The sequence below is a fragment of the Dolichospermum sp. UHCC 0260 genome (genome assembly GCF_009711985.1).
Lineage (GTDB): Bacteria > Cyanobacteriota > Cyanobacteriia > Cyanobacteriales > Nostocaceae > Dolichospermum > Dolichospermum lemmermannii.
On the sequence record NZ_VIKZ01000010.1, the window covers coordinates 1 to 95,708 of the forward strand.

89 protein-coding genes are annotated in these 95,708 nt (G+C 38.0%); 30 read left to right on the forward strand and 59 right to left on the reverse strand.

Annotation, left to right across the window (positions count from 1 at the left end):
* The first annotated feature begins 314 nt into the window (after positions 1-314).
* From dnaJ to rsgA, 3 genes are read left to right on the forward strand one after another with little or no spacing between them, the layout of a single operon-like run.
* Entirely contained in the window at positions 315-1,454 is a 1,140-nt protein-coding gene (dnaJ, locus tag FJR08_RS06125) for a molecular chaperone DnaJ (RefSeq protein ID WP_168632551.1), read from the forward strand.
* Complete coding sequence (locus FJR08_RS06130; protein ID WP_168632552.1) at positions 1,451-1,708, forward strand: sulfurtransferase TusA family protein; 258 nt, start codon at positions 1,451-1,453, stop codon at positions 1,706-1,708. The genes dnaJ and FJR08_RS06130 overlap by 4 nt, the downstream gene beginning before the upstream one ends.
* A complete protein-coding gene (gene rsgA, locus FJR08_RS06135; protein ID WP_168632553.1) occupies positions 1,705-2,862 on the forward strand; it encodes a small ribosomal subunit biogenesis GTPase RsgA in 1,158 nt (385 codons plus the stop codon). The genes FJR08_RS06130 and rsgA overlap by 4 nt, the downstream gene beginning before the upstream one ends.
* Here the strand turns inward: rsgA and FJR08_RS06140 are convergent.
* From FJR08_RS06140 to FJR08_RS06155, 4 genes are all read right to left on the reverse strand, one after another.
* Positions 2,859-3,881 carry a D-alanine--D-alanine ligase gene (locus tag FJR08_RS06140; protein WP_168632554.1) on the reverse strand — a complete coding sequence of 341 codons (1,023 nt, stop codon included), beginning with the start codon at positions 3,879-3,881 and terminating at the stop codon, positions 2,859-2,861. The genes rsgA and FJR08_RS06140 overlap by 4 nt on opposite strands.
* A gap of 60 nt (positions 3,882-3,941) precedes the next feature.
* Entirely contained in the window at positions 3,942-5,264 is a 1,323-nt protein-coding gene (locus FJR08_RS06145) for an ATP-grasp enzyme (protein WP_174782999.1), read from the reverse strand.
* 115 nt (positions 5,265-5,379) lie between these two features.
* Positions 5,380-6,213 (reverse strand): O-methyltransferase, encoded by an 834-nt coding sequence (locus tag FJR08_RS06150; protein ID WP_168632555.1) that lies wholly within the window; start codon positions 6,211-6,213, stop codon positions 5,380-5,382.
* 18 nt (positions 6,214-6,231) lie between these two features.
* Positions 6,232-7,596, reverse strand: a complete 1,365-nt coding sequence (locus FJR08_RS06155) for a sedoheptulose 7-phosphate cyclase (RefSeq protein WP_174783000.1) — start codon at positions 7,594-7,596, stop codon at positions 6,232-6,234.
* 614 nt (positions 7,597-8,210) lie between these two features.
* Here FJR08_RS06155 and FJR08_RS06160 point away from each other — a divergent pair.
* Entirely contained in the window at positions 8,211-9,803 is a 1,593-nt protein-coding gene (locus FJR08_RS06160) for a glycoside hydrolase family 57 protein (protein ID WP_168632556.1), read from the forward strand.
* Positions 9,804-9,923: 120 nt separating this feature from the next.
* Here FJR08_RS06160 and FJR08_RS06165 read toward each other — a convergent pair whose 3' ends face one another.
* Together FJR08_RS06165 and FJR08_RS06170 are read right to left on the reverse strand one after the other, a co-directional pair.
* Entirely contained in the window at positions 9,924-10,151 is a 228-nt protein-coding gene (locus FJR08_RS06165) for a photosystem II protein, Psb35-related (RefSeq protein WP_015081014.1), read from the reverse strand.
* Positions 10,152-10,414: 263 nt separating this feature from the next.
* Positions 10,415-11,353 carry a heme o synthase gene (locus FJR08_RS06170; RefSeq protein WP_015081013.1) on the reverse strand — a complete coding sequence of 313 codons (939 nt, stop codon included), beginning with the start codon at positions 11,351-11,353 and terminating at the stop codon, positions 10,415-10,417.
* On the opposite strand from FJR08_RS06170, the gene FJR08_RS23945 reads away from it, so the two are divergent.
* The gene (locus FJR08_RS23945) at positions 11,352-11,483 is read left to right on the forward strand and encodes a hypothetical protein (RefSeq protein ID WP_256369709.1); all 132 of its coding nucleotides are present in this window, start codon (positions 11,352-11,354) and stop codon (positions 11,481-11,483) included. The two genes, FJR08_RS06170 and FJR08_RS23945, sit on opposite strands and share 2 nt — an antisense overlap.
* On the opposite strand, the gene FJR08_RS06175 is transcribed toward FJR08_RS23945, so the two are convergent.
* Positions 11,469-12,395, reverse strand: a complete 927-nt coding sequence (locus tag FJR08_RS06175) for a heme A synthase (protein ID WP_168632557.1) — start codon at positions 12,393-12,395, stop codon at positions 11,469-11,471. The two genes, FJR08_RS23945 and FJR08_RS06175, sit on opposite strands and share 15 nt — an antisense overlap.
* Positions 12,396-12,821: 426 nt before the next feature.
* Here FJR08_RS06175 and FJR08_RS06180 point away from each other — a divergent pair, with 426 nt between their 5' ends.
* The 9 genes from FJR08_RS06180 (at position 12,822) to rfbB (ending at position 21,500) form a co-directional block, all read left to right on the forward strand.
* Positions 12,822-13,787, forward strand: a complete 966-nt coding sequence (locus FJR08_RS06180) for a cytochrome c oxidase subunit II (protein ID WP_168632558.1) — start codon at positions 12,822-12,824, stop codon at positions 13,785-13,787.
* A 218-nt stretch (positions 13,788-14,005) separates the two neighbouring features.
* The gene (ctaD, locus tag FJR08_RS06185; protein WP_148765061.1) at positions 14,006-15,679 is read left to right on the forward strand and encodes a cytochrome c oxidase subunit I; all 1,674 of its coding nucleotides are present in this window, start codon (positions 14,006-14,008) and stop codon (positions 15,677-15,679) included.
* 363 nt (positions 15,680-16,042) lie between these two features.
* Entirely contained in the window at positions 16,043-16,657 is a 615-nt protein-coding gene (locus FJR08_RS06190) for a heme-copper oxidase subunit III (RefSeq protein ID WP_015081009.1), read from the forward strand.
* 228 nt (positions 16,658-16,885) lie between these two features.
* Positions 16,886-17,440, forward strand: coding sequence for a methylmalonic aciduria and homocystinuria type D protein (locus FJR08_RS06195; RefSeq protein WP_015081008.1), 555 nt, complete (start codon positions 16,886-16,888; stop codon positions 17,438-17,440).
* A gap of 214 nt (positions 17,441-17,654) precedes the next feature.
* The gene (locus FJR08_RS06200; protein ID WP_015081007.1) at positions 17,655-17,978 is read left to right on the forward strand and encodes a phasin family protein; all 324 of its coding nucleotides are present in this window, start codon (positions 17,655-17,657) and stop codon (positions 17,976-17,978) included.
* 78 nt (positions 17,979-18,056) lie between these two features.
* Entirely contained in the window at positions 18,057-18,584 is a 528-nt protein-coding gene (locus FJR08_RS06205; RefSeq protein WP_371415544.1) for an FKBP-type peptidyl-prolyl cis-trans isomerase, read from the forward strand.
* A gap of 140 nt (positions 18,585-18,724) precedes the next feature.
* A complete protein-coding gene (locus tag FJR08_RS06210) occupies positions 18,725-19,363 on the forward strand; it encodes a DUF6391 domain-containing protein (RefSeq protein ID WP_148765059.1) in 639 nt (212 codons plus the stop codon).
* 104 nt (positions 19,364-19,467) lie between these two features.
* On the forward strand, positions 19,468-20,469 hold the full coding sequence (locus FJR08_RS06215; RefSeq protein ID WP_148767089.1) for a glycosyltransferase: 1,002 nt from the start codon (positions 19,468-19,470) through the stop codon (positions 20,467-20,469).
* An 8-nt stretch (positions 20,470-20,477) separates the two neighbouring features.
* Positions 20,478-21,500 (forward strand): dTDP-glucose 4,6-dehydratase, encoded by a 1,023-nt coding sequence (rfbB, locus tag FJR08_RS06220; protein ID WP_148765058.1) that lies wholly within the window; start codon positions 20,478-20,480, stop codon positions 21,498-21,500.
* A 36-nt stretch (positions 21,501-21,536) separates the two neighbouring features.
* Here rfbB and FJR08_RS06225 read toward each other — a convergent pair whose 3' ends face one another.
* The 25 genes from FJR08_RS06225 to FJR08_RS06345 form a co-directional block, all read right to left on the reverse strand.
* A complete protein-coding gene (locus tag FJR08_RS06225) occupies positions 21,537-22,448 on the reverse strand; it encodes an indole-3-glycerol phosphate synthase TrpC (RefSeq protein WP_323294487.1) in 912 nt (303 codons plus the stop codon).
* A gap of 86 nt (positions 22,449-22,534) precedes the next feature.
* A complete protein-coding gene (locus FJR08_RS06230) occupies positions 22,535-22,756 on the reverse strand; it encodes a HetP family heterocyst commitment protein (RefSeq protein ID WP_015081001.1) in 222 nt (73 codons plus the stop codon).
* Between the two features lie 495 nt (positions 22,757-23,251).
* Entirely contained in the window at positions 23,252-24,457 is a 1,206-nt protein-coding gene (locus FJR08_RS06235; protein WP_168632560.1) for a glycosyltransferase family 4 protein, read from the reverse strand.
* A 41-nt stretch (positions 24,458-24,498) separates the two neighbouring features.
* A complete protein-coding gene (locus FJR08_RS06240) occupies positions 24,499-25,755 on the reverse strand; it encodes a glycosyltransferase family 4 protein (RefSeq protein ID WP_168632561.1) in 1,257 nt (418 codons plus the stop codon).
* A 21-nt stretch (positions 25,756-25,776) separates the two neighbouring features.
* Positions 25,777-27,189 (reverse strand): hypothetical protein, encoded by a 1,413-nt coding sequence (locus FJR08_RS06245; RefSeq protein WP_168632562.1) that lies wholly within the window; start codon positions 27,187-27,189, stop codon positions 25,777-25,779.
* Between the two features lie 226 nt (positions 27,190-27,415).
* On the reverse strand, positions 27,416-28,300 hold the full coding sequence (locus FJR08_RS06250; protein ID WP_168632563.1) for an FkbM family methyltransferase: 885 nt from the start codon (positions 28,298-28,300) through the stop codon (positions 27,416-27,418).
* 168 nt (positions 28,301-28,468) lie between these two features.
* On the reverse strand, positions 28,469-29,617 hold the full coding sequence (locus FJR08_RS06255) for a glycosyltransferase family 1 protein (protein ID WP_168632564.1): 1,149 nt from the start codon (positions 29,615-29,617) through the stop codon (positions 28,469-28,471).
* Positions 29,608-30,354, reverse strand: a complete 747-nt coding sequence (locus FJR08_RS06260) for a hypothetical protein (RefSeq protein ID WP_210422232.1) — start codon at positions 30,352-30,354, stop codon at positions 29,608-29,610. Before FJR08_RS06260 ends, FJR08_RS06255 begins: the two co-directional genes overlap by 10 nt.
* 143 nt (positions 30,355-30,497) lie before the next feature.
* Positions 30,498-32,168 carry a GMC oxidoreductase gene (locus FJR08_RS06265; protein WP_168632565.1) on the reverse strand — a complete coding sequence of 557 codons (1,671 nt, stop codon included), beginning with the start codon at positions 32,166-32,168 and terminating at the stop codon, positions 30,498-30,500.
* A 107-nt stretch (positions 32,169-32,275) separates the two neighbouring features.
* The gene (locus FJR08_RS06270; RefSeq protein ID WP_168632566.1) at positions 32,276-32,434 is read right to left on the reverse strand and encodes a hypothetical protein; all 159 of its coding nucleotides are present in this window, start codon (positions 32,432-32,434) and stop codon (positions 32,276-32,278) included.
* Between the two features lie 69 nt (positions 32,435-32,503).
* On the reverse strand, positions 32,504-33,838 hold the full coding sequence (locus FJR08_RS06275) for a DegT/DnrJ/EryC1/StrS aminotransferase family protein (protein WP_168632567.1): 1,335 nt from the start codon (positions 33,836-33,838) through the stop codon (positions 32,504-32,506).
* Between the two features lie 13 nt (positions 33,839-33,851).
* A complete protein-coding gene (locus FJR08_RS06280) occupies positions 33,852-35,051 on the reverse strand; it encodes a glycosyltransferase (RefSeq protein WP_168632568.1) in 1,200 nt (399 codons plus the stop codon).
* 90 nt (positions 35,052-35,141) lie between these two features.
* Complete coding sequence (locus FJR08_RS06285; RefSeq protein ID WP_254435697.1) at positions 35,142-36,200, reverse strand: glycosyltransferase family 2 protein; 1,059 nt, start codon at positions 36,198-36,200, stop codon at positions 35,142-35,144.
* 18 nt (positions 36,201-36,218) lie between these two features.
* Positions 36,219-37,136, reverse strand: coding sequence for a glycosyltransferase (locus FJR08_RS06290; protein WP_168632569.1), 918 nt, complete (start codon positions 37,134-37,136; stop codon positions 36,219-36,221).
* A gap of 87 nt (positions 37,137-37,223) precedes the next feature.
* Positions 37,224-38,117: a glycosyltransferase family 2 protein gene (locus FJR08_RS06295; protein ID WP_217357485.1), complete on the reverse strand. Its 894-nt coding sequence runs from the start codon at positions 38,115-38,117 to the stop codon at positions 37,224-37,226.
* Between the two features lie 12 nt (positions 38,118-38,129).
* The gene (locus FJR08_RS06300; protein ID WP_174783001.1) at positions 38,130-39,863 is read right to left on the reverse strand and encodes an ABC transporter ATP-binding protein; all 1,734 of its coding nucleotides are present in this window, start codon (positions 39,861-39,863) and stop codon (positions 38,130-38,132) included.
* A gap of 309 nt (positions 39,864-40,172) precedes the next feature.
* Positions 40,173-41,804 carry a glycosyltransferase gene (locus FJR08_RS06305; RefSeq protein ID WP_168632571.1) on the reverse strand — a complete coding sequence of 544 codons (1,632 nt, stop codon included), beginning with the start codon at positions 41,802-41,804 and terminating at the stop codon, positions 40,173-40,175.
* 43 nt (positions 41,805-41,847) lie between these two features.
* Positions 41,848-43,038, reverse strand: a complete 1,191-nt coding sequence (locus FJR08_RS06310; RefSeq protein ID WP_254435698.1) for a DegT/DnrJ/EryC1/StrS aminotransferase family protein — start codon at positions 43,036-43,038, stop codon at positions 41,848-41,850.
* Positions 43,031-44,005 carry an SDR family NAD(P)-dependent oxidoreductase gene (locus tag FJR08_RS06315; protein WP_168632572.1) on the reverse strand — a complete coding sequence of 325 codons (975 nt, stop codon included), beginning with the start codon at positions 44,003-44,005 and terminating at the stop codon, positions 43,031-43,033. The genes FJR08_RS06310 and FJR08_RS06315 overlap by 8 nt, the downstream gene beginning before the upstream one ends.
* Before the next feature lie 60 nt (positions 44,006-44,065).
* A complete protein-coding gene (locus FJR08_RS06320; RefSeq protein ID WP_168632573.1) occupies positions 44,066-45,082 on the reverse strand; it encodes a GNAT family N-acetyltransferase in 1,017 nt (338 codons plus the stop codon).
* A 236-nt stretch (positions 45,083-45,318) separates the two neighbouring features.
* Entirely contained in the window at positions 45,319-46,362 is a 1,044-nt protein-coding gene (locus tag FJR08_RS06325) for a hypothetical protein (RefSeq protein WP_254435699.1), read from the reverse strand.
* Positions 46,362-47,942 (reverse strand): MBL fold metallo-hydrolase, encoded by a 1,581-nt coding sequence (locus FJR08_RS06330; protein WP_168632574.1) that lies wholly within the window; start codon positions 47,940-47,942, stop codon positions 46,362-46,364. Before FJR08_RS06330 ends, FJR08_RS06325 begins: the two co-directional genes overlap by 1 nt.
* Positions 47,939-49,033: a DegT/DnrJ/EryC1/StrS aminotransferase family protein gene (locus FJR08_RS06335; protein WP_168632575.1), complete on the reverse strand. Its 1,095-nt coding sequence runs from the start codon at positions 49,031-49,033 to the stop codon at positions 47,939-47,941. Before FJR08_RS06335 ends, FJR08_RS06330 begins: the two co-directional genes overlap by 4 nt.
* A complete protein-coding gene (locus tag FJR08_RS06340) occupies positions 49,030-50,157 on the reverse strand; it encodes a Gfo/Idh/MocA family protein (RefSeq protein WP_168632576.1) in 1,128 nt (375 codons plus the stop codon). Before FJR08_RS06340 ends, FJR08_RS06335 begins: the two co-directional genes overlap by 4 nt.
* 349 nt (positions 50,158-50,506) lie before the next feature.
* Positions 50,507-51,022, reverse strand: coding sequence for an acyltransferase (locus tag FJR08_RS06345; protein WP_168632577.1), 516 nt, complete (start codon positions 51,020-51,022; stop codon positions 50,507-50,509).
* 549 nt (positions 51,023-51,571) lie between these two features.
* On the opposite strand from FJR08_RS06345, the gene FJR08_RS06350 reads away from it, so the two are divergent.
* The 3 genes from FJR08_RS06350 (at position 51,572) to FJR08_RS06360 (ending at position 56,431) form a co-directional block, all read left to right on the forward strand.
* Positions 51,572-53,767, forward strand: a complete 2,196-nt coding sequence (locus tag FJR08_RS06350; RefSeq protein WP_168632578.1) for a tyrosine-protein kinase domain-containing protein — start codon at positions 51,572-51,574, stop codon at positions 53,765-53,767.
* A gap of 296 nt (positions 53,768-54,063) precedes the next feature.
* On the forward strand, positions 54,064-54,888 hold the full coding sequence (locus FJR08_RS06355) for a WecB/TagA/CpsF family glycosyltransferase (protein WP_174782860.1): 825 nt from the start codon (positions 54,064-54,066) through the stop codon (positions 54,886-54,888).
* A 670-nt stretch (positions 54,889-55,558) separates the two neighbouring features.
* Positions 55,559-56,431: a DNA-binding response regulator gene (locus tag FJR08_RS06360; RefSeq protein ID WP_168632579.1), complete on the forward strand. Its 873-nt coding sequence runs from the start codon at positions 55,559-55,561 to the stop codon at positions 56,429-56,431.
* Between the two features lie 62 nt (positions 56,432-56,493).
* On the opposite strand, the gene FJR08_RS06365 is transcribed toward FJR08_RS06360, so the two are convergent.
* Genes FJR08_RS06365 through rsmA form a run of 3 tightly spaced genes read right to left on the reverse strand, consistent with a single transcriptional unit; the run spans position 56,494 to position 58,641 of the window.
* Entirely contained in the window at positions 56,494-56,817 is a 324-nt protein-coding gene (locus FJR08_RS06365; protein ID WP_015080977.1) for a DUF3082 domain-containing protein, read from the reverse strand.
* Between the two features lie 6 nt (positions 56,818-56,823).
* Positions 56,824-57,768, reverse strand: a complete 945-nt coding sequence (gene ispE, locus FJR08_RS06370; RefSeq protein ID WP_168632580.1) for a 4-(cytidine 5'-diphospho)-2-C-methyl-D-erythritol kinase — start codon at positions 57,766-57,768, stop codon at positions 56,824-56,826.
* A gap of 54 nt (positions 57,769-57,822) precedes the next feature.
* Positions 57,823-58,641, reverse strand: coding sequence for a 16S rRNA (adenine(1518)-N(6)/adenine(1519)-N(6))-dimethyltransferase RsmA (rsmA, locus tag FJR08_RS06375; protein ID WP_015080975.1), 819 nt, complete (start codon positions 58,639-58,641; stop codon positions 57,823-57,825).
* Positions 58,642-58,774: 133 nt separating this feature from the next.
* Here rsmA and FJR08_RS06380 point away from each other — a divergent pair, with 133 nt between their 5' ends.
* Entirely contained in the window at positions 58,775-59,392 is a 618-nt protein-coding gene (locus FJR08_RS06380; protein ID WP_168632581.1) for a CAP family protein, read from the forward strand.
* 56 nt (positions 59,393-59,448) lie between these two features.
* Here FJR08_RS06380 and hpnI read toward each other — a convergent pair whose 3' ends face one another.
* A complete protein-coding gene (gene hpnI / locus FJR08_RS06385) occupies positions 59,449-60,645 on the reverse strand; it encodes a bacteriohopanetetrol glucosamine biosynthesis glycosyltransferase HpnI (RefSeq protein ID WP_371415545.1) in 1,197 nt (398 codons plus the stop codon).
* Between the two features lie 8 nt (positions 60,646-60,653).
* Between hpnI and FJR08_RS06390 the strand changes: the two genes are divergently transcribed.
* Entirely contained in the window at positions 60,654-62,282 is a 1,629-nt protein-coding gene (locus FJR08_RS06390) for a cyclic peptide export ABC transporter (RefSeq protein ID WP_168632582.1), read from the forward strand.
* Between the two features lie 105 nt (positions 62,283-62,387).
* Positions 62,388-62,771 carry a DUF2237 family protein gene (locus FJR08_RS06395; protein ID WP_168632583.1) on the forward strand — a complete coding sequence of 128 codons (384 nt, stop codon included), beginning with the start codon at positions 62,388-62,390 and terminating at the stop codon, positions 62,769-62,771.
* 157 nt (positions 62,772-62,928) lie between these two features.
* Here FJR08_RS06395 and FJR08_RS06400 read toward each other — a convergent pair whose 3' ends face one another.
* Positions 62,929-63,240 (reverse strand): hypothetical protein, encoded by a 312-nt coding sequence (locus FJR08_RS06400; RefSeq protein WP_168632584.1) that lies wholly within the window; start codon positions 63,238-63,240, stop codon positions 62,929-62,931.
* Positions 63,241-63,459: 219 nt separating this feature from the next.
* Between FJR08_RS06400 and FJR08_RS06405 the strand changes: the two genes are divergently transcribed.
* From FJR08_RS06405 to FJR08_RS06415, 3 genes are read left to right on the forward strand one after another with little or no spacing between them, the layout of a single operon-like run.
* A complete protein-coding gene (locus tag FJR08_RS06405) occupies positions 63,460-64,098 on the forward strand; it encodes a hypothetical protein (protein ID WP_174783002.1) in 639 nt (212 codons plus the stop codon).
* Positions 64,095-65,336: a WD40 repeat domain-containing protein gene (locus FJR08_RS06410; protein ID WP_168632585.1), complete on the forward strand. Its 1,242-nt coding sequence runs from the start codon at positions 64,095-64,097 to the stop codon at positions 65,334-65,336. The genes FJR08_RS06405 and FJR08_RS06410 overlap by 4 nt, the downstream gene beginning before the upstream one ends.
* The gene (locus tag FJR08_RS06415) at positions 65,329-66,396 is read left to right on the forward strand and encodes an ATP-binding protein (protein ID WP_168632586.1); all 1,068 of its coding nucleotides are present in this window, start codon (positions 65,329-65,331) and stop codon (positions 66,394-66,396) included. The genes FJR08_RS06410 and FJR08_RS06415 overlap by 8 nt, the downstream gene beginning before the upstream one ends.
* Positions 66,397-66,502: 106 nt before the next feature.
* Here FJR08_RS06415 and FJR08_RS06420 read toward each other — a convergent pair whose 3' ends face one another.
* From FJR08_RS06420 to FJR08_RS06485, 12 genes are all read right to left on the reverse strand, one after another.
* Positions 66,503-67,357 (reverse strand): EndoU domain-containing protein, encoded by an 855-nt coding sequence (locus FJR08_RS06420; RefSeq protein WP_168632587.1) that lies wholly within the window; start codon positions 67,355-67,357, stop codon positions 66,503-66,505.
* Positions 67,358-67,461: 104 nt separating this feature from the next.
* Entirely contained in the window at positions 67,462-68,514 is a 1,053-nt protein-coding gene (locus FJR08_RS06425; RefSeq protein ID WP_168632588.1) for a J domain-containing protein, read from the reverse strand.
* A gap of 62 nt (positions 68,515-68,576) precedes the next feature.
* On the reverse strand, positions 68,577-69,644 hold the full coding sequence (locus FJR08_RS06430; protein WP_168632589.1) for a pentapeptide repeat-containing protein: 1,068 nt from the start codon (positions 69,642-69,644) through the stop codon (positions 68,577-68,579).
* A 108-nt stretch (positions 69,645-69,752) separates the two neighbouring features.
* Positions 69,753-70,145, reverse strand: coding sequence for a hypothetical protein (locus FJR08_RS06435; protein WP_168632590.1), 393 nt, complete (start codon positions 70,143-70,145; stop codon positions 69,753-69,755).
* Positions 70,146-70,289: 144 nt separating this feature from the next.
* Entirely contained in the window at positions 70,290-71,138 is an 849-nt protein-coding gene (hpnK, locus tag FJR08_RS06440) for a hopanoid biosynthesis-associated protein HpnK (RefSeq protein ID WP_168632591.1), read from the reverse strand.
* A gap of 51 nt (positions 71,139-71,189) precedes the next feature.
* The gene (locus FJR08_RS23510) at positions 71,190-72,656 is read right to left on the reverse strand and encodes a restriction endonuclease (RefSeq protein ID WP_254435700.1); all 1,467 of its coding nucleotides are present in this window, start codon (positions 72,654-72,656) and stop codon (positions 71,190-71,192) included.
* A 43-nt stretch (positions 72,657-72,699) separates the two neighbouring features.
* Positions 72,700-73,773, reverse strand: a complete 1,074-nt coding sequence (locus FJR08_RS06460) for a site-specific DNA-methyltransferase (RefSeq protein WP_168632592.1) — start codon at positions 73,771-73,773, stop codon at positions 72,700-72,702.
* Positions 73,774-73,871: 98 nt separating this feature from the next.
* Positions 73,872-75,332: a hopanoid biosynthesis associated radical SAM protein HpnJ gene (gene hpnJ / locus FJR08_RS06465; RefSeq protein ID WP_168632593.1), complete on the reverse strand. Its 1,461-nt coding sequence runs from the start codon at positions 75,330-75,332 to the stop codon at positions 73,872-73,874.
* A 230-nt stretch (positions 75,333-75,562) separates the two neighbouring features.
* The gene (locus FJR08_RS06470) at positions 75,563-76,393 is read right to left on the reverse strand and encodes a squalene/phytoene synthase family protein (RefSeq protein ID WP_168632594.1); all 831 of its coding nucleotides are present in this window, start codon (positions 76,391-76,393) and stop codon (positions 75,563-75,565) included.
* Positions 76,394-77,023: 630 nt separating this feature from the next.
* On the reverse strand, positions 77,024-78,406 hold the full coding sequence (locus tag FJR08_RS06475) for a serine/threonine-protein kinase (protein ID WP_168632595.1): 1,383 nt from the start codon (positions 78,404-78,406) through the stop codon (positions 77,024-77,026).
* A gap of 94 nt (positions 78,407-78,500) precedes the next feature.
* Entirely contained in the window at positions 78,501-79,877 is a 1,377-nt protein-coding gene (locus FJR08_RS06480) for a DUF697 domain-containing protein (protein ID WP_174783005.1), read from the reverse strand.
* Between the two features lie 200 nt (positions 79,878-80,077).
* Entirely contained in the window at positions 80,078-80,239 is a 162-nt protein-coding gene (locus FJR08_RS06485) for a hypothetical protein (RefSeq protein WP_168632596.1), read from the reverse strand.
* 64 nt (positions 80,240-80,303) lie between these two features.
* Between FJR08_RS06485 and FJR08_RS06490 the strand changes: the two genes are divergently transcribed.
* From FJR08_RS06490 to FJR08_RS06520, 7 genes are all read left to right on the forward strand, one after another.
* Positions 80,304-81,479: an RNA-guided endonuclease TnpB family protein gene (locus FJR08_RS06490; RefSeq protein WP_168632597.1), complete on the forward strand. Its 1,176-nt coding sequence runs from the start codon at positions 80,304-80,306 to the stop codon at positions 81,477-81,479.
* 304 nt (positions 81,480-81,783) lie between these two features.
* A complete protein-coding gene (locus FJR08_RS06495; RefSeq protein WP_015080960.1) occupies positions 81,784-82,842 on the forward strand; it encodes a PstS family phosphate ABC transporter substrate-binding protein in 1,059 nt (352 codons plus the stop codon).
* A gap of 15 nt (positions 82,843-82,857) precedes the next feature.
* On the forward strand, positions 82,858-83,874 hold the full coding sequence (locus FJR08_RS06500; protein WP_015080959.1) for an ArsJ-associated glyceraldehyde-3-phosphate dehydrogenase: 1,017 nt from the start codon (positions 82,858-82,860) through the stop codon (positions 83,872-83,874).
* A 111-nt stretch (positions 83,875-83,985) separates the two neighbouring features.
* Positions 83,986-85,248, forward strand: coding sequence for an organoarsenical effux MFS transporter ArsJ (gene arsJ / locus FJR08_RS06505; RefSeq protein ID WP_015080958.1), 1,263 nt, complete (start codon positions 83,986-83,988; stop codon positions 85,246-85,248).
* Positions 85,249-85,473: 225 nt separating this feature from the next.
* On the forward strand, positions 85,474-86,550 hold the full coding sequence (gene arsB, locus FJR08_RS06510; protein ID WP_271835583.1) for an ACR3 family arsenite efflux transporter: 1,077 nt from the start codon (positions 85,474-85,476) through the stop codon (positions 86,548-86,550).
* Between the two features lie 39 nt (positions 86,551-86,589).
* Positions 86,590-87,378 (forward strand): Nif3-like dinuclear metal center hexameric protein, encoded by a 789-nt coding sequence (locus FJR08_RS06515; protein WP_168632598.1) that lies wholly within the window; start codon positions 86,590-86,592, stop codon positions 87,376-87,378.
* A 916-nt stretch (positions 87,379-88,294) separates the two neighbouring features.
* Positions 88,295-88,606 (forward strand): DUF6679 family protein, encoded by a 312-nt coding sequence (locus FJR08_RS06520; protein ID WP_015080955.1) that lies wholly within the window; start codon positions 88,295-88,297, stop codon positions 88,604-88,606.
* A gap of 17 nt (positions 88,607-88,623) precedes the next feature.
* Here FJR08_RS06520 and FJR08_RS06525 read toward each other — a convergent pair whose 3' ends face one another.
* From FJR08_RS06525 to FJR08_RS06570, 10 genes are all read right to left on the reverse strand, one after another.
* Entirely contained in the window at positions 88,624-90,273 is a 1,650-nt protein-coding gene (locus FJR08_RS06525) for an MBL fold metallo-hydrolase (protein WP_168632599.1), read from the reverse strand.
* 351 nt (positions 90,274-90,624) lie between these two features.
* On the reverse strand, positions 90,625-91,188 hold the full coding sequence (locus FJR08_RS06530; protein ID WP_168632600.1) for a sporulation/spore germination protein: 564 nt from the start codon (positions 91,186-91,188) through the stop codon (positions 90,625-90,627).
* Positions 91,189-91,375: 187 nt separating this feature from the next.
* Positions 91,376-91,582: a hypothetical protein gene (locus tag FJR08_RS06535; protein ID WP_254435701.1), complete on the reverse strand. Its 207-nt coding sequence runs from the start codon at positions 91,580-91,582 to the stop codon at positions 91,376-91,378.
* A gap of 53 nt (positions 91,583-91,635) precedes the next feature.
* Positions 91,636-92,586, reverse strand: a complete 951-nt coding sequence (locus FJR08_RS24220; protein ID WP_168632601.1) for a PIN domain-containing protein — start codon at positions 92,584-92,586, stop codon at positions 91,636-91,638.
* A gap of 17 nt (positions 92,587-92,603) precedes the next feature.
* On the reverse strand, positions 92,604-92,858 hold the full coding sequence (locus FJR08_RS23515) for a hypothetical protein (protein WP_235081860.1): 255 nt from the start codon (positions 92,856-92,858) through the stop codon (positions 92,604-92,606).
* Positions 92,851-93,432, reverse strand: a complete 582-nt coding sequence (locus tag FJR08_RS06550; RefSeq protein WP_168632602.1) for a hypothetical protein — start codon at positions 93,430-93,432, stop codon at positions 92,851-92,853. Before FJR08_RS06550 ends, FJR08_RS23515 begins: the two co-directional genes overlap by 8 nt.
* 208 nt (positions 93,433-93,640) lie before the next feature.
* Positions 93,641-94,237 (reverse strand): urease accessory protein UreG, encoded by a 597-nt coding sequence (ureG, locus tag FJR08_RS06555; RefSeq protein ID WP_168632603.1) that lies wholly within the window; start codon positions 94,235-94,237, stop codon positions 93,641-93,643.
* A 5-nt stretch (positions 94,238-94,242) separates the two neighbouring features.
* Complete coding sequence (locus FJR08_RS06560; protein WP_168632604.1) at positions 94,243-94,929, reverse strand: urease accessory protein UreF; 687 nt, start codon at positions 94,927-94,929, stop codon at positions 94,243-94,245.
* A complete protein-coding gene (gene ureE / locus FJR08_RS06565; protein WP_168632605.1) occupies positions 94,907-95,347 on the reverse strand; it encodes an urease accessory protein UreE in 441 nt (146 codons plus the stop codon). The genes FJR08_RS06560 and ureE overlap by 23 nt, the downstream gene beginning before the upstream one ends.
* A gap of 114 nt (positions 95,348-95,461) precedes the next feature.
* Positions 95,462-95,689 (reverse strand): hypothetical protein, encoded by a 228-nt coding sequence (locus tag FJR08_RS06570; protein ID WP_015080949.1) that lies wholly within the window; start codon positions 95,687-95,689, stop codon positions 95,462-95,464.
* Positions 95,690-95,708: the final 19 nt, after the last annotated feature.

Here is a 95,708-nt window from a genome sequence, read left to right on the forward strand (position 1 = left end):
GGAACACAAGAGCGCATATCACAGATAGAACTAAAAGTATAGGTCGGGTTTTCCACATTTAATGGTACGGCTAGTTCCTATAATCAAGAGGTGGGTTTTTCGACATCTGAATAGCACAATAATAAAAGATTAATCATCGGTGAGAGCAAACACTAGCAAAAAAATATTGGTAAAATTAATTATTAACAAAAATTAAACTAAAGAGCATGACTTAGCGTGACCCCACGCTATTTGCATTCCTAAATTTCTGTATTCTTGTTAAAGTGTTACCTTAAACCTATTATTTGCTTCCTTCTAATTCTTAACCTTGCTATATGGCCCGAGACTATTATGAAACCCTGGGTGTCTCTCGTGACGCCGACAAAGAAGAGATTAAACAGGCTTATCGCCGCCTAGCCCGAAAATATCACCCAGATGTGAATAAAGAATCTGGGGCAGAGGAACGATTCAAAGAAATTAACCGCGCCTACGAAGTGCTATCAGAGCCGGAGGTTCGCGCTCGTTACGACCGCTTTGGTGAAGCTGGTGTTTCCGGTGCGGCTGCGGCTGGCGCTGGTTTCCAAGATATGGGAGATATGGGTGGTTTTGCCGATATCTTTGAAAGTATTTTCAGCGGCTTTGCTGGTGCTCCAGGTGGACAACCCCAACAAAGACGGCGTGGTGGACCAGTGCGGGGTGATGATCTGCGCCTAGACCTGAAATTAGATTTTCGGGAAGCGGTATTTGGTGGAGAAAAAGAAATTCGTATTTCCCATTTAGAAACCTGTGAAGTTTGTAATGGTTCTGGTGCTAAATCAGGAACTCGTCCCCGGACTTGTAGCACTTGTAGCGGCTCAGGTCAAGTCAGACGGGTAACAAGAACGCCATTTGGTAGTTTTACCCAAGTGTCGACTTGTCCCACCTGTGATGGCTCAGGAACAGTGGTGGAAGATAAATGTGATGCTTGTGATGGTAAGGGCGCAAATCAGGTTACAAAGAAACTCAAAATCAATGTTCCCGCTGGTGTAGACAATGGCACGAGACTACGGATTTCCCAAGAAGGAGATGCGGGTCAACGCAGTGGTCCTCCTGGTGATTTATATGTCTATTTGTTTGTAAATGAAGATGAAGAATTTCATCGAGAGGGCATTAATGTTAACTCGGAAATTAAAATTAGCTACTTACAAGCGATTTTAGGTTGCCGGATAGAGGTAAATACAGTAGATGGTCCAGTGGAGTTGATTATTCCCGCCGGCACTCAACCGAATACAGTGATGAAATTAGAAAATCGTGGTGTTCCCCGTCTGGGTAATCCTGTGAGTCGCGGTGATCATCTGTTGACGGTGTTAATTGATATCCCCACGAAGATCATCCCAGAGGAACGGGAGTTGCTAGAGAAACTAGCTAAAATTAAGGGAGACAGGACAGGTAAAGGTGGTTTCGACGGATTCATAGGAAACTTATTTAAGTCATGAGTGGCTCTTTGATATTAACCCCTGACGCTCAACTGGATTTGCGTGGGACTCCTTGCCCGATTAATTTTGTGCGGACAAAATTATTTCTGGAAAAGATGCCTCCTGGCGATTTGTTGGAAGTCTGGTTAGATCCGGGTGAACCGATAGAACAAGTTCCTGATAGTCTAACAATGGCTGGTTATCAAGTGGAACAAATTACAGATTGTACTGGCTATTTTTCCCTGGTTATCCGTCGTCCGGTTACTGTGGCATGACAGGGGAAAATATTTCTACTAAACAGTTATTGGGTACGGTGTTAGCTGTACAGGCGAATTTTTATCGAGTACAGATGGATGAAGAAGAAGGAGTCAGGAGTCAGGAGTCAGGAGTCAGGAGTTCAGAAATAATAGAAAGTTCTTCTTCCCCTTCTTCGCTGTCACCTGTTCCCTGTCACCTGTCCCCTTCTTCCCCTATCCTTCTCTGTACCCGAAGAACGCGCTTAAAAAAGATTGGTCAACAGGTGATGGTGGGCGATCGCGTCATCGTCGAAGAACCAGATTGGGCGGGGGGACGAGGGGCTGTGGCTGAGGTTTTACCGCGTCATAGTCAATTAAATCGCCCAGCGATCGCTAATGTCAATCAAATTCTCCTGGTTTTTGCGGTTGCAGACCCGCCTTTAGAACCTATTCAATTGAGTAGATTTTTAATTAAGGCTGAGTCTACAGGAGTTGATGTGCTGTTATGTTTGAATAAATGTGATTTAGTCTCTTTAGAAGAAAAACAGCAAATTAGCGATCGCTTACTGGCTTGGGGTTATCAACCTTTATTTATTAGCGTTCAAAACAACATTAATATTAACCAAATAGCCACATATTTGCAGGATAAAATTACTGTGATTGCTGGTCCTTCTGGTGTGGGAAAATCCAGCTTAATTAATAGTTTGATTCCCGATATTAACCTGCGCGTCGGTGAAGTTTCCGGTAAATTAGCCCGTGGTCGTCATACCACCCGTCATGTAGAATTATTTGAAATGCCGAAAGGTGGTTTATTAGCAGATACTCCCGGTTTTAATCAACCAGATTTAGATTGTAGCCCCCAAGAGTTAATTCACTATTTCCCAGAAGCAAGAGAACGCCTAGCTGTTGCCCATTGTCGCTTTAGTGATTGTATCCATAAAGATGAGCCAGACTGTGCTGTTAGTGGTGATTGGGAAAGATATCAGCATTATTTAGAATTTTTAGAAGATGCTTTAGCCCATCAAAGCCATCTTAACCAACAAGCTGACCCGGAATCAAGTCTGAAATTAATATCTAAAGGCAAAGGTCAAAGTCAGTACGAACCCAAACTAGAAAGTAAAAAATACCGCCGAATTTCCCGCAAAACCCAATTACAAGACTTACAAGAGTTATATCGAGAAAGTGAGGATTAACCCAATGTTTCATTAATAGCAGTTATTAATAACTCATTGAGAGGGATTCCCGCGGCTTTGGCCATAGATGAAATGACACTTTTAGGCGCAAAAGAACAATACAAACCAGCTTCTAAAAACCAAGGTTCTCCGTTTGGATCAATGCGAAAATCAAATAAACTATAATGACGACAACCTAAAGCTTGATGACATTTTTTAGCCACTTCCTGAACCTTTTGGGTGATGGGGTCATGAGTATCTACAATCCAAGATTTTATATTATCTTTAGCCGCAAAACGCAAGTTACCATTGTCTGTTTGTTGAAGTTTATCAGCATAGTTGCGGATGGGTTTTTCGTAGGGGTCTACTAAATATTCTTCCAGGGGTAAACCTACTAACTCACCATTTTTAACAATAATACCACATCTGACTTCTCTACCAAGTTCGATGTATTCTTCTACAATCACTTCCTCTGCATATGCAAACGCCGTCTTTAAAGCAGTTTCGTATTCAGTAGCATCTTTAACTAAAGTTACTCCTAAAGAATTATCAGAACTTACAGGTTTAACAACTGCTGGAGGTTTAATTGTAGAAACGTCTCCAGGACGCAGAAGTTCTCCACGAGGAACTTTTACCCCTGCTGCGGCGACAATGGCTTTTGTTCTGGCTTTGTGTGCCGTTATAGCCATAATATCTGGAGTATTACCTATGTAGGGAATTTTGAGCAAATCCAATAGGGAGCGGTAGTGAGTCATTCCCGGAATACAAAACATTTGTGGTAATACCAAATCAATGTTTCGCGCTGTTAGAAACTCTATAGCTTTAAATAGAGACATAGGTTTTGTGATAGCAATATCTTCTGAACTTAGAGAAGGGGGAAATCTCCACAAAAGATCAGGTGTAATGTATGCAATTTCAAAATCATAGAGGGATTGATTTGCTATTCCTGTTAAACAATCTTGAGCGTAAAGACGCGACAAATTACAGTAAAAATCATTGTGTGCTGATCCAACTAAATGAAGAATACGCAGTTTTGACATAATTTATTTTCCTCTCTCATCTCTAATTATGATCTTCAGCCTGAATTTTGTTTAAAATTACTAGTCACCACCAATTTCTACTAACTTACCAATATTAAAATCTATTTTTACCCAACCTTTCAATTTTAATAGATTTTGGAGTAATAATAAAGTAATTTGCCAATGATGAACCATCAAAAATGGTAAAGGATCATCTCCTTGAAAAATAGCATCTGTACCTTCAGTAATTTTATTTATCCATGCTTTGAATTGACTAAAAGAACGAATTTCTGTGAATCTCCAAAGTTCATGATATAACCAATAAGTTGGTTTACTTGTTGCTAAAGGTTCTATATGTAGTTCATTTTCACTTAAATAAGCATTTGCTAACCCTGGATGATTATAAAACATAGTAATTGCGGTGTGAGTGCGGGGGTTACACTCAATTGGGTAAACTTTACCATCTTTTGTTTGGATAAAATCAAAAGAAATTTGTCCAGTTAAGTTTAATGATTTGACGAAATGTTGAACCCATTGGAAAATTTCTGGGTTATCAATTTGTTCATAATTAATTTGAAAAGGAGAAGATTTAGAACAACAATGTAAACGAATTTCTCCATTTCTAACGGTGCTGTGAGTACAATATTCTTGTCCCTTGACAAATTCCTGCATTACCCAAGGTCTTTCTGCACTAATTGGTAAGCTTTTGATATATTCTTCCATTCCTTCAAATGGTAATTTTGTCATATCTAATCGAGTTACAGAATCATATTTAATGCTTTTGAGTAAGTAGCGACTATGATCTTTTGTAAAGTCAAAATTGAGGATTTGTGCTGGGGAAGTAATCAAAAATGCTTTTGGTGCTGTTAAACCTAAATTCCGCGCTTGATCACATAAACTAAATTTATCATCTAATATTTTGGTCATCTCAGAATCAAAATGAAATACTTCACAATGGGGAGATAAAATGGGTTTTGCTAAGGAATCATAATAACTTGCTACGGGACTAGAAACAGGAATAAATACATCTATATTTTCTGCTTTGACAATATTTAATAATCCTTGCAAATAGCCATTTGCATCTTTTTCTGGTGCGGGTACTGTAAAGAATTTTGTCACTGCGTTAGAAAATTGATGTCCTGATAACCAATATTTGTGAGTTTCTACCATAAATACTTTATGTCCAGCGCGATGAAAAGAACGCGCAAGTTGTAAAGATTTTGTCATTTTTCCTCCTGTTAAGAGGATGTTTTGAGGATTTTCACAAATAATCTTTTTCTGAAAAGGAAGGGTGAGGAAATTAATAATTAAGGAAATGAGGACAATAATTAAATTAATCGGTAAAATCAAAGAGAGTAAAAGCAAAGTTCCCAGAGTTTGAAATAGAGAAATAATCGAATTCATAATTTTGTGGTAAATAGAATTATGTAGGTTGGGTTGACGGAAGAAAACCCAACATTTTATGAAATTTGTAGAGTGTTGGGTTGCGCTGTCGCTTAACCCAACCTACAATTTTGTGTTATTTACGTTTGATGATGGTTAAACCATCTCGTAATGGTAAAATGACCTGTTCAACTCTTGGATCTGCGGCTACAATTTGATTGAATTGTGCTATAGCTTCTCCGTTAGCTGTTCTCTTTGCTGGGACTAAATAAGGTTGTCCTTGGAGGAGGGTATTATCTACAAAAATAAAACCATTTTCAGCCAGGAGTCCGGTATTTAAAAGTAAGTTGAAGTAATCAACATACTCTTTTTTATCAGCGTCTATGAAGACTAAATCAAAGGTTTCTCCTGCATTTGCTAATTCTTGTAATGTTTGTAAAGCGGGAGCAATTTTAACTGTGATTTTACGACCGTGGAGAGAAGTTTGAAAACAGTTTTTAGCAAACTCGGCCACATAATCATCCACTTCACAGGCAATAATATCACCATCTGCGGGTAAAGCTTCCGCCATTGCTAAAGCCGAATATCCGGTAAACATTCCTATTTCTAGAATGCGTTTAGCTTTAGTCATGGACACAAACATTTTTAAAGTTTGTCCTTCAATATGTCCAGAAAGCATTTCTTGTTCTAACTGACGGACTGTTTCTCCATCATCAAATCTCTGACTCCAATCTTCAGAAGCTGTTTTTTTTGCTAAAGCTGCTAAAGCTGGAGATTCATTGGTTGTATGTTTATCCAAATAAGGATCAATTCCAGATGCTAAGTCATAGACTTTTTGTAGAGAAGCTGCAAGTTCATCAGAAACATTTTCCTGCTTGGCTATTTTCAAAGTTGTTTCTAGTTCTTCAACTAAAATACCCAAGGGAGTAACCGGTCTAGGAGTAATTGATTTCACTAAAGTTTCAGTCATTTTTATTATTTCTAACTCCTATTCCAAACCCAAATCACTAAGATACATTTCTATTCCTGCACCGTGATTAGGTAATGTGCTACATACGGCTTTATGGGCTGCGACAGCAGTTTCGAGTAATTCGGGTGAGACTTCTTGAATATAGTCACAAGCACCAATACCACCTCTAGGAACAGGCGCCCAAAGTCCACCTTCTCCCCGCTTGCGACGCATATTTTTTTGACCTTCAATCATCAGGTCCATATCTTCGAGAATAGGATGATAAACAGTTAAACCAAGAGACTGACATAATGCAATAATGCGATCGCGGTCCTCTGATTTTAACCAATTCATTTCTACAGCTAAAGTTGCACCAAAAGCCATTCCAGTAGTCACCGCGTGGCCGTGCATCATTTTCACCGCAGGTTCAAATCGGGGACTCCAAGTATGTCCATAACCATGAGGACGATCTTGATAAGTCTCAAACATATTCGTTCCCTCATGCTTCATATAAGAGAATAATGCTCGATAAATAATATCGTCTGCAATTTCTGCTAACTCCTGATTTTCTCCTAAAGTTGCAAAGTGAGTTTCAATTAAACGAGATCCGTATTTTTCCAACAATTCAAACAAAACAGCATCATCGGTAATGGCCATTTTAATAATTTCCGCTATTCCATTACGGATATGACCAGTAGCCAAAGTGCGGAAGAAACTCCGGTCAACTAAAGTGAGTACAGGAGGATGATAAGCACCAATACTGTTCTTGAACTGCTTACCATTGGTGCAGGTGCGAGGTGAAGGACCAGCATCAATAGCTGCAACTACAGTCGTCCCGACCATAACATAAGGAGTCCGTCGGTGTTGTAAAGCACAAGCTAACCCAGCGACATCACTAAGAACACCACCACCAATAATTAGAACAGGTTCGCTGCGGGAAACATCACAACCATCTTTCCCTAAATACCCTAGAATGCGATGGACTGTTTCTGGGGTTTTATCTACTTCCCAAGCCCGAAAAGCCATCATTTCTAAAGGAATTTCATGAGCATCAAAATATTTGCGAACCTGCTCACCATACAACTCATTAACTGTTTGGTCAATTACTGCTACACAACGACCAAGACTGTTATAAATATTAGCTAAAATCTCATTCTCAGGTTTAAAAACTCCTTCTACAACCTTGACTTCTGAGTTGAGAGTGAAATTAGCAGTAACCTCAAAAGAACGCCCATCTTTTTTATGTGCTATTTCCCCTGAACCCGTGTACCACTTGGATGTTAGATACTTTTCCCCATGAGTGAGTTTAATAATATTTGGTTCTGTTTGATTAGCAAATTTTCCTGTATCTACTACTAATTCATCTGTGATTTCTGAAGTTGGTAATATGCTTTGTAAACTCATTTCAAATGCCTTATCCTGATTATTGATATTTGCAAAAATGGAATTGAAAAAATTGCTTTTCTTGGAATAGCTCAACTTGAACAGTTCTTTCTTTTAACAAAATTGCCAAGATGAATTGATACTTGAAACTTCACATGATAATTTTCGCTAACCAGTTAGCTGGATAGCAGATTTACTCTTAACCTTAATCAAAAAAGTAACAAAAAATTAAGTTTTCTCATCTTGGCTAGTAGCTTGTGAGTAAATAATGAAATTTCATGAAAGTTCTTTACAAAGATTAACACATTAGTATCGCTGATTGGTTATATAAACTTTATGTATTAGTTAAATTAATACAAAATCTTTTTGCCTAAAATAATTTGAATAGATTTAGTGATTTAAATACTTGTCAAAAAAAATATATTATGGTACTAGGAATAAGCGAAAAAAAGATATATTAGTGAAAACGAGCGAAAAAAAGTCAAGTAAGTTACTTTGCACCCAGTCATGATCAGTATCTAGCCCTAGATTGGTTGTTCTGATAAAACTTCTTTCATGATCCCGATATCATCTTAAAATATTCTTAATTTCTACCAATTCTCGACCTTCAATTTACAAACCACCCTCAAACTATTATGGCTATAGGCTACGTCGCGCTTGTACTTCATGCACATTTACCCTTCGTTCGTCACCCCGGAAGTGACTACGTGCTAGAGGAAGAATGGCTATATGAAGCGATTACTGAAACTTACATTCCTTTATTAAAAGTATTTGAAGGCTTAAAACGAGATGGTGTTGATTTCAAACTCACCATGAGTATGACTCCGCCTTTGATTTCTATGCTTCGTGATCCTTTACTGCAAGAACGCTATGATGCTCACTTATCACAATTAGAAGAGCTTATAGAACTAGAATCTGAGCGCAATATTCATAATGGTCATCTGCGGTATTTAGCAGAACATTATGCAACTGAATTTAATCAAGCGCGGGAGTTATGGGAACGTTATCAGGGTGATTTAGTTACAGCGTTTAAACAGTTCCAAGATAGTAATAACTTAGAAATTATCACCTGTGGTGCGACTCACGGCTACTTACCATTAATGAAAATGTATCCCCAAGCTGTGTGGGCGCAAATTCAGGTAGCCTGTGAACATTATGAGGAAACCTTTGGCCAAGCCCCTAGAGGGATATGGTTGCCAGAATGCGCCTATTATGAAGGTGTGGAGCGAATGCTGGCGGATGCTGGTTTACGTTATTTCCTCACCGATGGTCATGGCATTTTATACGCTCGTCCCCGTCCGCGCTTCGGTAGTTATGCCCCAATTTTTACAGAACCGGGTGTAGCGGCTTTTGGTCGAGATCATGAATCTTCCCAGCAAGTATGGTCTTCTGAAGTGGGTTATCCTGGTGCAGCCGAATATCGGGAATTTTATAAAGATTTGGGTTGGGAAGCGGAATATGAATATATTAAGCCCTATATTATGCCCAATGGTCAGCGCAAAAATACAGGTATTAAGTATCATAAAATTACCGGACGGGGCTTAGGTCTTTCCGATAAAGCTCTTTATGATCCTTACTGGGCAAAGGAAAAAAGTGCAGAACACGCTGCTAACTTCATGTATAATCGTGAGCAGCAAGCTGGGCATTTACACAATATCATGGGTCGGCCGCCAATTATTGTTTCTCCCTATGATGCGGAGTTATTTGGTCATTGGTGGTATGAGGGTCCTTGGTTTATTGATTATCTGTTCCGTAAGTCATGGTATGACCAGAAAACCTATGAAATGACCCATTTAGCCGATTATTTACGGGCTAATCCTCAGCAACAAGTATGTCGTCCTGCTCAGTCGAGTTGGGGCTTTAAGGGTTTCCATGAATATTGGTTGAATGATACTAATGCTTGGGTTTATCCACATTTGCACAAAGCTGCGGAACGGATGATTGAAATTTCCCAAATTGAAGCTGAAGATGAATTACAGGAAAAAGCACTTAACCAAGCTGCGCGAGAATTGTTATTAGCACAATCTTCTGACTGGGCGTTTATTATGCGGACAGGAACAATGGTTCCCTATGCAGTCAGAAGAACCAGATCCCACTTAATGCGCTTTAATAAACTCTATGAAGATGTGAAAGTGGGTAAGGTTGATAGTGGTTGGTTGGAAAAAGTCGAGTCAATGGATAATATTTTCCCCAATATTAACTATCGCGTTTATCGGCCAGCATTTTAAGTAGTTCCCAGATCCCCGACTTTTTGAAAAAGTCGGGGATCTATATCTAGAAAAGCAAAACCCCCAGTCACAATGCTGGGGGTTATTTTTATACACATCTTGTCAAATTGCCAGTAAATACTATCTGGGTAAGTTGCGGCTGTTGTAAGCATCAATAGCATAGGCGGGTGTGCGTTGGGTATAGTCTATATCTACGCCAGTAATAGATTTAGCCAAAGCTGCAAATTTGTCAGAAGCCCAATTGCGTTCGTGAATGGGCTTGCTTTGTTCACCCATGAAATAAGCTAGAGAACCGATAACGGAAACTGCTACCCAAGCAACAACCAATAGAGAAATTAAAATAGCCATTCGAGAACCTCGTTTTTTACTTTTTGTAACCTTATGTAAATAAATATAACAGATTGTTAACAGAAGTTGCAAATTATTTTCTGGTGTGTATGCCCCTCAAAGAGGTGAGGTATTCCCCACTGTAATAATTTCGTAACAAAACGCACTAATACAAGAAATGATGAGAAAATCGTCTGGGTATATTTTTGTTGGGTTTTTTGTAAAAAAAAATAATCAGATCCCCGACTTCTCAAAGAAATCGGGGATCTATGTCCTGAGCATGATTACAAATGCAGTTGAGCAAGGAAATGATGAGTAATGGGTAAACTATCCACCACCATTGCCAAACACAACAGCATCATGTAGGAAATGGAATACAAAAATAATTCCCGCGCTATGGTTTTATCTTCGGGATTTTGCAATAAGCGCCAAGACTTATGGACAAATACTCCCCCTAAAGTCAAGGCAATAACAGCATAGACAATCCCGCTGGCGTGTAAGGGATAAAACAGCAAGATAGTCGCAGTGACAGTAATCACCGTATAAAACCAAATTTGCCGGACGGTGGCTTTATTACCCGCTACCACAGGTAACATTGGTATCCCCACCTTAGCGTAATCATCACTAATCATTAAAGCCAAAGCCCAAAAATGGGGAGGTGTCCACAAAAAGACAATGGCAAAAATTAGCCACGCAGACCAGCTTAAAGTGTCCGTTACTGCTGCCCAACCGACTAAAGTGGGAATTGCCCCTGCTGCACCACCAATGACGATATTTTGAGTGGTATGGCGTTTGAGCCAGTGAGTATAGACTAAAACATAGAAAATGATGCCAGAAAAGGCTAAAAATGCTGCCAGGAGATTGGCAAAAACGGTGAGGAGGGTAAAAGAAAGTACAGCCAGAGCGATCGCAAAAATTAAAGCATCACGGGATTGGATCTTCCCGGAAGGGATGGGGCGGTTGCGTGTCCGCTCCATATCATAATCTATATCTCGATCATAGATACAGTTAATAGTTTGGGCGCTGGCTGCTGCTAAAGTTCCGCCAATCATTGTAATAATTAACAACCAGGGATCTACCTCACCCTTAGCGGCTATCCACATACTCCCAGCAGTGGTAATTAATAGTAGGGGAATAATCCGGGGTTTGGTTAGCTGGTAGTAACTTTGAACGACTTGGAGAAATGTGTCGTGTTGACGACGAGAGACATTAGTCTCAATCATGTTAGGTCTTTTTCCTTATTTTTCAAGAACTGGTCAGCAAACCGCTGTAAGCAGGAGTCAGGAGTCAGGAGTCAGGAGTCAGGAGGAAGAAGGAGGAAGAAGGAGGAAGAAGGAGTTACTGTGTTGGTGAGGGAGGAAGCAAACCATCCCGCAGTGATAAAACTGTAAATACTACCAAAGTCCCCAGTAAAGTCGCACCGATAGCTTGGTGAGAAACGGTAAGGGGTTCAACTTGTAAATGTAAACGGAAGGTAGCCACACCCAAAAGAAGTTGTAAAATCAACAAGCCACCAGCCAGATTTGCCAGTTTTCGCAAAGCCGGATGTAGGGCTGGTGTGCGCCAAGAAATTAAAACAACTGCTAAAGTAGCGATGGTTGGGGGTACTACGCCAAAAATATGGCTATACATGACATCACAAAGTTGTTCCCCGGACAAACATTGGTGCAAAGCCCAACGAGAACCTACTATTGCACCCAATAAACTTTGTAAGTAGACGCAAACAGCAGCAGTTAAACCCACCCAAGGCAACTTTCCTACTGTTCCCGTGCCTTGATAGGGAATCAAACTTGTACCGATAATTAACAACGTAGTGAAAAATAGTAACGCTGTTCCTAAATGGGCGGTAACGATATCAAACCGCAATAATTCAGTTACAGTCAGTCCTCCCAGAATCCCTTGGAAGACAATTAAAAACAGGGCAAATGTGGAAGCCCAGGGTAGCCACTTGGGTAAATGTTGACGATGCCACCAGGATAAACCACAAAGGGCGATCGCACTAAAGCCAATTAAAGCTGCATCGAGGCGATGAAACCACTCCAAAAACACTTGGAGATTCATTTGCTTGGCTGGAACTAACTCCCCATAGCACAAAGGCCAATCAGGGCAAGCGAGTCCAGCATTCATAACGCGGGTGGCACTGCCTATAGCCATCAAAATTAAGGTGGCTACGCATATTTTCCACACCAAGCGACGAATCATCTCCTGGGGCTGTTGTGCTACTGTGGCCGCTTTATTTTGTTGTTCTAGGACAAATTCGTTCATTAACAATACCTTTGGACCGCTTGTGCTGGAAATTGAAAATTTTCTATTTTGATTTAGTCCCGACTTCTACTTACCCTAACCTATAGGTCAGAATATAGAAATCAGCTTTCCCTTACACTTTGGATCACTTTAGCTAGTTTCCGCTGTAAGATTTCGTGCTGTTTTGCAGATAGAAATAATTAATCAATGGGAATTAATGGGAATTAATGGAAATTTCTGAAAATTTTTTGCCTAATTGTCATCTAACCTGGGCAAGACAACTTATCTCCCTTGTACTCAAAATTGTGTTCTTAATCGAAAAAATTAATAAAGATTTCAGACCAGCGGATACTATATCTCATTGCCTGCACTACCTTAGTATGTAGAGTTACTTTAACAAGTGAAGTAACTTACAGATAAAATAGTCAATTAATCAAGAAATCAGCCGTGAAAATTCCAAATGCAATCTGGACATTACTCATTGGCATTGTCCTCACCCTCGCCAGTCTCTGGTACGGTCAAAATCACGGTCTATTACCTGTAGCGGCCTCAGACGAAGCCCCCTTGGTAGATGGTCTATTCAACACCATGATGACTGTTTCTACAGGCATATTTTTGATTGTTGAAGGTGTTTTAATTTACGCTGTTATTAGATATCGTCGTCGGGCTGGTGACAATGCAGATGGGCCAGCAATTGAAGGTAATGTGCCTCTAGAGATACTCTGGACAGCGATCCCCGCAATTATCGTTATCGGTATTTCTCTCTACAGTTTTGATGTATATAACAACATGGGCGGCTTTGATCCCCATTCGGCTCATGCTGCCCCGATGATGGAAAATGCCATGAATATGCCGGGAACGGCAATGGCTGCCACCCTCATCAGTACAGAAGCATCTGGACAAGTATCACAATTAGATACCGATGCTGATGCCGTTAAAAAACCAGCAGAATTAACCATTAACGTCTCTGGAATGCAATATGCTTGGTTATTTACCTATCCAGATAATGACGTAACAACAGGTGAATTGCATTTACCCATTGGCAAAACAGTGGAAATCAACATGACAGCCAGTGATGTTATCCACGCCTTTTGGATTCCAGAATTTCGGGTGAAACAGGATGCCATTCCTGGTAGACAAACCAATTTGCGTTTTACTCCCAGAAAAGCGGGTGATTATCAACTTATTTGTGCTGAACTGTGTGGACCATATCACGGGGTGATGAAAAGCCAAGTAGTTGTGGAGTCACAGGAAGCTTTTGATAGTTGGATGCAAGAACAGCTAATTGCTGGTAAAGAGATCCCTAATCAAGCCGTAGCTGTGAATTCCATGGCCATGACTGCTGATGAATTTCTCTCTCCTTACACTCACAATATGGGCATTCACTCAGAAATTCTGCATCAAATTAAGTAGTTTAAGAATTACTTGAGTTGCAGTGGTTACAAAAAAAGATTTTGAACCTTTAAGTTATACATTCACGTAGGGGAGGTAGGGGAGGTAGGGGAGGTAGGGGAGGTAGGGGAGGTAGGGGGAGAAATTTCTGTCTTCTTTCTGTCTTCTTTCTTCCTTCCTTCCTTCTGAACTCCTTCCTTCTGACTCCTGACTCCTGACTCCTGACTCCTTTTTAAAATATGACACAAGCACAGTTAGAAGAAATTGCTAATGTCCCTAACCATGCTGAAGAACATGAGGAAAGGCATTGGCGAGACTTTTTCGGTTTTAGTACCGACCATAAGGTGATTGGAATTCAATATCTGGTCACTTCGTTTGTTTTTTACTGCATTGGCGGCGTAATGGCTGATTTAGTGCGGACAGAATTACGGACTCCAGAGGTAGATTTTGTCACGCCAGAAGTCTATAACAGCCTGTTTACCCTCCATGCCACAATCATGATTTTTTTGTGGATTGTGCCAACAGGGGCGGGATTTGCTAACTATTTAATCCCGCTGATGATTGGGGCGAGAGATATGGCATTTCCGCGCCTGAATGCGGTAGCTTTTTGGATGGTTCCCCCAGCAGGTGTATTACTGGTTGCTAGTTTGGCGGTAGGTGATGCCCCGGATGCTGGTTGGACTTCTTACCCGCCGCTGAGTTTGGTGACAGGCCAGGTGGGTGAGGGGATTTGGATTATGAGTATCTTGCTATTGGGAACTTCTTCGATTTTGGGGGCGATGAATTTTCTCGTCACCATTTGGAAGATGCGTGTTCCTAGTATGGGCATCTTTCAAATGCCTTTGTTTTGTTGGGCGATGATAGCAACTTCGGCTTTAGTGTTGGTATCTACACCAGTATTAGCTGCGGCTTTGATTTTGTTGGGTTTTGATTTGTTGGCAGGAACAAACTTTTTTAATCCCTCTGGGGGCGGAGATCCTGTTGTTTATCAGCATATGTTCTGGTTCTATTCTCACCCAGCGGTTTATATTATGATTTTGCCTTTCTTTGGGGCAATTTCGGAAATTCTGCCAATTCATGCCCGCAAACCGATTTTTGGCTATAAAGCGATCGCTTTTTCATCCCTAGCTATCAGTTTCTTAGGCTTAATCGTCTGGGCGCACCATATGTTTACCAGCGGTGTTCCCGGTTGGTTGCGGATGTTTTTCATGATCACTACCATGATCATCGCTGTCCCCACTGGGATTAAAATTTTCGGTTGGTTAGCTACTATTTGGGGTGGCAAAATTCGCCTCAATAGTCCCATGTTGTTCGCTATCGGCTTTTTAGCAACTTTTGTGATTGGTGGCATTAGTGGCGTAATGTTGGCTGCTGTTCCTTTTGATATTCACGTTCACGATACTTACTTTGTGGTGGCACATCTCCACTATGTTTTGTTTGGTGGTAGTGTGTTAGGGATTTTTGCGGCTATTTATCACTGGTTCCCGAAAATGACGGGACGGAAAATGAACGAATTTTGGGGTCAAGTGCATTTTGCCTTAACCATGATTGGTTTAAATATGACTTTCTTACCCATGCACAAACTCGGACTCATGGGGATGAATCGCCGGATTGCTGAATATGATCCTAAGTTCACGGCTTTGAATGAAATCTGTACCTACGGATCTTATATATTGGCGGTTTCGACGTTACCATTTATCATCAATGCCGTTTGGTCTTGGTTCTATGGCGAAAAAGCCGGTAATAATCCTTGGCAAGCGTTAACTTTGGAATGGATGACTTCTTCTCCTCCCAGTATTGAGAATTTTGAAACTCTTCCGGTTTTGACTACTGGCCCCTACGATTATGGGGTGAGTGAGGAACGGGTGGAAACTGAATCTGTGTTAACTCCCCAAACTGAATCAGCACTTTAGGGGATTGACATGACCCGCCCAGAACTGAAGTTCCGGGCTAATAACTAAAGTCCGTTAAAACGGACTAGAAATTTCTTTTAGTCGTCTTTAGACGACTTTCGCTATTAGACTCAGAATTCATTGTGAGGCGGGCTAGTAGTCTGTCAAGATAAAAATGATGGACTGTAGTGTGAGCGTCTCGCTCACGCGGGCAAGACTTGTACTGAGCAAGCGAAGCCCTGAGCCTGCGAAGCCCTGAGCCTGTCGAAGGGTCGAAGGGTCGAAGTATGCCCGCACTACCAAAAACCCGTCAAAATAAATTTGACAGACTACTAGATAAAAATGAAATAGCCCTGCCTTGAACCCATTACCAATTACTAATTTATGCAAGGTCAAATTATTGACACGGGGAAAACTGAATTAAGTCACCACACAACTGTTTCTCATCATGAGGAACATCCAGATCATCGTTTGACTGGTCTATTTATGTTCCTTGTGGCTGAGGGAATGATTTTTATGGGTTTGTTTGGTGCATACCTGACTTACCGTTCTACTATTCCGGTTTGGCCACCAGTAGGGACACCGGATTTAGAATTGTTGTTACCTACTGTGAATACTTCTATTTTGATAGCTAGTAGTTTTGTGATGCACAATGCTGATACTGCTATTAAAAAGAATGATACTAAGGGAATGCGGGTTTGGTTGGCAATTACCGCAGTTATGGGGGCGATTTTTTTGGCGGGTCAGGTTTATGAATATGCTCATTTAGAGTTTAGTCTGACTACCAATTTATTCGCTAGTACGTTTTATGTGTTGACTGGGTTTCACGGCTTGCACGTTACCATCGGTGTTTTAGCGATTTTAGCAGTTTTGTGGCGATCGCGTACTCCTGGACACTACAGCAATGAAAAACGATTCGGGATTGAAGCAGCGGAAATTTACTGGCATTTTGTAGATGTAATTTGGATTATTTTGTTCGGATTACTGTATTTACTCTAGGTATTTATTACTTAGTTGTTCACTCCACTCGAATAACCTACAATCCCCCTCTCTTTGGGGGTTTTTTATTTTCTCTCTTTAAACTTTCTCAACTTGCTTGGGTGCTTCCATTAGAGTAAATAATTGTCCTAATCTAATTATTCGCAAAATTTGATGATTTATTTGGAGATTTAAGAGTTATTATTTTTAGCAAAGATAAATTTAAAAACTTTCATAAACCGAATTAATGTGGTGTCTTATCCCCCAGTTTGTATTTCACAGCCTAGCTGTCCTATTCATTTAGTTGGCAAAACAGGACAAGCTGTAGAGATTTCTATTCATACTCCCAGTCCATATATCTGTGCCAATTGCGAACAGATCTTACCAGATTGGAAACAGCAGCAGTTTTTGTGGGTAGTGGTTGTTTTACAGCAATCACAATATTCTCTAGAAGAAATGACCACAGAAACAGAAATAGAAAAGGAAAAGCTGCGGGAAAAATTTATGCGTTTTGGTTGCGATTTGGCATTTAATTTGCGCGACCGCGGGTATTTAACAGACTTGATAGATCCCCGGACAGGTTATCCATTACTGTCTCATTCTGGCTTAGTTCCCCACGATGATACAGCAGTAGCCCAAGCCTTACTCAAGTATCCCGCAATTGAAAATAAATGCCATGTTCTTGTGCATCCTCAATGGGGAACTGCTGTTTATCCCAGTGTCATGCTTTCAGAAGCACCTCCAGACATCATTGAATCAGTCACTAAAGCCATAGCACCAATGCACGGTTGGATAGAGGTTTAGTAGAGCAAGGGGATGTAGGGGGGAGGAGGTAGGGGAGGTAGGGGAGGTAGGGGAGGTAGAGGAGGAGGTAGGGGAGGCAGAGGAGGAGGTAGGGGAGGTAGAGGAGGTAGGGGAGGTAGGAATAAGATTTTTCCGACTGACAACTGACAACTGACAACTGACAAAATAAATGTGTAGGCTAGAATTACGAAGCTTTTAGTCAGAGGAAGGGAGTATGGATAGTAATAATTGGTTGCAACAGTTAATGATGTTGGGTATTGGCACAACTTCTTTAGTTGCAGACAAACTGAAAGAAGTCAGTGATGAACTGGTTAAAGACGGTAAACTCAATCCTGAGCAAGCTAAGGCGGTAATGGATGATCTTGTTACCCAATTACAGTCTGAACAAGGTAATTGGGATGAGCAAATGCACCGACAAATGCGGAATATGATGCAGGACTTGGGAGTTGCCCGTCAGTCAGAAGTAGATGAATTACGGGGAAGAATTGACCGTTTAGAGCGTCAGGTTCGGGATTTGGAAAATAAGCTGTGGCGCTAAACGGTCATTTCTGATTTAAACTAATTTGTGTTCTATCGGTAATCTGATCATCAGTAATTAAAACAGAGAGGGCTGATTTTGAAAGGAATTTTCCTCAGCGTGGTGTTAATGCTGGTATGTGTTGGTGTTTTAGTATTTACCCAAATTAGTGGTCAAAAAGATACTGCAATCACTGCAATCGGTAATTCTTCCGCAGCACAACCAACCACCACTGTCACTCAAGAAAACAATACTCTAATAAAGAGCAATACTATGTCTGAAGCTAAAGTTGTTACTACCGACTCTGGATTAAAATATGTGGAACTAGTCGAGGGAACGGGCGCAATTCCCCAAACTGGCCAAACCGTTGAGGTTCACTATATCGGTACTTTAGAAGATGGGACTAAATTTGATAGTTCGCGCGATCGCGGTAAACCCTTTAGCTTTAAAATTGGTGTAGGACAAGTAATTAAAGGTTGGGACGAAGGCGTAATCACTATGAAAGTAGGTGGCCGTCGCCAATTAATTATCCCTGAACAATTAGGCTATGGTGCCCGTGGTGCTGGTGGTGTGATTCCCCCCTACTCTACTTTAATTTTTGATGTGGAATTGTTAGGCATTAAATAGGTAGATAGACACAATTAAATATAAGATTGGCGGACAGGATGCCCACCCCACAAAAGTTATATATTTATTGTGGGGTCGGCTTCTAGCCCGCCATAGTCCTGGTTAAAAAACATATATTACTTCATCAACTTGAGTGTGATATGAATACTGCTTATTTGGACGAATCATCTTCCTTTAGCTTTGACTTTCTCGCACCTCACCCCAGCCAAGATGCTGATTTACTCCAACAGCTATCTTTTATTCCTGGGTTGAAAGAAATTCTCATGTTACGTCAAGTTCACGCTCTAGAACACGCTACGGTTTGGGTATTAGGGGACAATAAAAAACCCTATTCACCACCAGGAACAAGCACTAATACGCAATTAGATGATGAATTATTAGGTGGTTTGTCTACCGAACAGGGATTTTTTCTATATGGTGATGTGAATATTAATGATTTGCGCCGCGCGGTAACATTAGCTAAACATCGTCTTACCAGTGGAGAATGGGATTTAGCTATACATCCCCGTTGTGGCACAAATGTATCTGTGGCTATGTTATTAACTGCTGGACTATCGGTAACTGTACCTTTTATGTTGCCGTTTCGACCAATTGAACAACTTATTGGCTTAGGTTTAGCAGCAACGGCCGCAGCGGGAATTGCACCGGATTTAGGAATGCTCACTCAGCGTTATATTACAACTTCTATCCCTTTTAATTTGGCTGTTGAAAATATTACTATTGCTCGTGATTTTTGGGGAAAGGAAAGTCATTTTGTTAAGGTATCTTGGGAAAAATAGGAGTTAATAAATCAGGAGTTAATAAATCAGGAGTTAATGAACCACAAAGGAACGAAGAACACGAAGGAAGAAGAAAGAAGGAAGAAAATTTAATATTTAGTATTATGAAAAAGCTTTACTTTTTAGTTCCGGGGACAGATGGTAAATTTGCTTGTGGTGGTCTTTGGGCGGAGTTGAAAACGGTTACTTTAGCTCAACAGATTTGTGCTGCTGAAGTAGTTACTTATCGTCAGCGGGAATCAGGTAAATTGTTTTTAGACGATTTATTGCGAGAGGAAAATTTAGATGATGTAATTTTTGTGATTAGTTGGGGATTTGATGTTGGTAAACTTGCATCTAAATTGCAAAAATATCATGTAATTTATCATGCTCACAGTGCAGGTTATAAGATTAATTTACCATCAAGTATTCCCATAATTACAGTTAGCAGAAATTCTCTAGGTTATTGGGGACAACAAGCACCAAATTCTCTAATTTATTATTTACCTAATCAAATTAGTCAGGAATTTACTAATTTACATCAAAATCGAGATATTGATGTTTTAGTTCAAACGCGGAAATCTTCAGAATATTTAATTAAGTCATTAATTCCAGCTTTAGAAAAAAAATGTAAGGTGTTGGTTATTGATAGTTATGTAGAAGATTTACCAGCTTTATTTAATCGCACTAAAGTTTATCTTTATGATTCGGCAGAATATTGGAAATTACAAGGAGTTAGCGAAGGATTTGGTTTACAACCAATGGAAGCATTAGCTTGTGGTTGTCAGGTGTTTTCTAGTGTCAATGGGGGATTATCTGATTATTTAGATCCAGGATTTAATTGTTATAAAATCGCTGGTTATGCTTTGGAATATGACGTAGATAGAATTTTGAAAGTTTTAGCATCTTCTACATCATTGACTTTATCTGAAAATGTATTAGCAGAGTATAGAACTGAGAATATTATCCAACGCTTGCGGGTAATTTTAACAGAAATTAATGATTTCTTTGCTCATGAAAATAATTACTCAAATCCAATTGCCAATTTGACAAAAATTCGGTTAGCAAAATTGTTTATACAGAGAATTTTTGGTAAAATTAAAAAGAAATATTTACAAAGTAATTAAGGAATCTCATGAATAGACGATTATTGGTGACAGGGGGAGCTGGGTTTATTGGAGCGAATTTTGTCCATCATTGGTGTCAAGCTTATCCAAATGATAAATTAGTGGTATTGGATGCTCTTACCTATGCTGGAAATCGCCATAATTTAGCATCAGTTGCAGAAAGAGAGAATTTCCGGTTTGTCCAAGGGGATATATGCGATCGCTCTTTAGTTGATAAATTACTCTTAGCAGAAAATATAGATACTATAGCCCATTTTGCCGCCGAATCTCACGTTGATCGGTCAATTACTGGACCTGCTGCATTTGTCCAAACTAATGTAGTAGGAACTTTTACTCTTTTAGAAGCTTTTCGTCAACATTGGGAAGCAAAAACACAACCTGATAATTACCTATTTCTTCATGTTTCTACAGATGAAGTTTATGGTAGTCTCACTTCAGATGAACCAGCGTTTTCAGAAACTACAGCTTATAGTCCCAATAGTCCTTATTCAGCCTCAAAAGCTGGGAGTGATCATTTAGTTCGGGCTTATTATCATACTTATAAATTACCGACAATTATCACTAATTGCTCTAATAATTATGGTGCTTTTCAATTTCCCGAAAAGCTAATTCCTTTGATGTGTATTAACATTTTAACTGGTAAAGAATTACCTATTTATGGTGATGGAAAAAATGTTCGAGATTGGTTATATGTAGTTGATCACTGTCGGGCTTTAGATGTGGTAATCCATCAAGGAAAACCAGGAGAAAATTATAATATTGGTGGTAATAACGAAGTTGAAAATATCAGTCTGGTACAAAGTTTATGTGAAATCATGAATGAATTAGCACCAGATTTACCAGTATATCCAGCGGAAAAATTAATTACTTTTGTGAAGGATAGACCTGGACATGATCGAAGATATGCTATTAATGCCAATAAGCTAAAAACAGAATTTGGTTGGACTCCATCCGTGACAATTAATGAAGGGTTACGTTTAACTGTAGAATGGTATCTGAATAATCATGATTGGTGGAAACCTTTGTTATGAGAAATTCATCAATTACTAGCCAATCCTTAATTCTTCTTAATAATGAATAGGAAATTTGGATTGGAGTAAATTTCTGACAGCTACTTCTAAATCATTTTCTTTAAGCAAAGATTCTCCGATGATCACTGTTTGTACACCAATTTCAGCAACAAATGATAAATCATCGGGGGTTTCTATACCTGATTCACTGATGACTAAAATTCCTAGGTTTTGAAGTTGCGATCGCCTAGCTGCCAATAATTCCTGAGTAGTGTTAATATTGATATTAAAATCACTTAAACTCTGGTTATCAATGGAAACTATCCTGACATCTTCTAATGCGAGAACCCTATCCAAATCATTTAAGTTATGAACTTGGATGACAGCATTCATCCCTAAGTAGTGAATCACTCGTAAGAAGTTTTGTAATTGCTTATCTGTCAGAATAGCAGCAATTAACAATATTGCATCTGCACCAGCGGAACGGGCTAAATAAATTTGGCAAGGATCAATGATAAAATCTTTGCAAAGTAGAGGTATTCCTACGCGATATCTGATAGCACGAAGATGATCAAACCCACCATGAAAAAACTTTTGATCAGTGACAACAGATACACAAGATGCTCCTCCTTTTTTATAAGCCTGAGCAATAGTAACTGGATCAAAATCTGGTCTAATTACACTATGATAAAGTGATGCTTTTTTCACTTCTGCAATTAAACTAGGTTTATAAATACTCAACTGCAAAGCCGTAAAAAAGTCCCGGACAGTAGGAGCAGCAGTTAACTGACGTTGCAAGGAAGCCCAAGACATATCTTTTTGTATTTGTGCAACTTCTAGTTTTTTCTGCCACACAATTTCTTGAATAATTGCTTGCATTTGATGATTATAACTTGTGGTTGGGTAGATCATAAAATCGGCATGATAGTCATAAATTTTTATTGATGAATCTTCACCTTTCCTTCTTATTTTTCAGAAAAAATTCTCACAAATCCATGTTTAAAACGCAACTACTTTAATTCCAAATCAAACCTGTCAACTTTGCTGATAGGTGGTTAATTTTGCTGAGAATTACCAAGCAAGCAGTTAGTTTTAAGTAATCTGATATAAGTACGATAGGGGATATAGTCCATAGGGTTGTAACCAGCAAATTGTAAAACTAGAACACAAGCCCAAGAATATTTACCAGATATAATCGCTTTGATTATTTGCTCTATTTGTTCAGTCTTGATTTTTTTATGAACAGATGAATTATAATCGTTAAAATTTTGACTCATAATCTGCACTCCTGTTGGTAACAACAATCATCCAATTTTTTTGAAGACTTTCCCGATACTTATCAGCAAAGGCTTCTTTTTAAGACTACCGAAAATTACCCTCCTAATACATGAATTATTTTTTGATTAACTTGATGATTTTTTCGCTCTTATTTTTTTACATTTAATTAATTATAATAATCTTGTTTTTTAAGTGTAATTTAAGCAGCGACAATTATATAATATTTTTCTCCATTTTTATGTTAATTTTTTTGTGTAATCAAATTACAAGTTATTTAATCCAATTTACTGGTTTGTAATTGATTATCCGTAAAATTATCACCCCCTTTTATATTTTTCTTAACTTTCATCTGTATTTTTATTACTTAATGTTCTTATTCAAACATTTTAGTTACTTAGTATCTATGATGCCAAATCAAAGGACTCCTACCTAAATATACGTACTGTTGTAACTGAAACGCCTATTGAACGTCCAAAAAGAAAACAACAGGAATTTTATTCAGGAAAGAAAAAACGTCGTTTTTTATCAATTACTGCTTGGTAAATTGCTATTAGTTGCTGGTAATTATTTTCAGGGGTATAACGTGCTTCATAAGCAGAGCGAGCATTTTTACCCATACAAATCATTTCTTCAGGATGCTCAAATGCCCATCTTATTTTATTTGCTAAATCTGTTGAATTGCCAGATTGGAAATGCAGACCAGTAACATTATTCTCCACAATTTCCGCCATACTACCCCAACCTGATGCTAATACAGGTAGGCTACAAGCAAAGGCTTCAACCATAGTTAAACCAAAAGTTTCATACCAAATTGAAGGGAAAATCAGAAATTTTGCATTATGCATTAGCTGCATGACTGCCAACTTATCCTGTTGACCTAGAAATTGGATAACATTATCAAGCCCAGCAGATTGAATACTTGCCCGTAAGTTCTCAAGCTGCGGACCAATTCCAGCTATTTTCAGCGGTATATGCAAACTATTTTGTAAATATGCATCTAGGAGAGTTGAAATACCTTTTTCCGGCGAAATTCGTCCCACAAAGAGCGCATATTCACCATTGCTTCTGGTGATATTTAATGATTGTGGATCGAAGATGTAATTAGGCTTAATGTAGATTTTTTCCCTCGGTAGCCCAGCCTGAACCATCTTTGCTTTTTGAAAAGCTGTCAGTGAAATGTAAGCATCAACTGATTTTTGCCAAGTACCGCGCTGCCCGTGAACAGCTAACATTGCAGCAACGACAGCACTTTGAAGGTGCGAACCACGATAGCAAGCGTGTAAAATACCAGACCATGCTATCCTTTTGCCCAAGCAATCTTCACAAGCAGTGTTGTTCCGAAATAGCATTGCATTGGGACAACCAAGTCTATAATTATGCAGTGTTTGTACAACAGGCACATTAGCGTTTTTGCAAGCATCGTACACAGATGGAGAGAGCAGTGGAAAAAAGTTATGAATGTGTACTACATCAGGACAAAAGTGATCTATTATCTTACTCACATAGTGCTTGGACGCAGATGAATATATGGCAGAGAAAGCTGCATTAATTCTATCTTCAATGCTAACTATTTCATCATTGCCAACTTCATTTAATACAACCTGATGACCTTTTTCCTCCAGTAAAGCTTTTTCAGCCTGTACGACTGAATCTTCTCCTCCAGCATATTGATAGCGGTTATGTAGCAGTAGAACTTTCACTAGCTTAACCTTTCTAAAAATTGAGGTGATGGACCAAATTCCTACCGAGTTAAAGCATCAATCTCCGAAACTTTCTTGCTAACAACCTCTAAATAAAGTTTATGCAAACGCTCTCCCACAACTTGCCAACTGTAGTTTTCATTGACTAGTTTCCGACCTGCCTGACCCATACTCACTATTAGTTCTGGATTTTGAACTAAATGAATCATTGCGGCCGCTAAATCACGGACAACTTGATATGGTTCATTAGCAGCAATCTTAAAACCAGTTTCATCTGTAACTTGAACAGCCGGTCCTCCTAAATCTAGACAGATAACAGGACGACCAGCGGCCATTGCTTCCATGCACACCCCCCCTCCAGAATCATGTAAGCTGGGATGAACTAGCACATGACAATCTTTTAATAAATCTAAAGCCTTTTCACGGGGCAACCTACCCCAAAATTTAACTTTTTTAGCAATTCCTAAATCTGATGCCAAAGTTTGCAGGTGATGCCATTGGGGTCCATCTCCCACAATCCAGTATTCTGTATTTGGTAGATTCGCTTGAGCAAAGGCACGCAATCCTAAATGAAAGCCTTTCCAGTGTAGAAGTCTACCCATGCTAATAAATTTTACTATTGGCTCATTCAGGATTTCATATTGATTTAGATGCTCTATTTCTGCCTCCGACAACCCTAATTGAGATTGAATTTGCACATGACTTGCGCCCATTTTATCGAGTCGTTGGGCTGTATCTTTAGTTGTAGCCCGGACTACAGCACTTCTTTTAGCAGTCAGACGGACAAACGGGTCTTGTTCTCCCAGCCAGCCAGCAGCACTGCGAGCAATTTCGTAAATTTTACCTTTCCAGCTAAAATCTTGCCAAAAGCTTGCTGGTGCTGATTCTCCACCACCTACAGGACCCCAAACTAGGGGAATGGGCAGGAGTGAGAGGAAGCAAGGACTGGAATACTTAACAAAGGTGACATGATGGCTTAAGTCAAAGCCAATTTTCTGATGTAAGTCACGGGCGACAAAATAGGCTTGAATTTGCCAGAGGTAATAGTGAAGCTGCATTCCCCCAGACTGTCCCCAGCGTCTACTATCTTGCCAAAAGGGGAGGGTAAAGTAAACAAAGTGAAGATTGGGAACAGGGTGACGTGCTAATTCTGCGTTGATGATATCCTGACTCTCATCGGGTCGAGTCAGTACCCAGACTTCATGGTATTTAGCAGCTTCGCGGGCAATATTCCAACCAACACCTGGTTCAGAACCCATACCAGGTTCACAGGAGTAAGCAGACATTAAAATCTTCATATTTATACTTGTATTGAGTAGTTAACGCTCTTCTGTCCAGGTAAGAGACAAGAAATATCCCCCCTGCTCTGTACTGTGCCTCTGCCGCGTCTGTTTCTTCAGTCGTTGTTCTTGCCATGCTAGTCCTAGAATAAAAGCAATAGAAAGCATGAAGCCTGGTTCTTCCATTTGAGTAAAAATAAAACCCATCACGAGAACAGTTAGTAAAGTAACTTTTAAGGAATCATCTAGACCAAAATGTTGCCAAGTTAAATACCATAGAAATAGGTATGCTCCTACACCCAAAAGCCCTAAATCTCCCCATATTCCAGCCCAACCAAAAATGGGGCTGAAAAGACTGGAACTATAACAAAGCCAAAAACTATTGACAAAATCCATTGCTTCCTGACTAATTGGATTGGTGGTAGCACCTAGTGGTCCGAGTATAAACCAATAATCTCTAAGAAACCATACTCCTAGACGGCTGACAGTATGTCCAGGACCTAGACCAAACAACCAATTCAGATAGGATTGATAATGAGATAAAATAGAATGCACCGAGTAGAATTTGGCATACCAAGCTTGACCGTCTGATCCGTAAAGTTCCGGTCGCGCCCAGGCCGTAAATCCAGCAAATGCTTCTAAATTTTGTACGCACCAAAGAAATCCGTATCCGAAGAAAGTGATCGCACTCAGAAATTTGATCGTTTTACCAAAATCCTTTGAATTCACTAAGATTAGAAGAATCCAGGCAACTAAATAAGCAAGTAAAAGTTGTTTGGAATCGGAAAAGAGAATCTGCCAAAAAGCAGCGATAACTGCCCCGATTCTCATCCATAGCGGAAAACTCTTTTCATTAGTGAAGAAGTATAAAGCAAAGGCAATTGATACCGAAGCCGATACATAATTACCAGCCCCCGTAGGGAAAAAAACTCCGCCACATCCGTCCGTTCCATTGAGTCCCTTCGCATAGAGTTTCCCGGCCTCAATTAGGGGTTTCTGGGCAGCAGCGAGGACAAAGTTAATCAGAACAGACCACATCAGCCACTTCTTGATGCGGGTAATGGATTCCGCAGACATAGGAATACAGACGATGGACAAGAGGAAAATAAAGGGTTCGCAAAGCATCATGAAAGAGACAATTGCGTTAATCAAGCCTGTGTTATTCCATAATGCACTAGCTAAAACTGCGACCAGAAAAATCAAAAGTCCTAATACAAAAGAATAGGCAATATTAATTTGTTTGCGATCTTTTGCCCGACTGGTAAATAATACAACTCCTAAAACAAAGGGAACAACTGCGAAGTGAGCAAGGTTCAGGATTGAAGGAGCGCGAGTAATGGCACAAAAAATACGGGAGTAGAAAACTACGGAAAAGGCAAGGATAATTAAGCTTGTATTATCAATCCATCCTTTCTTTTTTGGTTTCTTAGTTGTGGGTGAATGCAAATACATAATTTGCCTATTGTATGATTAGTTTTTCCATTTGATGCAATAAATAAAGATGAATGGGGTAGAGAATAAGGGCTAGATTAGTACAGCATATTCGATGTTTCTGAGGTACAGTGACCAATTTAAATTCCAAGGTTTATAACCAACCATGAAATTGGTGTACCTCATTTACCTCAAAAGTGCCGTATATGCACCATATTCATTGGCGAAATTTTGTAAATATTCTGCATTATTCAAACTTTACTTGCCATTGAGTCCTGTTTTGAAAATCCTCTACATTCTTGATGCCAATGAGATTTTCCAAACCTGATAAAGGCACATATTGATTATTCACAGGTATAATTTCTTTTGCATCATTCTTTCTCTTGAAAAGTCTAAAACCAGATTTCTCAACCAATTTCAGGACATCTGAAGCTTGATATCCAAAACTCTCGTAATTTTCGGGACACACTTCAAAGTAAATGCAATTTACTTTTTCAAGGGTTTCCTTACCAGCTTCAAGAACATATTTTTCATACCCCTCAACATCTAACTTTAAGAGAGAAATATTACTAATCTCCTTTAAATAATTATCTAGAGATACAATTGGGACTTTGATGCTATTCTCAGATGTATTTGAAACTTGGTTTTTCTCATCTGTAAACTTATTGGTAAAGTAAATATATCCTTCGCTATTTCCTACAGCACAATTGTGAATTTGCACTCCACTTAAATTATTTAAATCCATATTTTCTTGAAGATATGAATATGTCTTAGGGTGAGGCTCAAAGGCTATGGCTTTACCAGTTTCTCCAATACATTTAGCTGCTGGTATCAGAGTAATTCCAATATTTGCCCCTATATCTATATATATGTCACCCTCTTTTAAGAAACTGGAAATAAACTCATAATCTTCCTTCCCCGCAGTTGGTTCGTACCAATAGAGGCTACTAAGTCCAGTTGGATGAAGAAAAATTTTATAGTCCTGAACATTAATCTTAATTTTAAACAACCTAGCAAAACCAGACCTTCCCATCAAACCTGCTGTTAAACGGCGCATTGGATGCTTGTCTTGAACTATTTCCCAAAATTTTCTTCCTATGAGCATATATTTTTCTCCAACAAATTTATTCATCTACAAAGCTATAGCAGAATTCAGGATTTATGAGTGCTGTATAGATTTTTCTGTAAATTTTGTATCTTAGTCCAAGTTAATTTTACTATAAAACTTTGATGTATTTTAAAGTAACACTGATATATGAATTATTGTAGACAAATTGGCAAAATCTCTGTTTAATCTTTTTCATAAATCATTGAAGATTCCTATTTTATAAGTTGCAAAAGTTTTCTCATAAATCGTTGCCACCTGCTCTGCTGTATTTTGCCAGTTAAAAAACTGTGACCTAGATAGTCCTTTCTCAATTAAGTTTGCATAAAGAGCAGGGTTTTTATAAAGCTCAATCACTGCATCTGCGATCGCTTGTGGACAATTGGGATCTATCATTATCCCCGCATCTCCTACCACTTCTGGCAAAGATGAAACATTAGAAGTAATCACAGGAGTACCACAGGCCATTGCTTCCACAATTGTTAATCCAAATCCTTCATATAAAGAGGGAGCTAAAAGCACATCAGCGGCATTGTAAATTTGCACTAGACGGGCTTTGTCTGGATTACCTAAATTGAAGATATATGATTCCAGATCGTGCGCTTGAATAAAGGCTTGTTGCTCCTGCGTAAATCTATCTCCTGTTTTCCATAGACATATTGGAAATCCCTGTTCTTTTAAATCTTTTAATACTCGCAGGACTGTCAAAATGTTTTTGCGTTGATGGGTGCTACCAACATTTAGCAAGCAAAAAGTATCAGGTGAGGGCGTATACTGCTTACGAATCTCGGACACCTCTGAAGTAGGAAGCACTTGAAATTCTGAACTGATGCCATTGAGAGCAACAGTGATTTTGTCTGGTTTAATCTTTAACATCCGGGTGATATCTTCAGCCGTATTGGTAGAAACTGCAATTACATGATTTGCTTTTTCCATCCCACGCACTGAATATTTCCACATAGCCGTACTCAATGCCGGAATCCGTGATTGATCTCGCAAAATTTCTGGATAGATGAACTGCACCAAGTCATGACAGGTGACAACTACAGGCTTATTAGCTCGATGTAGTCCATAGACGATATGAGCATCGCTTTGGTCAAGCACATGAAAAATATCTGCCTTTAATCCAGAGACAGCGTGAGGATGCCGCCAAAAAGTTTCATAATATTTTTTAACGCCCAAGCCTGATAGATAGAGTTTATCAGAGCTATTCCAGGGAATGGGTGCAATCTCGGCAATTTCCCAATTTGGTCGCACTGTCTTTAATCCTGCTACTAGGTTGTCAGCATAGACCTCTAGACTAAACGTAGATCCTGGTACTCGTCGTACAATCATTATTCGCATTGATTTTTCATCTTCTGGTCAGTGTTTTTGTATGGTTGTTGACCCCAGCCTCTATGCCAGATGTATGTCTTCTTCCGAGAGAATAGCCAAATAAACCAAGTGACAAAGAGAATTATTGCCCCAAGTCCCGGTATGTTTGCCAAAGTGACAATTTTTGCCTTTCGTCTCATGGATGGGGTATTTGCACTGAGACTGCTTGAGCGAATACGATACCGTAAAAGCATTTCCGGGCATCTTGCTTTGCGAACGATACCACTGGTACGAACCCACCACTCGCCACATTCTGCTTCGTAAAGCGATTCGTTGAATGGATGCTGTCTCATGGTTTCAGTTCGTACCATCCACGATGAGGGCAAGGGAAGATAGCGTGCCATAGCAAACGCCCGTATGCTGCCCTTTTCATTCGTGAGGTAGTGGTCAGCACCGACGAAATCGCACCCTAAGTTATTTGCATAGGTACGTTGAATCAGCGTTTTTTCCTGACACCAAACATCGTCACCATCACAGTATGCTACCCATGTCATTTTTACGTATTTTAAAGCTTGATTGCGAACCGCTCCTGGAGGGGCTAGTGGCATCCGAGCAATTTCTAATCGGGGATCTGCAATTAGAGAACCCAGTGTTGTCTCTACCCAAGTATTCTTTTCTTCAATGCAGAGAATGACTTGACCAATGGCGGGGTCTGAAATCACCGCTTGCACAGTATCACGCAAAAAGGGTTTTTCACGATCAGTCATTGCGGTAATGATGGCGGACACATCTTGACTGTCACATTTTTGTTTGCAAAGCATATTTTTCTAATTCTACAGGCTATTTTTTTATAAAACTTATTAATGCCTTATTAGATAAAGAAAACACATACAAATTTTACTGAATCGCTCTATACAAGGGTATTCTTTAGATAATTAGCTAATCTCAAAGCAAACGCCACAATCATAAATGTGGAATTGGCTTGACCAGAAGTTACAAAAATAGAACTACTGGCAACAAATAAATTATCCAAACCATGAATATTACAGTTAGTTCCGACAACACCATCCTGGGGATGTTCTGACATCCGCGTTGTCCCAACTTGATGAAATCCATCTCCAGCCTGTTCCCAAACACTAGCTTCAAGATCATTTGTCACATACTTTAAATAACCACAGTTATGCTCTCTGAGGTACTGATCCCAATATCTATGAGCTTGAATTACACCTTCGATATCTTGCTGTGTGAACTGAAGATTGATATTCAGTCTTCGCATTCCTATTGCATCCCTTTCATCTGATAGGGTGACAGTGCTATTGGGGTTGGGTATCTGCTCACTGTGATAGTGCAAAGGATATTCATTAGCAGCACTGTAGACAAACAAGGCCGGAATTTTTCTTTTGGCAAGATATCGCCCATAGCCAAAACGAGGAACAAAAGCGATAGCTTGTTTAAAGTCTTTCAAAACATTCATAATATGCGCTCGATAGACCCCCTGATTCTCTTTTCCTATCGCAGCTTTTCGCATTGCTGTTGAGGTCAAGTAATTTCTCAACACGGGCATATTTAAGGCTAAATAGGCAGAAGATAAAACGCCATTTTGATGAGATGGATCACCAAATTTGGGAGATCCTAGCCAAGCTACAATATTGGGAAGTTGTTTTTCATGTAAGAACTCACGAGTGAAGGAGAAACGACGACGCAAATAGATTTTGTCTGGATCTCGATCAAACCCAAAAACAGTATCTTTGGGTGGTGTGGTGAAATGTATAAGGGCAATATCTCCCGAAAGATGCCCCATGTAGAACTTTCCTAACAGTCCACTATGGTTGCCGATGCCACCTGGATGCTGCCGATCAGAGGCAAGTAGTAGACGAGTAGTGTTTAATGCACCACCTGCCAGTACATACTTTTGACATTTCACCCAAATATTCTTACCTCCCAAGGTTTTGGCATGAAGTAACTCAACCTGAGTGCCTTGTTCATTAGTTTCAATTTCAGTGCAAGTTAAGCCATAAAGTAGTTTGATCTTTTGGGACTGCTGCAAATCATGAAAATATTCTTTACCAAAGTTGGTAGGGAGAGACCATCTTTCTAGGGTTGAGTTAAGTACCTCTGCATCAGGTAATCCTGGAACAATGGATTTCTGCTGGATGTTGGAGATATTTTTGATATTAAACTCTGACTGACCACAAAAGAAATAGTCACACGCCCTTTGAAAGTAACCTGTAATTTCCTGATAAGTGACAGGCCAATCTGAATTCTGAATATAAGGTCGCTGATCAAAATCCACAGGGTCGTAGGGCAAACAACGCCCACCCCAAATGATGGATGTTCCTCCCAATTGTCTGCGAGTACATTCTGACATGGGTGCATGGAATTGGGGATCGAAATGACTGGCTTCGCCGAGATTTTGAATCTCCTTAGAGAAATGTAAACGTCCACTCTCGATGAGAGCAACTTCGTATCCTACCTTAGCTAACTCTAAGGCTAAAACAATACCAGCCGGACCTGAGCCAACTATTGCAATATCTGATCTGAAAGTAGTTTCATTTTCAAGACTTTCTGCATCAATAAACATTTGTATGATTGTACCTTTAGTTTAATAACGTCAGTTGCCACATTGTCAGAATCAGGATATCCAGGATTAAAGGATTAACAGGATGGAAATAAGGCTTTTATCACCAATTACTTATTATTAGCCTTAACTTGCCAATATGAATGGGATAACCACGGATGAATCCCAGGGGCAAGACTAGCTATATTGACAAAAAGCATCCCGGCAATTGTGATGCCGCGAAAAGTATCTAGGGAATGCAGACGAACCGATTGTTTGAGAGAGTGCATACATTGAAAGTTCCTGATGATCCAAGCGATTGGAAGTCACAACTACATAGACAAATCCTCAATGTAGTCTTAGTCCGCGCAGGCGGACTTAGTTTGTATAGCAGCGATTTCTAATCGTCGGGGCTTGTTTTCAATAGTGGGGGTTGCTTTGGCAGCAAAATATTTGCGGATGACCTCAATATTTTTTTCCACTTCACGGCGGGAGTAGCTAGGATAGGTTGGCAAGTACAATAACTCTTTCTCAACTTGTTTGGCGTTGGGGCAATCCCGATAAAACTCCTCAAATCGAGGTGAATCTGCGGTACTGGTAAAATGACCTGCGGCGATATCTCGACCTTGCTCAAACATAAACTTGAGTAGATCATCTCTGTGAGAATAGAGAACTGGAAACCAAAGGTAGGTATGAGAGCCATCATTACGGAGGGGCGGTAAGATTAAACCATGAATATTTTTTAGCCCCTCGTAATAAATATGGGCATATTCGATTCTGGTATTGATATCTCGATCAATATTTTTAATTTGTGATAAGCCAAGACTAGCTTGCAATGGGGTAAATTGAGATTTGTAAATATCAGGAAGTTCTGTTGCTGGTTTACTTTCTTGAGGTTTTCTCCTAACTTTACTGTTAATAAATTCAACATTATTGAGATAACTGAACCGCAGAATTGGGTAGGTTAAAAATTGGAAAAGAATAGGCAAACTAGCAATATCATGTATCAACCCTTTTTTAACTTTTTGGGTAATACCAGGCAGGGGAGGATGGGAAAATTCCTTTAATTCAGAACGAATTTTCTCAATCACATCTTGGCGATGAGAAACTACAACTCCTCCAAGAAACGTAGGTAGATTTTTGTGCATTTCCAAACTAAATACACCAACATCACCAATAGTACCAACTGGTTTTCCTTGTTCTTGTACGCCAAATGATTGGGCGGCATCTTCAATTATCGGGATATTGTAGCGATCGCAAATTTCTTTAATCTGGTGTGCTTTAGCAGCAAGTCCATGTAAATGAGTAATTAAGACTGCCCCAGTATTAGGATTAATTAGCCTCTCTACTTCAGCCGCAGAAATGTTACAAGTCTCTATGTCAACATCGGCAAATACGGGACGACCTCCCGCAAAAATTACCATGTTTATAACATCAACAATGGTATAAGGCGACAAAATTACTTCTTGTCCAGGCTTGATTAGAGCTTTGATTGCTAGGTATATCCCCAGGCGACATTGATAAACACAAACTGCGTCATCAGTGCCAAATCTCCCGCCAAGTACCTGCTCAAACAAGTCAATTTTTTTGCTGTTTTGCCATACTTGTCCAATTAGGATGTAGTTCAAAAATGTGAGGTAGCTGTTGAGATTTGTATAAAGGCGATTCTTAGGATTCGGGCTAAAATTGAACATATATATTTCCTTATTAACAGGGTTGAAGCAGAATAGTTTGCCATAAAGAGATTAATCTATGGGCAATTTTTTCATGGGTGTAAATTTGGTGTACTCGGGCCATACCATAGCGGGCAGTTTCTTGTCTCCATTCAGCATCGTTGATTAGTCTGGCGAGGATATCAGCCAATGCACTGTGATCTTCTTCTGGAAATACCAAATCAGCACGACCAATGACATTGGGAATCTCACCTGAATTTGAGCCGATGACGGGAATTCCCATAGACATAGCTTCTATGAGAACATGACCGAATTGTTCCTTCCACGTTGGGGTTGAGCGAGAAGGTAATACTAAGACATCAAATTGGCTCAGTTCTGCGGGGGCTTGCTGATGAGGAACTGCGCCTCGCCAGACGATGCGATCGCTAATTTGCAGATTTTCGGCTAGTTTTCGCAGTGCTACTTCTTCAGAGCCAGAACCACAGAGAATAATTTGACTATTGATGCCGAAATCACTCAGTTGAGCAACTGCCCTAAAAATGAGGTCAATTCCTTTGCTGTGAGCTAAACGACCGAGAAAGCCGATCTGAAAAGTAGATGTATTGGCTGTGGGTGATTTTATGGATGGGGCAAAAAACTGTGGATCAACTCCCATTTGCGGCATTACTTCTAATAAGCCCCGATAGTTCCACTTTTTCATCACATTAGCCCCATCTTGATTACCGGAGATAATCGCACTAGCAGTATTCAAGACAAATTTGCATATCTGCCAACGAGCTAGTGGTAATTGGCGTAATTGATTTTCCCATCCAAATATAACAATCGGTTTCTTGATGATCCGAGCTAAAATAGCGACTTCAAAAGCGCAGAGTGAAAATACTTCTTGCTCAATTTGGATAATATCGGGTTGAAAATCTTGCAATACTTGCCAAAGTACCCAAGGGGGATATAAATGCGCTCCCACTCGCCCCGAAAACATCACGGGAGCCGAATAGAGATGGAGATGAGAATAAGGGCGTTCTAGTGGGATGAGACGATCCCATTCTAAGGCTTTCCAGTTACTCGGAGCTAGAAGAGCGACTTCAATATTTTCCTGCTGGGCGATGGCATTCAATTTGCCCTGGTTAACACCGACAACATAGGCATGACTGACAAAAAGAACTTTTAAAACTTTGGCTGTTATATTAATTTGGGCTGTGGGCAAATTGTCACGGTGTTTTTGTTTTAGCCTCATAAGACCTCGCGGTAAGTGGGAAACGAGCGTGGCTTGGCTCCCTGAGAGTGTCAATTATTTTAGTTGGTTAGTATTCAAAAAACGATTTGTTTAGGCAATCAGCGCCCGAATTTTAGTCACAGTCCAATCAACTAACTTGGGTCGGTGTTGTGGTGCATACAACCATGTAATTGCCGGTTCAGCTAGAGGTAATGGCATCAATCCCACCCAGATAAACCAGAGGCTGTAGAAAAGTCGCTTTTGCCAATTAAAGTCTGAGTATTTCCAGAGACAACGAATTCCGGAGTAAATTAAATTGAGTGGGCGATCGCTCGGAACTGGATGCTTGTGAGGATCTAGGCGTAAAGAAATAATCCGCGACCATAAACGTCCGAGTGAGCGTTGTTCTAAATCAGTAGGAACTTCATAGCCCAATGCTTTGGCTTTCTGGGTTAACAAAGCAAAGTTCTGTAAATCATGGCGCACAAAGCGTTGAAATCGAGCAGCCGTTACTGTTGCCAATGCCCACTGATTTGTATCATGAATTCTGTAAGCACCCAGTGGTTTTTCTATGGCAGCAACATCACCATAAAAAGGAACTTGGAAAGATAAATAGTCATCTGCGGTAAGTTTATATTCATCAGGAATGGGAAAAAGCTTTTCCAGAACCTGCGGATTTAGGGCATTACCGCTAGTGGGAGTGCTGACATATCCACCTTGATCTAAGAGGATTTTTGACACCTCTCCATTGGAAAGAGGGGCAGATCCTTGGGGAGAAGAGTAACCAAGGGATTTTCCCATTTTATCAACAACTGTTAAGCGATAGTGAACTTTAGAAAGTTCTGGTTTCCAGACTGCAACGATTTCTTCAACTGCATAAGGGAATAAATAATCGTCCGCATCCAGAAAAATAATGATATCGCCCTTACTTTTGGCAAACCCACTATTGAAAGCCCCAGCTTGTTTGCTATTGGGTTGGAAGATGGGAATGATGCGTTGACCATATCCGGCAATAATATCACGAGAATTGTCAGTTGAACCATCATCAACAACAATAATTTCTGTATGAGGATAGGTTTGGTTAATGGCGCTATTGATTGCCTCTGGGAGAAAGCGATCGTAGTTATAGTTATTGATAATGATGCTAACCAAAAACTTAAAATTCATCATATTTATTGACTATCTTCTTTACCTGGACTTTGAGAAACCCGTGAGCCAGACATTCACTGCGGCTTTGATGCGAGAATGAGGTCTCCAGTCATACGGATTAAGAAGATTTAAGAGACTTAACCCAACGAGATCGCGCTCTTCTCCGATATTGAACTTAGTAGATCGATATGCTAAATTCTTGGAAAGATCGATTTCGATATTAAACCCTGACTGCTTCAAAAATTTATTTAGTCTATTTGCTCGCACTTCGTGATAGTGGATCTCTCGTTTTTCTGCCTCAATCGTATTGCTCCAATTGTTAGAACCATGAAGCCGCATCAGTGATAATGCTTGATCGATCCCCACAACATTTCCAAAAAATGGTGCCAAATCAGCAAGATATGTGTCTGCACAAATTCGATATTCTTTCTCAGGAATATTCATAACTTGCAATAAAAACTTTCTGGAAAAACTGAGTCCAGTTGTGGGTGGCCAAGGCCACCAGCCTCCACAGTTAACCACTTTTTGAGCAATATTTCCTCGTACCACTTTATGCGGCCAAGGTCGGTTCAAGGGCTTGCCGGTTTTATCTACATTCTGAACTTTGTGATAAATAACGGAAGCATTGGGATATCGATCAAATGCACCTGCGACACATTCCACTTTCTGAGGATGCCAGGCATCATCTGAATCTAAAAAGCAAATAATTTCTCCTTTGCTAACCGCAAAACCCAAATTTAATGCAGAAGATTGACCTCCATTTTCTTTGAGTATTGGAATAATTTGGTCGCCATATCCAGCAATAATATCACGGGAATTGTCAGTTGAACCATCATCAACTACGATTATTTCAGTATTGGAATAGGTTTGATTTAAAGCACTATTAATTGCTTCTGACAAGAAGCAATCATAGTTATAGTTATTGATAATTACACTAACGGTAGGGTTATTCTTCATATTAAATTCTCGACGCTTAGATAATGCTAATTTTAACAACTCTTACAACAATCAAAACAATAAAGAATTTTTCTTCATTCTTAAATTTCAAATACTATTAACAGTCAGAAATTCCATAATAAACATCAATGATTTAGGAAAAGTGTGTCTAATAGTGCTAATCAGACCTCTTATACCTCCATACCTCCAATTAAAAGCTGCTGCGTGGATAATGGCATAGGGAAGATAAATTATGGCTTTAAATTTATTATTTTCCGTAGCAAAATATCGCTTAAATGTCACATAAATTCGGCTGGCATCATGATAAGGTTCATAGTATTTGCGATTAATTTCTGATGGAAAGTGAAAATTAATTGCTTCTGGCAAGAGTACGATTTTAAATCCTTTTTTGATCGCTCTAGTTGTTAAGTCAACTTCATCATTTCCGTAAACTAATTTCTCATCAAATAAGGTATCTTTGAATAAAGAGGCAGGGAAAACTGCACTATTAATCACAACTGTTTTGATGGTATCACCTTCTTTATAACTAACATTCTGCCATCCTACAAAACTTTGTTCTCCAGGAAAGATAAGTTGTCCATTTTTGTTTTCAATTCCACTGATAATAAGTTTATTAATATTTTCTTTTTCGGCAATTTTTGCTAATTTATTGCACACCATTTCTAAGAAATTCTCATGTAAAACTACGTCATCGTCAATAAATAGTACGTGTGAACCTGTTACCGATTTCAAGACATTATTTCTGTTTGCACCCAAGCCTTTCCGTGGACCTTCTAGATATTTCACCGTTGGAAAATGGGAAATCATGAGTTTTTTAGTATCATCATTTGTACTATCGTCAGACACAATCACTTCAAAGGCAGGATAGGTAGAACGCTCAACAGAATGTAACGCTTTGCTAAGTTCTTGAGGACGATTTCTGGTGCAAATACAAACTGATACGTTAAAATCAATCCCTATTTTTTTATTAAGATTATTCACAAAAATCTCCTATTATATTCCTACAATTACTTCCTGGTAACTACCTGATTTAATAACCCGACCTTGTTCCAGTTGATAAATACAATCGCAATGCTCAATTGTCGAAAGGCGATGAGCAATAATAATAATTGTTTTAGTACCGGCTAAAGCTTTTGTTGCTTGAGTAATTAGATGTTCTGTTTCTGTATCTAGCGCGGCAGTTGCTTCATCAAAAACTAGTATTTCTCTTTCGTGATAAAGTACCCGCGCAATTCCCACTCTTTGCCGTTGTCCTCCTGATAAAAGAACTCCCGCCTCACCAACAACAGTTTTTATACCGTCTGGAAGTTGCTCGACTACTTCGCTAAGTTGAGCCATTTCAATTGCTTTCTTGAGGCGATTTTTGTCAATTAAATGATCGGCAACCCCGAAGGCAATATTCCGCTCTAAAGTATCATCAATTAAAAATATAGACTGGGGAACATAGCCAAGCATATTTTGCCAAGCGCGTAAATTGTTATAAACTGAAACCCCGTCAACTTTGATATCTCCAAATTGCGGGATAAAAAGACCGAGAATAACATCAACCAAAGTGGTTTTACCAGCACCAGACTTACCAATTAGTCCAATAGACTCTCCCTTGCGAATAGATAGAGAAATATCTTTTATTACATTTGTTGTACTGTTTGGATATTGAAAAGTGATCCTATCTAAAATAACTTTATCAGAAAACTGAAATGTTTGCTGATTTTGGTTTGGTAATAAGTTCTGAGAATGACTAGGAGAATTAACGTTAGTTATCAGCTTTTCTTTTTCTAACTCTTTAAGATCAAAAAATAGTCTGTCAAGAGAATAACTGGTACTTCTAATCACATTAATCCCAGAAATTAAATTTCCAACTGCCGGCATCAGACGAACTGAAGCCAGTGCAAAAATTCCTAAAACTCCAGTCAGATTATGTGTGTTATTTTGATTTAAGGTGATAAATAAAAATGTAAAGCTAATCAAGAAGCTAATCATTAATGGCTCAAGTACAAAGCGGGGAAGATTACCATAGGCTGAACTTAAAGTAGTAGTTTTGGCGTAAATTTCCGACTGCTCTTCTATCTGATTTTCAAAATAGGATTCACAACCAATAACACGAGTTTCTTTCAAGCCACCTAGTCCATGATTCGTAATGCGAATCATTTCGCCATAAGCATGAAATCCCTCTTCATTCCAACGAGCTAAACTATCTTTCATTGGATGTAATAATCCAAAAAAAATAAGTAGAATGACAGCAATGAGAATCAAGGCAACTGCATTAGTGTTGATTAAAAGAAACATCAATGCTACAATAATTGTGCTATTACAGATAGAGGTCAAAAGCGTAGAGACTACACCAATACAGACTGCATCTGTTGTGTTAATGATATTTTGAACAAGTGTTGCTGAATTAATCCGCAAATGATAGCTATAGGGAGCTTCAATATATGCTTTTAGTAGCTTGCAAGATAGTTCTCTTTTTAAGCCAAAGCTAAATTTGAAGACTGTTTTTTGAGCATTAAAAGCTAAAAAAGATTTGAGATAAAAAGCAATAACAACCACCAATCCTAGAAAAATCAAAAATTGGTGTTCGGAGTGAAAATTTATCTGGTTATAAATTCTATTTAACCAGTAAATATTTTTAATTGTATCTGGCTTAACAGCGGTCGCAATAAATGGAGCAATCATTCCAGTTCCGAGAACTTCTAAGCCAGAAACAAAAATGAATAAAAAAAGCAGCATTACAAGCGACTTATGATTGCCTTTTGTAATATATAAAAGCTTAGGTAGAAAATGAGTCACAAGTGTTTAATCTCAGATAAATTGAATTTATGAAGAGAGCTATTTAAAATTAAGTTATCCCAATAATTAAGATATCCATAACATACAGCACTTTGCTCAACAGTTTGGCACAAAATTAAATTCTATAACCCTTGCCCCGTAAAAAATTTGGATATTTAGCTGTGGCAATTTAACAAGAGAAGTGCTGTATTTGTTACTTAATTAAGATAAACCAATAATTAGTGGATAGAATGACAAATGATGCCATTTTTACTCTAAAGGCGAGCGCAACGAATAATAATAATATTTAATCCATTCAGGTATTAAAAGAGTTAGCGGACTATTATCTGAGTTATGCTTCTGGAGTATTGTTAACCAATAGCGAAACTTTTCTGGAAATGGCATAAACTTTATATATGGTGCAATCAATTTGTCAATAGCATGATCTGTGCCATAAATTTTTGGCAAAAAGACATCTGGTTCACCTGTAAACATCTCATCTGTCAAATCTGAGTTCATAGTTGGTCTAGGTGTATTAGCAGCAGCATAGTAAATATTATTCAGAAAATTCTGACAATTATTTCCCCAATGAGTTGCTGCAATTTTGTTTTTGGTTGCTTCTCCAAGTGATAAGCGATAATCTTCATCTTCAACTAAAGATGACAGAACTGATGTATACATATCAATATCCTGGACTCGAATCAAATTTCCCTTCAATCCAGGTGCATCCCCACCAAGAATATCGCAAACAGATGAATAGGGAAAGCGAGTTACTAAAGGTATGCCGTAGCTTCCTGCTTCGAGTAGTGATGTATTCGAGGAGATAGGAAATGAGTCAATATAGATATCAGCAGCCTGATAGAATATTGCTGTGTTTTCAGTGGCTTTAACTACTCTAATTCTTCCATCGGTTTGCTGAATAGCTGATGACCAATCCTCTGTATTATCTGCACCAACAATAAGTAAAATCGCTTGCTTGTATTTTTTCAATAATGGAATATGTGTATCAGCAAAGATAATTCCATCAATTGTTCTGTATTTCACAGATCTAGCAATTGAGACTATTAAAACGCAATCTTGCGGGATACCAATTTGTTGTTTTGCTTCTGATCGAGAAAGCAATCTTTGACTAGGTTCTAAAATAATGGGAAGCAATAAATTACGTTTTTCTTCAACGCCTCTTCTTTCCTGTGATAGACGCATACTAGCTTCACTCAGGTTAGCAATAACATTGCTAATTCCCATTCCTAACCAAAATAGATGATCAGCGAGATTTATATAAATAATTGGTGGAGATTCTTGCTGATTGGTAAATGCAATCATCGGAATAACATCTTGACTGTATATATGCAGAACTACTAAATCTGCTTTTTCAGCAATTTTTCTTAATTCTTTGGCTGAAGAAATAATACTACTACTATTGATGTTTTTATTCAGGTAGTGTATCTTGCCTTGACTATTCCTAACAGCATCACTTAACAACTTTGGTAATTTATGTACTTGTCGCGTTAATACAATTGAGTGAGAACGCTCTTTATCTTGATTAATCCAACGCCAAATCATTCTGGAATGTCCACCAATTGAGGCTACATAAGTAGAAACATGGAGTATCTTTTTTGGTGGGCTGAATCTAGAGATCCGATTAGTGTTTGCTGGTATAGCCTGTTGGCCAATTTTGATAAGAAGTTGTTCAAGTTCCCAACTGGTAAAAAGACCGGGATGTTTTCCACAGGCATATGCAGCAGCAATTTCTGCATATACAGCACCCATAGTATACTCGCCACGCTCTACATAATCCTGTGCCTGAGTCACTAGGCTATGGAATTCCTTGAAGTTTTGTTGAATAATGAGTTGGCCTTCTTCTCTCCAAAAGTTGAGTCTATCGCTACTTAATATTTCCATATAATGTTCCTTTACTTATTTCTGCTTTTCATCAAGATTACAATCAAACCAAACAAACTCTTTTCAAAACCTCAACCACATAATCCTGTTCTTCCTCGCTCATCTGATGAAATAAGGGCAGCAAAATAGCTCGATCTTGTGCCTGTTCGCTTTCTGTTAAGCGATCGCTCCTACAAGACCAAGTTTCATGAACATAAGCTGGTTCTCGGTGGGCGCACATAATCCCCCGTCTTGTACCAATTCCAGCATCTAGCATTGTTTGCATCACTTGCCGTTGGTCAGACTGTGGAGATAAGCGAACGCAGTAACTTTGCCAATTGCTTTTCGCCCAGGTTGCCTCTGTTGGTAATTTCAATCCTGGTATATCTGCCAACTGATGATGATATCGCTGTGCTAAATAACGACGGCGTTCTAGAATTTCCGGTAGGCGTTTGAGTTGTTCCCGTCCGACTGCTGCCTGAATATCAGTCATGCGGTAGTTGTAACCCAACATGGGATAAGACTCGAAAATCACCTGTTTAGCCCCGTGACGCACAGTGTCAGGGACACTCATGCCATGTTGTCGCCAGAGGCGAAATTGTTGATCCCATTCGGGATTATTAGTGGTAATCATCCCCCCGTCACCTGTGGTAATTACTTTACGAGGGTGAAAGGAAAAGCAAGCAATATCTCCGTGGGGTTTACCGATTTTCTCCCACTGTCCATCCCAAAAAATCTCACTACCAATGGCACAAGCTGCATCTTCAATCACTGGTAAATTGTAACGCTGGGCGATCGCTAAAATAGCTTTGAGGTCGCAAGGCATTCCCATCTGATGAACAATGACAATAGCGCGAGTGCATTCATTAATTACATCTTCAATTAAAACCGGATTGATGTTGTATGTCTGCGGTTCAATATCCACAAAAACTGGAATCGCGCCACAGTAGCGAATGCTGTTAGCAGTGGCAATATAAGAGTGACTGACAGTAATCACCTCATCCTCTGGTTGTACACCTACTGCTAACAGTGCTAGGTGCAATGCTGTGGTGCAATTAGAAACAGCACAGGCATATTTTGCTCCTACATAAGCCGAAAATTCCTGTTCAAATCCGGCAACTTCTGGTCCTTGAGTCACCCAGCCGGACATGATAGCGCGTCTGGCTGCTTCTGCTTCTGGTTCACCAATCCAAGGTTTAGCAATGGGGATATTCTGCATCTTCATGGCTTGCGCTACGCTATCGCTATTAGACATGGCTCGTTTCCTTTGTCAGCTTTTGCTTGCACCACCAACTAACTAGACGAGATAACCCTTCTTCTAGAGATACCTGTGCCTCAAAATTCAATAACTGCTTGGCTTTGCTCACATCTGCTAGTCGGCGTTGCACAGGGTTAACTTTCCGTTCTGGTCTATATTCCGGCTTTAGATCAGATCCCATTACTTTTAACAAGGTATAAGCTAGATCATTTAAGCTGGTTTCCAAACTACTAGCAATATTGAATACCTCATCTGTGACATCTGCTTTAGCAGCCAAGATGTTAGCTCTAGCGATGTCTTCGATATAAACAAAATCCATTGTTTGCTCACCATTACCAAAAATTAGTGGTGGCTGTCCAGCAACAATTCGCTCCATCCAGCGAATTAATACCTCAGTATAAACACCGTAAATATCCATGCGGGGTCCATAAACATTGAAGTAGCGTAATCCTATATAATTCAGTCCATACATTTCATAGAAACTACGGAATAAACCCTCATTAAAGGTTTTCGCTGCACCGTAGATGGTGCGGTTATTGTAGGGATGATGAGATTCAGTTGTGGGAAAATTCTCTGCCATGCCATATATTGACGCTGAAGAGGCTGCGACTACCTTGTTCACGCCGGCTGTAACTGCTGCCTCTAAAACATTGAAAGTACCATCTGCGAGAACTTCTAATGCTAGACGGGGTTCTTCTACACATTGAGTAATCCGAATCGCAGCTTGGTGAAAGACTATATCTACACCTTGCATGATATCAGCCAGGAGTTGGCGATCGCGAATATCTCCATTAACAATCACTAAATGTCCATTGGCTTGTGTCCAAGCTAAGTTATCACGACATCCCCGTGTAAAGTTATCGAGGACAATAATTTCTGCTACTCCCTCTTTCACCAGTAAATCGGCAATATGAGAACCAACTAAACCAGCGCCACCTGTGATTAAAATTCGTTTATTTTGCATCTTTTTTACTTTCTTCTGGTATGTATTTAAAGAGGTTGTTGGTTCCTAAAAGAACAAGTCTCATCTGACACCTTCTTGATAATTGTTGCGATGCCAGACGTAGCGTCTACGTAAAAATTTTCGTCCGCCGTAAGTTTCCTTAAAATTAATCAGGGTTTTATGGGCTTCAAGTCCAAAGGAGGATGACCCTAAATCCACCCATGGGATAGATTTACTTAAAGACCAGCAGTAAAGTTCGGCAAAAAGGAAATTCATTGCCCGTGTTTTGCGCCCTTCATCATTACTGGCTTGATAAAAAGCATTAATAACCTTTTTTCCGGTCTGAAAGGACAGAATACCTGCAACCACTTCCTCGCCTACAGTTGCTAAAAAAAGATGAAGTGCATTTGGAAAAAACTCGTGCAAATGCATAAGCTCTTCGAGAGAGTGGGTGGGAATAACTCCATGCTTTTTCCTATTTTCAAGTAAAACGGGATAAAAGCGTTTGATATCATTGATTTCTTGGGTGTAGATTATATTGATTAGATTCTGTCTCACCTGTTTTAAGCATCGCCAGGCATCACCTCGAAATAGCTGTCTTGGAAACTCTGGGTGTTCAATTATCGGAACTATTAAACAGAGATCAGGTGTATCTAACTTAAAACCTAGTTGGTTAAGCTTAAATTCAACTCCTTCACAAAAATCGGGAATACTATAGGGAATAGGAGCGAGAACTACCTCAGCCCGCTGGATGTTGTGACTTTGAAGATCGTTCCACCACTTTTCAAGGCAGGTATCTATTCTGGAAAAGCTTAAGTCCCCATGAACGAGTCCACCAAATGATGAAGCAAATGGGCTTTTGTATGTACAACCGGAATCTTCTATGACAAGTGCGCCTGGAAGATACCCGATCAGGCGAGAACCTTCCCGAAATAAATAGTGTCTCCAGTTGGCATGAGGGAATTTATCATCAGCATGATAAGACAGGAACTTCGGATGATGAAATAACGTTTCATTTGATGCCGAAGAAAATAGAGTATCAATTTCGTTGTAACAAATCCGATTTGAATTTAATATCTCTAATGAAATTTCAGACATTGATTTTTTCCGTGAGGTAATACGAGCATTCCATTACAAATATTTTGAAAGCCAGATAAGTAGGTTAGCATTGAAAATCGTCGTTATGGCAAGGCAAGAGGCAAAAGGCAAGAGTGAAGAGGGTTTGGGCGATTTTACTTTTCTTTACACAGATTGGTTTTATTGTGTTCACCTACTTAGGCACGTTCAGAGATAATTGATTCGGGCGATATTTCTGAATTAAAGTTGTTACTTTTCTACCAAGAAATGATTTGATCAATAAATTCAGAATTTACCAATTCTTGAGAGAGATCATCTTGAATTGATGTTTTCTTTTGACTAGAATGCCAGAGCAGTTCCCCAACTTTTAATCCTCCTGTCTGTAACTTTATAATCGGTTCTGGTCCTATTGCTGATGGTAGAATGGCCATATGTCCTTTCTCTGGAGCATTTGGTGGCCAAACAGGTATTTCGTGAGTAAGAAAAGCCGATCTTTCAATATCACCCCAAAATTGAACAACTACTACTCCCTGCCAGTGATCTGCAATTAGAGCCGCATCAACAGCAGATAAGACTGGTTCTGATTGAGGCTGCATAACAACTAAAATAGCATCGTATACTTTACCTTGATCTGCCAGTGATATATTGTTTAAGGTATCAACGTTAGAACCAGCATTTACTAAACCATTCTCAATAAAACCGGCGAAATGGTTATCACACAATAATAAAACCTTACTTTTATAAACAGAAATACCAGCATCAAGCAATAGCTTAGTTGCCATTATTCCTAGAAATGAAAACACGTCTACAGCCGGATGACGCTCATTAATTCCTGCTACTTTAATCCCTTTATGGCGACAGGCTTTGATATCAACATCCTTAGTTCTAAATTCCCATGCTTCATACATTAATGAGATCACAGCTATTGGCTGCATCCAGGCAATCATCTCTGCATCAATAGGACGAACATGGCCGCTATTGGTGATAATGTCGGCTTGAGCTACAATATGGGGTGATTTATTGGTGATAAATTCGATTTTCTCGCTTACGCCCCCGATTTTCGCAAGTTGTTCTGTCTGAGCTTTCACTTCTTCTATAGTGCCATAGCGGCTATTCTGGGTGATAGCTAGGACTTTTTTCGCTCCTGCCATTGCGGCTATTACGGGGGTGACAACGTAAGCTCCCGTTGCTGCTTCTGTCAGTACAGTCAGATTGTCAAGTTGCAGTTGACAACGCTGAATTGACTGTTGGATGAGGGTAATGAGACGATGGGGATGGAAACCAGGGCGGGTATCGTTCATTAATTTTTCACTCCCTGAAGTATGTTCTCAAGAGTTTCGGTAGAGTCATAAACTTTCAGAGGTATGTTACCACCGCTGACACACTTACCTTGTGAACGCAGATCAAATGCCCAATGATGTCGAGGACAAATTAGCTTGCTATCCTGGATTTTGGCATGAACAAGATCTGCTCCTGCATGGGGACAATAGCGTTGAATTTGGTATTTTTGACCCTCATCTCGAACTAGAATTTTTTCATTTTCTGCTGCTTTCATGACATTTTCAATTTGAGCAATTAGCTTGGGTTCATTACCATAACGTAGTACAGCAAACAAAGGCCAGTTGTAGATATCTGGTTTACGTTTAGCTGTAAACCTCATGCTTAAAAATAAATCCTCCCATTGCTTCTCACCCTTTACCAGCAGATTAGCGATCGCAACTGCAATAGTAAACTCATAATTAGGGGTCTCTGTTGAAGATTGCCTAACTACAAAATGCTGATCACGGCTGTCAACATACACACAGCCTCCATTCATGCCAGTCATAGTGAACTTGACTAGAGCATTGACTTTCTTGGTCAGATAATCACTTTCAGAGAACAGCTGCTGAATATACTTTGCAAATTCTTGAACAAAGTTATGACTAGGCTGGGGTAAACTACTTAAATATGATTGGATGAGCGCCGTTCTTTCCTGCTTATATTTATCCAATAGCAAGGCTTTTTGAGAAAAATCTAAATCTGTGGATTGATGGCTTATTTGAAGTTCTTGCTCAGAGTATAATACCACATCATCCCCTGGTAAAAGCAGGTGTAAATTGCCATTTAACTTTTCAGAAAGTTCTGGATATACATCCCACTGATCGTGGAAAATGCCATTTTCTTGAAAGTTGAGGTGAAATAGTTCATCTTCTAAAAAACAAGCCGGACCAGCACAATGAAAAATCTGTTTGGCAGAGATTCTATTAGCAAAATCAACAAAACTATTGATTATGTTTTGCTTGACCTTTGCTGCTACCTGTTGCTGTTTTTTGGTTTCATAGGCATAGGTAGCTGGATACCACATTGCCCCTGAAAATTGAGCAAAGAGGATATCAATACCGTAATCTCTATATTTAGGAATATCCTCATCTGGGATATGACAATCATTTTTGTGCAAGATATTTGTATTGCCTACTTTAATTAGTAATGCCGAATCTATCTTGTATAATGACTGGTCTTTAACAACAACAACGTTGAAGCCATCGGCTAGATTATACTCTTCCCAATCTTTGAGAAAGCAAATTCGTGGAAATCCTAAATCAGCAATTTCTTGAGCAAAGCTATCTGATAAAAAATCAGCAATTATCACTGTTACTTTGTGCTTGGGAAAATCCTTCAGAAAATCTTTGTCGAAGTGGTCATCATGATCATGACTAATATATAGATAATCTGCATTATATAAGGACTGCCATTCAATAAAATCATTAGGTGGAAACTGATGCCAACTATGCAGAAAAGCTCCGCTTTCACTTACCCAAGGATCACACAGTAAAGTGACACCGGAAGCTTTGAGAAGAATACCAGCGTGACCAAGGAATTTTAAGGAAAAAGTTTCAGTCATCTTGAGTTAATTACCCCCATTACCACTTGAGTTTGTAACTCCGTTGTCAGTTCTGCATACATAGGCAGTGAAAGCACTTCCTTCGCTGCCAGTTCCGATTGCGGAAAATCACCTGCTTGATATCCTAAATCTGCGTAAGCTGGTTGCAAATGCACCGGAATCGGGTAGTGAATTCCTGTTTGAATTTGCTGCTCATTTAACCGTTGTTGTAGTAAATCCCTTTCAGGTAAGCGCACGGCATAAATATGGTAAACGTGATGGCTGTATGGCATAACAGTAGGAGTGATCACGTCTGCCTTTGCTAGTAGTTTGTCATACTGGGCGGCGATCGCTCTCCTAGCGTCTGTCCAATCCTCTAAGTGACGTAATTTAACCCGCAAGATTGCTCCTTGCAAGCCATCCATGCGATAGTTATAACCCTTGAGAACATGATGATACTTGCGTTCTTGTCCCCAGTCACGCAGCGTTTGCATAGTGAGGGCGTATTTGGGGTTATTGGTGACTACCATGCCGCCCTCACCATACGCTCCCAAGTTCTTTCCTGGATAAAAGCTAAAACAACCTAAATCGCCAATACTACCAACTCGTTGCCCCTTATACTCAGCCCTGTGTGCCTGGGCGGCATCCTCAATCACAGTTAGACCATAACGACGAGCAATATCTAAAATTGGGTCCATGTCTGCTGGTTGACCATACAAATGCACTGGCAAAATTGCCTTCGTGCGTTCGGTGATGGCTGCTTCAATTTTGGTGACATCTATGGTCAAGGAAACAGGGTCAATATCTACAAAAACCGCCTTAGCTCCGGTATAGTCAATGGCGGCTACGGTAGCCACAAAGGTGAAAGGTGTGGTAATTACTTCATCACCAGGACTAATACCCGCTGCCAGTAGGGCTAAGTGTAAAGCACTAGTACCTGTGTTTACAGCAATGCCATAATCGGCACTACAGTAATTAGCAAACTCCCGTTCTAATGCAGCTACCTCATTCCCTAAGATAAATTGTGTACTCTCCAGGACTTGAGAGATAGCGGTATTAATTTCGTCTTTAATACTCAAATACTGTGATTTCAAGTCTATAAATGGAATCATCCTGCTACCTCGGCTAAGTTCAGTTCAATTAATCGTCCCTGCTGCTCGATAGATTGGGTAGCAGCTTCGAGAATTCTCACTACCCGTAATCCTGCTTCTCCATCTGTGATGGGACGATTACCTTGGCGAATACAATCAATAAAATGTAATGCCTCTGTTTGCAATGCTTCCGTCATATCCAACTTAGGAGACCACATATCACCGGTGCGATAGCCGACGAGCATTTGGTAAACGTTCTCAGGACTGCCATTCAGAGTAATTCCTTTGTCGTACACCTTAATTTTTTCACTGGGTTCTAAATCGTCATAACAAACCATCTTGTGACTACCACCCAGTATTGTCCGCCGTACTTTTACTGGTGCGAGCCAATTGACATGAATATGTGCAATTAAGTTATTCTCAAAAAATAAGGTTAAGTAGGCAATGTTTTCTGGTTCACTAGAAATGTGACTCATCCCTGTAGCAGATACAGCATAAGGCTTTGATGGCAACACATAATCCATGATTGAGAGGTCATGGACTGCCAAATCCCAGATCACATTGACATCATGCTGGAATAATCCCAAATTAACGCGGACAGAATCATAATAATAGATATCACCTATAGCCTTTGTTGCTACCAGTTCCTGCATTTTTCGCACTGCACCTGTGTACACAAAGGTGTGATCTACCATTAGCACTAAATTACGCTTTTGAGCCTCATCTATTAGTCTGATTGCCTGTTGGGAGGAAACAGTCATTGGTTTTTCGACTAATACGTGTTTCCCGGCTTGCAAAGCTGCTAGAGCTAAGTCGTAATGAGTAGAAACTGGTGTAGCAATGGCGATCGCATCAATTGCTGAATCGGCAAATATATCTTGGCTATTTGTGGTTAGTTTGATGGCTGGATATCGAGATTGCACCTTTGCCAATCTATCTACTTGAAAATCACTAACTGCAATGACTTCTGCCCCTGGTAAATCTGCAAAGCTGCGGACTAAATTTGGACCCCAGTAACCATAACCGATAACACCAATTTTGATGGTATTAATTGCCTGGGTTTGCTTATTAATAGAGATGTTTACACTATCTGAATAAATTTTTTTCTCAAAAGTCTGAGGGGAATGAGCATGAGTATTTGTCATGGAATTGCCAGTATATAAGTAGTGAATTTTAGAAAACTTGATTTGTAGAGAACAATGGAGATGACAGAATAGTTGACCAACAATTTCTAAAGATTACTAAAAGCAATTTTTTCAACAATACCTTCGCCAGTTTTAATGACTAAAGTAATGACCCTTAAAACGTGATTTTTTCGATAATTTATCTTTGGAGAAACCAGAAAGTTAAATGAGATTTTCCAGATGCGATATGTTGTAAAGTAACATTGTTGTATGGCTTATTGTAGACAAATTGGCAAAACTTATATAGGTGATCAATTTGGTCAAGATATTGCTGAAAAAACCGGTTTTAATATCTTAAAAACCTGAAATATTACCTAATTGAGCTTAACAAGCTACTATTGACAGATTCACCCATAATAGGAATACTACCTATGACCCTAGCAGGGACTCCAACCACAGTTGCATAATCAGGAACATCACGAGTGACTACTGCTCCAGCACCAATTATGGCATTTTTGCCAATTGTGATTCCTGGGAGAATTGTAGCATTGCTACCAATAGAAGCACGTCTCTTCACCAATGTCTTAATTACAGACCAATCGGCTTCAGTTTTTAGGCTACTGTCTTCATTAGTTGCACGAGGGTAAATATCATTGGTAAACATGACTCCGTGACCAATAAACACTTCATCTTCAATGATCACGCCTTCACAAATAAAACTGTGTGATGAAACTTTGCATTTAGCTCCAACTATGGCATTTTTCTGGATTTCAACAAAGCTGCCAATTTTGGTTTCATCACCAACTTCACAACCATAAAGGTTGACAAGATGAGGATGAAAAATCTGAACACCTTCACCTATTCTCACGTTATCATGTATAGCCATTTTTGTCTACCTTTATATCATTAAAATTCACATTCTTAGAATTCAGTAGATACATCTTATAATTCAAGTTCTCATTTTTGTGGCAACTTTATTCTCATAGAGTGATGTATCTGAATTGAAAAACTCAGGATTAAAAAAGATTAAACGATACTTAACTTTAAAAGTCAATATCTAATTTCCAGTTTTACATTAACTTTACACAATCTTTGCAGTTTTTGACTCAAACCATGATGATTACGGTTGAATTATAAATATTTCAAAAAGATATAACTTATTTATTGACCAAGTGATAAATAATGTATTTGCCAAATTGAAAGCTTCAAGATATTTGCCAAATTGTCCACTTTAACCCATGAAACAGTGTTACCTTACACTTAATTAACTGTTTAAGTTGTTGAAGTCAAATCATGTCCAAATATTCTGATTATTTTATCAATACCTGCGCCATTTTTTTGTGGGTTAGGTGTTGCTTTGCTCAATCCATAAATTAAGGCTTTTTTGAATTTGGCAAAGATATTGAATTAAATTAGAAATTATCTAAGGTTTGAGATGATAAAAAAACGCTATTCTCAGCAAAATTTAGCTCAAATAAATGAACAGCAACGTCAATCTAAGCCTTTGATTTACACAGATCCATCTGAAGAAGGTAATGAAGGTGGATTGAACTTAGGTGAAGTATTAGCAGTTATTCGTCGCAGAATACCGATAATTATAATTGGCACAACTACCATTGCGGCTGCGGCAATAGGATTGGCTTTGACTAGCACTCCCACCTATGTCGGTAAATTTGAACTTCTAACTGAGCCGATAACTGCTGAAGATAAAGTCGCACGAGACGATAGATCAAAAATAGATGAGACTGCTAATAAAATTGATGAAACTAAGTTGAAGATTTTACAAAGTCCTAAATTGATGTCTCCTCTCACTGAAAAAGTGCAAAAGTATTACCCAGGTAGCGGCGCACCTCAACTTAATATCAAACTCCTACCCAATACTCAAATTTTAGAAGTTAGTTATCAAGATACCGACCCTAAAAAAGTTTTGTTTGTATTAAATCAAGCATCTGAATCATACTTAAAATATAGTTTAGATGAACGCCAAACAGAAACCAGATTAGCAATTAATTTTGTGCAAAAGCAATTGCCGCAACTATTACGGAATGTGGAAACTCTCCAATTAAAACTACAAAACTTCCGTCAAAAATATGGTATTATTAATGCTGAAATTCAAGGACAGCAACTGGCTAATCAATTTGATCAAATTGTCCAAAACCGGGTAGATAATGAAATACAATTGGCTAGAACTCAAGCACTTCATAATAGTCTCCAAGAACAGTTGCAATTAAAAAGTCATGAAGCAGAGGCTATTTCAGCCTTGAGTGAGTCTCCTGATTATCAGAAGCTATTGAGCCAACTTCAAGATATAGAAGCTACAATCGCCATAAAATCATCTCAATATACAGAAAATAGCCCAAATATTCAAACCCTGCTCATTCAAAAACAAAATTTATTGGATTTAATTATTAGGGAAAAATTGCAGATTTTGGGAATGAAATTTGCCAATACAACTATGAATTCTTTGTATTCAGCCCCACCAAATTCGGCTCGTTTGCGAGAAATTCAAAAATTCCTCGATGCAACTAAGCAAATTCAATTATTAAAAACCCAAATCCAATTTCTTAGTCAAATTGAAAGTTCTTTACAAGAGCAGGTTAGACAGTTTCCGGCTATTATTCGTGAAAAAGATGATTTAGAACGACAATTAAAAATTGCTGTTGATAACCTCAATCACTTTTTAACTGAACGGGAAAGATTACGTATAGATTCAGCCCAAAAGCAGGTACCTTGGCAGATACTTACTCCTCCTAGTCAGCCGGATAATCTTGCACCGAGTACCATCCGAAATTTAATTTTAGGAATAGCTTTGGGGTCATTATTAAGTACGGGATTTGCCTTATTTATAGACAAGATTAATAACGTTTTTTATAATATCGAAGAGGTTAAAAATAAAACTAAACTACCAATATTAGGGAACATTCCTCATATTAAGTTTACTAAAAGTGGTCAGCCTTTTCAAAACCATAATACCTCCCACTTTTGGGAATCTTTTCGCTCTGTTTACACAAATATTTCTCTGCTCAATGGTGATAATAATATCCGCTCTCTAGCAATTATTTCAGGTGATGCTGGAGATGGCAAATCAACAATTGCTTTGTACTTAGCTCAGACAGCAGCAGCTATGGGTAAACGGGTGTTACTGGTGGATGCAAATCTGCGTAATCCTAGTATTCATAAAATGTTGGACTTACCGAATAAACAAGGATTAAGCAACATTATTACTGAAGGTTTGAATTTTGAAAATGTTATCCATAAAAACATTAGCGGTATCAGAGAAAAAAATTATGACCCTAAGAAAAGAACTGTAAAAAATACAGGAAAATTATCTTTAGAGCATAATTTGTCTATCTTAACTACTGGTCAAATCACCACAAATCCGACAATTTTACTTTCATCACCTCAGATCCAAGATTTGACAGAACAATTTAAGCAAAATTTTGACTTAATTATCTATGATACATCACATCTATTAGGTTTTGCAGATACTAGTATTCTGATGAAGCATACAGATGTAAGTATTTTAGCCATAAAAATAGGTGAAACAAAATGTTCTATTTTAACCAAAGTATTAGAACAATTAAATTTCTCTTTTACTCCTATTTTGGGAGCAATTACTATTGATTCATAAGGTTGAAGAAGGAGTCAGGAGTCAGTAGCCAGGAGTCAGAATCAATCAGTCGAGGATTCAAACCTGCGACTGATTAAAGACCACCAAATCGTAGATTTGGTGGGGGGTCTTAAACCCAGTTATTCATCCGCCACTCGCACAGAATTCATTCTGAATTCTGACTCCTGACTCCTGAATTCTGTTCGATAAAATGCGAAATTACTATTACTAGAAAATAACTCGCATAATTGTCTACTAGCCTTGATTTTTTAAACATTCTGTGCAGATTTTTGTGAACACAAGAATATCAAAAATATATGCTAACCGTAAACAAACAAAGTCAAATTCAAGATGTCAGTCCATATCTCAACCTGGAAACTCCAACAATTGATATAATTGGCTCTCCTGTGACTGCGTTACCTTTTGAGGTACAAATAAACATCATTTTAGAATGGGCTATGAGCAAAGTCAGCAAAGTTATTTGCGTAGCTAATACTCATATGCTAGTAGAATCTTATTGGCATTCTGAATTTTCCTCTGTTTTAAAGAATGCAGATATTGTTACTCCCGATGGTATGCCGCTAGTATGGATGCTAAAACTAATGGGTGCAGGTACTCAAAACCGCGTTGCTGGTTTGGACATTCTGTTATCTTTATGCAAATTAGCCCCACTCAGAGACATTCCTCTTTTTTTCCTAGGTGCTGATACAGTAACTCTAGAGAAGATGCGAAAGAACTTAATGGATCTTTTTCCGAACCTGAAAATTGCTGGTATGGAGCCTTTACCATTTCGTCCACTCACATCTACAGAGGATGAAGCTATGATCAAAAGAATTCATGATAGTGGTGCAGCGATAGTTTTATTGGCTTTAGGATGTCCAAAACAAGAGTTGTGGATGAATCAACATAAAGATAAAATTCAGGCTGTAATGATTGGTTTAGGGGGAGCATTTCCTGTTTTTGCTCAGAGTCAGAAAAGAGCGCCCTATTGGGTTCGTCATTTGGGTGGGGAGTGGTTATATCGTCTGACTCAAGAACCATCCAGACTATTTAAAAGATATATGACAACTATCCCAGCTTTTATCTGGTTAGCTTGCAAGCAAATCTTGAATTTGACTCTACTTCAATACTTAAGGTTATAACAACAGCTTGGTCGTGCAGAAAACTCCTGAAACACCTATAAATAAAGGATTATTACCGAAACTCTTGTAGTGCGGGCATCTTGCCCGCTATATATCATCTTGCCCGCTATATATCCCACATAACACCGGAAAGTGCTGTATTTACTGCATTCATTTCTCTTCCCTAGGGAGGATGCTAAATGATTAGTAGCCAATTTGAGACAAAAATATATTCCTGGGGGCAGATGACTTTGTATATTCTTTCGTAGTTGAATGCAAAAGAGACTAAATTTGGTAAAATCAGGTAAATAACTCACAATTTACCTATTTATCAAATCTCGCAACCTCCAAATATACACAAATATTAATTGACAATAGCGCAATTTTATGTTTCTACGTTCAGATTTTAGGGTAGCTCAATTAAAAAGCAATATAAACAACAATTATTTGTTTTATGCAACTAAGTTGAAAGTATTTAATTTTTATTGATAAAATTAAAATTATTCAATATTAAATGCGAATCTGCCAAGATTAATTACTAATTGAGATAATAGCAATTATCAAGATTGTATTAACTCTTCGCTATAATTTTATCTTTCCTATTGCTCAGTTTATATCTAAAATTTGTCCGTGAATCGGTACAGATTTTAGTAATGGCTAAAAACACCAAAATCTAGTGATTGGAATAATTATGTCCGTAACAAAAAAAATTATCGTCATTGACAATGAAGTTGTGAATCGCAATTTTGTTTTAGATTATCTTCAGGCTAAGGGCTATCATGGGATAGGTGCAGAAAATGGTACTATTGGACTGCAATTAATCAAAGAATATTTACCTGATTTGGTGATTTGTGAGATGGTAATGCCAGACATGGATGGTTATACTGTATTAAGGAATCTACGGGAGGATAGATTAACGGCAATTATTCCTTTTATTTTTCTAACTGCTATTAATACAAAGGCATCTTTGCGAAAAGCAATGGAATTTGGAGCAGATGATTATTTAACTAAACCTGCAACAACTGATGAGTTATTGCGAGCAATCGCAATTAGATTACAAAAACAGGATCTTTTTAGATCTTGGTATGCTACTAATTTTCCTCAAGTCACATTAGCAGAATTACCGAATACACCAGTAAATTCTCAGTCAATTTTTCCGAATATTCCCCATCTGAAAAAGGTTTTTGATTATATTGAAGCTAATTATCAAGAAGGAATTACTTTATCAGATGTTGCTGAAGCTGTTGGTTATTCTTCTGCATATTTAACTAATCAAGTTGCTAAACAAACAGGAGATCCCATAAATGTTTGGATTATCAAAAGACGAATGGTAGCAGCCCTACCTTTACTGAAAAATACTAATCAAACAATTGAGGAAATTTCTACAAATCTTGGCTATCAAAGTGCTTGTCATTTCTCCCGACAGTTTCGCCAATATAATCATACATCTCCCACAGATTGGCGCAAAAAAAATCAGTTAAATTCAGGTTTGAAAAATAATAACTTGCAATTTATCAAAAATCGCTCACAATTAGTTAAACCTGTAGCTGTCGGGAGGAATTAAGTGAGGAGTTAGAGAAGAAAGCAGGAAGAAGAAAATAACTTCCTATTCTCTATTAGCTGAAACTAACTACTTTTAGGATTGCTTAATTTTTGGATAAAAAGTTGTACTGATAAGGCTAATAAGCCTAATGCAACTAATCCAAATATGCCCGCACCCAAGGCTACTATACCTACTACTAGGGTACGGACAGCGGCAGCGATATTGATGACGGTTTGGTTATCAGAATGGTTGGGTTTATTGGCAAAAGTAGTAGCGATCGCTATCATGAGAGAATAGGTAATAAAGGCAAATCCACCCGAAATTGTAGCTCCAGTTATACAGCGTAATGGAGTTGCTTGTACTTGAGTAGAACTATCTGCTGATGACGTTTCTTTTGGTTGATTCATAATAAATTAGGCGATTTTAATTCCATGTTTAATTGTCCGCGTTACAAACAATTCTAAATCCTCATTAGCAATAGCTGCACGTATTCGCTGCTTGACTATTTCTGCTTGAGTTTGAGATTCAACAATGGCAAAGACTGAAGGTCCAGAACCTGACATCATTGTCCCTAAAACCCCTGGCTGACTGGCGAATAATTCCCGCAGTTGCAATACTTGGGGATAAGCTGGTAAGACAACCTTCTCCAAATCATTATGTAGTTCTTGGACAATTTTTTCGGTATTTTTATTCAAGATAGCTTTTACCATGCCTTCTGAATGAAAAGCACTAGCACGAGCCGCTAAACCTTCTGAATCTTGAATATAATTAATCCCAAATTGTTCTCGATAGGTTTTATATGCCCAAGGTGTGGAAACTTCTAAACTGCGATATTTGGCTAATACGATATGTAAATTATCCAAACTTTGTAAAGGAGCGAGTTTTTCACCTCTACTCGTAGCAATTGCCGTTCCTCCAGCAATACAAAATGGCACATCTGAACCGAGATTTGCGCCTAATTCTTCTAGTTCTGATTGAGTTAATCCCAAGTTCCAAAGTAAATCTATTCCTACTAACACCGCTGCGGCATTGGTAGAACCTCCCGCTAAACCAGCAGCAACAGGAATATGCTTTTTAATGGTAATATCAACACCCCCAAAATTACTAAAAGCATTGGGAAATTCCTTGGCCATTAATTCCGCAGCTTTATAAACTAGGTTAGTTTTATCTGTGGGTACTTGGGGATGATCACAGTAGACGCGGATATTATTTGTACTGGCAGGGTGAATATCAATTTGATCAGATAAATCTATACTTTGGAGAATCATTGCTAATTCATGATAGCCGTCGGGACGACTACCAATAATTTCCAAATACAAATTGATTTTGGCAGGTGTAATTAAACTGTAAGAACGCATAACGGTTATAAAAGCAGGGAACAGGGAATAGGGAATAGGGAACAGTAAAGACAACTATTCAGCATTTCCTATCATATTTACCAGTGATACCCATTGGGCAACTCCGAGGTCTTCAGCGCGGACTTGGGGATTTATTTCTAATTGTTCCAGTAATTGCGTCAATTGATCACGGTCAATTACCGATTGTAAATTATTTCTTAACATTTTTCGCTTTGACCCAAATCCCAATTTAATTAGAGTTTCCAGCTTCTTGGGGTCATGGGCTGGAATTTCTATTTGTTTAGGAAGTAACCGCACCACAGCCGAATCTACCTTTGGTGGTGGCACAAATGCCGCAGCGGGAACTGTACAAATTAACTCACAATCTGCTAAATATTGTACCCGCACCGATAACGCCCCAAAAGTTCTCGAACCGGGTTTAGCATATAATCTTTCCGCTACTTCTTTTTGTACCAATAAAACGATAGAATCAAAAGGTTCTGGATTGGGATGAGAAATAGTCCCCAGTAACTTTTCAATAATTGGCCCAGTAATATTATAGGGAATATTAGCAACAACTTTATTTTGCTTTTGGAAATTAGGAAATGCTGTTAATTGGGATAGTAAATCAAGAGTCAGAAAATCGCCTTGCAGAAGTAAGAAATTTTCTTTTTCCCCCAATTGTTTAGCTAGTAATTTGCACAAATCCCGGTCAATTTCCACTGCCAGTAAAGATTTTACTAGCGGTAATAAACGCCGAGTGAGAATTCCTGTACCGGGGCCAATTTCTAAAACTTTATCAGTTTCCTGACAATTAGCCGCTTGGACAATTGAGTTGAGAGCTTTATCACTTTTTAACCAATGTTGAGCAAACTGTTTACGGGGTTGAATCATTTTGTTAAAAAATATTGCTTTAAAAAACTATCATATTGTTAGGCGTTTTATGTGTTTTATTTTGTTGACATAAACTTCTTGCCGATAACCTAACTTGTCAAAAATTCATTCTAGTCACAGGACAAATAAAAACATGAATAAATTCTTTTCAACTCTCACTCTAACAACAGGTACAGCTTTAACTCTCATATTAATGGGAATAGCTCCCTCTCAATTTGCCAGTATAATTCCCATGAGTAGCGAACCAGTTTTAGCACAAACATCTATTGATCTAACGACTTTGCGTAGCACTTCTTTATCTAAACATAACAGTTATCGAGCTACTCACCGTAGTCCTAACATGACTATTAGTAGTTCTGCTAACAACACTGCTCAAGCCTGGGCGCAATACTTAGCAACCAATGGATTGTTTCAACACAGCGCAACCAATCAACGGAACAATGCTGGAGAAAACTTGTATGTCTCCTATACTACTGGTCCTTCAATAGCCGCAAATACTCTAGCTGATACAACAGTTAAGTCATGGTACGATGAAGTCAAATTATATAACTATAATAGTCCAGGGTTTTCCTCGGCTACTGGGCATTTTACCCAGGTTGTGTGGAAAAGTAGTACCCAATTAGGTTGTGGTGCAGCACAAGGCACTAAAACCATGAACGGTACTAAATACAAAGCTTTCTATGTCGTCTGCCATTATGCACCCGCTGGTAACGTCCAAGGGCAGTTTCCCGCTAATGTGTTAAAACCGTAGTCAAAAAGTTAGCAGGGGTACAGGGGAGAAATTTCCGTCTTTCTTGTTCCTTCCTCCTACTGAACTTCTGACTTCTCTTTTTCTATCATTCCCAATTTACCATTTTTAACTAATTTAAACTTTGTCCCTCGCCATTCAATAGTATTACCAAAAAAGCCACAACACCAAATTATAAATCTCACTATATCAGCAACAGGAATTAACCAAAAATACTTTTTAGTAACTGCATCATTAAGAACTTTTACCCCTATTACCCAAGCCATAATTAATCGCATGAGTAAAGTTATGGATACAACCAACAAAGAGAGAATAGAACCACCACTAGTTATTAATAATAGTAAACTAGAAACTGTGCCAAAAGTAAATATTAATCCCGCGTAACCCCCAGGACGAGAAACACGAATACAACGCGCCCAACGAATTTGGCGATTGATAGAATCTAATAAATTACTATGTCCTAATCCGTGTTCTACAATATAGTTAGACAAAACTACTTTATCCCCGGCTTGAGTTGGTAAATAACCGAGTTGATAGTCGTCTGCTAAATAATCAGCTACAGCCGCAAAACCGCCAATTTTTTTTAATGTAGTTTTACGAATAACAATAGTTGAACCTAAAGCAAATTTTATCCCTTCTAATTGATTACTAACTAAAATACCGGGTTGAAAATCTGTGGCTGTACAAATAGCTTCTAAAATAGTAGCTATTCCTTGGGCTGTGGAACGATATAAACAGGTAACAACACCAACTTTTTCATCTTTTAGCGGTTGAATAACTGTTTGCAAATAGTCTGAACCAACGAGAATATCACTATCAGCAATTACTAAAATATCATGTTTGGCAGCGGTGACAGCATTAGCTAAGTTACTAATTTTCAAATTTGCACCCAGAATATGATCTTTCACCACCAAACTAATGTCTATTTCTGGGAATTGTTGAATTAGTTTCTCAACTACTTCTATACTAGGGTCTGTAGAACTGCGGACACTAAAAATAATTTGATATTGGGGATAATTTTGTTGACAAAATGAAGCTAAGTTGGTGTAAGTCCCCTTATCAACACCACACAGCGGTTTAAGGATGGTGACAGGGGGATGAAATTCTGGGTTTATGGGAGAAGAGTCACGCAAAAAAGCTATCGCTGTATAAACCCCATAGGTGTAAAATAAAACGGCTGATAAACAAAAAATTAACATCAGGAATAGGAAATCAGGGAGTAAAACAACTGACAACTGACAACTGACAACTGACAATTGACATAATGAATCTAATTTACTTTCTTTTGCGTTCTTCTTGGACAATGGTAGCAATAGCCATTATTACAGGTTTCTTGAGTGGTGGTAGTAGCGCGGGATTAATTGCCCTCATTAGTAGTGCTGCGAGTGAAAGCAATGCTGCACCTCTGACAACTATAGCCTGGGGTTTCGTCGGTTTAGTTACCGTGGCCTTAATTACCGGCGTAATGTCCCAAATCATGTTAATTCGCTTATCTCAAAATGCGGTTTTGCAATTAAGAATGCGGTTAAGTCGGCAAATATTAGCCTCGGAATTAAGTCATTTAGAACAATTAGGAAATCCCCGCTTATTAGCAACTTTAACAGAAGATGTCCAAGCTGTAGCTAATGCTGTCTATGTCATTCCCTTTTTATGTATTGATATGTCCATGGCTTTGGGGTGTTTACTATATATAACTTGGCTATCTTGGTTAGTATTTATCATGGTTGTGGTTTTAATGATTGCTGCTATTGCTAGTTGTAAATGGTTATTAGATAGAGGAGAAAAATTATTAGCTTTAGCCCGTGAAGATCAAGATGCCTTGTTTAATAACTTTAGCACTATTACAGCCGGAATCAAAGAACTCAAACTCCACTATCAACGCCGACAATTTTTCCTCAGCAATCGTCTAGAAGCCACAGCCAGCAGATTTAGAAATCATAATGTCCAAGGTTTAACTTTGTTTGCCACAACTACCAGTTGGGGTAAATTAATATTTTTCTTTGCCATTGGTTTTGTCCTCTTTATTTTACCGCATTTATTCGCCATTGATGCCGAAACTTTATCAGGTTATATTCTCACATTTACTTATTTAATGTTGCCCATGGATAATATTTCTAATAATTTACCATTAATTAGTAAAGCCAGTGTTGCTTTACAAAAAATCGAATCTTTAGGTTTATCTTTAGCCAGTCGTGCAGAAGTTGCCACTGCACCACCTCATGCTCTCACAAATTGGCACAGTTTACAACTTCAAAATATTACTCACACTTATTACACAGATAAAGAAGATAGTAGTTTTATTCTTGGTCCAATTAATCTTACCCTTTATCCCCAAGAATTAGTTTTTATTGTGGGTGGCAATGGTAGCGGTAAATCATCTTTAGCCAAATTAATTACAGGGTTATACATTCCTGAAAATGGCGAAATTATTTTAGATGAAAATTTGATTACAGAAAATAACCGTGAATGGTATCGTCAACATTTCTCTGTAGTTTTTTCTGATTTTTATTTATTTGAAGAACTACTAGGATTAGAAAATAATAACTTAGATATTCAAGCCCAAAAATATTTACAAAAATTGCAACTTGATCATAAAGTCAAAATCGAAAATGGGCAACTTTCCACCACATCTCTTTCTCAAGGACAACGAAAACGCCTCGCATTACTCACAGCATATTTAGAAAATCGGCAAATTTATCTATTTGATGAATGGGCTGCTGATCAAGATCCCTTATTCAAAGATATATTCTATACTCAATTACTGCCAGAATTAAAAACACAGGGAAAAACAATTTTAGTAATTAGTCATGATGATCATTATTTTCATTTAGCCGATAGAATTATTAAATTAAACTATGGTAAAATTGAATTTGATAAACTTCCACAAACTTAAAAAATCAAGACCTACGCAAAATATCTCTCAAACCCTCTTTCTCTGCGTCCTCTGCGCCTCTGCGGTTCGTTTTCCCTAATAAATAATAATTGTGAGGAATTAATCATGACAGAAGCTAAAAACGTACTGGGTACAAAATTAGAACTTTGCTGCACTTCTCCCATGACTGGCTTTTACCGCGACGGATTTTGTAGCACCGGTGGACAGGATACGGGAATGCACGTCGTTTGCGCTCAAGTCACAGAGGAATTTTTGCAATATACTAAATCCAAAGGCAATGATTTGAGTACACCTGCACCTCATTTTAGTTTTCCCGGTTTAAAACCCGGTGATTGTTGGTGTTTATGCGCTGCAAGATGGCAAGAAGCCCTAGAAGATGGTGTAGCACCTCCAGTCGTTTTAGAAGCTACTCATGCTAGGGCGTTAGAAGTTTGTAATCTAGCAGATTTGCAAAAACATCGGGTAATTCGTAATCAGGAAAATGGTTAATTAATAATTATTAGTAAAACCGATAACCCAACTGGGAATTAATTCCCAGTCTAATAGCAAAAGTCATCTAAAGATGACTAAAGAATAGAAAATTGTAAAATTGGGTAGGGGTTTAGCATTGCTAAACCCTTACATCTATGATCTCAAACTAATACCCTTATTTACCGCCCTTTACGATTTCATAGTTTTCTAACAGTTCCTTTAATTGATTCTTACTATCATTGGCAGATTTAAAACCAACCACACTAGAAATTATACCCATACCGATGTTAAGATGGCTTTGTTCAATTCTGCCAGTGTAAAATAAAGCAACACTACCAAAAGTAAAAACTGCTGATACTGTACCGATGGCAATTTTAACTTTATATCCTAACTGAATTTGCCAAATGTACGCATTGAAAGCTTGCTTTTGTTGTTCTGGGGTGAGTTTTGGGTTTTGAGGTTTAGTTTTATTAAACAGGTTCAACATAACTGTTATCTCCTTTAATTAACTTGGTAATTTGTTTAACTATTGATATCTTATAGAGGGTTTTAAAAATGGAAAAGATGAAAAAAGGGTTGTCTTCTGGAAAATATTGCCCTAAATTTTAGGGAATGTAGGGAAATAAAAATACCCCAAATTCCCTAGACAACAATAATCCATATTTGCTATAGTCTAAAAAAGTTAATCTACTACTAATATATATTTATGACTCAATCAGGAAAAGTACAAAGTAGTCAGTCAGGTAAAGATAAACTCAAAGCAGAATATAGAAGAGCAGGTTTTACTATTCAAGGTTTAGCAACAGAAGCAAAGACCAATGAAGATATAATTAAATATTTAATAGGACAAAAGACTCAAAAAGTAACAGCAGTTGATAGATACGTTATAGAAAATGTTGTGAATGCTATAAATCAAGGACTTGAAAACAACAGTATAGTTGAAAGACTAACACCATCAGATATAGTTGATGATTGGTTTCCACGACTAATACCAACAGAATTTCAAACCGTAATTGATGATAAAACAAACCTATTTTGCGGTCGAAAATTTGTATTTAATGCTATCAGCAAATTTATCAAAGATCACAAAAGTGGATATTTTACCATCCTTGGTGATGCGGGAATGGGTAAAAGTGCCATTGCAGCCAAATATATAGTAGATCATCCTGGGACAATTTGCTTTTTTAATATTCGCGCTGAAGGTAGAAATCGTCCCGATGTATTTCTGAAATTAAGTTTCCGAGATTTTTTACAACGTCAGGATATTGTTCAAGCTGCGGGGGTGAGTTTACCAGAAATTGGTGCGGAAGTTGCTAATAATATGGGTGAGGGATTAATACTATGAATAACTTTCGCAGTTGGTTTGATGAAAAGTCAGAGGAAGCACAAGAACAGTTTTTAGGTGAATATCCCCGGTTATTATTAGAGGGTAACAAATATCCAGAACTGTTTAAATTATTATCGAACTACTGCTTTATCGAAGCGAAAATTAATCATCCGTCATTTGGAGTACAATCACTGATTGAAGATTATGATTTACTTGAAGATGAAGCAAAAACCCTTGTAGAGACGTTCCATGGAACGTCTCTACATTCAAACAGGAACACCACAATATCATCATTAAAAAAAATTCAAGGTGCTTTGCGACTCTCTGCACATATTATCAATCAATATAGTCAACAACTACCAGCACAACTGACAGGGAGATTACTACATTTTCACACACCAGAAATTAATAACCTCCTACAACAAATATCCACAGATCAAAGTTTACGTTGTTTAACCCCTAGTCTCACTCCTCCCGGTAGTCCCTTGATTCGTACCCTCTCAGGTCATAGTTCCCGGGTAAATGCGATCGCACTCACACCCGATGGCAAAACCGTGATTTCTGGTTCACGGGACAACACTATCAAAATCTGGGATTTGGACACAGGAACAGAAAAGTTCACCCTTCAAGGTCATCGTAACTCGGTAAGAGCGATCTCAGTTACACCCGATGGCAAAACCGTGATTTCTGGTTCTGATGACAACACTATCAAAATCTGGGATGTGGTCACAGAAACAGAAAAGTTCACCCTTCTAGGTCATAGTAGCTGGGTAAGTGCGATCTCAGTTACACCCGATGGAAAAACCGTGATTTCTGGTTCTGATGACAACACTATCAAAATCTGGGATGTGGTCACAGAAACAGAAAAGTTCACCCTTCTAGGTCATAGTAGCTGGGTAAGTGCGATCGCACTCACACCCGATGGCAAAACCGTGATTTCTGGTTCACGGGACAACACTATCAAAATCTGGGATTTGGACGCAGAAACAGAAAAGTTCACCCTTCTAGGTCATCGTGACTCGGTAAATGCGATTGCACTGACACCCGATGGAAAAACCGTGATTTCTGGTTCATCTGACAAAACCATCAAAATCTGGGATTTAGCAACCAGAAAGGAAATAGCAACTTTCACCGGAGAAAGTCCTATATTAATATTATGCTGTGCAGTTGCTCCCGATGGGGTGACAATCGTTGCAGGGGAAGAATCAGGAACTTTACATTTTCTGCGTTTGCAAGGAAAGGTGACAGATGAATAGTTTATCTTTCTCTGCTTCAGCAAAGAGTGAAAATTTTGTAGGTCGTGATTTTATCTTCACTGCTATTAATAAATTTCTCCACCGTTACCCCAAGGGTTATTTCACCATTGTCGGTGTACCCGGTAGCGGTAAAAGTGCCATTCTTGCCCAATTTGTGCGCCAAAATCCCCATACTATTTATTACAATGCCCAAATTGCCGGTAAAAATCGAGTTGAGGCATTTTTTCCAGAGGTTTGTACACAGTTAAATTTATTGTTAGAGAATTTATCTAGCACCCCTCCCCAACCCTCCCCGCAAACAATGACAGAGACAGGATTTATCAATGCACATGAGGGAAGTTGGTTATTTTCTACTTTATTGCAACAAGTCAGCGAGAATTTACCAGATCAGAAAATAATTATTGTGATTGATGGTTTGGATGGAATTGATATAAATAGTCAAGCTGTAGGCACGAATTTATTTTATCTACCGCGATATTTACCGGATCAAATTTATTTTATTTTCGCTCGTCGTCCCTATCAAAAATCCCATTCTGGCTTGTTAATTGAAGCACCTTCACAGGTTTTAGATTTAGCAGATTATCCGGTGGAAAATCGGCAGGATATTCAAGCATATATTCGGAAGAAACGAACCGCAGAGACGCAGAGTTCGCAGAGAAATATAATTGAATTAATTAATGAAAATGAAGATAATTTTATGTATGTGCAGGAAGTTTTAAAAGCTATGGCTGATGGTTTTTATTCTGTCAATAATTTTGAGCAAATTCCCCCAGATTTAGAAACCTATTATCAACAACATTGGCAAAAGATGCAAGGTGATGGTTTATCTGATGTTGCGATGGATATTTTGCGGGTTTTAACTGCTGAAGAAACTCAACCAATGTCAACGGTAGCTATTAGTCAAATTATCAAGGCTGATGTTTTTGATGTGGCGGAAATTATGGAAACTTGGTTAGAATTTCTGCAAGAAATACGGGAGGGTAAAGAAACTAAATATCAATTATATCATCACAGTTTCCGGTTATATCTTCATGATTACAGCACTTTGCGTAACATTTAAATACAATAATTAAAGGAATATTTTGCAAAATCAAGATGAAACCTGTCTCAGTCGCGCAAAGTGCTGTATATTATTTTAGTTTTCCTGGTTTATTAATTGAAAGTTACTAAACCTGACATTCTGGATTTTTTTGATAATCAGGAGTAGCATCAGGATAAAAGGTACGAACACCACCTTTTTTAGCAACAAAAACATTAACAAATGTTTTGTTGTCATCAGTTACAGTCAGCAAACAAGCTTTAGATGTAGGTTCTGAATTGGGGTTATTTTTGTATGCTTTCGCTGCAATTGTTAAAATGTCTTCTGCATTGAGAGTGTAACCATATCCTTTTAGTGGATCATTCACAGTCCTTCCACCCACTTTCATTCTCACACCAAAGGAATAAACAGCACCTGGTTTAACTTCAGATGTACTCACAGACTTGGGTAAAATTCCAGCAATACGTTTATTTTGTAAATCCAAGTAACGTCCAGCAAAATGTAAACCACCAATTTTATTTTTTTCTGGTTCACCACAAAAAACATGATCAAATCCTTTAGCATTAAACCAAAGATTAGTTAGATCTTCCAGAAATTCTTTATTAGAAGTTCTTTTCGGAAAAATATAACCCCCAAGATTATTTTTAATATTGCTGAAAACATCGGGAAAACTGTTAAACATGGTTTTAAAACTAGCGGGTTTAACTACTGTTCCCACTTCTCCACACAGTTGATTAACTGCTATATCAAACTTATTCAACACGGGAGGGGGAGGAGTTAAATCTTGTACACCACCAACTTTAACCTTGACAGGATTCTTTGTATTGTCAAAGAAAGGTAAAAATTCCTCTGCACTCACTAAACTGGGACTAAATAGAGTGGTGATGAAAAATAGTTCCGCTGCTAAAATTAAGCACCGAAATTCATGCAAATTTTTACAAATTTGAACATTGATGGTTTTAGACAGGAGGTTTAACATCATTGAAATCTCACTAGTATTTGAGTATGATTATGAATACTTACACATTACTAATATAAAACTATATAGTAGTGTCAATTATTCTTAATAAATCTTAAAATTATTTGCTAATTAAAATCCATCATCCCCCCAAATTCTTCCATCATTCTTTCCAGTAGTTCTTCCATCATATCTTCCTGTACAGAACGGAGACTTTCTGGTCCTGCGAGAAATTCTTTAATAGTGATCTTTTTATCTTTAAAGTCTTGAACAAAATCACGAATTTCCACAACTATCTTAGTTTGAGATTGGATAGTTTCCAGCATCAATTCAATACAATCAACACCTTGTTTAGCTGCTTTTTTGTAATCCGCAACCATTGATCCTTCCGGGGTATTTTTTGCTAACCGGAGTTCCTGTTTCAACTTCTCATATTGATTTTTGAGAATTTGATTGTGTTGTTCTATATTTTTACATCTGCGACTTAAATCATCTTCGCTATTATTATCAATTGTTTCTCCGACTTCATATTTACGTTCAATTTCCAAAAGTCGCGCTAAATCTCCATCTTGGTAAGCTTTATTAATTTCCTTCATTATTTCCGTGTGAGTCATTTGGGTTTCATTATCTTTAACCTTATCAGGGTGAAAGATTTCCGCTAACCGCAAAAATGTCTGTCGGATTTTTCTAGATTCATCTGTTCTCGCTACTGTGGGAGATTCTGAATCTTGTTCTGCTTCCCAAAATTGACGACGACGTTGATGATTTTCTTGAGAATCATTATCTTCAAATAGTTCATCTAATTCTTCATCATCATCATCTTCTTCTTCAATAGGTTTATAACTAATAATTCCTCCCATTTGTAAACTTCTGTATAGTGATTGGATATTTTTCTGGGTTTGCTTTCCCATTTTTCTTGTAGTTAAAATTTCGGCAAACAAAGCATGAATTTCTGCATCTAATTCGGCCATTGTTTGCATATTCGGACTAACTCGATGAAATACCTCTGTCGCTAAAGAGCGCATTTTTTCGACAAAGTTATTTAATTCTGTCCGCTTTTTCTTAATTTGCTTTAATAGAGATTGGTGTTCTTTCTCTAAACCCTCTAACTGGAGATGTAAGTCAGAAAGAGCTAGGGGAGTTACTGTAGTTGAGGATGCTGTTTTTGTTTTGCGTACCATAGCAGATGCAATTAAGTTTAGGTTTAATAAAAGAAATACATTTATTATTTTATTATTTTAAGTTAATTTTGACAATAATCAGGGTTCTCAGGTGGTAAATTTAGTTTTATCCTTAGTTCTCGATCATAACAGGCTTTTTCCCAATTTTTTGCAGATTTGACTTGTTCAGCAGTTAGATTTTTAGCTCCAATAAAATTAGCACAAATATATTTTTTAGAACTTGTAGCTTGATCAAAAACATCACCGCACATTATAGCATCTTTGAGATTTGTTTTTTCTAAATCTGCTCCTTGAAATTTTGCACCTTTAAGTTCTGCTTCTTCCAGATTAGCTTCATAAAGATAGGCATTTTGAAATTTAGCTTGTTCAAGGTATGCTTTTTGTAAATTAGCATCAATAAGATTGGTTTCTCGAAAATCTATTTTAGATAAATGAGCATCATAAAAATTACTTTGATAAAGATTTGCTTTTTTAAAATTACTACATTCTTTTTCACGTTTACATTCTAATATTGAACCTTTAAAACTTGCATTAGCTAGTTGAGCATTTTGAAAATTAATACCACTTAAATCAAATCCATCAAGTTTTAAATCTCGTAACATTTCACCATTTTTATTCAAATGTTCTAAACCAATAATTATACTAACACCTGTAGCTTTTTGCTCAATAGCAGAATTAACCATTAACCAAACTTGTAAAGTTTGAAAATTTGCTTGTTTTTCTCGTTGTGGTGCTTCCCAGTAATACTTAAATACTGCAAAAATTAAACTAATTATAACTCCTTTTTCTAAAGCTGTAATCAGGATTTTTTTAAATAAAACTGCTTTAGGAAATTTTGAACCCCACTCTACCCATTCTTTGAGAATCCACCATTTTGGTGGATATTGGGGAATGAATTTATGATTACAAATATATGTTTCATATAAACGGCGGTAAGTTTCGGTAGATAACCCAACTTTTTCTGCTTCTTTTTCTAACAATGCAAATTGATATTCACGAGTTAAAGGATCAGAAATTTCTGTAATAACTAAAAACTTCTTTCTTAGTTCCTTAACTTCCGATATTTCTTGTAAATGTAAATGTTTGTCCACTTGAGAACTATTCTGTTGTTTAGATTTATCTGTACTCATTGCTCAAATATATCCTCGTGATTTTTTAAGACTATGCCAAAATTTTAAATGCTAAGAAAGACGTTTTATAAAACGTCTCTACATTATTTTTCACTAGATATCTATTGATTATGGAAAAAGTCTTCGACATCCTTGACAAATTTCTATTTCTCTCTGGGTATTAGCATTACGACAAATATTATCACACTGCCTTTTTAAAGCAGCAAATACTATAGTTGAAGCCGTTGAACTTGAGGGTGCAGTAAAAGTAGCTAACATTAAAGTTGGACTACTTGTTTGTTGTTTGTCAGGAGTAGTAACTTCAAAATCAAATTTGTGATTACCAATACTGTTTGCTGTTGTGTGAAATTCATCATCTATTTCTTCACCGCTTAGTAATTGCGATAAAAGTCGAATAGATGCTTCACCTCGTAAGATGGATTGTGTTAACTCTTTTGCTAACTCTTTATCCTCATCACTTAAATTATCCCATGTAGAGGGGAGTAAAATTTTGTCTGCCATAAGTAGAAATGTAACTGGAATAAATCAGATATACCATAACTAGTATATATCTCTTGTATTATAATAATAATTTTTTTTAAGTAAAATAACATAGGGCAAACAAATGTACTCTTGTTTTTTCAGGTTTTGATTAATACCTTATTATCAATGAGTCATTTTCAGATAATTACTCAACTCAAACCCTTTCACAGTCAACATTTCTCGCACTTGCTGACTCAACAAAGCCGCTAATTCTACCTCACCACCGTTATTTATCTCGGTATTCACTAAATCAGGATGAGAATAAATTTCTACTAATTCCGCTTCAATTTGTGGTATCAAACCCAGTAAATATTTTTCGCTCATGTCACCAGTTTGTAACAATCCATAAACCCTGTCAGCAAATTTAATTTGATTCGCTTTTAATAAACCTTCTCCATAACGGCGTAATTGTCCAAAAACAATAGACCAAATTATTTTAGTGAATAAATTACGGTTATCAATTTTGAGGTTTTTGCTTAATTCTTCTGAAGGTAGACGAATAAATTTAATCTGAAATTCTGCGGCAAATTCTGTTAAAATATTCAAAATTACAGGATGTACATGAAGATGTAAATGTCCATCAACATGAGCAAGATTTAAACCAGAATCCCGAAATTTTTCTAATTGAGCAGATATTTCTAATCGCAATTCTGCACGGGTAGCTTGATTAAATTGATAACTTAATCCTGCTTGGGTGGGATTATTAGAGAAATTACCTTGAGAGTCTACTAAATTGGGAATTTGTGCAGGTGGTAAAACCGATTTACCGCACACTAAAACCAGGTGTAAACCCACTGCTAAATGAGGATGATTTTTTGCCAGTGCGATCGCATTTTGTGCAGCATCACCAGTTACCATTAAACTAGTGCTAGTTAAAATACCTTCTTCGTGAGCTTGAATAATCGCAGTATTTACATCATCAGAAAATCCGAAATCATCAGCATTAATAACGAGAAAATGAGATTTATTCATAGGATTAATTATCCACTAATTGTACTAGAATTGTTTTTTATAAAAATCATCTTAATCATCTTCTATCAATTCATCTATCGAATCTTCCTCTTGTTCAATTTCATTTAGTTCTTCATCTGAGATATCCAGTTCTTTTTTAGAAAATACTCTTCTAGCTTTTCTATCCAAAATTTCTACAATACTTGTTTTATCTTTCTTAATAGCCTCAATATCATCTTTTTGTAACAGAATCATATAATAACGAGATACATCCATCATTCTATAAGCATATTGATAAGCATCTCTTGTAAACTCTCCAGTTGTCACAACCATAACTACATCTGCCCCTGTAACAAATGTCAAACCTATTTCTTTAGCTAAAACATCAGTCGTAACTTTAGCTGTATTTTTACATTGAATTTGCCAACGACTATAAACAAACCTATCGGAAGCTGCTAAAACATCAACTTCTCCTTTGCCAATATCTCTATTACGCCATTTTGTAAACCTTAAACTGGTAAGACGAATCATCCAAATTGCTAGAAGTTCTAATGCTTTACCTTTTATATGTTTATCTGGATGATTTAATTCATTGACAACATCATCAAAAGTGCGATTAAGTTCAATCTCTGAAATTCTCGTTTCATTAGCAATAGATTTTAATAATGGTGTTAATATTTCCGTTCTAGCTTTGTTACTTAATCGGACATTATTAGATTTAGCACCTCTACCATCTGTAGTTTTTTCTGTTTCTATTAACCCAAAATTTACCAATGGTTCAATTACATCATTCACTAACTTCTTAGTCGTGAGTCTTAATTTATAAATACTTCTTGTATGTTGTGCTATTTTATTAGCTGGTGTAAATTCTTGTATATTATAGCTTAGTAAACTCAATAAAAAGTGTTTTTGCTCTGGATTTAGTGCATAAAGTTCATCAATAAAATCTTTATTAATACCTAAAATATCAGAAACAATATCCCAATTAATTTCCGTTTTCCTTTCAAAAACACCTGCTAGAGATAACCAACTTCTCATGGTACTTACAACAGTACCACCAGGAGATATTTTATATCCCCTTTCTTGTAATTCATAGTTAATTGCTTCTAATTGTGGTTCTTCTCCTCGACTATTAAGCGCATCAATGGCTTTTAATAAAGCCATACCTCCTAAATTATTTAATATATGAACTGCAAATTTTTGATTTACACTATTATCAGTATTATATAAAAATTCTTCCGCTAGAGAAGTAAGTTTATATTGACGTGATTCCTGTAAGTCTTCAATTAGTTGATATGCTTTAATTGATAAGAAACAATTCTTTGCCAATTTACCAATATTTTCTGATGCTAGTTTAGATGATGTTTGTTGAGAATGTTGAGAAAAATAACGTTCAGCAATACTAGCTTCTAGAATATCCCGATTGGGTTGACACTTTTTACATAATTCTAGAATTTCAATTAATGAGAATTTCTTTGGATCAAATTGATCTCCATAAGTAAATTTTTTTAATTTTTTGGTATTGTTGTTTGATTCCATTTGCTATTTACCTAACATAGTAAAATTTAATTTGTCAATGCTGTTAAAATAATCCTAACTGAATAGTCTGTGATTTACTAAAAGAATTTTCTAAATCAATAGCTAATAAATCTGCTGGGAGTTCAACAACCAAAGGAGCATTTTTTTCAAATCTCAATTGTGAACTTTTAACATAATTTTCATCTAGTTCAAAAGATAACCATTTTCTTTGTAATGTTTCTGCTACTCTACCTGTCATATTAGAACCAGCAAAAGGATCTAAGACAATATCTCCTGGTTCAGTACAAAGATTAATAATAAACTCTGGTAAAGCTTGAGGAAATCTAGCTGGATGTGGTTTAAAACCTTCTTCTTTACAGCGTATTTGATAATAATCATTGGAAGCAGTATTAGAAGCAGAAATCATGTTAACAGCCAATAATAAATCTTCTGGAATTGGAGTTGGTTGTCCCATTTCCTCTTGATCTATACTAGAACGTCCATCAATAATATTAGGAGGAATAGCACCACCTCTATCATTACTAAATTTATCAGAAATATCATGGCCTGATGGTCTTAATTTAGGTTTATAGCCATTTTTAAGAAGATTTTTCATGGCTTGACTATAAGGTTTTAAAACTCTTCTATTATTAGCTTTAGGATGGGGTTCTTTAGACAGCCACCAAACAGTATTTACAGCATCTTTAACTCTTTCTCTGCGAACTGTTACCCATTCTGCGGGAGTAGGAAGTTTTGCAGGATTATACCAATATAATTCTTGTGCTAAATAAAAACCTAATCCACCCTTTTTTTGTGGTTTACACAGAGAAACAACAAGTTCAAAATGATAAAGAGAACGAACTGGTATTCCCTTAACCCAACTCCCACCAATATCAATTACTAATGAACCTGTAGGTTTGAGAATGCGGTGAAATTGTACTGCAAAATCCTTAAACCATTCTACATATTCATCAGCATCAACGTTACCATATTCTTTTTTTCTAAGTAGTGCAAATGGTGGAGATGTACAAATTAAATCTATACTTTCATCAGGAATATCTGTCATTAATTCCAGGCTATTTCCTAAATAAGCAGCGCCAAATTCTGTTTGGTAGTAAGCAGCAAAATTACTTTGCATATTAATTCAAAATTTTGTGTAGTAGTAAGGACGAAATTAACCTCATCCCTACAATTAATTATGATGACAATAAATTAGCCATCATTACATTATACAACCTAAACAACAGCAGTTTTCTTAGGTTGCGCGTGTGCGACTGACTGAGTTCGACGTTCATTCAAATAACCAAAGAACTCCTTACCTTCCCGCAAACGACGCACTAACATTTGTCTATCTCCCAGCATTTCCCGCACAATTGGAATAATTGCTTTAGGACGGAAATAAAACTTGCGATACATTTTTTCAACCGAATCTTCAATTTCCGCACTAGAAAGACTTGGATATTGCAAAGTTGAAGTTTGAATACCAGAAGTTGCTACTAAAGACTCATTCGCAAACCAACCCTTTTCTCTGGCCTGTTCATACAATTCTGTACCAGGATAAGGTGCAGCAATAGAAACTTGAATTGTATGGGGACTTAATTCACAAGCAAAACGAATTGTTTCTTCTACAGTTTCTTTCGTTTCTATCGGCAAACCGATAATAAAAGTCCCATGGACAGTAATACCAAGTTTGTGGCAATTCTTCATGAATTCTCGCGCCACTTCTAGCTTAATACCTTTTTTGATATTATTGAGAACTTCTTGATTCCCAGATTCAAAACCTACCAATAACAACCTTAAACCGTTATCCCGTAAAGTTTTGAGAGTATCATAATCTAAATTAGCACGGGCATTGCAACTCCAAGTTAAATTGAGTCGCTTCATGTGTTTACTAATAGCGATCGCTCGATGTTTATCAATGGTAAAAGTATCATCATCAAACATATACTCCCGCACCTTATCTCCAAAGAGAACCTTAGCCTCTTCCATTTCTCTGCCTACGGCATCGGGGCTTTTATGACGGTATAAATGTCCACCAATAGTTTGTGGCCACAAGCAAAAAGTACATTTGGCTGGACAACCCCGCCCAGTATAAAAAGAAATGTAAGGATGTTGCAAATAGCCAATAAAATACTTGCTAATATCCAAATCACGAGCATAAACAGGCAACACACTGGGCATAGCATCCCAATCATGAATCAAAGGACGTTCCTCAGTTTGGTGGATATTTCCCAACTTATCCCGGTAACTCAAACCCTTGATTTCATCCCAAGGTTTTCCTTCTGCTAATTCCTTACAGGTATAATCAAACTCATTGCGACAAACAAAATCAATTACTGGATTTTCTCGCAAAGTTGCCTCTGGTAAAACCGCAACGTGCGCCCCCACAAAGCCAATTTGTACATTGGGGTTTTGCGCTTTGATCGTTTCTGCACACTTCACATCATTAGCCAAAGAAGGCGTGCTGGTGTGCATGATCACCAATTCGTAATCCTTGGCAATTTTCAGCACATCATCCACTGTCTGCCCATGAGGAGGTGCATCAACTAACCTACTGCCAGGAACTAAAGCCGCAGGTTGTGCTAACCAAGTCGGATACCAAAAAGAAGTAATTTCTCGTTTTGCTTGATACCGCGCCCCCGCACCACCATCAAAACCATCAAAAGAAGGTGGACTCAAAAATAAAGTAGTTTTCATGAATATTTTTCTTGTCAGTTGTTAGTTGTTAGTTGTTAGTTGTTAGTTGTCAACTTAAGCCAACCAGGGAATGAATTCCCTGTCTAAAAGCTAAACTCGGTTAAAACCGACTACTTTGACATAAATAGGATAGTTTTTGATCTTGAGTTAACCAGAGTGCGTTTTAACGCACTTTAGCTTTTAGACCGGAACTTAAGTTCCGGGCAGATTTGTTCCCCATACCCTATTTCCTAACTAGCTTTAGCATTCACACCCATGAGGTTTTCAATCAGGGAAACAACATCACTACGAGTGAGTTTTTCCTTACCACTAGCCAAAGCATCTAGAGTACCATGAGCTAAAGCTAGAGGAATTTGGCAAAATTGCAAAGCCGGTCCATTTGGCAAAGAGTTCGTATAGGCATCTGCTAGAATGAGATTGCGACGGGCATATTTTTGGAGATTATCATTATCCCAACCTGCTGGGTAAAAATTGACTCCACGAGTTAAATCCTCACCATTGTTTCGCAGAATATTTACTGCTTGCAAACCCCTACCAAATCCTATGGCTTGAGTGCGGTTGCTTTGAGTTCCATCATACCAATTCCATAAATCTGAGAGCAACAAGCCCACAGCACCAGCCACCCCAAAGGTATAACGGTCTAAATCCGCCTCTGTTTCTATTTGCCAATTTCTATCTGACCAATAAGCCATTCTATCAGCCATTGCGGCTGTTGCATCCCAAATTCGCGGGGCAATGCTTTCAGGTGCTAATATTGACCATTCTCTAATGCGTAAACTGACTTCTTGTAAAGAATTTTCGTAACCCTTAAATCCTACAGAGAAAGCATCAAGCGGAAAACCATCTATTCCCGCTTGCAATGTCAGACTAATATTTTGTAATAGGCGTTTTTTAGTCCCATTATCCAAATTTGGATCATCTTCAATTTGGTCAATGGCGCGCATACACAAGTATGCTGATGCCACTGCTTCTTGTAATCCTGATGGTAAAATACTAATTGGGATATAAAAAGTTCTACTAGTGTCTTTAAGGATTTGCAACGCATCTCCACGTAAATCCATTTTGTTCACTCCTCTCTTGATTTGCACACCACACCTAATTTCGGACTTTTCAATAATACTAGATTTAGTCTTGATTAAACCTTAAAAACCATAGACACTCTAGAATTTAATCTAGGAATACATAGTTTATAGTGTCGCATTTAACACAACTTTCCAGCTTATCAAAGCTTAGTACAGTATATAAGGTTTTGGTAACAATAACCTTGTCTACAAGGATAGAAATAAGAACAGCAAAGTTCTTAGGCTGAAGTATTGCAGAAGTGCCGATAGAGTCACTTATTTTACCAGGATGTGGATTTTATTGTTTAGTATATGATTTTATGATTTAAGCTGTATTGTTCTATAGTTTTTTATTTGTCAGAATCAGGATGTCCAGGATTTGAGGATTTTCAGGATGTTATTGGATGATTGTTTTTTGGAAGTTGGGGATTTTTCAGGATGTTTTTGAATGATTGTTTTTGAATAATTTAAACCATCTATAAATTACCATCCTGTTAATCCTTTAATCCTGGTTATCCTGATTCTGACAAATGCAATTTTCATCACCAAACAAACCATCTATAAATTACCATCCTGTAAATCCTTTAATCCTGGATATCCTGATTCAGACTTAATAATTTTCTGTAACCCTTAAATGTTACAACTTACAAGTCTCGACGCAAGAGAAGAACGCAACCACCACCCATTAGAATCGGGGAGGTGGCCTTCTGGTGCTTTCTTGTCAAAAGTAATATCTGTGTAGTACAACCACCTATCCCCTTTTCTCCATCCTACCTTGTCCCCGAACTTCTCCCAGATGTCTGAGTTATATCCTCTCGTTCCACCTAAACTTTGGTAAATGCGTTTTTGCACAGAAAAACCAAAACGCCCATCACTGTATTTTACCCACAATTGGTCAATGGTGCGGAGGTCTTCACAGGAAAAATTATTAATATGTTCATCATTTAACCAACCTTCCTCTTCCCGTTTCGCAACCGCTAACATTACCCGTGCTGTTTCCGCGTCTGCTTCCTTCCATTTTCCTTGTGCGAGGTAGTCACGCAATTCCCTGTAGTCCATTCCACAGGATGATTTTAATTGTACCTCCTGGTTTATTGGTGGTGTGTGTAGAGACGTTCCATGGAACGTCTCTACATTAATGGGTTGTTGAATATCAAAATTAATGGGTTTTTGAACCACCAAACCCAAATTTTCCCGAAACTTCAATACTGTCGGAGTCCGGTTTTCCGGTTCTATTTCCATACCCTGCAAAATAGCATCATTCACCCTCTGACTAATGCGAGAATTATAATGTTTTGGTGCGGGTAAAGGTTCATTATCATATTTCCGGTTTTGCGCGGGTACTGGACTCACTTCACCCTCTTTGTTGAGTTCATCAGATGTAAGCAGATAATATAAAGTTGCAGCTAAAGCGTAAACATCGGTATGGGGTCCAAAATTCCCTTTGGGACGATGTTGTTCAATAGGTGCATAACCTTGCGTTCCAATAGCTGTCATGGTTCTGGTCGCAATACTGCGAGTTAAACCAAAATCAATTAAAACCGCTTCTTGTTTATTTTGGCGTAAAAGAATATTTTCGGGTTTAATATCTCGGTGTAAACTGCCTTTAGCATGAATATATTCTAAAGCCTGACCAATTTGATCTATATATAATAGTGCTTCGCTTTCGGCAAGTTGTCCGTTTTGTCGAAGATATTGAAATAAAGTTACTCCATCAATATATTCCATCACCACGCCAAAAAGCTCACCTGCTTGAATGATTTCATGGACTTTGAGAATATGCTGATGATCAAAACCTTTAATTGTCAATGCTTCGTTAATAAACTTAACCTGTTGTTCTGCAAAGTCCTCTCGCAATTGCATTTGCTGGTTAAGAGTTTTAATGGCGTATAATTTACCCGTGCTGGGTTCTAAGGCTTTGTAGGTAGTCCCAAAACCACCGCTACCCAAAGGTTTACCTTGAATGATAAATCTACCGTTATTAATTTCTTGTCCTGGTTGCCAAATAATCATACCCTTGTTAGTAGATACAGCAGAGATTAATTTAAATATATCATTACCGAGATCCCCGACTTCTTTAAGAAGTCGGGGATCTGAATTATCGAAATTAAGCCACAACTTCCACTGGTTTGGCTTCCGGTAACAACCGCTTCACACCTTGCTTGACAAAAGCTTCCAAAACAGCTATTTTTTGATTTTGCTGGAATACAGTTTGCAAAACTTGACGCAGTTTGTCGAGATTTAAAGCACTTCCCGATTCTAAAGCAATTTCTTGCTGTTCAAAATATGCTACTAAACTTAAACCGGCTACTCTTGTGAGGTAAGCAGCACTAACTCCCTCTACCATTCCTCCAGCGACAAAGGTAGCAACGTTAGTTTTCAGAATACCCGTTACAGCCCTAGTTGAAAGTTCCACTAAACCTAATTTCAACATCAAACTTCCCATAGTTCCCGCTACTTGTTGCGCTTGTTCTAAGGAAATTTTCTGCTGATAAATATTACCCAAATCTATCACCATTTGAGCAGTAATCGCCGCAGTTGCGAGAATATCTAAAGCAGGTACGGGATTAGCAAAAGCTGCCGCCGCTGCAATCCATTGATATTGTTCTATAAAAGGTATGGCTTGATCTCTTCTCACACCATTTAAACAATTTTTGGCTTCGGCTTTGAGTAATAATACCTTGCGATTTGTGGTATTACAAACTAGCTGTTCTCCTTGCTGTCCCACAACCGCTACTAATTGTTGTGTTAATTGCTGGATATCTGGCGTTGGTTGTTCCATCCATTCTTGGAAAGAACCATCTTCTCCATGTTTCCGCACTTTCACAGGTACGGGAGAAGCCGCAGTCGCAACTACATTTGCACCAATGCGCTGTTTTAATGATTGAAAAACTGTAGCGCGTTCATCAGGTTGATATTGATCTTGTTTGTTGAAAACCAGCAAACTTGGTTGTTTTGTGGCTTTTAGCTGTTGTAAAACCTGAAATTCTGAATCTGTTAAATCACCGTTAGTCAGAAATAAGACAAAATCAGATTTCTGCATTTCCGATAAAGTGACAACATCGGAATTTTCACCAGCTACGGAAAATAAAGGCGCTGTTTCCGCAAAATTTAAAGACATTCCCGGAATAGTTGGGGCAGTTTTTAGAACTTCAATAACTGTACTTTTACCTACAGATTTACCACCAGTAACGGCCAGGTTAATTTCCTTTCTATCCAGTTCTGAGGGCAATTTAGCGAGATTTTCGCGGAGAATTGCTAAGTTGGGATGATTGGCTGCTTCTTCTGCCAGTTGATTAATTATTACTTGGGTTTGAGCGATCGCTTTATCCACAGCCGCTCTATCTACAACCATATCATTTAGCTGTTCACCTAATTGGGGCTGATTTTTATTGAACAACCACAAACCCCCACCGACAGCCAAAGCACTCAGGAGTCCGAATTCTCCCACTTGCACTATTGAATCATGCCAACTGTCTAACATCCACAGGGAGAACGATAGTCCTAGTCCTCCCACTAAAATCGGTCGCTGTAACTTCACAATTGTGATTCTCCACGCGAGGAAAAAGCTTTTACCTCACTTTAGCTTAACCGACAGAAGCCCCACGCTCACTATACCGGAGCGTGGGATGAATACAATACGCGCGAGTGAGGAATTGCCCAACAGGCGAAATTGAACGCAGTTCAATCAGGATCGTTGGTCAACGAATGAACATTTTCTGATTTAAGAGAATCTATCCAATCTTCGACTAAGGACGTAATAGTTTTATCTTTGACTGCGGCGTAAGTTTGCAATACTCGCATCCTTCTTTCGCTGATTCTCAGACTTAATCTTTTATTTTTCATAAAGAGGTGGCAAATGGCTATCCTTTATGTTATGCTATAAACAGGTCGAAAGGAAACAAAAAACATGAGAACATCTTATCAATACCGTTTGCAACCAACGAAAGAACAAGCCGAAAAGATTGATAAAACATTAGATATGCTACGGTATCAGTACAATTATCAACCGGCTCAACGCTTCCATTGGTACGAACAAAACCGTTCTCCTATTGATAGATGTTCCATTTTCGTTTGTCATTTACCAGAACTCAAGGATAAACCGAATTATTACAGCCAAAAAGCATCATTAACCAAACTTAAAAAAGACCGTCCTTGGTACACAACAATTCATTCTCAGGTGCTACAAGAAGTCCCCAAGAAGGTCGAGATAGCCTTTGACCGATGGTTAAAAGGTGATGTGAATGGTAAAAAATCAGGCAAGCCTAGATTCAAAGGTGCGGGTCAATACAAAACTTTTACCTACCCCCAATTCAAGCAGCATCACTTTACTAATAACAGAATTACGTTATCAAAAATAGGTGATATTAGAGTAATTGTTCATCGTCAAATTCCAGATGGATTTGAGATTAAAACTGTATCTGTCACTAAAAAAGCAGACGGGTATTATATCACTCTAAGCCTTGATGATAAAAGAGTTCCAACGGTTAAACCTGATTTTAATGCTAATAATATTGTTGGTATTGATGTAGGATTAATTGATTTTATTGTTGCTTCTGATAATACCAGAATTGCAGCCCCTAAGTTTTTACGCAAGGCTGAACGCAAATTAAAAGCTGCACAGCGCCGCGTCTCTCGTAGGAAGAAAGGTTCTAATCGTCGTAAAAAAGCGATAAAAAAACTGGGTATTCAACATAAGAAAGTATCAGATACCCGCAAAGATTTCCACTTTAAAACTGCAAACGATTTACTCAAAAAGTATGATGTAGTAGCTGTTGAAAAGTTCAATATAAAAGGACTCGCTAAAACAAGATTGGCAAAAAGTATTAACGATGCTGGTTGGGGACAATTTATTTCAATACTAACAGTCAAAGCCGAAAATGCTGGACTCCAAGTAATCGCTGTAAATCCCAATGGTACAAGTCAAGAATGTTCTAGTTGTGGTCAAAAAGTTAAAAAGCCGCTATCCCAAAGAATACACAATTGCCCTAACTGTAAGGTCAGTTTGTGCCGGGATCTAAATGCGGCTGTAAATATCAAGAACCGTGGGGCGCACGGTCTTAAAGCTCGGTCAATGTCTTCATAGAAGAGTCGCCGAGAAGCCCACACTCACCTGTTCGCGCAAGCGTGCCGCAAGGCATAAGGGAGTGTGTGGAGTACGTCACTCCAAAACCTGCTACTCGGATTGAGGTTGGTGAACAAACGTCTTTTGATTTTGAAGACTCGCAAGCGGCTAAAAGCATTCTTTTTGCTATGTATAAACAATACATCAATTTTTCTTAATTAATTGTTGTATCTAGTGATAAAGTCAATGTTAACATATTAACTTTTCTTGAAATGACAGGTAGATAGGATAAATAGTCTGCTCACTAATTATACAGGTGAAATCAGTGAATAAAACAGCAAGCCAATTAGTCTTAACTTTCGGAATACTAGCATTGACAAGCAGTTTTACAAATACGCTTGGTCTTGCCCAAAATATTCAAAAACCAAATGAAGCGACAAAAGTTACTAACTCTGCCACTGACGCACTTATCAAAGTAGATGGTTCTAGTACCGTATATCCCATTACCCAGTCCATAGCTAAAGCATACCAAGCCAACCTAAAAAATAATAGTCAAATACAAGTAAATATTTCCGGTACTAGCGGTGGGTTTGAAAAATTTTGTACTCGTAAAATAGATATCAGTAATGCTTCTCGACCAATTAACCAGTCAGAAATGGCAGCTTGCAAGAAAAATGGCGTAAGTTACATGGAATTACCCATAGCTTTTGATGCCGTAACCATTGCTATTAACCCCCAAAACACTTGGGCAAAAGACATTACAGTAGCCGAATTGAAAAAAATCTGGGAACCTGCGGCTGAAGGAAAAATTACAAAATGGAATCAAGTCCGAGATTCTTGGCCAGACCGCCCAATTAAATTATATGGTCCTGGTGGTAAGTCTGGAACTTATGATTATTTTACCGAAGCAATTGTCGGTAAAGCCAAAGCCAGTCGCAAAGATTACACAGCCAGTGAAAATGATGAAGTTTTAGTTACTGGTGTTAATAAAGATCCTAATGCTTTGGGTTACTTTGGTTATGCCTACTACCAAGAAAACAAAGATAAGTTAAAAGTTTTAGCAGTTAATAGTGGTAAAGGTGCCGTTTTACCATCACCAGAAACAGTAGAAAAAGCCAAATATCAACCACTTTCTCGACCTCTATTCATATATGTCAATCTTCGGTCTAGTAAAAACAAAACTTTGGTGTATAACCTTGCGGATTTCTACATTAAAAATGCGGCAAAAATAGTCAGTTCTGTTGGCTATGTTCCCTTATCAGAGGAAGCTTACAAACTTAATTCTATCCACTTGTATAAAGGCAAAGCCGGAACAGTATTTGGTGGTAAATCGGAGTTTAACCTAAGTCTTGGGCAATTGTTACGCAAACAAAAGCAATTTTAGTAATTAATAAAAATCATGACAATTAGAGTAGGAATCAATGGATTTGGGCGCATGGGCAGGTTATCCGTTCGTGCTGCTTGGGATTACCCAGAAATAGAATTTGTCCACATTAATGAAACCAAAGGTGGAACAGAAGCCGCAGCACATTTACTCAAATTTGATTCTGTACATGGGCGTTGGACACCAGAAGTAGAAGCGGTCGAAAACCAAGTTGTTATTGATGGTAAATCTCTCAGTTTTACTGAATATTCTCAACCGGGTGAAGTTCCTTGGGAAGATTTTGGGGTTGATATAGTTTTGGAATGTTCTGGTAAGTTTAGAACCCCCGCTACCCTTGACCCTTATTTTAAAAGAGGCGTGCAGAAGGTAATTGTTGCTGCACCTGTTAAACAAGAGGCTTTAAACATTGTCATGGGGGTAAATGATCACCTCTATGAACCTGATAAACATCATTTATTAACAGCAGCTTCTTGTACTACTAATTGTTTAGCCCCAGTCGTAAAAGTAATTCATGAAGGTTTAGGAATTAAACATGGAGTAATTACCACAATTCACGACAATACTAATACTCAAACTATTGTAGATGCACCTCATAAAGATTTGCGTCGGGCTAGGGCTACAAGTATGTCATTAATTCCTACTAGCACAGGTTCAGCTACAGCTATTGGTTTAATTTATCCAGAATTAAATGGTAAATTAAATGGTTTAGCAGTGCGTGTACCTTTGTTAAATGCTTCTCTCACAGATTGTGTATTTGAAGTTGAACGTTCGACCACAATAGCCGAAGTTAATGATTTATTGAAAACTGCATCTGCACAAGAACCATTAATAGGAATTTTGGGTTATGAAGAACGTCCTTTAGTTTCTATTGATTATAAAGATGATCCTCATTCTGCAATTATTGATGCCCTTTCGACAATGGTTATCAACGAAACTCAGGTGAAAATATTGGCTTGGTATGACAATGAATGGGGTTATGTTAACCGCATGACTGAATTAGCACGAAAGGTGGCGTTAAGTTTGCAGAAATAATGGTTTTCTAGGGGTGGGTTTTCAGTCCTACCCCATAAAGATTTTTGCACGCAGAGGCGCAGAGACGGAGAGAGAATTTTAGTTTGTATTAACGATTTTGAATTTTTAATCATGGCTTCTACTACTGCTTCTAATTCTAATTTCAAGAATTATATTCTGGTGACACTGGCATACTGGGGCTTCACTTTGACTGATGGGGCTTTGCGAATGTTGGTTTTGCTCTATTTTAATAAAATTGGTTATACACCTATTCAAATTGCCTCTCTGTTCCTGTTTTACGAGGTATTTGGAATTGTTACAAACTTTCTCGGCGGTTGGATTGGTTCCCAGTTTGGGTTAAAAGTAACTCTTTATACTGGGATTGGATTACAGGTGTTTTCTTTAATTATGCTGTCTTTTCTGAATCCAGGGTGGGCGCAGTGGCTTTCAGTCCTTTATGTGATGGTTGCACAGGCATTTTCGGGAATTGCTAAGGACTTAACGAAGATGAGTTCTAAAAGCGCCATTCGCTTGGTTGTGCCTCAAGATGCCCAATCTTCTTTGTTTAAGTGGGTGGCTGTACTCACAGGTTCTAAGAATGCTTTGAAGGGTGTTGGTTTCTTTCTTGGTAGCGCCCTTCTCAGTTCTGTGGGTTTTATTCATTCCCTATGGATTATGGCTGGGGGACTGGCTTTAATTATGTTTTCTGGGTTAATGCTGCCCAAAGCCATGGGTAAAATCAAGAAAAAGGTCAAATTTAGCCAACTTTTCTCTAAAAGCGCAGAAATAAATATTCTCTCGGCGGCGCGATTCTTTTTATTTGGATCTAGAGATGTATGGTTTGTTGTGGCTTTACCAGTGTTTTTACGTGGGACTTTGGGCTGGTCTTTTTATCAAGTGGGGGGATTTTTAGCTTGTTGGGTGATTGGTTATGGGATTATTCAATTTTTAGCACCAACACTCATGCAGCGATTTGGTTCTGGTCGTCCACCTCAATCTCAAACTATTCGATTCTGGACATTTACATTAACGGCTGTTCCCGGTGCGATCGCTCTGGCATTACAATTAGGTTTACCCGCTAATATCGTAATTATTGCTGGACTTCTCGTTTTTGGTGTCGTATTTGCTTTCAATTCCGCTGTCCATTCCTATTTGGTTTTAGCATTTACTGATGATGATAAGGTCGCTTTAAATGTGGGTTTTTACTATATGGCAAACTCCGGTGGTCGTCTTGTGGGTACAGTTTTATCCGGTTTGGTTTATCAAATATTTGGCTTAGTTGGTTGTCTGTGGACATCAATGTTTTTCGTATTCGCAGCAGGTTTAGTTTCTCTGAAGTTACCTAATCCTCAACCTAGTAAGGCTATAGCTTGGAAAGCTGGAGACGGAGAATAATATTTCCCAGTCTAAAGATATGCTATGCAAACAGGTATATCCTACTCTAGTGGGATGACTCCAAAATCTATTTGAGTTTAAATATGGTAGTGGGCAATTGGTGACAGTTTTTGCCTCTTGCCTAAATACTAATTTGTAATAAATACAGATTTTATAATGACAACAAGATCCCCGACTTCTTAGAGAAGTCGGGGATCTGAAACTAAATTTATAGAGGTTAATTAAGTGGAATATGTAACTAAACAACCAACTATAAAACGCCTTTCTTTTCTGGATCGCTTTTTGACATTGTGGATATTTCTGGCAATGGCAACTGGAGTGGGTTTAGGCTATTTTTTCCCCACAATAGAAGTTTTTATCAATCATTTCCAAATAGGAACAACCAACATTCCCATTGCTATTGGTTTAATTTTGATGATGTACCCACCCTTAGCAAAGGTAAAATATGAAGAATTAGGAGATGTATTTCGTAATAAAAAAATTCTCGGACTATCATTATCACTAACTTGGATAATTGCCCCAATTGTAATGTTTACACTTGCTATTCTTTTTTTACGCGATAAACCTGAATATATGACTGGGTTAATCATGGTGGGAATAGCCCCTTGTATTGCTATGGTAATTGTCTGGAGTGAATTAGCTAAGGGAGATACTGAATATACAGCCGGACTGGTTGCTTTTAATAGTATTTTTCAAATTCTCTTTTACAGCGTTTATGCTTGGTTTTTTCTGGCGATTTTACCGCCTTTATTTGGCTTACAAGGAACTATTGTCAATATCAGTATTGGGGAAATTGCCAACAGCGTTTTTATCTATTTAGGTATTCCTTTTCTGGCTGGATTTATGACTCGCTTTATTTTAGTAAAAGCTAAAGGTAAGCAGTGGTATCATCAGCAGTTCATTCCCAAAATCAGTCCGATTACTTTAATTGCTCTTTTATTTACAATCATGGTAATGTTTAGTTTAAAGGGCAATTTGATTGTGCAGATTCCTCTCGATGTTGTCCGCATTGCCATTCCCCTAATTATCTATTTCCTATTCATGTTTTTGAGTAGTTTTTACCTAGCATGGAAAATTAAAGCTGACTATGCCAAAGCTGCTAGTGTGGCATTTACCGCTGCTGGTAATAATTTTGAATTAGCAATAGCTGTAGCTATTTCTGTATTTGGGATTAAATCTGGTGTGGCTTTTGCTGCTGTGATTGGACCATTGGTAGAAGTGCCAGTCTTAATTAGTTTAGTCAGTGTATCTTTCTGGATCAAGAAACATTTTTTTCGCCCATCTCCACCAATAGGATTATAATTAAATACGTTTGATCTACTATTGATTTATTTAAATTTAATGAAAGTTGCTGATTTAATTACCTGGTTTGAAGAATGGGCAAATCCCGCTTGGTGCGAAAGTTGGGATAATTGCGGTTGGCAAGTTGAACCCGGTGTTTTGTCTACAGAAGCGCGGGTTTTAGTGTGTTTAACTCCGACTTTAGCCGTAATGGAAGAAGCGATCGCTCTCCATGCTAACCTAATATTTGCTCATCATCCCCTCATTTTTCACCCTCCCAAATCTTTCCGCACTGGGGAAGCCTTAACAGAAATGGTGCGGTTAGCTTTTACCCATAATATTGGAATTTATACCGCCCATACTAATTTTGACCAAGTGGCAGATGGAACTGCTGACGTTTTAGCGCAACTTCTGGAACTTCAAGAAGTATCACCTATTGTTCCTACCCAAGCAGGTTTAGGTTATGGGCGTGTAGGAATGCTAAAACCCACTTTGACATTACAAGAGGTAATTAATAATATTCAAACTCAATTAAATCCGCCCCATTTAATTTTCTCCCCAATGGCTGATTTACAACAGCAAATTTCACGGGTAGCTGTTTTAGGTGGTTCTGGTGCAGGTTATATTTCAGCCGTAGTTAAAACTAATGCCCAAGTTTACTTAACGTCTGACTGTAAATTTCATCAATTTCAAGAAAGCCGTGATCGTGGTATTATATTAATTGATGCTGGACATTATGCCACAGAACGCCCAGCGTGCGATCGCTTAGTCCAGAAATTTCAAGCCCTTAACTTAGATTGGGTCAAATTGAGCCAGCAAGATGAAGATTTCCGCCAGTTTTTATCCTAGTTAGATCACCGTAAACTATCCAGACCAATTGACACTCTCAGGTCTAAAGACACTGAGATTCTTTAATCAATGAGCCAACTTACAATTGCTGGATTACTCCAACAAAAACAGAGGTCGATTCTCCTAAAGCGTTAATTCCGGTATGCCCTACCGTACTCGATTTTTGTATTTCATTTTTCACCAAATTTAGCTTTCCTAAACTGCAATACTGTTAGGTATGACTACGCACTCAACCAAATTAGTTAAGTTTTTACGTTGTTTAGTTATACTTAAATTGTGGAACTTTTAAAAGTATATCACACCTACTGTTACTAGTCAAGAGCTTGAGCGAATAAATTCGCCCGTGTCGCTTATATCTCAGCACTAAAGTGACTGAGCTTTACGCTTACCGAGTAATCTTGTAATACTTACATCTTGCTTCCGTAACGCCCTGGGGATATTATTCAAAAATTTATACAAAAAAAATTATTCACGGTTAAGAAATTAGAAACAATGTTATCATTTTCATTAATACAGATTTTAACCCTGGCGAAAATCTTTTAGAGATCAGCCACTGGTTTGTCTGTACTTGGCTAGATAGTCTAGTTAAAAGGCAAAAAGCTATGTTATATTCAGACCATTTTATTGCTAAAGCAGTCCTGCCAGGGATAAGTAATTTTCCCTGTGGAAACGCCAAATCAAAGAAAAATGTCTGTAGATGTTAACAGTTGCTATAGCTGTTCAACTAATGCGGTAAACTAAAGCTTAAGACCCAAAATTTCATCTAACACTAATGACTAAAAATAAGTGGTAAAATTGAGTCACTGAACTTACCGGGTTCTCACCGCGAAATTCACCTCCTAGAGGCTGATATTATGGGGATGAAACCCGAATTTGACAGGTTTAACTACGTTGTATAAAAAGGCAGAAGCACTACATGCTACACCGCAAGATTTATCAACTGTGTTGCGACGGGCGGGAGGTATGTGTTTTTTTGCGGGATCAGCAACGCTGGATAGAGCGGGCCCGCATCATTGATATCGAAGGCGATTTAGTGACTTTACGCTATGAAACAGACGAAGAAGATGAAGTTTGTTCTTGGGAGGAAATGGTTCGTCTCGAAAGCATCGGATCTGTTACTCAAAAATTAGCTTCAGTGCAACGCGGTAACATAGATCCGCTGACAACTGAAGACTGTCCAGAAGCAGAGCGTATTCCTAACCCTTATACTGACCTAAATCCAGATTAAACGCTCCTAAATTAAATTCACGTCAAGCGTTCAAAAGCAGGACAGTATCCGTCCAGGGTAACTTTGAAATTATATAAGGGGGCAGCGGGGTTCCAACACCGTTGCCCTCTTTGATGTCGGCAGCTACCACAGCAGGCAATATCACCAGAATTAGGGCGAAGGTTATTCGGGTTTAAGAGTTCTCGCGGAGATAACCCCCGTAATACCAAGTCTTCACCCTGCCAACGCGCTTCTATTAAACCCGTATCAGCAAATTGTCGCCACCGGGGATCTGCTGTCACCGTATCGGGAAGAGTGATGGTAATAACAGTTCCCAACTCCGTCACCTCCCCCTCATAATTAATTTCTGGGGCAGCAGGTTGTAAAAATGTTTCCCCAATCGGTAATTCTACTAGAGTCCCTGGGGCTGGTGAATGGACATGATAGCGATTTTGTAACTCTTCTAAACAAGTTAAGTCAGCCAGATAACTTGGAGAACCATGCACAAAAATCACGTGTTGCGGGCGTAAATTATGAATTAGCTGGGTTGTTCCTGGTCCATCACTATGTTGCGCTAACAGATAACTTTCAAATTTTGTCGGTGCTAAATATTCTGGATTAACTGGAATATCAATTTTTTCAGGTAAAAGAATTAACCAATTGCCTGTGTTTGGTTGACAATATTTACGTAAATCTGCGGAAGAATCTGTAAGAACAATACAAGGTGATGTCCCTAAAGTTGCTAGATTTTCTGGCTTTAATCTTCTTACACGGGGTTTTACTCGTTCATCCCAAAATAAAGGTTGGTGACGGGCGAAATTTTGAACTGCGGCGGGAAGATGTGGTAAAAGTTCTAAATAGGCATCACAACCAGCAGCTACAGCACCATCAACCCAAATGTCTACATCTCTACCTGTAAAGTGGTGATGGGAACGTAACAGCATGAGTAATTCTTGACCTAAACCTAAAGCCGGAGTTGGTAAAATTACTGAATAACTCTCATCTGTTCTACCGGCACTAATGGCGCGATGAATCCTTTCTGCTAGTTGATTTTCTTGATTGCGGCGATGGGTATGGCGAGATGTCCCATAACTACCTTCAATTAATAGCACGTCTAAATTTAAACCCCGGAGTTCATCTAGTCGCAACCCTTCGACTAAACGGGAGTTGGATAGGAAAAAATCACCTGTGTAAAGTAATTTATAATCACGGTTGGGGGTGTGGTAAGTGAGGAGAATCGCCACAGCACCGGGTAAATGACCTGCGGGAAATAATTCTACTATGAGATCTTCTCTGATTTCTATGGGCGATCGCAATGGTAATGCCTGACAAAATGAGAGAATTCCTGGTAGTTCTTCATCTGGCCAATTTAGCGGTAATAACTTCGTCGTTACCTCACTAGCATAAATAGGTAATAGGGGAAAAGCTTGATGCAGTGTTAATAAGCCTCTAGCATGATCTGGATGGGCATGACTAACCAGAACTAAATCAGCTAACATACCATGCTGTGCCGATTTAGTCAATTCCTGCGATATAGGAGAAATATTTGTCAAGCCGAAATCTAACATGATCCGATGTGGACCCATTCTGACCAGTAAACACACCCCTTCATCTTGATGCTGAACACTATAGGGAAAGCATTCTAACTCATTAGTGGTTTCGACCGCATCAATTGATATATTATTCATCCTTTGCTCCTCCCCTCCATCAAACTATTGGCTGAGAAAGTTGGCTTTTAGCAATATTCCTCTGCAAAGTTCAAAGAAGTGGGAATCCTAAGTTGTCACTCTTGTTAATGTGCAGAACCATTACCATGATAGTTATCGGAATCATAAAAGCCATTTTTCGTACCAAAAAATAAGCACGAAACCGTAAATATAACCGTTAAACCCACTAAAATTAGTTTGATATCCATTGATTTTATCCCCTTAAATTCGGACTTTTTGATCTTAATATCGTGTTTTTGCATTTGGGCAAAATCACTAGAAAATCTTTACCATGCTTGGGTTATTGTAAATATAGCACATTCAACCCCAGCATTACAGGGCAATCTCTTCTCCACGCTCAGTAAAGCGGACATCTTTAATTTTCCACTGGGAATTACTAATTAAGGTTTTGCGGACACTGCTAAACAACGCAAACTGTTCACAACTAGAAAGAGAAGATACTTGTCTTTTTGAATCTGGTGAAATGCGGATATCAACAATCGCAACACCATTTTTCACATTAACGCGATAACCAGATACGCTGAAATCTGCTGTATTTTGTTCTTTGAATATTTTACCTATAGCTTCATTCATGGGTTCTGCTGCGGAAACGTCAGTTTTTTGAGGAATTAGCTCTTGACATTGGGCATCACTTGTGTATACGGTGACGTTTGTAGTTTTACCGGAGATAGCTTTACTATCGGAATTGGTGGAATATGGCTCAATTCGGGGAATAGGAGACTTTTCTGGTTCTTTTTCAGGAATGGGGTTAATGTTGTTATTGGGTGTAGTTTCTGGGGTTGGGTTATTAGCGGTATCATTAGCATCACAACTAGTAATAACAGTGCAGGATACAACTAAAAATAATGATAAAATAGCTTGTTTGTAATTATACATATAGTAATTCCGTTGGATTTTTACAAGAAAATTCATCAGGGGAAGGAAAGAAAAAACCTAAATATCAATGATAACTACTTTTCCTACCATCCTATTTTATGTCACAGTATTTAATTTCTTGACTGATTAAATCAATAACTTCTAAAATATTCATACAAACACTTGAATGAACATTTCCAATTTAACATTACTTCAATGTTAAACGCTTTTGTAAATTCAACCACATTTGATAACAAGCACTCCATTCAACAAAGTCTACGTCATCTCCTAATTGTCCGGTTTGAAATTGGCGATAAAAATCTTCAGATGATAATTGATAATATTGCTCAAATGCTTGTAAATCGGTCTCTAATTCTTGAATTTGTACCTGAATATTATTTTTTTCCTCAATCATACCTAATGAATCTGTTAATTTAACATCTTTTTCTGATTTAGGTTTAAATTTATTTAAAGTATTTCCGACGTAAGTGTAATTATAAATTGATCAAAATATCTAGTTAATCCATTAACTAAAATATTATAATTTACAGCAGGAAATCCAATATGTTCATTAACAAATTTACTGGTAATTTGAAGAGTTAATTCTTTTGTTTGTTGTAAACCAATAATTAAAGCTTGACGGCATATAGAAAGAGAATTACATTCTTTAAGACACCTATTGATATACTCATTATCTAAAACTAACTTTTCCAGTAAAATTGCATATAAAATATAACGAAGAATAGTGTACATATCTAGTTTTAGGGCAGCAATTTTATTTTCAGAGTTTATCTGATTTTGAATTTCAATCAATTGAATAGGAATAGACTCTAAGAGATAGTTTAACGAACTATTAACTAAGATATCTTTTTTATTAGTAATATACAGAATAATTTCTAGGCGTTTTGTATTTTCTTGAAGACGAAGCAGATAAAATTCAATAGAATTGAAAAAATCATGATTTGCATGATTAGGAAAGAAACTTAACAAAAATGAACTAGGGTTGACTACAGAAAAAAATTCTTTATAAGAATCTGGTAATTTTTGAAGAGAAGATTGAGCATATTCAAATTTCCTAGTAATAATGTAGTCTAATTGAAGAGATTTTGCACAAGCTAACTGTATGGATATTTCAAAATCTTTAAGTTGATAGGAATTAGCTATTGCTAGAATTTTATCATCAACAATACAGACTTTTAGTATAGTTCTAATCTCGGCTATTGCTTGCCAAGCAATTTCAACTCCTCCGTTTTGTTTACCAACATTGAAGATTTTATTAAGGGTTATTGGTGTTACATAACCCTCTATTTTTTTAGATTCGATTAAATTACAAATTTCTACGGAAACTTGTACAAATGGATCTCTATCTAGCAAAATATCTAGAATAATATCATCGTCTAATAAAACTCTTCTAATCACTGGTGCTGCTCTAACTCCTAATTTCCATGTTTAGCAACTTCTGTATCTTTAGAATAAAGTTGTTGATTTTTTTGTTCCCCAGGTTTAAATAGTCCACGCATTCGTTTTACGTGTGGTAAATTTTTCGAGATTTCTTCTTTTACTTCTTCAACTTCAGGAAGTAAATGTGCAACTCCCAGTAGCTTACCTAGACGAGATGTTTTCAAAAAAGCCTGTCTTTGAGCATGAGTCATTATCTCTTTTGATCCTGCCATTATTTCATTACTATTCATATAACTTTGGGTTTCCCCATCTGGTTTCATGTCGTTGACAAAATTCTGCTGCTGCGGTTCGTGAAAATCTGAACACATATAAGTCTTCTCCACTAGGAGTGCTACCTAAAAAACCAAGATATTCCATCTGTACCTTATCCCTATAGTATGCCACAGCTTCATCCAAAGCTTCCAGCGAAACGAATGATTCTACTGATGTTACTGGACAAAACTCGAAAGCAACCTTTATTGCATACCAAATTAACCATTTACCAATAGGTTCAATTAACCTTGAAGTAACATCTCCACGATTGGTAGGGTGTGCTTCTATATTGTTTATTTCCATAAATATGGGAGGAGCGGGTTCAGGATAAAAATATGGATAAAGACTATATTTAACCAATCCCCAAACTTTACCCTTATAAACAAGCTTAACTATATTTTGGCAGTAAAAACTGGTATTATTCCATATATTCAACCAGTCACAAGTCCAGTCAGTGGGTAGATCATTAATACTTGCTGGAGAAATAAAAGCAATTTCTTCAGTGTTAGATTCAATTAAAACTTTTACCTGATAACTTCCAATAGTAGTCAATTTGTTTTTATTACCTGTTGAAAATTTGAGTATCATAAATTATACATTAAGATAGACAATTATTCAAACATGGTTTGTAAGATAACTTGTGGTTACTATATATTAGTTACATCGTATCATTATAATATCAATCACAAGCTAACATCCTGTAAATCTTTTAATCCTATAAATCCTGATAGCGAAGCGTGGCGTTAGCCATTTAAAACAATTAACAAATAGCTGCATGCACAAACTGAATTACATCTCCTAAACCAGCTTGAGTTTTCAAATTTGTAAAAACAAAAGGTTTATCACCACGCATTTTTTTCGCATCTCGTTCCATGACATTCAAATCAGCACCCACATAAGGAGCAAGATCAGTTTTATTAATCACTAATAAATCAGATTTAGTGATACCTGGACCACCTTTACGGGGAATTTTATCACCAGCAGCCACATCAATGACATAAATGGTTAAATCTACTAATTCAGGACTAAAAGTAGCAGCTAAATTATCTCCACCACTCTCTAAAAAGACTAAATCTAAATTGGTAAATTTTTCTTCTAATTGTTCAATTGCGGCTAAATTCATGGAAGCATCTTCGCGGATAGCAGTATGGGGACAACCACCTGTTTCTACACCCAAAATGCGATCGCTTTCTAAGGCTTGAGAACGGACTAAAAACTGAGCATCTTCTTGAGTATATATATCATTTGTCACCACAGCTAACTGATATTTTTCCCGTAAATTCTTACATAAAGCATCTACCAAAGCCGTTTTCCCCGAACCTACAGGACCCGCAACGCCTACTCTTAAAGCCGTCATAATTTTTAACTCCTAAACAATCTAGTATATTGGGTTTCGTGCTGCATACTCGCTAAAGACAAACCCCAATTACAACATCCTAAATCATCATCTTCCATTGTCAAAATCTCCCCCACAGTAGTAATTAATAAAGGTTGTAAACCCAGTAATAACTCCTGTCCCGCAGTTTGTCCCAGCGGAATAAGTTTGATCCCAGCGGTAATTAAATTATTCGCCCAACTGTGTAAATAAGCTAATAAAGCAGCTTGAATATTTATATCCCAATGAGCGCAAGCTATAGCAAATGCGATCGCATAATTAGCAGGATAACCCACAGCATTCACCACAGGTAAAATTTCCGGTTCTAACTTCCCTAATAATTGCATCAGAGAACGTCCCATTTGCCAACTAGCAGCCCGTAATTCTTCCGTATCTCTCGCAGCAGATAACCATAAATTCCACCGCTTTAAAGCCGACCTATCACCTGATTTGACAGCATGAAAACCCCTCACCATTATCGCTGCATCTAGGCGAATTGAGCCATAAATTAATTCAGATTTTAGCCAATCTTTGAGATTTTCTATATTCGTAATAGTACCATTTTCTATTAACATCTCCAACCCTTCCGAATAGCCATAAGCACCAACGGGTAAAGCTGGACTTGCTAATTGTAAGATTGTCAAAAAATGGCTATGTGTGAGAGTGATTTCCATAAGCCCCTAATTCTGGTTGAAAAGGTAAAATTTCTTCTTTAATTTCTAACCCTAATTGGATTAACATAGCAGCTAAAACTGCATCTGGAGATAAGCGTAAATAAGTCGAAGTTATTTCTACAGGAACATGACGATTTCCTAAATGATACGCAGCCCTTAATAATAAAGGAATTTCTGCTAATACAGTTAAAACAGGTTCAGGTTTAGCAATAATTCCCATATAAATACTTTCGGTTTCATCTGTGAGAATATCGCTATCATGTAATACTGTACCTCTAGCTAACCGCAAAAAAATCTCCTGACCATCTGCTAATATAAATTTATGACGGCTACGAGTTCGTTCTTCCGCAGTTAGTGAAAGAGTGATATTCACTATAGCATCAGCATTAGGTGGTTGACGTTGGGTAAAAGTCAGCATAATTCCCGAAATTAACTTTAATTTGTGAATATTGCAAGAGTTAGATCCCCGACTTCTTAGAGAAGTCGGGGATCTAATTGTTCATAACTGATTTAGGATAGCTATAGGTGTAAATTATGTCATCACTTCAAAAGAATGAACTTCTAGAATAGAACCAATCATCGCTGCTGTCATTAAATCTTCTCGAACTTTTCCGGTGATTTTGGCTTTCTGTCCTGATTTAAGTAAGTTTTTATCAGCACTTTTTGAGATTTCGTATGTAACACCATCTTCTGTCACAAAAGCCCAAGCACCAAGCCCAATATTCCGACGTTCAATAGTACCTGTAGCTGTAATAGTCATTTTTCAGTTGTTAGTTGTT

Excerpts from the sequence above, each read along its gene's own strand:
- dnaJ (WP_168632551.1), top strand. The coding sequence starts at position 315 with ATGGCCCGAGACTATTATGAAACCCTGGGTGTCTCTCGTGACGCCGAC.
- FJR08_RS06130 (WP_168632552.1), top strand. The coding sequence starts at position 1,451 with ATGAGTGGCTCTTTGATATTAACCCCTGACGCTCAACTGGATTTGCGT.
- rsgA (WP_168632553.1), top strand. The coding sequence starts at position 1,705 with ATGACAGGGGAAAATATTTCTACTAAACAGTTATTGGGTACGGTGTTA.
- FJR08_RS06140 (WP_168632554.1), bottom strand. The coding sequence starts at position 3,881 with ATGTCAAAACTGCGTATTCTTCATTTAGTTGGATCAGCACACAATGAT.
- FJR08_RS06145 (WP_174782999.1), bottom strand. The coding sequence starts at position 5,264 with ATGAATTCGATTATTTCTCTATTTCAAACTCTGGGAACTTTGCTTTTA.
- FJR08_RS06150 (WP_168632555.1), bottom strand. The coding sequence starts at position 6,213 with ATGACTGAAACTTTAGTGAAATCAATTACTCCTAGACCGGTTACTCCC.
- FJR08_RS06155 (WP_174783000.1), bottom strand. The coding sequence starts at position 7,596 with ATGAGTTTACAAAGCATATTACCAACTTCAGAAATCACAGATGAATTA.
- FJR08_RS06160 (WP_168632556.1), top strand. The coding sequence starts at position 8,211 with ATGGCTATAGGCTACGTCGCGCTTGTACTTCATGCACATTTACCCTTC.
- FJR08_RS06165 (WP_015081014.1), bottom strand. The coding sequence starts at position 10,151 with ATGGCTATTTTAATTTCTCTATTGGTTGTTGCTTGGGTAGCAGTTTCC.
- FJR08_RS23945 (WP_256369709.1), top strand. The coding sequence starts at position 11,352 with ATGTTAGGTCTTTTTCCTTATTTTTCAAGAACTGGTCAGCAAACCGCT.
- FJR08_RS06170 (WP_015081013.1), bottom strand. The coding sequence starts at position 11,353 with ATGATTGAGACTAATGTCTCTCGTCGTCAACACGACACATTTCTCCAA.
- FJR08_RS06175 (WP_168632557.1), bottom strand. The coding sequence starts at position 12,395 with ATGAACGAATTTGTCCTAGAACAACAAAATAAAGCGGCCACAGTAGCA.
- ctaD (WP_148765061.1), top strand. The coding sequence starts at position 14,006 with ATGACACAAGCACAGTTAGAAGAAATTGCTAATGTCCCTAACCATGCT.
- FJR08_RS06190 (WP_015081009.1), top strand. The coding sequence starts at position 16,043 with ATGCAAGGTCAAATTATTGACACGGGGAAAACTGAATTAAGTCACCAC.
- FJR08_RS06200 (WP_015081007.1), top strand. The coding sequence starts at position 17,655 with ATGGATAGTAATAATTGGTTGCAACAGTTAATGATGTTGGGTATTGGC.
- FJR08_RS06210 (WP_148765059.1), top strand. The coding sequence starts at position 18,725 with ATGAATACTGCTTATTTGGACGAATCATCTTCCTTTAGCTTTGACTTT.
- FJR08_RS06215 (WP_148767089.1), top strand. The coding sequence starts at position 19,468 with ATGAAAAAGCTTTACTTTTTAGTTCCGGGGACAGATGGTAAATTTGCT.
- rfbB (WP_148765058.1), top strand. The coding sequence starts at position 20,478 with ATGAATAGACGATTATTGGTGACAGGGGGAGCTGGGTTTATTGGAGCG.
- FJR08_RS06230 (WP_015081001.1), bottom strand. The coding sequence starts at position 22,756 with ATGAGTCAAAATTTTAACGATTATAATTCATCTGTTCATAAAAAAATC.
- FJR08_RS06240 (WP_168632561.1), bottom strand. The coding sequence starts at position 25,755 with ATGAAGATTTTAATGTCTGCTTACTCCTGTGAACCTGGTATGGGTTCT.
- FJR08_RS06245 (WP_168632562.1), bottom strand. The coding sequence starts at position 27,189 with ATGTATTTGCATTCACCCACAACTAAGAAACCAAAAAAGAAAGGATGG.
- FJR08_RS06250 (WP_168632563.1), bottom strand. The coding sequence starts at position 28,300 with ATGAATAAATTTGTTGGAGAAAAATATATGCTCATAGGAAGAAAATTT.
- FJR08_RS06255 (WP_168632564.1), bottom strand. The coding sequence starts at position 29,617 with ATGCGAATAATGATTGTACGACGAGTACCAGGATCTACGTTTAGTCTA.
- FJR08_RS06260 (WP_210422232.1), bottom strand. The coding sequence starts at position 30,354 with ATGACTGATCGTGAAAAACCCTTTTTGCGTGATACTGTGCAAGCGGTG.
- FJR08_RS06265 (WP_168632565.1), bottom strand. The coding sequence starts at position 32,168 with ATGTTTATTGATGCAGAAAGTCTTGAAAATGAAACTACTTTCAGATCA.
- FJR08_RS06270 (WP_168632566.1), bottom strand. The coding sequence starts at position 32,434 with ATGCACTCTCTCAAACAATCGGTTCGTCTGCATTCCCTAGATACTTTT.
- FJR08_RS06275 (WP_168632567.1), bottom strand. The coding sequence starts at position 33,838 with ATGTTCAATTTTAGCCCGAATCCTAAGAATCGCCTTTATACAAATCTC.
- FJR08_RS06280 (WP_168632568.1), bottom strand. The coding sequence starts at position 35,051 with ATGAGGCTAAAACAAAAACACCGTGACAATTTGCCCACAGCCCAAATT.
- FJR08_RS06285 (WP_254435697.1), bottom strand. The coding sequence starts at position 36,200 with ATGATGAATTTTAAGTTTTTGGTTAGCATCATTATCAATAACTATAAC.
- FJR08_RS06290 (WP_168632569.1), bottom strand. The coding sequence starts at position 37,136 with ATGAAGAATAACCCTACCGTTAGTGTAATTATCAATAACTATAACTAT.
- FJR08_RS06300 (WP_174783001.1), bottom strand. The coding sequence starts at position 39,863 with ATGCTGCTTTTTTTATTCATTTTTGTTTCTGGCTTAGAAGTTCTCGGA.
- FJR08_RS06305 (WP_168632571.1), bottom strand. The coding sequence starts at position 41,804 with ATGGAAATATTAAGTAGCGATAGACTCAACTTTTGGAGAGAAGAAGGC.
- FJR08_RS06310 (WP_254435698.1), bottom strand. The coding sequence starts at position 43,038 with ATGTCTAATAGCGATAGCGTAGCGCAAGCCATGAAGATGCAGAATATC.
- FJR08_RS06315 (WP_168632572.1), bottom strand. The coding sequence starts at position 44,005 with ATGCAAAATAAACGAATTTTAATCACAGGTGGCGCTGGTTTAGTTGGT.
- FJR08_RS06320 (WP_168632573.1), bottom strand. The coding sequence starts at position 45,082 with ATGTCTGAAATTTCATTAGAGATATTAAATTCAAATCGGATTTGTTAC.
- FJR08_RS06325 (WP_254435699.1), bottom strand. The coding sequence starts at position 46,362 with ATGAACGATACCCGCCCTGGTTTCCATCCCCATCGTCTCATTACCCTC.
- FJR08_RS06330 (WP_168632574.1), bottom strand. The coding sequence starts at position 47,942 with ATGACTGAAACTTTTTCCTTAAAATTCCTTGGTCACGCTGGTATTCTT.
- FJR08_RS06335 (WP_168632575.1), bottom strand. The coding sequence starts at position 49,033 with ATGATTCCATTTATAGACTTGAAATCACAGTATTTGAGTATTAAAGAC.
- FJR08_RS06340 (WP_168632576.1), bottom strand. The coding sequence starts at position 50,157 with ATGACAAATACTCATGCTCATTCCCCTCAGACTTTTGAGAAAAAAATT.
- FJR08_RS06345 (WP_168632577.1), bottom strand. The coding sequence starts at position 51,022 with ATGGCTATACATGATAACGTGAGAATAGGTGAAGGTGTTCAGATTTTT.
- FJR08_RS06350 (WP_168632578.1), top strand. The coding sequence starts at position 51,572 with ATGATAAAAAAACGCTATTCTCAGCAAAATTTAGCTCAAATAAATGAA.
- FJR08_RS06355 (WP_174782860.1), top strand. The coding sequence starts at position 54,064 with ATGCTAACCGTAAACAAACAAAGTCAAATTCAAGATGTCAGTCCATAT.
- FJR08_RS06360 (WP_168632579.1), top strand. The coding sequence starts at position 55,559 with ATGTCCGTAACAAAAAAAATTATCGTCATTGACAATGAAGTTGTGAAT.
- FJR08_RS06365 (WP_015080977.1), bottom strand. The coding sequence starts at position 56,817 with ATGAATCAACCAAAAGAAACGTCATCAGCAGATAGTTCTACTCAAGTA.
- ispE (WP_168632580.1), bottom strand. The coding sequence starts at position 57,768 with ATGCGTTCTTACAGTTTAATTACACCTGCCAAAATCAATTTGTATTTG.
- rsmA (WP_015080975.1), bottom strand. The coding sequence starts at position 58,641 with ATGATTCAACCCCGTAAACAGTTTGCTCAACATTGGTTAAAAAGTGAT.
- FJR08_RS06380 (WP_168632581.1), top strand. The coding sequence starts at position 58,775 with ATGAATAAATTCTTTTCAACTCTCACTCTAACAACAGGTACAGCTTTA.
- FJR08_RS06390 (WP_168632582.1), top strand. The coding sequence starts at position 60,654 with ATGAATCTAATTTACTTTCTTTTGCGTTCTTCTTGGACAATGGTAGCA.
- FJR08_RS06395 (WP_168632583.1), top strand. The coding sequence starts at position 62,388 with ATGACAGAAGCTAAAAACGTACTGGGTACAAAATTAGAACTTTGCTGC.
- FJR08_RS06400 (WP_168632584.1), bottom strand. The coding sequence starts at position 63,240 with ATGTTGAACCTGTTTAATAAAACTAAACCTCAAAACCCAAAACTCACC.
- FJR08_RS06405 (WP_174783002.1), top strand. The coding sequence starts at position 63,460 with ATGACTCAATCAGGAAAAGTACAAAGTAGTCAGTCAGGTAAAGATAAA.
- FJR08_RS06410 (WP_168632585.1), top strand. The coding sequence starts at position 64,095 with ATGAATAACTTTCGCAGTTGGTTTGATGAAAAGTCAGAGGAAGCACAA.
- FJR08_RS06415 (WP_168632586.1), top strand. The coding sequence starts at position 65,329 with ATGAATAGTTTATCTTTCTCTGCTTCAGCAAAGAGTGAAAATTTTGTA.
- FJR08_RS06420 (WP_168632587.1), bottom strand. The coding sequence starts at position 67,357 with ATGATGTTAAACCTCCTGTCTAAAACCATCAATGTTCAAATTTGTAAA.
- FJR08_RS06425 (WP_168632588.1), bottom strand. The coding sequence starts at position 68,514 with ATGGTACGCAAAACAAAAACAGCATCCTCAACTACAGTAACTCCCCTA.
- FJR08_RS06430 (WP_168632589.1), bottom strand. The coding sequence starts at position 69,644 with ATGAGTACAGATAAATCTAAACAACAGAATAGTTCTCAAGTGGACAAA.
- FJR08_RS06435 (WP_168632590.1), bottom strand. The coding sequence starts at position 70,145 with ATGGCAGACAAAATTTTACTCCCCTCTACATGGGATAATTTAAGTGAT.
- hpnK (WP_168632591.1), bottom strand. The coding sequence starts at position 71,138 with ATGAATAAATCTCATTTTCTCGTTATTAATGCTGATGATTTCGGATTT.
- FJR08_RS23510 (WP_254435700.1), bottom strand. The coding sequence starts at position 72,656 with ATGGAATCAAACAACAATACCAAAAAATTAAAAAAATTTACTTATGGA.
- FJR08_RS06460 (WP_168632592.1), bottom strand. The coding sequence starts at position 73,773 with ATGCAAAGTAATTTTGCTGCTTACTACCAAACAGAATTTGGCGCTGCT.
- hpnJ (WP_168632593.1), bottom strand. The coding sequence starts at position 75,332 with ATGAAAACTACTTTATTTTTGAGTCCACCTTCTTTTGATGGTTTTGAT.
- FJR08_RS06470 (WP_168632594.1), bottom strand. The coding sequence starts at position 76,393 with ATGGATTTACGTGGAGATGCGTTGCAAATCCTTAAAGACACTAGTAGA.
- FJR08_RS06475 (WP_168632595.1), bottom strand. The coding sequence starts at position 78,406 with ATGATTATTTGGCAACCAGGACAAGAAATTAATAACGGTAGATTTATC.
- FJR08_RS06480 (WP_174783005.1), bottom strand. The coding sequence starts at position 79,877 with ATGTTAGACAGTTGGCATGATTCAATAGTGCAAGTGGGAGAATTCGGA.
- FJR08_RS06485 (WP_168632596.1), bottom strand. The coding sequence starts at position 80,239 with ATGAAAAATAAAAGATTAAGTCTGAGAATCAGCGAAAGAAGGATGCGA.
- FJR08_RS06490 (WP_168632597.1), top strand. The coding sequence starts at position 80,304 with ATGAGAACATCTTATCAATACCGTTTGCAACCAACGAAAGAACAAGCC.
- FJR08_RS06500 (WP_015080959.1), top strand. The coding sequence starts at position 82,858 with ATGACAATTAGAGTAGGAATCAATGGATTTGGGCGCATGGGCAGGTTA.
- arsJ (WP_015080958.1), top strand. The coding sequence starts at position 83,986 with ATGGCTTCTACTACTGCTTCTAATTCTAATTTCAAGAATTATATTCTG.
- FJR08_RS06515 (WP_168632598.1), top strand. The coding sequence starts at position 86,590 with ATGAAAGTTGCTGATTTAATTACCTGGTTTGAAGAATGGGCAAATCCC.
- FJR08_RS06520 (WP_015080955.1), top strand. The coding sequence starts at position 88,295 with ATGCTACACCGCAAGATTTATCAACTGTGTTGCGACGGGCGGGAGGTA.
- FJR08_RS06525 (WP_168632599.1), bottom strand. The coding sequence starts at position 90,273 with ATGAATAATATATCAATTGATGCGGTCGAAACCACTAATGAGTTAGAA.
- FJR08_RS06530 (WP_168632600.1), bottom strand. The coding sequence starts at position 91,188 with ATGTATAATTACAAACAAGCTATTTTATCATTATTTTTAGTTGTATCC.
- FJR08_RS06535 (WP_254435701.1), bottom strand. The coding sequence starts at position 91,582 with ATGATTGAGGAAAAAAATAATATTCAGGTACAAATTCAAGAATTAGAG.
- FJR08_RS23515 (WP_235081860.1), bottom strand. The coding sequence starts at position 92,858 with ATGAATAGTAATGAAATAATGGCAGGATCAAAAGAGATAATGACTCAT.
- ureG (WP_168632603.1), bottom strand. The coding sequence starts at position 94,237 with ATGACGGCTTTAAGAGTAGGCGTTGCGGGTCCTGTAGGTTCGGGGAAA.
- FJR08_RS06560 (WP_168632604.1), bottom strand. The coding sequence starts at position 94,929 with ATGGAAATCACTCTCACACATAGCCATTTTTTGACAATCTTACAATTA.
- ureE (WP_168632605.1), bottom strand. The coding sequence starts at position 95,347 with ATGCTGACTTTTACCCAACGTCAACCACCTAATGCTGATGCTATAGTG.
- FJR08_RS06570 (WP_015080949.1), bottom strand. The coding sequence starts at position 95,689 with ATGACTATTACAGCTACAGGTACTATTGAACGTCGGAATATTGGGCTT.